The 112,013-nt window shown below is 62.1% G+C and carries 114 protein-coding genes, 1 tRNA gene and 1 pseudogene (1 of these 116 only partly in view); 62 read left to right on the top strand and 54 right to left on the bottom strand.

Annotated elements, in window-relative coordinates:
• The 3 genes from WA950_RS02115 to WA950_RS02105 form a co-directional block, all read right to left on the bottom strand.
• A protein-coding gene (locus WA950_RS02115) for an ABC transporter permease subunit (protein WP_424550013.1) crosses the window boundary here: on the bottom strand, positions 1-738 show its 5' portion. It extends 474 nt beyond the left edge of the window; the window shows 738 of its 1,212 coding nt (coding positions 1-738); its start codon is at positions 736-738; its stop codon lies off the left edge, out of view.
• Between the two features lie 70 nt (positions 739-808).
• Entirely contained in the window at positions 809-1,840 is a 1,032-nt protein-coding gene (locus tag WA950_RS02110; protein WP_424550012.1) for a transporter substrate-binding domain-containing protein, read from the bottom strand.
• A gap of 309 nt (positions 1,841-2,149) precedes the next feature.
• On the bottom strand, positions 2,150-3,070 hold the full coding sequence (locus WA950_RS02105; protein ID WP_424550011.1) for a LysR family transcriptional regulator: 921 nt from the start codon (positions 3,068-3,070) through the stop codon (positions 2,150-2,152).
• A 132-nt stretch (positions 3,071-3,202) separates the two neighbouring features.
• Here WA950_RS02105 and glyA point away from each other — a divergent pair, with 132 nt between their 5' ends.
• From glyA to WA950_RS02075, 6 genes are all read left to right on the top strand, one after another.
• Positions 3,203-4,480: a serine hydroxymethyltransferase gene (gene glyA, locus WA950_RS02100; RefSeq protein WP_424550010.1), complete on the top strand. Its 1,278-nt coding sequence runs from the start codon at positions 3,203-3,205 to the stop codon at positions 4,478-4,480.
• 103 nt (positions 4,481-4,583) lie between these two features.
• Positions 4,584-5,480, top strand: a complete 897-nt coding sequence (gene folD / locus WA950_RS02095; RefSeq protein ID WP_424550009.1) for a bifunctional methylenetetrahydrofolate dehydrogenase/methenyltetrahydrofolate cyclohydrolase FolD — start codon at positions 4,584-4,586, stop codon at positions 5,478-5,480.
• 20 nt (positions 5,481-5,500) lie between these two features.
• Positions 5,501-6,397 carry a formyltetrahydrofolate deformylase gene (gene purU, locus WA950_RS02090; RefSeq protein ID WP_424550008.1) on the top strand — a complete coding sequence of 299 codons (897 nt, stop codon included), beginning with the start codon at positions 5,501-5,503 and terminating at the stop codon, positions 6,395-6,397.
• 88 nt (positions 6,398-6,485) lie between these two features.
• Positions 6,486-6,866, top strand: a complete 381-nt coding sequence (locus tag WA950_RS02085) for a RidA family protein (RefSeq protein WP_424550007.1) — start codon at positions 6,486-6,488, stop codon at positions 6,864-6,866.
• Between the two features lie 59 nt (positions 6,867-6,925).
• Positions 6,926-8,248, top strand: coding sequence for a D-serine ammonia-lyase (locus WA950_RS02080; RefSeq protein WP_424550006.1), 1,323 nt, complete (start codon positions 6,926-6,928; stop codon positions 8,246-8,248).
• A gap of 241 nt (positions 8,249-8,489) precedes the next feature.
• Complete coding sequence (locus tag WA950_RS02075) at positions 8,490-9,539, top strand: Ldh family oxidoreductase (protein WP_424550005.1); 1,050 nt, start codon at positions 8,490-8,492, stop codon at positions 9,537-9,539.
• Positions 9,540-9,615: 76 nt separating this feature from the next.
• Here the strand turns inward: WA950_RS02075 and WA950_RS02070 are convergent, their stop codons facing one another.
• Positions 9,616-11,001: an aspartate aminotransferase family protein gene (locus WA950_RS02070; RefSeq protein WP_424550004.1), complete on the bottom strand. Its 1,386-nt coding sequence runs from the start codon at positions 10,999-11,001 to the stop codon at positions 9,616-9,618.
• A gap of 529 nt (positions 11,002-11,530) precedes the next feature.
• On the opposite strand from WA950_RS02070, the gene WA950_RS02065 reads away from it, so the two are divergent.
• Together WA950_RS02065 and WA950_RS02060 are read left to right on the top strand one after the other, a co-directional pair.
• Entirely contained in the window at positions 11,531-12,292 is a 762-nt protein-coding gene (locus WA950_RS02065; RefSeq protein WP_424550003.1) for a helix-turn-helix domain-containing protein, read from the top strand.
• Between the two features lie 143 nt (positions 12,293-12,435).
• Complete coding sequence (locus tag WA950_RS02060; RefSeq protein WP_424550002.1) at positions 12,436-12,771, top strand: plasmid mobilization protein; 336 nt, start codon at positions 12,436-12,438, stop codon at positions 12,769-12,771.
• Positions 12,772-12,950: 179 nt separating this feature from the next.
• On the opposite strand, the gene WA950_RS02055 is transcribed toward WA950_RS02060, so the two are convergent.
• Entirely contained in the window at positions 12,951-13,556 is a 606-nt protein-coding gene (locus WA950_RS02055; protein ID WP_424550001.1) for a hypothetical protein, read from the bottom strand.
• On the opposite strand from WA950_RS02055, the gene WA950_RS02050 reads away from it, so the two are divergent.
• From WA950_RS02050 to WA950_RS02015, 8 genes are all read left to right on the top strand, one after another.
• Complete coding sequence (locus tag WA950_RS02050) at positions 13,543-14,016, top strand: hypothetical protein (RefSeq protein ID WP_424550000.1); 474 nt, start codon at positions 13,543-13,545, stop codon at positions 14,014-14,016. The two genes, WA950_RS02055 and WA950_RS02050, sit on opposite strands and share 14 nt — an antisense overlap.
• Positions 14,017-14,019: 3 nt before the next feature.
• Positions 14,020-14,352: a hypothetical protein gene (locus WA950_RS02045; protein ID WP_424549999.1), complete on the top strand. Its 333-nt coding sequence runs from the start codon at positions 14,020-14,022 to the stop codon at positions 14,350-14,352.
• 66 nt (positions 14,353-14,418) lie between these two features.
• The gene (locus WA950_RS02040) at positions 14,419-16,269 is read left to right on the top strand and encodes a type IV secretory system conjugative DNA transfer family protein (RefSeq protein WP_424549998.1); all 1,851 of its coding nucleotides are present in this window, start codon (positions 14,419-14,421) and stop codon (positions 16,267-16,269) included.
• 180 nt (positions 16,270-16,449) lie between these two features.
• A complete protein-coding gene (locus WA950_RS02035) occupies positions 16,450-16,680 on the top strand; it encodes a type II toxin-antitoxin system Y4mF family antitoxin (RefSeq protein WP_424549997.1) in 231 nt (76 codons plus the stop codon).
• A 290-nt stretch (positions 16,681-16,970) separates the two neighbouring features.
• Positions 16,971-17,777 (top strand): DNA adenine methylase, encoded by an 807-nt coding sequence (locus tag WA950_RS02030; RefSeq protein WP_424549996.1) that lies wholly within the window; start codon positions 16,971-16,973, stop codon positions 17,775-17,777.
• A 2-nt stretch (positions 17,778-17,779) separates the two neighbouring features.
• Positions 17,780-18,973, top strand: coding sequence for a metallophosphoesterase family protein (locus tag WA950_RS02025; RefSeq protein WP_424549995.1), 1,194 nt, complete (start codon positions 17,780-17,782; stop codon positions 18,971-18,973).
• On the top strand, positions 18,973-20,826 hold the full coding sequence (locus WA950_RS02020) for a hypothetical protein (RefSeq protein ID WP_424549994.1): 1,854 nt from the start codon (positions 18,973-18,975) through the stop codon (positions 20,824-20,826). Before WA950_RS02025 ends, WA950_RS02020 begins: the two co-directional genes overlap by 1 nt.
• Complete coding sequence (locus tag WA950_RS02015) at positions 20,819-21,748, top strand: hypothetical protein (protein WP_424549993.1); 930 nt, start codon at positions 20,819-20,821, stop codon at positions 21,746-21,748. Before WA950_RS02020 ends, WA950_RS02015 begins: the two co-directional genes overlap by 8 nt.
• 50 nt (positions 21,749-21,798) lie before the next feature.
• Here the strand turns inward: WA950_RS02015 and WA950_RS02010 are convergent, their stop codons facing one another.
• The 4 genes from WA950_RS02010 to WA950_RS01995 all read right to left on the bottom strand — a co-directional run bounded on the left by WA950_RS02010 (position 21,799) and on the right by WA950_RS01995 (position 24,328).
• Positions 21,799-22,116: a helix-turn-helix transcriptional regulator gene (locus WA950_RS02010; protein ID WP_424549992.1), complete on the bottom strand. Its 318-nt coding sequence runs from the start codon at positions 22,114-22,116 to the stop codon at positions 21,799-21,801.
• A 17-nt stretch (positions 22,117-22,133) separates the two neighbouring features.
• A complete protein-coding gene (locus WA950_RS02005) occupies positions 22,134-23,456 on the bottom strand; it encodes a type II toxin-antitoxin system HipA family toxin (RefSeq protein ID WP_424549991.1) in 1,323 nt (440 codons plus the stop codon).
• Positions 23,457-23,534: 78 nt separating this feature from the next.
• Positions 23,535-23,888, bottom strand: coding sequence for a hypothetical protein (locus WA950_RS02000; protein WP_424549990.1), 354 nt, complete (start codon positions 23,886-23,888; stop codon positions 23,535-23,537).
• On the bottom strand, positions 23,885-24,328 hold the full coding sequence (locus WA950_RS01995; RefSeq protein WP_424549989.1) for a helix-turn-helix domain-containing protein: 444 nt from the start codon (positions 24,326-24,328) through the stop codon (positions 23,885-23,887). The genes WA950_RS02000 and WA950_RS01995 overlap by 4 nt, the downstream gene beginning before the upstream one ends.
• 65 nt (positions 24,329-24,393) lie before the next feature.
• Here WA950_RS01995 and WA950_RS01990 point away from each other — a divergent pair, with 65 nt between their 5' ends.
• Together WA950_RS01990 and WA950_RS01985 are read left to right on the top strand one after the other, a co-directional pair.
• On the top strand, positions 24,394-24,612 hold the full coding sequence (locus tag WA950_RS01990) for a helix-turn-helix domain-containing protein (protein WP_424549988.1): 219 nt from the start codon (positions 24,394-24,396) through the stop codon (positions 24,610-24,612).
• Positions 24,613-24,622: 10 nt separating this feature from the next.
• Positions 24,623-24,889 (top strand): helix-turn-helix transcriptional regulator, encoded by a 267-nt coding sequence (locus WA950_RS01985; RefSeq protein ID WP_027487993.1) that lies wholly within the window; start codon positions 24,623-24,625, stop codon positions 24,887-24,889.
• A 199-nt stretch (positions 24,890-25,088) separates the two neighbouring features.
• On the opposite strand, the gene WA950_RS01980 is transcribed toward WA950_RS01985, so the two are convergent.
• A complete protein-coding gene (locus WA950_RS01980) occupies positions 25,089-25,394 on the bottom strand; it encodes a hypothetical protein (RefSeq protein WP_424549987.1) in 306 nt (101 codons plus the stop codon).
• Between the two features lie 72 nt (positions 25,395-25,466).
• On the opposite strand from WA950_RS01980, the pseudogene WA950_RS01975 reads away from it, so the two are divergent.
• A pseudogene (locus WA950_RS01975) lies at positions 25,467-25,832 on the top strand (tyrosine-type recombinase/integrase); the annotation flags it as partial.
• Between the two features lie 200 nt (positions 25,833-26,032).
• Here WA950_RS01975 and WA950_RS01970 read toward each other — a convergent pair.
• Positions 26,033-26,108, bottom strand: a tRNA-Ile gene (locus tag WA950_RS01970).
• Positions 26,109-26,264: 156 nt separating this feature from the next.
• Between WA950_RS01970 and WA950_RS01965 the strand changes: the two genes are divergently transcribed.
• Positions 26,265-27,020 carry an SIMPL domain-containing protein gene (locus WA950_RS01965; protein ID WP_424549986.1) on the top strand — a complete coding sequence of 252 codons (756 nt, stop codon included), beginning with the start codon at positions 26,265-26,267 and terminating at the stop codon, positions 27,018-27,020.
• Between the two features lie 204 nt (positions 27,021-27,224).
• Here the strand turns inward: WA950_RS01965 and WA950_RS01960 are convergent, their stop codons facing one another.
• The 6 genes from WA950_RS01960 to WA950_RS01935 form a co-directional block, all read right to left on the bottom strand.
• Positions 27,225-27,728, bottom strand: coding sequence for a GNAT family N-acetyltransferase (locus WA950_RS01960; protein ID WP_424549985.1), 504 nt, complete (start codon positions 27,726-27,728; stop codon positions 27,225-27,227).
• A 182-nt stretch (positions 27,729-27,910) separates the two neighbouring features.
• Positions 27,911-28,318 (bottom strand): hypothetical protein, encoded by a 408-nt coding sequence (locus tag WA950_RS01955; RefSeq protein ID WP_424549984.1) that lies wholly within the window; start codon positions 28,316-28,318, stop codon positions 27,911-27,913.
• Between the two features lie 109 nt (positions 28,319-28,427).
• Positions 28,428-28,778: a nuclear transport factor 2 family protein gene (locus WA950_RS01950; RefSeq protein WP_424549983.1), complete on the bottom strand. Its 351-nt coding sequence runs from the start codon at positions 28,776-28,778 to the stop codon at positions 28,428-28,430.
• A gap of 57 nt (positions 28,779-28,835) precedes the next feature.
• A complete protein-coding gene (locus WA950_RS01945; protein WP_424549982.1) occupies positions 28,836-29,258 on the bottom strand; it encodes a secondary thiamine-phosphate synthase enzyme YjbQ in 423 nt (140 codons plus the stop codon).
• A 13-nt stretch (positions 29,259-29,271) separates the two neighbouring features.
• The gene (locus WA950_RS01940) at positions 29,272-29,454 is read right to left on the bottom strand and encodes a hypothetical protein (RefSeq protein WP_424549981.1); all 183 of its coding nucleotides are present in this window, start codon (positions 29,452-29,454) and stop codon (positions 29,272-29,274) included.
• Positions 29,451-29,804 (bottom strand): DUF1428 domain-containing protein, encoded by a 354-nt coding sequence (locus WA950_RS01935; RefSeq protein WP_424549980.1) that lies wholly within the window; start codon positions 29,802-29,804, stop codon positions 29,451-29,453. The genes WA950_RS01940 and WA950_RS01935 overlap by 4 nt, the downstream gene beginning before the upstream one ends.
• Before the next feature lie 199 nt (positions 29,805-30,003).
• Here WA950_RS01935 and WA950_RS01930 point away from each other — a divergent pair, with 199 nt between their 5' ends.
• Complete coding sequence (locus WA950_RS01930; RefSeq protein WP_424550060.1) at positions 30,004-31,656, top strand: alpha/beta hydrolase; 1,653 nt, start codon at positions 30,004-30,006, stop codon at positions 31,654-31,656.
• Between the two features lie 74 nt (positions 31,657-31,730).
• Here WA950_RS01930 and WA950_RS01925 read toward each other — a convergent pair whose 3' ends face one another.
• Positions 31,731-32,837 (bottom strand): branched-chain amino acid ABC transporter substrate-binding protein, encoded by a 1,107-nt coding sequence (locus WA950_RS01925; RefSeq protein ID WP_424549979.1) that lies wholly within the window; start codon positions 32,835-32,837, stop codon positions 31,731-31,733.
• Between the two features lie 303 nt (positions 32,838-33,140).
• On the opposite strand from WA950_RS01925, the gene WA950_RS01920 reads away from it, so the two are divergent.
• Positions 33,141-33,713: a transglycosylase SLT domain-containing protein gene (locus WA950_RS01920; RefSeq protein WP_424549978.1), complete on the top strand. Its 573-nt coding sequence runs from the start codon at positions 33,141-33,143 to the stop codon at positions 33,711-33,713.
• 118 nt (positions 33,714-33,831) lie between these two features.
• Here the strand turns inward: WA950_RS01920 and rpoD are convergent, their stop codons facing one another.
• From rpoD to WA950_RS01890, 6 genes are all read right to left on the bottom strand, one after another.
• On the bottom strand, positions 33,832-35,886 hold the full coding sequence (gene rpoD / locus WA950_RS01915; RefSeq protein ID WP_424549977.1) for an RNA polymerase sigma factor RpoD: 2,055 nt from the start codon (positions 35,884-35,886) through the stop codon (positions 33,832-33,834).
• 423 nt (positions 35,887-36,309) lie between these two features.
• Positions 36,310-36,657, bottom strand: coding sequence for a GFA family protein (locus WA950_RS01910; protein ID WP_424549976.1), 348 nt, complete (start codon positions 36,655-36,657; stop codon positions 36,310-36,312).
• Between the two features lie 71 nt (positions 36,658-36,728).
• On the bottom strand, positions 36,729-37,766 hold the full coding sequence (gene tdh, locus WA950_RS01905; protein ID WP_424549975.1) for an L-threonine 3-dehydrogenase: 1,038 nt from the start codon (positions 37,764-37,766) through the stop codon (positions 36,729-36,731).
• 33 nt (positions 37,767-37,799) lie between these two features.
• Positions 37,800-38,987, bottom strand: coding sequence for a glycine C-acetyltransferase (locus tag WA950_RS01900; RefSeq protein WP_424549974.1), 1,188 nt, complete (start codon positions 38,985-38,987; stop codon positions 37,800-37,802).
• Between the two features lie 37 nt (positions 38,988-39,024).
• Entirely contained in the window at positions 39,025-39,480 is a 456-nt protein-coding gene (locus tag WA950_RS01895; RefSeq protein WP_424549973.1) for a GFA family protein, read from the bottom strand.
• Between the two features lie 126 nt (positions 39,481-39,606).
• The gene (locus tag WA950_RS01890) at positions 39,607-40,335 is read right to left on the bottom strand and encodes a class I SAM-dependent methyltransferase (RefSeq protein ID WP_424549972.1); all 729 of its coding nucleotides are present in this window, start codon (positions 40,333-40,335) and stop codon (positions 39,607-39,609) included.
• A gap of 126 nt (positions 40,336-40,461) precedes the next feature.
• On the opposite strand from WA950_RS01890, the gene WA950_RS01885 reads away from it, so the two are divergent.
• Entirely contained in the window at positions 40,462-41,232 is a 771-nt protein-coding gene (locus tag WA950_RS01885) for an SDR family oxidoreductase (RefSeq protein ID WP_424549971.1), read from the top strand.
• Between the two features lie 15 nt (positions 41,233-41,247).
• Here WA950_RS01885 and WA950_RS01880 read toward each other — a convergent pair whose 3' ends face one another.
• The 4 genes from WA950_RS01880 to WA950_RS01865 all read right to left on the bottom strand — a co-directional run bounded on the left by WA950_RS01880 (position 41,248) and on the right by WA950_RS01865 (position 46,290).
• Positions 41,248-41,718, bottom strand: coding sequence for a VOC family protein (locus WA950_RS01880; RefSeq protein ID WP_424549970.1), 471 nt, complete (start codon positions 41,716-41,718; stop codon positions 41,248-41,250).
• A gap of 80 nt (positions 41,719-41,798) precedes the next feature.
• Positions 41,799-43,643 (bottom strand): DNA helicase RecQ, encoded by a 1,845-nt coding sequence (recQ, locus tag WA950_RS01875; protein WP_424549969.1) that lies wholly within the window; start codon positions 43,641-43,643, stop codon positions 41,799-41,801.
• Between the two features lie 64 nt (positions 43,644-43,707).
• The gene (gene dnaG, locus WA950_RS01870; protein ID WP_424549968.1) at positions 43,708-45,705 is read right to left on the bottom strand and encodes a DNA primase; all 1,998 of its coding nucleotides are present in this window, start codon (positions 45,703-45,705) and stop codon (positions 43,708-43,710) included.
• A gap of 135 nt (positions 45,706-45,840) precedes the next feature.
• On the bottom strand, positions 45,841-46,290 hold the full coding sequence (locus tag WA950_RS01865; protein WP_424549967.1) for a GatB/YqeY domain-containing protein: 450 nt from the start codon (positions 46,288-46,290) through the stop codon (positions 45,841-45,843).
• Between the two features lie 324 nt (positions 46,291-46,614).
• Here WA950_RS01865 and carA point away from each other — a divergent pair, with 324 nt between their 5' ends.
• Complete coding sequence (carA, locus tag WA950_RS01860; RefSeq protein ID WP_424549966.1) at positions 46,615-47,823, top strand: glutamine-hydrolyzing carbamoyl-phosphate synthase small subunit; 1,209 nt, start codon at positions 46,615-46,617, stop codon at positions 47,821-47,823.
• Between the two features lie 76 nt (positions 47,824-47,899).
• Here carA and WA950_RS01855 read toward each other — a convergent pair whose 3' ends face one another.
• From WA950_RS01855 to ypfJ, 3 genes are all read right to left on the bottom strand, one after another.
• On the bottom strand, positions 47,900-49,276 hold the full coding sequence (locus WA950_RS01855) for an MATE family efflux transporter (RefSeq protein WP_424549965.1): 1,377 nt from the start codon (positions 49,274-49,276) through the stop codon (positions 47,900-47,902).
• Positions 49,277-49,427: 151 nt separating this feature from the next.
• Complete coding sequence (locus WA950_RS01850) at positions 49,428-50,681, bottom strand: TCR/Tet family MFS transporter (protein WP_424549964.1); 1,254 nt, start codon at positions 50,679-50,681, stop codon at positions 49,428-49,430.
• Positions 50,682-50,880: 199 nt separating this feature from the next.
• A complete protein-coding gene (gene ypfJ, locus WA950_RS01845; protein ID WP_424549963.1) occupies positions 50,881-51,816 on the bottom strand; it encodes a KPN_02809 family neutral zinc metallopeptidase in 936 nt (311 codons plus the stop codon).
• A gap of 245 nt (positions 51,817-52,061) precedes the next feature.
• On the opposite strand from ypfJ, the gene WA950_RS01840 reads away from it, so the two are divergent.
• On the top strand, positions 52,062-52,721 hold the full coding sequence (locus WA950_RS01840) for a dihydrofolate reductase family protein (RefSeq protein ID WP_424549962.1): 660 nt from the start codon (positions 52,062-52,064) through the stop codon (positions 52,719-52,721).
• A gap of 4 nt (positions 52,722-52,725) precedes the next feature.
• On the opposite strand, the gene WA950_RS01835 is transcribed toward WA950_RS01840, so the two are convergent.
• Positions 52,726-53,613, bottom strand: a complete 888-nt coding sequence (locus tag WA950_RS01835) for a LysR family transcriptional regulator (protein ID WP_424549961.1) — start codon at positions 53,611-53,613, stop codon at positions 52,726-52,728.
• A 110-nt stretch (positions 53,614-53,723) separates the two neighbouring features.
• Between WA950_RS01835 and blaOXA the strand changes: the two genes are divergently transcribed.
• Both blaOXA and carB read left to right on the top strand, forming a co-directional pair.
• Positions 53,724-54,530, top strand: coding sequence for a class D beta-lactamase (gene blaOXA / locus WA950_RS01830; RefSeq protein WP_424549960.1), 807 nt, complete (start codon positions 53,724-53,726; stop codon positions 54,528-54,530).
• 210 nt (positions 54,531-54,740) lie between these two features.
• Positions 54,741-58,223, top strand: coding sequence for a carbamoyl-phosphate synthase large subunit (gene carB / locus WA950_RS01825; protein WP_424549959.1), 3,483 nt, complete (start codon positions 54,741-54,743; stop codon positions 58,221-58,223).
• A gap of 67 nt (positions 58,224-58,290) precedes the next feature.
• On the opposite strand, the gene WA950_RS01820 is transcribed toward carB, so the two are convergent.
• Positions 58,291-59,748: a UdgX family uracil-DNA binding protein gene (locus tag WA950_RS01820; protein ID WP_424549958.1), complete on the bottom strand. Its 1,458-nt coding sequence runs from the start codon at positions 59,746-59,748 to the stop codon at positions 58,291-58,293.
• Entirely contained in the window at positions 59,748-60,977 is a 1,230-nt protein-coding gene (locus tag WA950_RS01815) for a putative DNA modification/repair radical SAM protein (RefSeq protein WP_424549957.1), read from the bottom strand. The genes WA950_RS01820 and WA950_RS01815 overlap by 1 nt, the downstream gene beginning before the upstream one ends.
• Positions 60,978-61,316: 339 nt before the next feature.
• On the opposite strand from WA950_RS01815, the gene greA reads away from it, so the two are divergent.
• A complete protein-coding gene (greA, locus tag WA950_RS01810) occupies positions 61,317-61,793 on the top strand; it encodes a transcription elongation factor GreA (RefSeq protein ID WP_424549956.1) in 477 nt (158 codons plus the stop codon).
• Positions 61,794-61,818: 25 nt separating this feature from the next.
• Positions 61,819-62,868 carry a glycosyltransferase family 4 protein gene (locus WA950_RS01805; RefSeq protein ID WP_424549955.1) on the top strand — a complete coding sequence of 350 codons (1,050 nt, stop codon included), beginning with the start codon at positions 61,819-61,821 and terminating at the stop codon, positions 62,866-62,868.
• A gap of 62 nt (positions 62,869-62,930) precedes the next feature.
• On the opposite strand, the gene WA950_RS01800 is transcribed toward WA950_RS01805, so the two are convergent.
• A complete protein-coding gene (locus WA950_RS01800; protein WP_424549954.1) occupies positions 62,931-63,398 on the bottom strand; it encodes an Lrp/AsnC family transcriptional regulator in 468 nt (155 codons plus the stop codon).
• Between the two features lie 250 nt (positions 63,399-63,648).
• On the opposite strand from WA950_RS01800, the gene trxB reads away from it, so the two are divergent.
• The 7 genes from trxB to WA950_RS01765 all read left to right on the top strand — a co-directional run bounded on the left by trxB (position 63,649) and on the right by WA950_RS01765 (position 71,543).
• On the top strand, positions 63,649-64,623 hold the full coding sequence (gene trxB / locus WA950_RS01795) for a thioredoxin-disulfide reductase (protein WP_424549953.1): 975 nt from the start codon (positions 63,649-63,651) through the stop codon (positions 64,621-64,623).
• A gap of 115 nt (positions 64,624-64,738) precedes the next feature.
• Positions 64,739-65,635: a LysR family transcriptional regulator VtlR gene (locus tag WA950_RS01790; protein WP_424549952.1), complete on the top strand. Its 897-nt coding sequence runs from the start codon at positions 64,739-64,741 to the stop codon at positions 65,633-65,635.
• Between the two features lie 658 nt (positions 65,636-66,293).
• On the top strand, positions 66,294-67,751 hold the full coding sequence (locus WA950_RS01785; protein WP_424549951.1) for an NCS1 family nucleobase:cation symporter-1: 1,458 nt from the start codon (positions 66,294-66,296) through the stop codon (positions 67,749-67,751).
• On the top strand, positions 67,748-68,209 hold the full coding sequence (locus tag WA950_RS01780; RefSeq protein ID WP_424549950.1) for a nucleoside deaminase: 462 nt from the start codon (positions 67,748-67,750) through the stop codon (positions 68,207-68,209). Before WA950_RS01785 ends, WA950_RS01780 begins: the two co-directional genes overlap by 4 nt.
• Before the next feature lie 559 nt (positions 68,210-68,768).
• The gene (locus WA950_RS01775; protein WP_424549949.1) at positions 68,769-69,095 is read left to right on the top strand and encodes an ArsR/SmtB family transcription factor; all 327 of its coding nucleotides are present in this window, start codon (positions 68,769-68,771) and stop codon (positions 69,093-69,095) included.
• Positions 69,096-69,162: 67 nt separating this feature from the next.
• Positions 69,163-70,284 carry an alkene reductase gene (locus WA950_RS01770; RefSeq protein ID WP_424549948.1) on the top strand — a complete coding sequence of 374 codons (1,122 nt, stop codon included), beginning with the start codon at positions 69,163-69,165 and terminating at the stop codon, positions 70,282-70,284.
• Between the two features lie 164 nt (positions 70,285-70,448).
• A complete protein-coding gene (locus tag WA950_RS01765) occupies positions 70,449-71,543 on the top strand; it encodes a calcium:proton antiporter (protein ID WP_424549947.1) in 1,095 nt (364 codons plus the stop codon).
• 27 nt (positions 71,544-71,570) lie between these two features.
• Here WA950_RS01765 and WA950_RS01760 read toward each other — a convergent pair whose 3' ends face one another.
• Both WA950_RS01760 and WA950_RS01755 read right to left on the bottom strand, forming a co-directional pair.
• Positions 71,571-71,804 carry a hypothetical protein gene (locus tag WA950_RS01760; protein WP_424549946.1) on the bottom strand — a complete coding sequence of 78 codons (234 nt, stop codon included), beginning with the start codon at positions 71,802-71,804 and terminating at the stop codon, positions 71,571-71,573.
• A 122-nt stretch (positions 71,805-71,926) separates the two neighbouring features.
• Positions 71,927-73,129, bottom strand: a complete 1,203-nt coding sequence (locus WA950_RS01755) for a pyridoxal phosphate-dependent aminotransferase (RefSeq protein ID WP_424549945.1) — start codon at positions 73,127-73,129, stop codon at positions 71,927-71,929.
• 326 nt (positions 73,130-73,455) lie between these two features.
• Between WA950_RS01755 and WA950_RS01750 the strand changes: the two genes are divergently transcribed.
• The 6 genes from WA950_RS01750 to WA950_RS01725 all read left to right on the top strand — a co-directional run bounded on the left by WA950_RS01750 (position 73,456) and on the right by WA950_RS01725 (position 78,178).
• Entirely contained in the window at positions 73,456-74,364 is a 909-nt protein-coding gene (locus WA950_RS01750) for an EAL domain-containing protein (protein ID WP_424549944.1), read from the top strand.
• 174 nt (positions 74,365-74,538) lie between these two features.
• A complete protein-coding gene (locus tag WA950_RS01745; RefSeq protein ID WP_424549943.1) occupies positions 74,539-74,742 on the top strand; it encodes a hypothetical protein in 204 nt (67 codons plus the stop codon).
• Between the two features lie 74 nt (positions 74,743-74,816).
• The gene (locus tag WA950_RS01740) at positions 74,817-75,986 is read left to right on the top strand and encodes a PQQ-dependent sugar dehydrogenase (RefSeq protein ID WP_424549942.1); all 1,170 of its coding nucleotides are present in this window, start codon (positions 74,817-74,819) and stop codon (positions 75,984-75,986) included.
• A 91-nt stretch (positions 75,987-76,077) separates the two neighbouring features.
• A complete protein-coding gene (locus WA950_RS01735) occupies positions 76,078-76,980 on the top strand; it encodes a DMT family transporter (protein ID WP_424549941.1) in 903 nt (300 codons plus the stop codon).
• A 413-nt stretch (positions 76,981-77,393) separates the two neighbouring features.
• A complete protein-coding gene (locus WA950_RS01730) occupies positions 77,394-77,609 on the top strand; it encodes a cold-shock protein (RefSeq protein WP_203424100.1) in 216 nt (71 codons plus the stop codon).
• Positions 77,610-77,743: 134 nt separating this feature from the next.
• A complete protein-coding gene (locus WA950_RS01725) occupies positions 77,744-78,178 on the top strand; it encodes a BA14K family protein (RefSeq protein ID WP_424549940.1) in 435 nt (144 codons plus the stop codon).
• Positions 78,179-78,254: 76 nt separating this feature from the next.
• Here WA950_RS01725 and WA950_RS01720 read toward each other — a convergent pair whose 3' ends face one another.
• The 3 genes from WA950_RS01720 to WA950_RS01710 all read right to left on the bottom strand — a co-directional run bounded on the left by WA950_RS01720 (position 78,255) and on the right by WA950_RS01710 (position 79,714).
• Positions 78,255-78,896 carry an MBL fold metallo-hydrolase gene (locus WA950_RS01720; RefSeq protein ID WP_424550059.1) on the bottom strand — a complete coding sequence of 214 codons (642 nt, stop codon included), beginning with the start codon at positions 78,894-78,896 and terminating at the stop codon, positions 78,255-78,257.
• 75 nt (positions 78,897-78,971) lie between these two features.
• Positions 78,972-79,133, bottom strand: a complete 162-nt coding sequence (locus tag WA950_RS01715; protein WP_424549939.1) for a hypothetical protein — start codon at positions 79,131-79,133, stop codon at positions 78,972-78,974.
• 122 nt (positions 79,134-79,255) lie between these two features.
• Positions 79,256-79,714, bottom strand: coding sequence for an Lrp/AsnC family transcriptional regulator (locus WA950_RS01710; protein ID WP_424549938.1), 459 nt, complete (start codon positions 79,712-79,714; stop codon positions 79,256-79,258).
• A gap of 129 nt (positions 79,715-79,843) precedes the next feature.
• Here WA950_RS01710 and hppD point away from each other — a divergent pair, with 129 nt between their 5' ends.
• Positions 79,844-80,950 (top strand): 4-hydroxyphenylpyruvate dioxygenase, encoded by a 1,107-nt coding sequence (gene hppD / locus WA950_RS01705; protein ID WP_424549937.1) that lies wholly within the window; start codon positions 79,844-79,846, stop codon positions 80,948-80,950.
• Between the two features lie 245 nt (positions 80,951-81,195).
• A complete protein-coding gene (locus WA950_RS01700; protein WP_424549936.1) occupies positions 81,196-81,465 on the top strand; it encodes a hypothetical protein in 270 nt (89 codons plus the stop codon).
• A gap of 121 nt (positions 81,466-81,586) precedes the next feature.
• Here WA950_RS01700 and WA950_RS01695 read toward each other — a convergent pair whose 3' ends face one another.
• Positions 81,587-82,474 carry a branched-chain amino acid aminotransferase gene (locus WA950_RS01695; protein ID WP_424549935.1) on the bottom strand — a complete coding sequence of 296 codons (888 nt, stop codon included), beginning with the start codon at positions 82,472-82,474 and terminating at the stop codon, positions 81,587-81,589.
• Between the two features lie 269 nt (positions 82,475-82,743).
• On the opposite strand from WA950_RS01695, the gene WA950_RS01690 reads away from it, so the two are divergent.
• The 3 genes from WA950_RS01690 to WA950_RS01680 are packed head-to-tail and all read left to right on the top strand — an operon-like array spanning position 82,744 to position 85,365.
• Positions 82,744-83,220, top strand: a complete 477-nt coding sequence (locus tag WA950_RS01690) for a MarR family winged helix-turn-helix transcriptional regulator (protein WP_424550058.1) — start codon at positions 82,744-82,746, stop codon at positions 83,218-83,220.
• A 23-nt stretch (positions 83,221-83,243) separates the two neighbouring features.
• Positions 83,244-83,951: a response regulator gene (locus tag WA950_RS01685; RefSeq protein ID WP_424549934.1), complete on the top strand. Its 708-nt coding sequence runs from the start codon at positions 83,244-83,246 to the stop codon at positions 83,949-83,951.
• A 31-nt stretch (positions 83,952-83,982) separates the two neighbouring features.
• A complete protein-coding gene (locus WA950_RS01680) occupies positions 83,983-85,365 on the top strand; it encodes an ATP-binding protein (RefSeq protein WP_424549933.1) in 1,383 nt (460 codons plus the stop codon).
• A 14-nt stretch (positions 85,366-85,379) separates the two neighbouring features.
• On the opposite strand, the gene WA950_RS01675 is transcribed toward WA950_RS01680, so the two are convergent.
• From WA950_RS01675 to WA950_RS01660, 4 genes are all read right to left on the bottom strand, one after another.
• Positions 85,380-85,721 carry a tRNA-binding protein gene (locus WA950_RS01675; protein ID WP_424549932.1) on the bottom strand — a complete coding sequence of 114 codons (342 nt, stop codon included), beginning with the start codon at positions 85,719-85,721 and terminating at the stop codon, positions 85,380-85,382.
• 20 nt (positions 85,722-85,741) lie between these two features.
• Positions 85,742-86,560, bottom strand: a complete 819-nt coding sequence (gene proC / locus WA950_RS01670) for a pyrroline-5-carboxylate reductase (RefSeq protein WP_424549931.1) — start codon at positions 86,558-86,560, stop codon at positions 85,742-85,744.
• Between the two features lie 2 nt (positions 86,561-86,562).
• Positions 86,563-87,063 carry a YbjN domain-containing protein gene (locus tag WA950_RS01665; RefSeq protein ID WP_424549930.1) on the bottom strand — a complete coding sequence of 167 codons (501 nt, stop codon included), beginning with the start codon at positions 87,061-87,063 and terminating at the stop codon, positions 86,563-86,565.
• 391 nt (positions 87,064-87,454) lie between these two features.
• A complete protein-coding gene (locus WA950_RS01660; RefSeq protein ID WP_424549929.1) occupies positions 87,455-87,712 on the bottom strand; it encodes an accessory factor UbiK family protein in 258 nt (85 codons plus the stop codon).
• A gap of 242 nt (positions 87,713-87,954) precedes the next feature.
• Here WA950_RS01660 and lgt point away from each other — a divergent pair, with 242 nt between their 5' ends.
• The 7 genes from lgt to WA950_RS01625 all read left to right on the top strand — a co-directional run bounded on the left by lgt (position 87,955) and on the right by WA950_RS01625 (position 94,570).
• Positions 87,955-88,767, top strand: coding sequence for a prolipoprotein diacylglyceryl transferase (lgt, locus tag WA950_RS01655; RefSeq protein WP_424550057.1), 813 nt, complete (start codon positions 87,955-87,957; stop codon positions 88,765-88,767).
• 12 nt (positions 88,768-88,779) lie between these two features.
• The gene (locus tag WA950_RS01650; protein ID WP_424549928.1) at positions 88,780-89,880 is read left to right on the top strand and encodes a class I SAM-dependent methyltransferase; all 1,101 of its coding nucleotides are present in this window, start codon (positions 88,780-88,782) and stop codon (positions 89,878-89,880) included.
• Positions 89,881-89,980: 100 nt separating this feature from the next.
• Positions 89,981-90,772, top strand: coding sequence for a peptidoglycan editing factor PgeF (gene pgeF, locus WA950_RS01645; RefSeq protein WP_424549927.1), 792 nt, complete (start codon positions 89,981-89,983; stop codon positions 90,770-90,772).
• A gap of 38 nt (positions 90,773-90,810) precedes the next feature.
• The gene (locus WA950_RS01640; protein ID WP_424549926.1) at positions 90,811-91,962 is read left to right on the top strand and encodes a M24 family metallopeptidase; all 1,152 of its coding nucleotides are present in this window, start codon (positions 90,811-90,813) and stop codon (positions 91,960-91,962) included.
• 116 nt (positions 91,963-92,078) lie between these two features.
• Positions 92,079-92,849, top strand: coding sequence for a hypothetical protein (locus tag WA950_RS01635; RefSeq protein ID WP_424550056.1), 771 nt, complete (start codon positions 92,079-92,081; stop codon positions 92,847-92,849).
• Positions 92,850-92,973: 124 nt separating this feature from the next.
• Positions 92,974-93,906 (top strand): ribose-phosphate pyrophosphokinase, encoded by a 933-nt coding sequence (locus tag WA950_RS01630; RefSeq protein ID WP_424549925.1) that lies wholly within the window; start codon positions 92,974-92,976, stop codon positions 93,904-93,906.
• Between the two features lie 157 nt (positions 93,907-94,063).
• Positions 94,064-94,570, top strand: coding sequence for a Kazal-type serine protease inhibitor family protein (locus tag WA950_RS01625; protein ID WP_424549924.1), 507 nt, complete (start codon positions 94,064-94,066; stop codon positions 94,568-94,570).
• A 114-nt stretch (positions 94,571-94,684) separates the two neighbouring features.
• On the opposite strand, the gene WA950_RS01620 is transcribed toward WA950_RS01625, so the two are convergent.
• From WA950_RS01620 to WA950_RS01610, 3 genes are all read right to left on the bottom strand, one after another.
• Positions 94,685-95,065 (bottom strand): DUF779 domain-containing protein, encoded by a 381-nt coding sequence (locus tag WA950_RS01620; protein WP_424549923.1) that lies wholly within the window; start codon positions 95,063-95,065, stop codon positions 94,685-94,687.
• A 127-nt stretch (positions 95,066-95,192) separates the two neighbouring features.
• Positions 95,193-96,701, bottom strand: coding sequence for an aldehyde dehydrogenase (gene adh, locus WA950_RS01615; protein WP_424549922.1), 1,509 nt, complete (start codon positions 96,699-96,701; stop codon positions 95,193-95,195).
• A gap of 150 nt (positions 96,702-96,851) precedes the next feature.
• Positions 96,852-97,811: a helix-turn-helix domain-containing protein gene (locus WA950_RS01610; RefSeq protein WP_424549921.1), complete on the bottom strand. Its 960-nt coding sequence runs from the start codon at positions 97,809-97,811 to the stop codon at positions 96,852-96,854.
• Between the two features lie 199 nt (positions 97,812-98,010).
• On the opposite strand from WA950_RS01610, the gene WA950_RS01605 reads away from it, so the two are divergent.
• The gene (locus tag WA950_RS01605; RefSeq protein WP_424549920.1) at positions 98,011-99,195 is read left to right on the top strand and encodes a benzoate/H(+) symporter BenE family transporter; all 1,185 of its coding nucleotides are present in this window, start codon (positions 98,011-98,013) and stop codon (positions 99,193-99,195) included.
• A 9-nt stretch (positions 99,196-99,204) separates the two neighbouring features.
• On the opposite strand, the gene WA950_RS01600 is transcribed toward WA950_RS01605, so the two are convergent.
• Entirely contained in the window at positions 99,205-100,653 is a 1,449-nt protein-coding gene (locus tag WA950_RS01600) for a hypothetical protein (RefSeq protein WP_424549919.1), read from the bottom strand.
• Positions 100,654-100,882: 229 nt separating this feature from the next.
• Here WA950_RS01600 and WA950_RS01595 point away from each other — a divergent pair, with 229 nt between their 5' ends.
• The 4 genes from WA950_RS01595 to pth all read left to right on the top strand — a co-directional run bounded on the left by WA950_RS01595 (position 100,883) and on the right by pth (position 105,665).
• Positions 100,883-101,491, top strand: a complete 609-nt coding sequence (locus WA950_RS01595; RefSeq protein ID WP_424549918.1) for a 50S ribosomal protein L25/general stress protein Ctc — start codon at positions 100,883-100,885, stop codon at positions 101,489-101,491.
• A gap of 233 nt (positions 101,492-101,724) precedes the next feature.
• Complete coding sequence (locus tag WA950_RS01590) at positions 101,725-104,109, top strand: putative bifunctional diguanylate cyclase/phosphodiesterase (protein ID WP_424550055.1); 2,385 nt, start codon at positions 101,725-101,727, stop codon at positions 104,107-104,109.
• Positions 104,110-104,128: 19 nt separating this feature from the next.
• Positions 104,129-104,878 carry a substrate-binding periplasmic protein gene (locus WA950_RS01585; protein WP_424549917.1) on the top strand — a complete coding sequence of 250 codons (750 nt, stop codon included), beginning with the start codon at positions 104,129-104,131 and terminating at the stop codon, positions 104,876-104,878.
• A gap of 70 nt (positions 104,879-104,948) precedes the next feature.
• On the top strand, positions 104,949-105,665 hold the full coding sequence (gene pth / locus WA950_RS01580; protein ID WP_424549916.1) for an aminoacyl-tRNA hydrolase: 717 nt from the start codon (positions 104,949-104,951) through the stop codon (positions 105,663-105,665).
• 7 nt (positions 105,666-105,672) lie between these two features.
• On the opposite strand, the gene clpS is transcribed toward pth, so the two are convergent.
• Positions 105,673-105,984: an ATP-dependent Clp protease adapter ClpS gene (clpS, locus tag WA950_RS01575; protein ID WP_424549915.1), complete on the bottom strand. Its 312-nt coding sequence runs from the start codon at positions 105,982-105,984 to the stop codon at positions 105,673-105,675.
• A 165-nt stretch (positions 105,985-106,149) separates the two neighbouring features.
• Between clpS and ychF the strand changes: the two genes are divergently transcribed.
• From ychF to WA950_RS01560, 3 genes are all read left to right on the top strand, one after another.
• Entirely contained in the window at positions 106,150-107,253 is a 1,104-nt protein-coding gene (gene ychF, locus WA950_RS01570) for a redox-regulated ATPase YchF (RefSeq protein ID WP_424549914.1), read from the top strand.
• A gap of 150 nt (positions 107,254-107,403) precedes the next feature.
• A complete protein-coding gene (locus tag WA950_RS01565) occupies positions 107,404-107,874 on the top strand; it encodes a MaoC family dehydratase (RefSeq protein WP_424549913.1) in 471 nt (156 codons plus the stop codon).
• Complete coding sequence (locus WA950_RS01560) at positions 107,861-108,328, top strand: MaoC family dehydratase (RefSeq protein WP_424549912.1); 468 nt, start codon at positions 107,861-107,863, stop codon at positions 108,326-108,328. Before WA950_RS01565 ends, WA950_RS01560 begins: the two co-directional genes overlap by 14 nt.
• Before the next feature lie 12 nt (positions 108,329-108,340).
• On the opposite strand, the gene WA950_RS01555 is transcribed toward WA950_RS01560, so the two are convergent.
• The 4 genes from WA950_RS01555 to petA all read right to left on the bottom strand — a co-directional run bounded on the left by WA950_RS01555 (position 108,341) and on the right by petA (position 111,768).
• Positions 108,341-108,889: an adenine phosphoribosyltransferase gene (locus WA950_RS01555; protein ID WP_424549911.1), complete on the bottom strand. Its 549-nt coding sequence runs from the start codon at positions 108,887-108,889 to the stop codon at positions 108,341-108,343.
• Between the two features lie 108 nt (positions 108,890-108,997).
• The gene (locus tag WA950_RS01550; RefSeq protein WP_424549910.1) at positions 108,998-109,879 is read right to left on the bottom strand and encodes a cytochrome c1; all 882 of its coding nucleotides are present in this window, start codon (positions 109,877-109,879) and stop codon (positions 108,998-109,000) included.
• Between the two features lie 27 nt (positions 109,880-109,906).
• Positions 109,907-111,175: a cytochrome b gene (locus tag WA950_RS01545; protein WP_424549909.1), complete on the bottom strand. Its 1,269-nt coding sequence runs from the start codon at positions 111,173-111,175 to the stop codon at positions 109,907-109,909.
• Positions 111,176-111,189: 14 nt separating this feature from the next.
• Entirely contained in the window at positions 111,190-111,768 is a 579-nt protein-coding gene (petA, locus tag WA950_RS01540) for a ubiquinol-cytochrome c reductase iron-sulfur subunit (protein WP_424549908.1), read from the bottom strand.
• Positions 111,769-112,013 lie beyond the last annotated feature (245 nt).

Below are 112,013 nucleotides of genomic sequence, written 5' to 3'. Positions count from 1 at the left end.
CCCGCTCGCCAGCATGATGGCCGGCAGCGCGAGCACCGCGCCGGCACAGATCCAGCGAGCCATCTTCTGCTTGGTGAAGACCAGTCCGAGAAGCGCGGCGCAGAACGCCATTGCCAGAGCGATGGCGACCGGCCCATTGCCGCCCAGCCATACGGGAGCGGGAAAATAGAGGCCCTGCTGGCTGATCACGATGCCATAGAACTTGGCGGCGGTGGCGATCGGCGGAAAATGCAGGACGACTGCGAAATACCAGAAGACGAGCTGGATGAGCAGCGGGGTGTTGCGGACGAACTCGACGCACCAGAAGGAAAGCGTGCGCACGACCCAGTTGGTCGAGAGCCGGCCGACGCCAAGCAGGGTGCCGAGCACCGTGCTGAGGACGATGGCAAGGACGGCTACCTTGATCGTGTTGAAGATGCCAGCCACGAAGGCCTGCGCCACGACGCGATCCGACGTGAAATCCGTAAAGGACGGCCAGAAGCTGCCATCGAACGCGAAGATCTTGCCTTCGCTGATGTCGAAGCCCGCGGCGTCCCAGAGGAACGAGAAGCTGAACTTGATCCCGTGACGGGCAAGTCCTTCCTTCACGGCGAAAGCAAAGAGCACCAGCAGGGCGATCGCGGCCGCAATCACGGCGAACTGCGTCGCCTCATATCTGATCCGGTTGCGTCGCCGCCGGGCGAGCACGAGACCGTCGTCGGCCACAGGTTCGGCCGCTTTCGCTTGTTGCACATTCATGTCGAAACACCAGGGTCCAAAATAAAAAACCGAGGCGGTTTGCCCGCCTCGGTTCTGTCAGCAGAAGGAATCAGTTCCAGAGGGGCGAATAGATCGCGCCGCCCTGCGTCCAGGAAGCGTTCGGCGTACCCTTGCGGTCGAGGAACATGGTGGTGTTCGGGCCGAGGTTGCGCTCATAGATTTCGCCATAGTTGCCGACGGCCTTCACGGCCTGTGCAACGAAATCGTCCGAAAGACCGAAGTCCTTGCCATAGCCGCCGCCCACGCCGAGGAACTTCTGGACGAAGGGGTCTTCGCTCTTCAGCTTCTCATCGAGGTTGGCCTGCGTGATTTCGGACTCTTCCGCCTGGAACAGGCCGTAGGTGATCCAGCGCAGCGCATTGCGCCACTTGGAATCGTTGGCAGCGACGAAGCCGGCGAAGGGCGACTTGTCGAGCGTATCGGGCAGGATCAGGTAGTCAGCCGGCTTCGGCGAGTTGCCGGCCCAGGCGGCAAGCGCGGACTTGTCGGTGCTCATCGCGTTGCAACGGCCGGAATTGAGGGCCGCAAACAGCTTTTCGAGGTTTTCGTAGGTCAGGACCTTGGAGCCTTCCCAGCCGCGCGCCTTGAATGCGCTGGTAAGAACGGTCTCGGTTACCGAGCCCTGCGTCGTGCAGAAGGTGGCGCCGTCGAGGTCGTCGAACTTTTCGACGCCGGAATCGGTCTTCACCATGATGCCCGTGCCGTCGTAGAAATTGATCGGCAGGAAGTCGACGGTGATCGAGGATTCGCGGGCCGGCTTCATGGTGGTGTGCGCGAAGACGACGTCGGCCTGGTTGGTGAGGACCGCATCGAAGCGGCTCTTGTCCGTCACCGTGACGAACTTGACCTTGGAGGCGTCGCCGAGGACGGCAGCGGCAACGGCCTTGCAGAAGTCGACGTCGAGGCCTTCCATCTGGCCCGTCGTGGTGTTCAGGTAGCCGAAGCCGGGAGCGGTGTTGTCGGTACCGCAGTTCAGTACGCCGCGCTCCTTGACGGCATCAAGAACGGAGGCCGACGCCTGACCTGCCGTCAGAGCGAGACCGGCAAACGCGCCGGCCGTGAGAATCTTGATCAGTTTCATTGCATTCCCCTGTAAATATCGCGAACGGCCCACACCGAGGTGCTGAGCCCTGGTCTCTTGCCGAGAGGTGATTGGGCGATAGGCAACAGCGGCTCTTGCCGTTCTGTAGCGATTGTTCCCGCCGTTGGCCTAAGATCGCCGTTTGGTATCCAATTAGCGAGCCCTTATCAATCGACAAGCAGACGATAGAAACGCAATTTATTCAGGTCTACTTATTTCTGCTTTACGTACTATTTAGCAAAACTGATGTATTTGCCCGTCGAGCACAACCGTGCGGCCGCTCCGTCGCGGCTCGGGAGAGGCGGTTTATCAACCTTTTCCGGCGGGTAGGCGTCGCCGCAAGGTGATCCGCTCGTTCACCGCCGCGATGAAAGCCTGCACGGCAGGGCTGCGCTTTTCCCCCTTGCGAAAAGCAAGGGATATCTTGCGCCGGATTTCCGGCTCGATCTTGCACACCCAGACATCCTCAAGATCGTAGCTGGCGCGCAGACCCGGCAGGATGGAAATCCCGCAGCCCTCTCTTATAAGAGCGATCGTCACTTCGAAGCCCTTGCAGCGGGCAACGATATTGGGCGTGAACCCCGCCGCCTGGCAGGCGTCGGTGATCATGCGATTGTAGGTCGACGACGCGGTATCGAGCGCCCAGCGCTCGTCACGCAATTGCTGCAGGGTGACGGTGGATTGCTCAGCGAGCGGATGGGTCTGCGAGACCATCACGTTGAAAATGTCGTCCATCAGCGGGATCGTCTCGATATTCGGGTCGATCGCGCCGACCGGCACGTTGAGGTCGTCGACAATCGCGATATCGGTCTGCCAGCTGCGCAGCGCCGCCAGGCTCTCCGCCGGCTCCATCTCGTCGAACTGCACCGTCAGGTGGGGATGAAGGAGATTGAGTTCGTGGATCGTGCCGGCCACGATGGCGGCGGCCACGGAGGGGAAAGCGGCAACGCGCAACTCCCCGGCAATGACCTTCTTCAGTTCCGCAATGTCGGCGCGCGCCGATTCCAGCTCGATCAGGATCCGCTCGGCCCGCTCGACAAGCTGCTTGCCGGCCGGCGTCAGCTCGACGCCGCGGCCGCGGCGTTCGATCAGGTCGATGCCCACCTCCTCCTCCAGAAGAGCGATCTGCTGCGAGACGGCGGAGGGCGAGACGTAGAGCGCCTCGGCAACCGCCGCCATGGTCTTGCGAATCGATAGTTCCCGTAGCGCACGCAAACGAGCCAGATCCATTGTTTCCTCCCGAAATCACCGATCAATCATTAGCAGATCAGAACGCATGGGCAAATATTATTAACTTTTTCTGGATCGATCCGGTCGCTAGCCTTTCTCCAAGCCCTCATTACCCTTCTTCGGAGACAGGTCATGACCGAACAGACGAAAGCATACTTCAATACCCCGGTTCACGAACGCGATCCGCTGGTTGCCCAGGCCCTCGACAACGAGCGCAAGCGCCAGCAGGACCAGATCGAGCTCATCGCCTCGGAAAACATCGTCAGCCGCGCCGTGCTCGACGCCCTCGGCCACGAGATGACCAACAAGACGCTGGAAGGCTATCCCGGCAACCGCTTCCACGGCGGCGGCCAGTTCGTCGACGTCGTCGAACAGGCGGCGATCGACCGTGCCAAGGAACTCTTCGGCTGCGGCTATGCCAACGTCCAGCCGCATTCCGGCACGCAGGCGAACCTTGCCGTCTTCTTCCTGCTGCTGAAGCCGGGCGACAAGGTGCTTTCTCTGGACCTGGCAGCCGGCGGCCACCTGTCGCACGGCATGAAGGGCAACCTTTCGGGCCGCTGGTTCGAATCGCACAACTACAATGTCGACCCGGAAACCGAAGTCATCAACTATGACGAACTGGAGCGCATTGCCGAAGAGGTTCGCCCGACCCTCCTGATCACCGGCGGCTCGGCCTATCCGCGCGAGCTCGATTTCGAACGCATGGGCAAGATCGCCAAGAAGGTCGGCGCCTGGTTCCTCGTCGACATGGCTCATATCGCAGGCCTCGTGGCCGGCGGCGAACACCCCTCGCCGTTCCCGCACGCCGATATCGTCACCTGCACCACGACGAAGACGCTGCGCGGTCCGCGCGGTGGCCTGATTCTCACGAACAACGAAGCCTGGTTCAAGAAGCTCCAGGCCGCCGTGTTCCCCGGCGTTCAGGGCTCGCTGCACAGCAACGTGCTTGCCGCCAAGGCCGTCTGCCTCGGTGAAGCGCTGCGCGACGACTTCAAGGTCTATGCCGCTCAGATCAAGTCCAATGCCCGCGCCCTCGCCGAAACCCTCATCGCCCGCGGCGTGCGGATCGTCTCCGGCGGCACGGACACCCACATCGTGCTGGTCGACCTGTCGAGCAAAGGCCTGATCGGCAAGCAGGCCGAAGACCTGCTGGCGCGCGCCAACATCACGGCGAACAAGAACCCGATCCCGAACGACAGCCCGCGCCCGGCCGACTGGGTCGGCATGCGCCTCGGCGTCTCCGCCGCCACCACCCGCGGCATGAAGGAAGACGAGTTCCGCACGCTCGGCAACATCATTGCCGACCTGATCGAAGCGGAAGTCGCCGGCAATGTCGACAGCGTCGCGGAAGCCGCCAAGGCGAAGGTCGCAACGCTGACTGCAGCCTTCCCCGTCTACGCTCACTGAGCGAACGCCCCGAACCGCGATAACGAGTGCCGCGCCTGAAAACGCGCGGCACTTTTCACGGCCCCGATGGCTCGGGCTCCGAGGTGACGCGAAAGGAACCCCCATGGGAATGGATAGAATCGCCGCAGGCGCAATCATCGACGGCAAGCAGTTCGCCGCCGGATTGCTGGAAGACATCACCGCAAGGGTGGCGAAACTGAAGGACGCGACCGGGGAAGTCCCGGGCCTTGCCGTCGTTCTCGTCGGCGCCGACCCGGCAAGCGCCGTCTATGTCGGCTCGAAGCACCGCCAGACCATCGCCGCCGGCATGAACTCCTTCAAGCACGAGCTTCCCGCAGACGCGACGCAGGACCAACTGATGGCGCTGATCGACCGGCTGAACGTCGATCCCGCCGTTCACGGCATCCTCGTGCAGCTGCCGCTTCCCGCCCATCTCGATGCCAATGCGGTCATCCAGGAAATAAACCCCGACAAGGACGTCGACGGTTTTCACATATCCAATGCCGGACGCCTTGCAACCGGCCAGCCGGCGCTCGTGCCGTGTACGCCGCTCGGCTGCCTGATGCTGTTGAAGGATCGCCTCGGCGCGAACCTTTCCGGCCTCCATGCCGTCGTCGTCGGCAAGTCGAACATCGTCGGCAAGCCGATGGCGCAGCTGCTGCTCGCCGAGAACTGCACCGTCACCGTGGCGCATTCACGCACGAAGAACACGCCGGACCTCTGCCGGGCGGCGGATATCCTCATCGTTGCCGTCGGACGTCCCGGCTTGGTGCGCGGTGACTGGATCAAGCCGGGCGCCGTGGTCATCGATGTTGGCATCAACCGCGTCGAGACGCCGGAAGGCAAGTCGCGCATCGTCGGCGACGTCGCCTTCGAGGAAGCCCGCCATGCCGGCGCCATCACGCCCGTACCGGGCGGGGTCGGCCCCATGACCATCGCCTGCCTCCTGTCGAACACCCTGACGGCCTTCTGCCGCCAGCACTCAATTTCCGTCGATTGATCGGCCCGAAAGGATCGTCCATGCCCACTCTCGCCAATCGCTATGCGTTGCGCGTCGCCTGCCCGTCCATCCGTGGCGTGACCGCCGCCATTGCCACCTACCTGTCCAGCAACGGCTGCAATATTTCCGACAGCGCGCAGTTCGATGACAAGAGCACCGGCCGCTACTTCATGCGCATCAGCTTCCAGTCTGAGGAAGGCCGCAGCCTCGAGGAACTGCAGGAAGGCTTTGCCGACATCGCCGCGAAATACGAGGCCGATGCCGAATTCTTCGACGAGACGACCAAGCGCAAGGTCATCCTTATGGTTTCGCGCTTCGGCCATTGCCTCAACGATCTGCTCTATCGCTGGCGCATCGGCGCGCTGCCGATCGACATCGTCGGCGTCATCTCCAACCATTTCGACTACCAGAAGGTCGTCGTGAACCACGACATTCCCTTCCACCACATCAAGGTGACGAAGGAGAACAAGCAGGAAGCCGAAGCCGAGCAGATGCGCATCGTCGAAGAGACGGGCGCCGAACTCATCGTGCTCGCGCGCTACATGCAGGTTCTGTCCGACGCCATGTGCCAGAAGATGTCGGGCCGCATCATCAACATCCACCACTCGTTCCTGCCCTCCTTCAAGGGCGCCAACCCCTACAAGCAGGCGTTCGAGCGCGGCGTGAAGCTGATCGGCGCGACCTCGCACTATGTGACGGCCGACCTCGACGAAGGCCCGATCATCGAGCAGGACACGGTGCGCGTCACGCACGCCCAGAGCGCCGAGGATTATGTAAGCCTCGGCCGCGACGTGGAGAGCCAGGTTCTGGCCCGCGCCATCCACGCACATATCCACGGCCGCGTCTTCCTCAACGGCAACAGGACCATCGTCTTCCCGCCCTCGCCCGGTTCCTACGCATCCGAACGCATGGGCTGATAACCCATCGTCTCCGGCAAGCAGCCGGAGACGATGCCGCCATTGCACGTCTGAGCGTCCATTCAACCATGTTTCGGAGAATCACGGCATGATCCAGGAAATCCACACGAACGACGCGCCCGGCGCCGTCGGCCCGTTCTCGCAGGCCATCAAGGTCGGCAACCTGCTGTTCGTCTCGGGCCAGCTTCCGATCGACCCGGCGACGGGCGAGTTCAATTCGGACGACGCGATCGCGCAGGCCGACCAGTGCCTCAAGAACCTTGCCGCCATCGCCGCCGCAGCCGGCACCAGCCTTGCCAATACCGTCAAGACGACCGTGCTCCTGACCGACCTTGGCCAGTTCGCCGAGATCAACAAGGTCTATGCCGGCTTCTTCGCCAAGCCCTACCCGGCGCGCGCCTGCTACGAGGTCGCCGCCCTCCCCAAGGGTGCGAAGGTGGAAATCGAAGCGGTCATCGCTATCCCCTGAGCGTGAAGAGAGCGCCGTCGCGTCCTCCCTTCCCGTCCCAACCCAGCCTGGACCCAGACATGACCATTCAGCTTCCGGACAATCCCGCCCGTTCCGATGTTCTTTCGGCCCGGCCCACCCTGTGGGCAAATCCGCTTTACGCGGCCGATGCGATCGACGATCCGTCGCTTCCCGTGATGCCATCGGATGTGGACGAGGCGCAAGCGAGCTGGACCCGTCTGGCTCCCCTGCTGGAAACCTGCTTCCCCGAACTTGCGGCCACGAATGGCGCGATCCGCTCCGAGCTCGTGGAGTTGCAGAGCCTGCGCGATGCGCTCGGCTATGCCGGTCCCGAATTCGGCACCGTCTTCGTCAAGGCGGACAGCGCCCTTCCGGTCGCCGGCTCCATCAAGGCGCGCGGCGGCGTCTACGAAGTGTTTTTCTTTGCCGAGCAACTGGCAAGGCTGGAAGGCCTGCTGAAGGACGGCGAGGACATCCGCCGCCTTGCCGAGCAGGACGCCAAGGCGTTCTTCTCGCGATACACGATTGCGGTTGGCAGCACGGGAAATCTCGGCCTCAGCGTCGGCATCGCCGCGCGTGCGCTGGGCTTCAAGGCCACCGTCCACATGTCGTCCGACGCGAAGGCCTGGAAGGTCGAGCGGCTGACGCGGCTCGGCGTCGAGGTCGTGCAGCATGAGGCCGACTACACCACAGCGGTGGAAAACGCCCGCCTTGTCGCGGAAAGCGATCCGACGATCTATTTCGTCGACGACGAGCAGTCGAAGCACCTTTTCCTCGGCTACAGCGTCGCCGCGCTGGAACTGGCCGAGCAGCTTCAGGCGCGCGGCATAGTCGTCGATGCGGAGCATCCACTCTTCCTCTACCTGCCCTGCGGCATCGGCGGCGCGCCGGGCGGCGCGGCCTATGGCGCCAGGAAGGTGTTTGGAGCCAACGTCCACTGCTTCTTCGTCGAACCCGTCCAGTCCCCGTGCGCGCTGGTTCACATGATGAGCGGCGCCGAGGATCTCGTCTCGGTCTACGATGTCGGGCTGACGAACAAGACGGAGGCCGACGGCATGGCGGTGGCGCGGATGTCCGCCTTCGTCGCGACCGTGATGTGCCGCATGCTTGCCGGCATCTTCACCGTCGACGACGCCTCCCTCTTCCGCTGGCTTCGCCTCGCGCACGAAACCCAGAACATCCGCCTTGAGCCGTCCGCCTCGGCCGGTTTTGCAGGGCCGGAATTCGTGGTGAAGCACCCCGAGGGCCGGGCGTTCTGCGCGAAATGGAAGATCGAAGACCACCTTGCGCAGGCGACCCACATCGTCTGGACGACCGGCGGCTCCTTCGTTCCGCAGGAACAGTTCGAAGCCTTCCTCGAGACCGCAGCAAAGCTCGACTGACAACAAAAGGACGGGCCGTGAGGGATCGATTTTCCTGCGGCCTGATCCCGACTCCTCGACAGGGATGATATCGCTGTCGAGCGCCCCGGGCCCCTTCACGGGCGGTTCCGCCCTGATGGCAGGCGCATTGGGGTCACCCGCAGGTTGCCATTCTCCTCATTTTCATGGATCAGATCGGGATCGTCGGAGAAACCGCACCTGCGGTATTCTGCGATAATCCGCACCACGGAGGGGAATACCAATGCAACGATACCGCCATGCCGACCTTCTGGATTTCTCCAGCAACCTTCTTGCGCGCGCCGGCCTGCCGCGTGAGCGCGCCGAGGTCGTCGGCTCCCTTTTCGTCGAGGCGGACCTGCTCGGATACTCGACGCATGGCATGCAGCGCCTGCCGTCGAATGTCGAATGGCTGCTCAATGGACAAACGCGGCCCGACGGCGACCATGAAGTCGTCAGCGCATCCCGCGGCAGCGAGATCTGGGATGCGAAATTTCTACCCGGACCCTGGATCACCGCCAGCGCCGTCGACCGCGCCTGCGACATCGCCAAGGCGGAGGGAACCGGCACCGTGGTCGTTCGTCAGGCGCAGCACATCGCCTGCCTTGCCAGCTACCTGGAGCGCGCGACCCGGCGCGGCATCATGGTGATGATCACCGCCAGCACGCCGACCGAAGCATCCGTCGTACCCCATGGCGGGCTTAGCCGCGTTTTCTCCTGCAATCCGATTGCGGCGGGCATCCCGACGGACGGCGATCCGATCCTGATCGACACGACCGCCGCCATGTCGGCGCAGGGACCGATGAACCGGGCCTATCGCCTCGGGCGGACGCTTTCCGTGCCGATGATCGTGTCGCAAGACGGAAAGCTCAGCAGCGACCCCGCCGAATTCGTCGAACGGGACGGCGGCATCCTGCCGATCGGCGGCTTGGAGCAAGGCTACAAGGGCTTCAGCTTCGCCCTCATCACCGAAGCCCTATCCGGTGCGCTTGGCGGCTTCGGCCGCGCCTCGCAGACTGGCGACAGCGAGGCGAACGGCGTCTATGTGCAGGCCATAGACCCGGACCATTTCGCCGGTCGCAGCACATTCGAACACGAGATGGGGCGGCTTGCAGATCAATGCCGCGCGAGCGCCGTCGCGCCCGGGCACGATGCCGTCCGCATTCCGGGTGATCGTGCCCTCGCGCTGAAACGCGACCAGATCGAAAACGGCGTCGGGCTTATCGCCCCCATAGTCGATGACATCCGGCCCTGGGCTGCCCGTCTCGACTGCCCCTTCCCCGAACCGGTCTGATCCGCCGCCGCTGCCGGCGGGCCGGCATGCAGAGCATCCAGGACGGGGCGCCGCGATCGGCGCCCCGTCCAAAGCATCAGTTCAGGTTTTCGGCCGCGCGCCATTGAGCGGCGTCGTCGAGCGCCTTGCGCAGGCGGTTCACCATCTCGTGCACCTGCTCCTCCTTGATGATGAGCGGCGGGCAGAGCGCAATGACATCGCCGATGGCGCGCACGACAAGGCCATGGTCCTGCGCGGCGGCGAAAGCACGGGCGCCAGCCTTGCCGACCGTGGCAAAGGGCCGGCGCGTTTCCTTGTCCGCCACCAGTTCGAGGCCGGCGACAAGCCCCGCCCCGCGCACTTCACCCACCAGCGGGTGATCCGCCAGTTCCGCAAGGCGCGCCTGGAGGATGTCGCCCATGCGGGCGGCATTGCCGGTCAGGTCGCGCTCTTCGATGATCTTGAGGTTCTCCAGCCCGACGGCGGTCGCGACCGGATGGCCCGAGGCGGTGAAGCCATGGCCGAAGGTGCCGATCTTCGCCGTGTTGTCGGCGATGGCGTTATAGACCGCCTCGCTGAAGACGACGGCTGCAAGCGGCATGTAGGACGAGGTCAACTGCTTGGAGACGACCATGATATCCGGCGTGAAACCGTAATATTCGCAGCCGAAGCCGGTGCCGAGACGACCGAAGCCGCAGATCACCTCGTCGGCGACGAGCAGGATGTCATGCTTGCGGCACAGCGCCTCGATGCCCTGCCAGTAACCGGCCGGCGGCGCAATGACCCCGCCGGCTGCCATCAGCGGCTCGCCGATGAAGGCGGCGATGGTTTCCGGGCCTTCTTCGAGGATGACCGCTTCCGCCTCGGCGATCAGGCGTGCGGAAAACTGCGCCTCCGTTTCTCCAGGCAGGCCGAAGCGGTAGTGGTGCGGGCAGGTCAGGTGGCGAACCGGAATGGCCGGCAGGTCGAAATCGCGATGATTGCCCGGCAGGCCCGTAAGGCTGCCGGATGCCACCGTGATGCCATGATAGCCGCGTGTGCGGGCAAGAAACTTCTTCTTCTGCGGACGCCCCAGCGCGTTGTTCATGTACCACACCATCTTGATCATGGTGTCGTTGGCTTCCGATCCGGAACTGGTGAAGAAGACCCGGGTCAGCGATGCGGGCGTCATCTCGACGATCTTCTCGGCCAGGCGGATCGAAGGCTCGTGCGCCTTGTGGCTGAAGGTGTGGTAATAGGGCAGCTTGGCCATCTGCTCGGCCGCAACCTTCACGAGCCGCGGCTCGTCGAAGCCGACGGCAACCGACCAGAGGCCGGCAAGACCCTCGATATATTCCTTGCCCGCGTCGTCATAGATATAGATGCCCTTGCCGCGATCGATGATCATCGGCCCCTGGCGCTCGTGCGCGCGGGCGTCCGTATAGGGATGAAGCGTCGTGGAAATGTCCGCATGGACAAGGGAATTGGAGAGCTGCGCGCCCATGGTCTGTAGTTCCTTCCTTCGGGTTTTTCCGCAAGAAGCGGCCCCCGACGGCGGATAACGACACCCGCCGCAATCATGTTTGTCTGGTGCCCGTCAGGAGCGCCGTTGAAAGCCGAAGGCGATGCGGTTGTGCCCGCCCCCGGCAAGGGTGATCATGCCTCGCCTGATCTGCCGCGTCCCCTACCGGTGATTCGGCGCCGCACAGCCGCAACCTAGCCGATGCGCGGCGCACCACGACAGGCCTGATTGTCCGGTGTCACAACAAATCCAGCACGATTTGCCGGACCCTGCCGCCGGGACGCTTACCACCTTGTGACGGACGACCAACAACCGAATAACCTATTGTCTTGAAATGAACTGTGGTGGGCCCGGAGGGCCCCCCGAATTCCAAGAAAATCAGCAGCTTAACCCCGCGTGGGACGAAGACCCCATTTTATAAAAATCAATGGCTTAGTAAAGCCGCCGTCCCACTTTTTCCGGCCGTTTTCGGTCCTTCTTTCCCGGTCGTATTGCGGCCAGGGAGGCGCGCATGAGCGGGGCGCGGCCGTTTCGGGACGTGAAGCTGCAATGGCTTCAGCAGTTGAGCTGCGACAAGGATTTGAGCGACAGCGCGCGATCCGTGGCGCTCTACATCATCACCACGCATTTGAACGGCCACACCGAGAAGGCGTGGCCGTCCTATCAAACGATTGCCGACGCGACCGGCAAGAGCGTCAAGACCATTCAGCGCGCCGTCCGTGAACTTGAGGTCAAAGGATGGTTCGAGGTCCAGCGCGGAAATGGCGTCGGGCACAACACAGAATATCGTCCCTCAGCAGCATCGATTTTACGCGCATCGGACGCTCGCGAAAAGACGGACAAAGTTGTCACCCTTTATCCTGACAAAGGCGGTCAAATTCGTCCAGAAAGGCGGTCAGATGTGTCCGGCGAAGGGGGACAAATATGTCCACCAAACCCAGAGAAAGAAAAAATAAATAAACCTAACCCGCGCAAGGACACCCCGCCGCGCGTCGAGACGCGGCGAGCTGTCCCGCTCGTTTTCGTGGCCGAGACCAAGGCGGATCAGGTCGAGCAATGGCGCAATTGGTTGCGACGTCACGGCTTTCCTTCGATCGACGCCTTGGGCATGCGAATGGTGAAAACCGGGAAAGCAGGTTATGCCCTGCCCAGCTATTGGCCACCGGATGAAGCAAGCCCAAGCGCGCTCGATTGGATCGCTTTCTTCAGCCGCCGCCGTGACCACATCGCCGATGAAACAGCCCGACAAACCGACCTTCGGAGGGCGTCATGACGGCTGGCGATTTGAAGGGAGCAAGGCGACCCCTGTCATACGGCGAGCCGTCCGACAGGGAGCCTTGTGAGGGGAGGCAGGCCTCCCCTTCAAACCCCACCAAGAGCACGCGGCGATCGCCCAAAGGCGAACTCAATGCCGTCGTGGTTTTCCGCTGCACGGCATCTGAAAAGCAGGCGCTGACCGCACGCGCGGCGCGGGCCGGTCTGCCCTTCGCCACGCTGATGCGGGAAGCGCTTGGCCTCACCGAGGCGCGCCGCCGCCGTCCGGCCCCCAAGGTGGACCCGGAACTGGTGCGCGCCGTCGCCCGGATCGGTGGCAACCTCAACCAGGTCGCCCGATGGCTGAACACGGCCCAGGCTCAGGGCCAGATATCCGCCATCGACGCAATCACGGTTGCCGCGCGCCTGGTCGCGATCGAGCGAGCGCTTTCCGTTACGCTTGAGCAGTTCACGGCCAAGGACGGCGCGCCGTGCTGATCAAGTTCTTCCGAAACGGCCAGGGCGGCGGATCGGGACCGGTTGATTATCTGGTCGAGCGCGACGTCGTCGCTTACGACCAGAACCGCAACGCGATCCGCGATGAACGCGGCGAGGTCATGCTGTTTGCCCGCGAGCCTCTACCGGAGGTGCTGCGCGGCGATGCTGACAGAATGCGCTCACTGATCGACGCTTGCCCGCACCAGTGGACCTATCGCGCTGGCGTCATCGCCTTCACTGCAGAGGACGCGCCGAGCCATGCCCAACAACGGCAGGTGATGGACGCCTTCGAGAACCTTGCCTTTGCCGGTCTCCAAGCCGACCAGCGCGATATGCTTTGGGTGCGCCACACCCACGAGGGCCGCATCGAGCTGCATTTCGTGACGCCGCGCATGGAGCTTGTGAGCGGGCGCAGCCTCAACATCGCGCCGCCCGGCTATCAGAAGCACTACGACGCCTTGCGCGATGTTCTGAACAAGGAACACGGCTGGAATGACCCGATGGCGCCGGAGCGCGCCCGCGAGACAGTCAACATTATCGAAAGCGTCAGGCGTGGCGATGCGCGCGAGCTGATCCATGACTGGATCGTCCAACGCATCGAGACCGGCGAAATCCATAACCGCCCGAGCATGACCGAGGCTTTGACGGTGGCGGGATTCGATCTGCCGCGCGCCGGCAAAAACTACATCACCGTGCGCGACCCTGAGACGGACGAGCGCTGGCGATTGAAAGGAGACCTGTTCCGTGAAAACTGGACCCGAGAAAATACCCTTGAGCGAGCGCATGAAAGAGCGGCTGGCGAGCCCAACCGCTCAGGAAGCCGGCTCGACGCCATCGACCTCGACGAGCTTCGAGGCCGATTGGAGCGAAGCCTTGAAGCGCGCACAAGCTACAATCGAGACCGATATCCGCAGCTTCACGGACGCGAACCGCCAGCACTTGAACGAGGCGCTGGCGATGACCGAGGCGGACGTGAACCGGCTTCGCTCGATGGTGCAACCGTTCTTCCTGACCATGGGCGCGGTGGCCTTGCTGATCGTCCTGTTGAGCTTCACCGCGAGCTGGTTTTGGGCGGGGCTGATGATCGACCGCGCCCAGAGCGCCAGCCTCTGGCAGATGGGCTTGCAGATCAACCAGACCAGCAGCGGCAAAGTCCTGACTTGGGACGTCAACCGCCTTCAGCTGATCACTTGCCAGGCCGGGGTCGCCCAAACGCCATGCCTGAAGATCGTCCAGGGAGATTGACCGATGACCACAGCCACCAGACCACCGATACCCGAGAGCTTGTCGCCGCTGGAGCGCGAATTGCTGGGTTACGTCGAGACGTTGATGAACGCATTGAGCAGCGGGACCGCGCAATTCGAAGCGTTGGAGAAACGCTCGACCGACATGATCGAAAATCGGCAAGCGGCTTTGGAAGGATCGCTGAAATCGCTCGTCGCGTCACAGGCTACCTTCATGAACGCCTGGCTCGCCTCCGGCAATCATTCCAGCGGCACGGCCTCGACCGAGCTGGCGGAAGCGTTCGCCCTGCTGGAGCAAGCCGAAGCGATGCTGGAGGCGGTCGCGCCGCCGACGTAGCAGCCCTATCGCCCGCGCCCGGTCGAGGGCGCGTCTGATTTTGATTCCCGTCCGGAGTTTCGACCCATGAATTTAATCGTTCAGCCCTTTCGCTATGCCCTTTCCATCGCCGTCGTTGCGGCGGGTTTCCTGCTAATGGAAACCGCACCATTGTTCTGGCCACCCATTTACCAGAACGCGCGCGCCGCGATCCTGGTCATGTCTTGCGGGTTTGCGCTGCTGACCTTGGCGGGAGACACCCAGGGCCGCATCCGCAGCGCGTCGGGCTTAGCTGTGGGGGCTGCCCTCCTTGCCGCGTCTGCTCTCGCCCTTACCGACCCGACCATTGCGGCAGGCGCCCTGCTCGACAGCTTCAAGGCTTGGCGAAATGCCGGCTATTCCGGAATCGAGAGCATCCGAGGTATGGTTTCGACATGGGATCGCTTCACCGAGGCGCAAAAGCTTGGCGTGCAAACCAGCCTCGCAATCGGTCTGCCTGTGCCGTTGTTCCTCATTCTTCGGGCGATCATGATCACCGCGCCGGCATCGACCAGCCGGGTTTCCAAACAAGGCCCATGGCGCGCCCGATGGATGAACCGGGGCGAGTTGCGCCAGCTCCGGCACAACGACGCGGGCTTGCCGCTCGGTCTCTCCGGCGGCGCTATGCTGCGCTACCGCCCCAACCCGAAGACCGGATGGCGCGCCGGCCATCATGTCGCCATTGCCGGCACCCGAGCCGGGAAAGGCGTGTCCGTCGTCATTCCCGCCATCATCGACCATGACGGGTCGGTCGCGGTCCTCGACATGAAGGGTGAAAACTTCGCAGTGACCCGCCGCTATCGGCAGTCGCTCGGCCGCCAGGTCGTGGTTCTCAATCCCTTCGGCGTCATCGAGCCGTCGAAGGATCGTTTCAACCCACTCGACTATATCCGGCAAGCACACCTCGTCCGCGACATCGAGGTCATTGCCGAGGGGCTTGTGCGACCGGAAAGCGGAAACGGCGCGCATTTTGCCGAAATGGCGAAATCCATGATCGCCGCTGTGATCGAGGTCGTCATGACCAGGCGCGCCGAGGCCGATCGCAACCTGATCACCGTCATGGACCTACTGTTTTCCGCCGGCTTTGAAAAGACGCTAACCGAACGGGCAGGAGCGCCGGAGACATTCGGCACCCGCCCGGCCGCCGCCGCTGCCACTTTCCTTGCAGCCGGCGAGAACGAGCGCGGCGCGATCAAGACGACAATCAAGAAGGCTTTCGATTGGGCACGCTCCGATGAATTGCGCACTTTTCTCGGCATCTCCACATGCTCACTCGAAAACCTGTTCGAAGGACGCGCCGATCTCTTCATGGTGGTTCCGCTCGATCAGGTGGACGCCCAGGCCGTCTTTCTCCGGCTGCTGACGAACATCATTCTCGGCATGGCCGTACGCCTCGAAGGAGCGAAGAAGCCGAAAAGGAACGTGCTGCTGGTGCTGGACGAGTTTGTCCGTCTCGGCCGGATGGAAAAGCTGATCAACATCGCGAACGTTGCCGCCGGCTGCGGCATCGAAGCGCTGTTCATCACCCAGGACAAGGGCCAGATCGAAAGCGTCTATGGCAAGGGCGACACCGCCAGCATTCTCGGCTCGTGCGTCACCACCCGCATTTTCGGCCTCGGCCGCGCCGAGTTCGAAACCGCCAATTGGGCCGCGAACGCGCTTGGCGATCAGACGGTGCTGACCCGAACGAAACAATCTTCCGCGAAATTCGGCGAGAGCCGCAAGACCTCCACCGCCGAGCAACGACAGAAGCTCATGACTGCCGATCAGATCCTGGAAATGAAGACGGGCAAGATGCTGTTGTTGACGGGCTCAAAACCGCCAGCACTTATTCACGCGATCGTTTCGCACCAGCATCCGGCATATCGCGGGAAGCTGGATAGGAATCCTATGTTGTGATTGATCTGCTAGGCTACTTAATCGGCGAGGAATTGCTATCACTTCCAATCAGGGGGTCGTTCACTTCCAATATGTCGATGTCGGTGGCATCGCATGGCCCCCACCTGAATTTCCCGATCGGGAAATTTTTCTCGACAAGGTGGCCGATGTGCTGCTATTTTCCCGATCGGGAAAATGACGATGGCAACACGAGTCAGAACTCAAGCCGATATCGGCGCCTTGGTTCGGAGTACACGCAAGGAGCAAAACTTGCGGCAGGACGAACTTGCCGGCGTTTCCGGCGTCGGGCTTCGGTTTATTGTCGATCTCGAGGCAGGCAAGCCCACGGCTCAAATAGGAAAAGTATTGCAGGTTCTCCAAACACTCGGCTGCTCCATCGACATTCTGGCACCCGGCGAGCGCAGACAATGATGATAAAGGCCCTTGTTTATACGATGGAAACACCGATACCCGCGCACAGGATGTTTCGTTCATTATGTGATCCAATATGGTGGTGCAGATTAAACGAAATGCAAAAAACGGAACAGTCTCTATGCAAATACCCTTCCAAGCCGCACAATAAAATGCCGATTTGGTCGATTCGGTGGGAAATGCTGCTTAAGAAAGCAGCTATTCATCATGGTATCTGTCAGTTCGTGAGCTAAATCACGCAATATAAATACTAATAAAATTCAACGCGTAACCGCTTATAAAAGTTCAAGATGCACCAGGAAAAGATAAAGCCGTTAAGATGGGCGGGTAGCAAGTCAAATGTTGCCCAGCAGATTACTGGCTTTTTGGATTTTTCGAGGCAATATGTTGAACCCTTTTGCGGCTCAGCTGCATTTTTCTTCGACAAAAAGCCGAAAAAAGCCGTTCTCAACGATTTGAATCATCCGTTGATTTGTTGCTACGAAGATCTTCGTAAATACCCCCTTCGTCTTTGGGAGATCTACAACGAAATCGAGATAGATCCGCAGTCATATTACAATGTTCGAGAAAAGTTTAACGACATTCCCCCTTCTGTGGAGAGGTCTGCATATTTTTTGTATCTAAATCATTATTGCTTCAATGGCATATACCGAACAAATTTAAAGGGCCGATTTAATACGCCGTTTGGTGCAAGCAATAAGGCAAAAGCAAAGCTTTCTCTGAGTGATGTTGTGGATTTCTCCAATGTTCTGAAGGCGTGCGAATTTTATAATTTAGACTTTGAGCAGTTTTTGTCCGAAATAAATCCAGAGGGCGCCTGCATATACATGGATCCACCCTATTTTACGAGCGAGGCGCGGGTTTTTGGTGAGTATGGTGAAAAAATATTTGGAATTAAAGATCTTATAAGACTTAGAGATGCTGTAGATAGATTATCAAAGAATAACATTGTCGCTGTTTCTTACAGGGATTGCGGCGAATTTAGAGAGCTGTTCGGACACATGCAGATTTCCGAAATTACTGTAACGAGGAACGTCGGCGGATTTTCTGGGCGACGAAAAAGAGAAGTGGAATTGCTGGCGCGTGCGGGGGGGTGATTATGCGCTTCATAATTGTTAGCGACATCCACTGTATGTCCAAGGAATTAAAAGACGTGCAGGGGGGCTATGCAGGTTCCCAAGGTAGTTCCTTCTTCATCGAAGAACGCGTCCCATCTCGCAATCCAATTATGGCTATCGAGCAGGCGGTCTCGGATTTTCATGGCAGCATTGACGCGATATTGTGCCTGGGAGACATGGCGCACCAGTCCAAGCGGCTGCCTATGCTTCAAGCATGGACGGATTTGCACGAGCTGGGTCGAAAGCTGAATGTCCCTGATATAGTTGGAATAACCGGAAATCACGATCTGCTTTCCCGCGTGGATTCGATAGAGGATGCCGAAAACAGAACGGACTTTCTGAAAAATATTAGCCCCAGATTTCCGAATAAGGAAGAAGCGTTCAGCGCGGCTTATTTTCAAAACGGTGTGGCCTCGAAAGAATTCGAACGATGCCTGCTTATTGCTGTAGACACGTGCCGATGGCACGGGCTTGGAAAAGACGACAAGACGTCAGAAAAAATATGGAACGTCGGTCACGTCAGTGACACGATGAGGCAAGAGATATTGGCGCAAATACGCGCTTCAACCTTGAGCCATGTGGTGATCATTATGCATCACCATCCAATTAAGGTCGATGACATATTGGATATAGAACAAGATCAAATGTCCTCTGGGGCGCAATTGCTGGCTGAAATTGGAGATACAGACAAGAACTGTATTGTTGTCCACGGGCACAAGCATCAAGTTAATATTAAACGGCACTCAAAAGGGTTGAGGCCGCCTATAATTTTTTCGTCTGCTACTTTCGCAGCTCGCCCTTATCCAAATCAAACGACCGGATTTTACAACCAGTTTCACATATTGGAATTTGATACTAATAAAAGCCTATTTCCCTCGGGCGCGATATACTCTTGGAATTGGGCTTCTCCCGCGTGGACGAAAAGCAAGTTGGATACCATGCCCTTTCGTCAGGCGTTTGGCCCGGAAATTTCATTAGAAAAGCTTGCCGCTGAACTGGCTGGTATCCCTCTAACATCCAAGGTTGCTCGCCAGGAGTTGTTCACCGGTTGTCCAGATCTCGAATTTCTGCCGATGAGTCAATTTGATGACTTAAATGAAATTCTTATGAAAAAATACAAACGCATGCTTGTGGCTCACCAGTCCACAATCCAAGCGATGATTGAGGCAAGCTGATGGTTGTTGTCACCCAATTCAACGCTCGCAATTCATCACCAAGCCAGATTGCGGCCACTTTCGTAATGCCAGAATATTTCGAGGAGGTGGCGGCCTATCAAAATACGGTTTTGATCGGCCCCCGTGGTATCGGTAAAACCACTCTTCTAAAGACGCTCACTGCTCAGGGACTGGTAACCCTCCATCAAAGAAAAGATGTTGCAGAAAGGCTCAAGAAAATTGATTTCAACTATACGCCGATCTACATCCCAGCAGAATCGATCTGGAAGGGCACGTCTCATGTGATTAACGAGGAGATTGGAGATGAGAGCGATCGCGATCTCATTTCCAGCGGCCTGTTCTGCGACCACTGCCTTTACCATGTCGTTTCATCAATCGACGAGAATCGCGATCTCAAAAGAAGTCTAAAAGATGAGGTTAGCTACCCATGGTTGGCAGACTTCAACGACTCGAATGAGCGCAAAATTGCTACTGCATGTGCTGAAATTTGGCAACTTCCTGGCAGGCCAAGTTCGCTCCTAGGGCTCAAGCTTGATCTGCTCAAGCGGGTGAATCAGTTTCGAGCCGCGATATCCTCAAGGGACACTTTGGATGAGCTTCGCAAAGGGGGGCGTCTGGATTTCCTCGTCATGCTAAGGGCATTTCTCGACATAACTGATAAGTTCGCCGGTCTAAAACGCTGGACAATCAGCTTTGATGAAATGGAGATTGCCCCAAAGCGAGTTCTTGCAGATCTCTATGAAAGTCTTCGCTCTTTCGACCAGCGGACAGCTATTAAGCTTTCCCTTTTTCCGTACGTAGATTTTATCGACCAGCATTCGGCTGATCACTCTGGTATGGCCAGTCCAAATCCGGCACAAGATTTTCACACCGTAGTGCTTTCCAGCAAGTTTTCTAACCCGGATTACTCGTTTGCCAGGAACATAGTCCGATCGGAATGCGAGGTCCGCAATATCGCCTTTGGCGAGTTTATTGCCTACTTGAATAGCTCGAACGCCATACTTCATGGTACCAGGCGCTTTTCTGATGACGGGTTTGTGAGGCAGCCGAAAGCCATTTACCAACACGTTGTGCATCGAGCAGGAGACCAATCCTTTAAGGCCTATATGGAGAGCAAGGGCGTCCACAATGAAGACGACGTAGAAAAAGTCACGGGGGAGGCTTCTAGAGCGCAGACCATTCGGAAGATTTTCCCCATCGCTGAGCTCCGGGCCTATTATTTGTCAAAGACAAAGTCGAGCGCGAGGGGAGATAGCGTTCGTAGATCATCCGTAAAGGGCTTTGGATACTATCATGGTTTCGACCAAGTCATCTCTCTTACAGAGGGAAATCCTAGAGCAATAAAGTATTATCTTAATGAATTACTTCAGGATATGCGTTCCGGGATAGACTCACGGGTAGCCCAAAATAAAGCGATTTCTCAAAATGTTGATCGTTTCCGAGCACTTGTTGCCTCCCAATCTGCCGACACAGCGAACGCAAATGGAACAGCTCTATCCACTCTCCAACTTATCGATCTTCTAGGTTATTCTCTTGCCAACTCTTTATACGGCAATGATTTCCCTGCTGAGCCGGCGCTTAGTTACAAGATTAAAAATCTCAACGTGAGCATGCGCAGAGCAATGATTTCCGCGATAAATTCGGGGGCCATTATAGTTGAGGAGCAGGCGAGCGGGAAAAATCTCCTGTTTGACCTAGAAGGATGTCGTTTGCGAATATCACATCGGCTAGCGCCTTTTTATAAGCTTCCGACAATTACGGGCCAGGAACGGATTTTGTCCGAACCTCCACAGAAGAGCGCAAAATTTAACGATCAGCCCGATCTATTGAATTGGGGTGGCGTGAATGATTAGTTTGAAATTGCTACAGCCATCAAGTGTGGCCCCAGATATATTCATCGGCTGTGTTGGTTACGAGTTAAGATCATCCGAGGCATTGCGCACATATAATGTATCGATGCTGAGCCGAGAGAAACTATTGCTTGATTACGGTTGTGGCGATAGGCTCTCGTACCCTAAAAATATTGAATTCGTACAGGGTACGGATTGCAATTTATTTAAAAATATATCTGATCTTATTAAGGCAATAGAATCTCGGATATTTGGCGGCCCAAAGAAAAGTGTTTTGCTCGACGTAACCTCTCTAGATCGACGGGTTATGGCGAAAGTTCTTGAGGCTCTTTTCGATTTAAGGGCGTCTATATCAAATGTGGATATTATTTACTATCCTCAGACATTTGTCGAACCAACGGCCGTCTTGGAGCAAGTGCTAACTTTCGCGCCGGTTACGTCTCGTTTTGTCGGCGAAGCTTCATATTCAAGAGACGCTCTCTCTCTGATAGTCGGCGCTGGTTACGAGTACGGACGTATTATTGGGGCGATAGACGTTCTGGAGCCAGAAAGAGTGTATTGCTTCCATCCGGTTGGCACTGACAGCCGCTTCGAAGAGGCTATTTACAAAAACAACCTGGGATTTAGCTTCTTAGACAATCCGGACTTTCTTCTTCCCTATGATTTGTTGACTCCTTTTGAATTATATCAAAGCCTTAGAAGCTTGATAGAGGTGGAACTTAGGGAGCGGGATGTCCTACTGCTGCCGCTCGGTCCTAAGATTTTTGCCGCTATTTCAATCGTGATTGCATTACAGCTTTCGCCATCTGTGATGGTCTGGCGTCATTCCACAACGTCCCATTCCAAGCCTTCTACCAACTTAGACGCGGTGGCTGATGGGAGGAGGATAGACTTTTCGTTTAGCTTCTCTGAGCTTGCAGGCTGAGTAGATGATCAAAAATTTAGAGGAGACGCTGAGACGCCCTTATGCTGGCATCAACGGTCTGCCGTCCGAGATTGCGAGAGCCCATTGTGGTTTGGTGCTTTTGGCACAAACCCCACACTAAAGCCGAACAATCGACCTATTCTATCTAGCGTTTCGAGCGTTGGGTTTGCCGTACCAGCTTCCATCTCAGCAACTTGGCGCCTGGTGAGCGACAGCGTTTTGGCGAACTCCTCCTGTGTCATGCCAAACCCTTTGCGAATTTCCGCAATCGCGCTGGGCAGCCTTAAGTCACCTGTTCGAGCACGCTCTGCCAGTGCTCGCCGGTTTTCAAGAATCTCGTCTTTCGTGGGTTTCTTCCAGCGAGCCATTTAGCTGTCCCCCTGCATCACTGGCACGCCGCCAGAACGTTGTCCGTGATTTCAATGCAGCGTACCATTGCTCGTTCTGGAATTTCCGGAGACGCACCCATATCGTTCGCCATGGCCGGCGACTGCCGCAGGTGTTCGGCAAAGTCGCAAAGCGTGGCCGCAAGAGCCTTCTGCTCTGCAGGATCAGGAATCAGTTCGGCGCAAATGCGCTTCCAATCGGGAAGATGGTCCCGACCACCATCACGCATCATGGCCCAGCGGGTGGAACGAACGATTCCCTCTTTGGCGAGCCGCATTGGTGCGAAATCAAAGAGCGGAGACAGGCGGATCGTGCCGTCCTGATGCTTGCTGAGAGCGGAATTCCGGCCGTGATTGTCGGGATTGCCAAGCGCGAGGTTGGCGATGTCGCGCTTCAGGTATTCGACGATGTCCGCGAAGGGATCGGCCGAAAATTGGCGCAGAACATCAATATACGCCTCGTGCGTGCCGACATGGCCAAAATCGGCAACGCCGATCGCGGATACCAGGCTTTCCTGGCCAAGCCGCACGGTGCCGCCGCCTTCTCTCTTTTTCCGGTCGAAACGGTGAATGATCAGGACGCCTTCAGAATAGGTTGATGGTTCGCTGACATTCAGACCGATCTCTTGAGCGATCCGCGAATAAAGGGCTTCGCCTTCGAGAATCAGGCGGTCCACAGGCTCGTTGCTGCGTACTAGCTTGACGATGACGTGGCGCACGGCCTCATCATCGGTCACGAAGCTGTCGGGATAATAGAGCCCGTCATTCGCCTGGGTCATCGAGACCTTTGGCCATTCCCCTTGCAGGCCGCTTGAGCCGGAGGCGAGCATTCCGAAGCGATCGGCGACTTCCATAAAGCGGTCCGACCGCTCAAGGATCTCCGCTTCTGTAACCCCTTGGCGCTCAACACCGCGCAGCCGTTCAATTTCGGCGTCTGCCGCTTCTTTGATCCGAATATTGCCTATGCCGCCCGTTGCCGATCGCAGAAGCAGCGGGAGATCAGAAGCGCGCGAGCCTTCAGCAAGGCCGAGGTGCTCTGCAAGCTTTCGCCTTGCATGCCCCTGGGGCATAAGATCCAACAGGAAAGGCGGCCAACTGCGACTATATCGATTTTCAAGATCAACGGGGTAACGGACTGACAAGGCGCGATGGTCGCGGACCGTCTTTCCGGCCGCAAATTCCGCCGACGCCACGGTGACGAAATAGTCGAGATCGTAATCGACGATCGACGCGCCCTGGAAGCCGGCCGCGTCGTCCTTGAGTTCTAGCGTCGCGGTGTGATGCCACTGGCCATCAAAATTGGTTTGGAGCGTTAGGCGCATTAATTGACCCTTTCAATGGTTCAAATAATGCATTTTCTTAAATTATTCAACCCATCAAAGTGGGTTGAATATTTGCCGTTAGAACTGCCAGCTACCGAAGCGGTCATGGAAGCTTCTGATCCGGCTGACCATCTTCCGGCCACGCAACGCACTACCGCAGGCGAACAGCATGAGGGACAGGCTCAGCACAGGTGTCAACCAAGCATCGGAGTCGCCTCTCCCATCAAACACAATGAGCAAGACAGCTCCGATTGCTGCGAAGAAGACCATCCCGAAATCGTATTGCTTTGAAAGGCTCGTGAGCCGGGCCGAATGCTGGGCATAGCGCAATCGCCTTGCCAACTTTCGCTTTTCGGATGCCAATTGATCGCGCTGGCGTCCGATCGTGTAAAAACCCTGTTCGATTTTCTGTTCAAAGCTCGACTTACTCATATTGCTGACCTCAGATATTTCTCTGCAATTTCCTCTGTGAATTCGCCGTGTTGTTCGGCGTAGTCGATCAGGAACCGGATGAGCTTCAAGCGCTTATCCGGTTCCACCTGACAGTTTTCCCGCACGATAAAGGCATCAACTTGGTTCGTGACGTCATGATACAGATCGACCGTATCCCGATTGTAGGGGCTGCCTTCCCCGGTCATCATCCAGACTGGATTGACGTTGAACTTCGTGTAGAGCGCGCGCAGTACGCGAACGGGGATCTCTCGCTGGCCGCGCTCGTAGGTATTGTAGCCGCCCTGTGAGACCTCAAGCGCTTCCGCAAAGGGGATCTGTTTCAATCCCGAATTTTCCCGGATCATCGCCAAACGTTTGCCCATCTGAATGAGCAGCGTGTCTTGCGTCGAATTATTATTTTTCTGATAATCGCGTTGCATTTTTGAGCTTGATGTGATTCTTTCGGGTTCATATCATTCTATCATCAGTTGGAGGTGAATTTCCAATGCAGGCGCAACTCTTGTCCCCCAAACAGCTCGCAGACCGTTCCGGATGGCCGATCGCACGTATCCGGAATCTAATCGCCAAGCAGGAAATCCGCCATGTGCGGATCGGTGGAAGTCTGTTCCTGCCGGAAAACGCCGTGGATGAGTATCTTGCGGCGAATATGGTCGAGCCCAAGCATAAGGCTTTGGCGCTTGTTGATAGCGCCTCCAGAGCGTGAGGAGCGGTACATGAAGCAGCAAGCTGAAGCGCTGGCCCCACGCCCCATTTACAAGGTCGCAGTCAGCCGCGTCCGTGCGGCGGAACTTCTCGACGTCTCGACGGGCACCTTTGACGACTGGGTTCGCCGTGGCCTTATGCCGAAAGGCGTGAAGATCGGCGCACTGCGCCGTTGGGATGCCGAGGAAATCCGGGCGTCCTGGTACGACATCAAAGAACAGGGCTTGAGCGGAGACGAAGACGATGGCGAAAATCCGTTTGATTACGCGGTCGGGTAATCAGCGCGTCCCCTTCAAATTCTGCTCACGGGATGTCGATCGGCACGGCAATGAGCGGTTTTATCTCCGCCTTCCAGGCATGCCGAAGTACCGGATGACGTCCGCCTATCTGGATGAGGCCGGCAGCGTTACCCAGGCATTTACCGAGGAATATCATCGCGTTCTGGCCGGCGATCGTGGTGAAAAGACGGTCCCGATTTCAAGACTGGAGCCCGGCTCGGTTCGCTGGCTGGTCGAGAACTATTATCGGTCCAAGGCGTTTCAAAGCCAGTCCCCGGCCACGCAAAAAGACAAGAAGAGCGTTCTCAATCGCTATTGCAGCAATGTGGGCGAGCTCCCCTTCAAGAAGATTCGCAAATCCGACATCGAAGCCAGTCAGATGAAGCGCAGCGGCACGCCGGGCGCGGCCGACAAGCTGGTGAAGTATCTGAAGGCGCTCTTCAATTGGGCCATCAGCGCTGAACTTGCGACCTTTAATCCCGCGAACGGCGTCACCAAAATCCATAAATCGCCCGGCTTCCACACCTGGGGCGAAGCGGAGTTGGCGCGCTATCGCGCCGCATATCCGCTCGGCTCGATGGCCCGGCTTGCAATGGAACTGATGCTGAATTTGGGCGTCAGACGCTCCGACCTCGTCAAACTCGGCTGGCGGAACCTCGTAGGAGAGCGCATCGAATTCATGCCGGAAAAGGGTTCTGGCAAATACGCGCAGTCACTCAGCCTGCCCGTCACAGACGAGCTTCGCGAGGCGCTGGACGCAATCACACATGATCAGCCGACATTCCTTATCACGGAATATGGCAAGGCGTTCAGCGGGAACGGGTTCGGCAACAAGATGCGCCAGTGGTGCAATGATGCTGATTTGCCAGAATGCTCGTCGCACGGCCTCAGAAAGGCGTCCGCGACCATCCTCGCCGAGGCTGGCGCGACCGAACATCAGCTTATGGCGATCTTCGGCTGGTCTGATTCCAAGATGGCGCAGCACTACACGAAAGCCGCCCAATCCAAGCGCATCATTGATGCCGGTTTCGAGCGTCGGAAAACCTACGTGGCCCGCAGAAATGTCCCACTTTCATCGAACCGGAATTCCGGTGAGACAAATCGAGGAAAAAACGATGGAAAAACAACGTCCGAAGAAAGAAATGGTGGGCCCGGAGGGACTCGAACCCCCAACCAAGCGGTTATGAGCCGCCGGCTCTAACCATTGAGCTACAGGCCCATTCCGGCCGGGTGGCCGGGGCCGTCGGTCAATGGCAGCCGACGGCAGGAAAGCGTCTAGACGAAATCTGTCCGTCTCACAAGCGCTGCCGTATTCTCCACACAATGCCGGGCGAAGAACGGTGCAAGGGACACAACTATCAGGAGACATTTCAGCATGTTCCATGGAACCTTGGGCCGCCGCACCGGCGTCGGTCTTGTCGCCCTCTCGCTCGCTCTTGCCGCCGCCATTCCGATGGCCGCACACGCCCAGGAAACCGCAAAGCCGCGCGAGGCGACCATCGTCGTCACGGGTGAAGGAACGGCCGAAATGGCCCCCGACATGGCCCTCATCGATCTCGGCGTCGTCAAGGTTGCCAAGACCGCCCGCGAGGCGCTCGACGAAAACAACAAGGCGATGGCCGAGATTCTCGCCGCGCTGAAGGAAGCCGGCATCGAGGCGCGCGATCTGCAGACCTCCGGTTTCACGATCAACCCGCAGTACCAGTATCCCCAGAGCACGACGGGCGAAAACCCGCCGCCGGTTCTCCTCGGCTTCCAGGTCGCCAACACGGTGACGCTGCGCGTGCGCGATCTCGGCAAGCTCGGCGAGATCCTCGACAAGGCCGTATCGCTCGGCGCAAACCAGGGTGGCGGCATCCGCTTCACCAACGACAAGCCGGACACGGCCGTCAGCGCGGCGCGCAAGAAGGCCGTCGAGAATGCCATGGCCAAGGCCAAGGAACTGACGGACGCCGCCGGCGTCGGCCTCGGCCGCGTGCTGGAGATTTCCGAAACGAGCTATCGTGCAGAACCGATGCCGATGATGCGCGCCGTTGCCAAGGACTATGCCGCAGCCGGCGCGGTGCCGCTGGCCACCGGCGAAAACAGCTACTCCGTCATCGTCAACGTAACCTTCGCCCTCGGCAAGTAACCGGTGAAGGGGGCCGGTTTGCCGGCCCCTGCCCGCCGCCGTCATCCTCAGGCTCGACCCCGAGGATCCAGGGCGGCATCCGGAGCGTGGATGGCCGGGTCAGGCCCCGCCATGACGCAGGAGAGGTTTAAAGACTTTGCAGCGATTTGAAGGGCCGGGAAACCGGCCCTTCCTCGTTTCCGCAAAGCGGTTCGCAGCTCGAGCCTACGGCCTTCCTCCAACCGGTCCCTCCATGAGGACGGACGGGAAAGCCACGTCACTGCCCATCGGGATGGAAACGACCTTCAGCCGCACGAGCCCCATCCGCGCATAGAAGGGTTCTGCGTTGAGCCCGGAAAATGCCTGAAAGCGCACGGCGCCCTCTGCGCTTGCCGTGCGCGCGCATTGGGTGAAGATCGACCGTCCGATGCCGTGTCGCGCGCGGGCCGGGTCGACCGCGAAATGCCGCAGATGAGCCAGCCCCTCCACCGACTCGCCAGAACCCGGCGCACCAGATGTCCAGCCGCCGCAGCCGACGACATGGCCTTCATCCTCGACGATATAGAACGTGCCTGATGTAAGTAGCTCGACCTTTGCCTTCGTCATGAACGGCAAGGCGCGCGCCAGTACGCGCTCTTCATAGGCCGTGGCCATCATGGCCGGATAGGACCGGCCAAGCAGGGCCTCCACGGCGGAAAAATCGTCAAGTCCCGCGATCCGGATCATCATTGTCGCCCCTCCGGCAGCATCAAGGCCGTGCGCGCTTTCCGCAGCACAGCCGACGCTAGCCAAACCCCCGTCAAAACGCAAAAACCCTCCCGGCAGGACCGGGAGGGTTGCTGTCCACCGGGCCGGGGGTGACACGGCGGACAGCTTCTTTCAGGTCGGCGCCAGGGCGCCTGCCCGGTTGTTTAGCGCCAGATCGGGCAACCACGATCGTTCATGAAGACCATGCGGGCATAGTCACCGCGGCGGAAGCCCTCGACCACGACGCGGCGCGGCGAGACATCGACGACGCGGGCGCGACGCATGCCGAAGTCGCGGGCCTTGGCCTCGGCAAGGCCCGGCGAGCAGCGACCGCGACGGCCCCAGTTGCCACCGTGGCGGCGGTCATCGCGGCGATCCCAGCGATCACGATCATGACCACCACGGCGATCACGGTCCCAGCCACCGTCCTGCACCTGCAGGAAGCCATTGCGGTAACCGACCGTATCGATGGTCACTTCGAGGCCAGCAGCAGAAGCGGCCGGAACGGAGGCCGCCAGGGCGCCAAGGCCCAGGACTGCGGCAAGAATGGTCTTTTTGAAAATATTCGTCATGGAAGGCTCTCCTGTTCGCTCCGACCGGGCGCTTCGTCCGGTGTTGAGGAGACCATAGGGCGGCCCGGCTGAACGAAATCAGAATCCTTCGTTCAGCCTGCGTTCAACTTCATGAACCGGAGAAAAACGCGACGCGGGTAATCATGCCGTCCTCGACTTCGAGGCAAAGGATCTTCTCCTTCGAATAGGCAGCGCCGCCGGCCGATTTGCCGCGCGCCGTCACGCGGATCGCGACATTGTGGCCCAGCGCATCGCTCATCACCAGCGCGTCGCCATAGCTTTCGTCAAAGGCCTCGAAATGGCGGGCAAGCCGGCCGCGCAGCGCCTCGCGCCCGTTGTCGCTGCCCTCCCCGATGCCGGCAATCGCCACATCCTCGTGGACCCTGGCGGCGAGCGCGGCGAAATCGCGGGCGTTCAGCGCCTCGATGACGAGGTGATTGATGCTTTCTGTGTCAGACATGGCTCTCTCCTGCGGGCGGGTCCCCGCAGCAACGTTCCATCGTATGACGCAGTTCCGTCAAGAGCCGAGATGCAGCACGATTTCGCGCCGGTGCGGCCGGTCGCGATGCTCGAAGAGATAGAGGCCCTGCCAGGTGCCGAGCGCAAGGCGCCCGCCCATGACCGGGATGCCGATCGAGACCTGTGTCAGCGCCGCCTTGATATGGGCCGGCATGTCGTCCGGCCCTTCCATCGTGTGGACGATCCAGCGCATGGACGGATCGTCGGAGGGCGGCACGAGACGGCGAAAGAACTGGTCGAGGTCGCGCCGGACATCGGGATCGGCATTTTCCTGGATGAGCAGCGAGCAGGAGGTATGGCGCACGAAAACCGTCAGCAATCCCGCGTCCACGCCCGAACCCTGCACGAAAGCCCCGGCCTCGCGGGTGAACTCGTAGAGCCCCTGCCCGCGGGTCGAGACCGTGACGATCGTCTGCGGCACCGCGCCGTCCGCCTCAGCCAATCGCCCAGAACAGGGTGCCGCCGATCACGATGAAGGCGATGATGACGCCCATGAACCGCGCAAGACCCGCATTGGTGTCCGTGTCGGTGCCGACGATCGCGTTGTAGAGGTTCATCATGGCAAGTCCTTTCGTCTGGAGATCGATGCGGTGATAGCGCAGCCGATCACCGCTCACAACTCGAGGAAGGCCTGAAAGCCGCCATAGATCATGCGCTTGCCGTCAAAGACGTCCTTCCAGTCGTTCCCCTGCAGTCGCGGATCGGCCATCACCTTGGCGACGATCTCATCGCGGCGCGCGCGCGATTCGTAGGTGATCCACGAGAAGATCACGACCTCCTCGTCGCTCGCCTGCACGGCGCGGGGAAACGAGGTCAGCTCGCCATAGGGCACATCGTCGCCGATGCATTCGACATAGTCGATCGCACCATGTTCCTTCCACACCGCCCCCGCCGCACGCGCCATCGCCTTGTAGGCCTCGATATTGGCCTTCGGCACGGCCAGCACAAATCCATCTGCATAGGTCATGATCGTCTCCTCCTTTGGTGAGAACATGACAAGGACGTGTGGCACGCCGCCCATCCGACAAGGGGGCGACGGTTTATTTGCGAAATTGAATCTTGCCGGAAGGGTCCTCGCCCAACTCCTGAGGGGCAGGCGCCGGGTTGCGCGGCTGCGGCCGGCATGCAAGGTTTGCGGCAACGAAGCATGCGAAGCGGAAGGAAGTCTGGCCGTGCGGAATTGGTTCTGGCGTCTTCTACTCTCCTTCTCCGTCACGGGGCTCATACTTGGTACGCTTCTCTTTGCAGCCTCCCTGACGCCGAGCCTGCTGCCACGCACCTATGTCACGCAGGGCCTGCTTTCCGGCGTGGCGATGGCCTGCGGCTATGGCCTCGGCGTTCTTCTCTCCGCCCTGTGGTTCTGGCTGGAGCTGCCGGAGCCGAAGGACCGGGTGCAGCTCGCCCTCAAGGCGGTTGCCGGCGGCCTCAGCGGCGTCGTCGTGCTCGTCTTCCTCTGGCGCACGGCCGAATGGCAGAATTCCATCCGCACGCTGATGCACCTGCCGCCTATAGAGACGGCCCATCCGTTCTATGTCGGCCTCATCGCGCTTGCCGTCTTTCTCCTGCTGTTCGCGCTCGGGCGGCTGTTCGCCTTCCTCGTCCGCCTCTTTGCCAGCACCTCGCGTCGCGCGGCCCCGCGGCGGCTTTCCTACCTTATCGGCACGGCGCTGGCCGCGATCCTGTTCTGGACGCTGGCCGATGGCCTGCTGGTGCGCTTCGTGCTGCACACGGCCGATTCCTCCTTCCGCCGGCTCGACCAGGTGATCGAACCGGATACCGCCGAGCCGTCCAATCCGCTGAAGTCGGGAAGCGAGGCATCTCTGGTGCGCTGGAACGAGCTTGGCCGCATGGGGCGCTCCTTCGTTGCGAGCGGGCCGAGCGCGGCGGATATCTCCAGCTTCACCGGCAAGCCTTCGCTGGAGCCGCTTCGCGTCTATGCCGGCCTCAACGCCGCCGATACGCCGGACGCACGGGCGAAGATCGCCCTCGAGGAATTGATCCGCGTCGGCGGCTTCGAGCGCTCTACCCTGCTCATCGTCATGCCGACCGGCACCGGCTGGGTCGATCCGGAAGGGATCGATACGGCCGAATATCTGCACCATGGCGACATCGCCAGCGTCGCCATCCAGTATTCCTATCTTGCCAGCTGGCTCTCGCTGCTCGCCGAGCCGGACTATGGCGCAGAGGCTGCACGGGCCCTCTTCCACGCCATCTACGGCCACTGGACGAGCCTGCCGAAGGAAAGCCGCCCGAAGCTCTATCTCTACGGCCTCAGCCTCGGCACGCTGTCGTCGGAGCAGTCGGCGGAGCTGTTCGAGGTGATCGGCGATCCTTATCAGGGCGCGCTGTGGGCCGGGCCGCCCTTCCCCAGCCGCATCTGGCGCAAGATGACGGCCGATCGCGACCCCGGCACACCGGCCTGGCTGCCGCGCTTCCGCGACGGCTCCTATGTGCGCTTCACCAGCCAGCGCAACGCCCTGCCCGAGGCGGGCGATCACTGGGGGCCGATGCGCATCGTCTACCTGCAATATGCCAGCGACCCGATCGTCTTCTACGATCCCTATTCCTTCTACCGCCAGCCGGACTGGATGGCGGTGCCACGCGGGCCGGACGTGTCTCCGGACTTCCAGTGGTATCCCGTCGTGACCTTCCTTCAGCTGACGCTGGACATGGCGATGGCGACCACAACGCCGATGGGGCTCGGCCATGTCTATGCCGGCGAGCACTATATCGATCCGTGGATCGCGGTGACCGACGTGACGGACTGGAGCGCAGCGGATGTGGCGCGGCTGAAGGAAAAGTTCCGGGCGGGCCGATAGGCGCGCGCGCCTCATTCCCACAAACAAAAACGCCGGGGCAAAACCCCGGCGTTTCCTGTTCCAGATCGCAAACCTTATTCGGCAGCGACGATCTTGCCGTCTTCCCACTTGAAGAGCGAGAAGCTCTGCGAGGTGAGGTCGCCGCTTTCGCCGTAGGTGAGCTTGCCGATGGCGGTCGGGATGGCCTCGCCGGACTTCAGCGCTGCCGTGACGGCAGCCGCATCGTCCGCGCTGCCGGCCTTCTCGATGCCGGCCTTCAGAACTTCGACGGCGGCATAGGCGTTGAGCGTGAAGGCTTCCGGCGGGACGCCCTTTTCCTTGAGGACAGCGACAGCCGCCTGGGAATCGGCGCTCTTCAGCGCGTCGGATGCGTTGGTGAAGAGCGTGCCGGCAGCAGCTTCGTTGCCGATCGCCCAGTATTCGCTGTTCGACAGGCCTTCACCGCCGATGATCGTGGCATTGACCGAGAGGTCCTTCAGCTGGCGGGCCAGCAGGCCGCCTTCCGGATGGTAGCCGCCGAAATAGATGACTTCGACGCCATCAGCCTTGAGGCGGGTGATCAGCGCGCTGAAATCCTTGTCGCCCGGAGTAACCGAATCGTAAAGCGCTTCGGTAACGCCGCCCTTGTTGAGGGCTGCCTTGAAGGCATCGGCCAGGCCCTTGCCGTAGGCGCCCTTGTCATGGACGACGGCGACCTTCTTGTCCTTGAGGCTCGCCAGTACATAGGCGGCGGCAACCTCTGCCTGCTGGTCGTCACGACCGCAGGTGCGCAGGACGTTGGTGAGGCCGCGGGCCGTCAGGTCCGGTGCGGTCGCGGTCGGGGTGACCATCAGGATGCCGTTTTCAGCCAGCACGTCGGAGGCCGGAATGGCAACGCCCGAAGTGACCGGGCCGACGACGAAGCGGATGCCTTCGCCGACGATCTGGTTGGCAGCCGAAACGCCCTGCTTGGGCTCGCCCGCGTCGTCGGTCAGCTTGAGCACGACCTGCTCGCCGAGAATGCCACCGTTCTTGTTGATTTCTGCAACAGCTGCTTCCGCACCGTTCTTGACCTGGTCGCCATAGGCGGCAACCGGACCGGTCAGCGGCGCGATGAGGCCGATAACGATGTCTGCATGGGCGAGCGGCGCAAAGGCGACGGAGGCCGCAAGGAAGGCGCCGGCGAAAATCTGCTTCTTCATGGTCTTTCTCCTCAACTGGGGTCGCCTCCCGGAGACCCGTTCGCAAACCGCCGTGCAGTCGGATTGCGTTAGCCGAAATCCGAAGGCAGGACGGCATTTTCACGGTCCGGAACAATCGTGCGCGAAGGGCCGGCGTGCTGTGGATTGATTAGGCCGGAAGGGCAAAAAGAGCAACAAAATAATGCATTTGCATACTTGATGAGCGGATCAAGCGCGTGAATGGGAAGACCGAGTGGCAATTGAATCAAAACGGATTGTTAAGATTTACCATTCATAAATATCCGCAAATTTTGAGGAACAGCGATGCGTTGCGTATTGATCGTCGTCCTCCTGCTGCTCGCCGGATGTGCGTCTGTCCCCCGACAGACGCAGAATGCCTGTGCAATCTTCGAGCAGCGCGATGGCTTCTTCGACAACTGGCGGCGAGCCGCCTACAGTGCCCAGAGGGAATATGGCGTGCCGGTCCCCGTGCTGATGGCGACCGTCTATGCGGAATCCGGATTCCGGCACAATGCGCGTCCGCCGCGCACGAAACTCCTGGGCTTCATCCCTTGGAAGAGGCAATCGACCGCGCTCGGTTTCTCCCAGGCGCTCGACGGCACCTGGCAGCAATACAAGCGCGTGACCGGCCGCTGGGCAGCCAAGCGTACCGATTTCGGCGACGCTATCCGCTTCATCGCCTGGTATCACAGCGAGAGCAACCGCAAGAACGGCATCGCGCTCAACGATACCTACCGGCTCTACATCGCCTATTATCACGGCCACGCCGGCTACCAGCGCGGCAACTGGAGCGCGACATCGAAGGCCGGCGCAAAGCGGGCGACGAACATGGCCGCCAACTATTCACGCCAGCTGAAGGGCTGCGGCGGCTGGTAGAAAAAGCTGCCCCGGCACAGGCCTGAAGCCTTGCAGCTTCAGGCGGTACCAAACCCGCCACGAACAAAAAAAGCCCCGCGACCTTCCGGTCGCGGGGCTTTTTGTTGTCTTCGTCGCCTCAGCTGTCGAGGAACGAGCGCAGCTTCCTGGAGCGGCTCGGGTGCTTGAGCTTGCGCAGCGCCTTCGCCTCGATCTGACGAATACGTTCGCGGGTGACCGAGAACTGCTGGCCGACTTCCTCGAGGGTGTGGTCGGTGTTCATGCCGATGCCGAAGCGCATGCGCAGGACGCGCTCTTCGCGCGGCGTCAGCGAGGCCAGCACGCGGGTCGTCGTCTCGCGCAGGTTCGCCTGGATGGCGGCGTCGATCGGCAGAAGCGCGTTCTTGTCCTCGATGAAGTCGCCGAGGTGGCTGTCCTCTTCGTCACCCACCGGGGTTTCGAGCGAGATGGGCTCCTTGGCGATCTTCAGGACCTTGCGGACCTTTTCGAGCGGCATGGCGAGCTTTTCGGCCAGTTCTTCCGGCGTCGGCTCGCGGCCGATCTCGTGCAGCATCTGGCGCGAGGTGCGAACGATCTTGTTGATCGTCTCGATCATGTGCACCGGAATACGGATCGTGCGGGCCTGGTCGGCGATCGAGCGGGTGATCGCCTGCCGGATCCACCACGTCGCGTAGGTGGAGAACTTGTAGCCGCGGCGATACTCGAACTTGTCGACCGCCTTCATCAGGCCGATATTGCCTTCCTGGATGAGATCCAGGAACTGCAGGCCGCGGTTCGTGTACTTCTTGGCGATCGAGATCACGAGACGGAGGTTGGCTTCCACCATCTCCTTCTTGGCGATGCGCGCCTCGCGCTCACCCTTCTGCACCATGGAAACGATGCGGCGGAACTCGGCGATCGAAATGCCGGTTTCGGTGGCGAGGTTCTGGATCTCCTGACGGATATCGCGGATCGTCGTGTTCTCGCTCTTGGCGAATTCCTTCCAGCCGCGGGCGGCAAGGTTGGCGATCGACTTCATCCAGTTCGGATCGAGTTCCGCACCGGAATACTGCTCAAGGAACGAGTCGCGCTTGACGCCATAGCTTTCGGCCAGGCGCAGCAGACGGCCCTCGTTCTGCATCAGGCGCTTGGAGATGTCGTAGAGCTGCTCGACAAGGCTGTCGACGCGGTTCTGGTTCAGCGACAGCGACTTGACGGCCGTGATCAGTTCGTCCTTGAGCTCCTTGTAGCGGCGCTCCTGGGCGGGCGAGAGCGTGCCGGTGGCCTGCAGGCGGGCTTCCACCTGCTGGTCCTGCAGCTTGCGCAGCTTCTTGTAGGTCTCGGCGATCGTATCGAGCGTCTCCATGACCTGGGGACGCAATTCCGCTTCCATGGCGGCGAGCGAAAGGTTCGACTCGTCGTCGTCCTCTTCCTCTTCCTCCGGCGGCAGGCCCTCGCCGCCGACATTGGTGATGTCGTCGTCATTGGCCGCACGCGGCTTGCGGTTCTTTTCCTTCTCTTCGGCCGCCTTGCGGTCGGCCTCGATCTTCTCCGGGCTCTGGAACTGCGGAGCAGCCTTCGCCTCGGGACCGGAATAGGTCGTCTCGAGATCGATGATCTCGCGCAGCAGCGTCTGGCCTTCGTTAAGTTCATCCCGCCAGATGATGATGGCCTGGAACGTCAGCGGGCTCTCACAGAGACCGGCGATCATCGTCTCGCGGCCGGCCTCGATGCGCTTGGCGATGGCGATTTCGCCCTCGCGCGACAGAAGCTCGACGGAGCCCATTTCGCGCAGGTACATGCGCACCGGGTCGTCCGTGCGGTCGGTCGGCTCCTTCTTCTTGGCGGTCGCAAGCGCGGTGCCGCCGGAAGAGGCAAGTTCGCCGCCTTCGCTCTCGTTGTCGTCGTCGCTGGCCTCGTCGTCGCTGCTCTGGCTCGCCTCTTCGGCGTCCTCGTCCTCGATGACGTTGATGCCCATATCCGAGAGCATGGCCATCGTGTCCTCGATCTGCTCCGAGGTGACTTCCTCGGAGGGCAGGACAGAATTCAGCTCATCCATCGTGACATAGCCGCGCTTCTTGGCGGCCTTGATCATCTTCTTGACTGCATCATCGGAAAGATCGAGAAGTGGGCCGTCGGATGCGCCTTCGCGTTCGTTTTCGACTTCCTCGTTCTCTTTGACCTTTGTCGCCATTTATCTCGTCGCTTTCCTGAGCATCCCGTTTTCAAGCGGTTAGGGTTTCCGCCGCCGATGACCCTTCGGCATGCGCAATCGCCTATCAGCGTCCCTGACCTAACGGATTGACAATTAAATCTCGATTAACCACGCCCCGGCCTGCGGGTTTGTGGACGTGTTGCCGAGGCAACACAATTGACATGACTTCCCGATCCGCCGTACCCATTCCTTCACAGCCAACAATGGTGATTCCCAGAATTTTCGGTCACGTCAAGCTTTTCCAGTAAAAAAGCCGGAAAAGCCTGCGATTCGGCTTCGCGGACAGGAATGTCGGCGGATCCGGGCAATTGCTTCCTCATGTAGGCATTATTCCCGGAAAGACAAGAGCCGCATTCCCCGCGCCGCCACAACCACGCACAGACCGATTCGCACGCAAGAGTTTCAGAAAGAGCGCCCGTCGACCTTGCTGATCGTCAATGTCTCAAGATCGATCGCCGGAAGACAGCGCAGATTGACCGCCGCCATGCTGTTTCCCTTCGGATCCTTGCCCTCGCCATAGGGCGCGATACCGCAAGTGGCGCAGAAATGATGCTGGATGGCGTGGCGGTTGAACTGATAGGTCGAGACATTCTCTTCCGGAGTTTTCAGCACCAGCCTGTCGCGCGGCACGAAGGCGAGCAGACCGCCGCGCCTTCGGCACATGGAGCAGTTGCAGTCGAGCCCCGTATCGAATTCGCCCTCGACCTCGAAGGCGATCTTGCCGCAGTGACAACTTCCCTCGTATTTCATCGCGTTTCTCCTCCTGATCTTTGGCGCATGTCGTTTTCGCAAAACCGCTACGCACTTTTGCGCAACATGCGTCAGTGCCAATCCATGACGACCTTGCCGGAATTGCCCGAGCGCATCGCCTCGAAACCATCGCGGAATTCGTCGATCCCGATCCGGTGGGTGATGATCGGCGACAGGTCGAGCCCGCCCTGCACGAAGGCGATCATCTTGTACCAGGTCTCGAACATCTCGCGGCCGTAGATGCCCTTCAGCGTCAGCATCTTGAAGATCACCTTGTTCCAGTCGATGCCGAAACCGTCGGGCGCGATGCCGAGGATCGCGATCTTGCCGCCATTGTTCATCGCGTCGATCATCGAGCGGAAGGCAGGCGGCGCGCCCGACATTTCGAGGCCGACGTCGAAGCCCTCCGTCATGCCGATTTCCGTCATCACCTGGGCAAGGTCCTGCTTCGAGGCGTCGACCACATGATCGATGCCGACCTTGCGGGCGAGGTCGAGGCGAACGGGGTTGATGTCGGTGATGACGACCTTGTGCGCGCCGGAGCGTTTCGCCACCATCGCCCCCATGATGCCGATCGGCCCCGCGCCGGTGACGAGCACGTCCTCGCCGACGAGATCGAAGGAGAGCGCCGTGTGGACGGCATTGCCGAATGGATCGAAGATCGCGGCGACCTCGTCCGGCACGTCGTCCGGGATGGGCACGACATTGTGCTCGGGAATGCACACGAACTCGCCGAAGGAGCCCGGCCGGTTGACGCCGACGCCCTTGGTGTAGTGGCACAGATGCCCGCGCCCGGCGCGGCAGTTGCGGCACTTGCCGCAGACGATATGCCCTTCGCCCGACACCCGTTCGCCGACATGATACTTCGTCACGGACGAACCGACCTCGGCAATCTCGCCGACGAATTCATGGCCGACGACCATCGGCACCGGGATGGTCTTCTGCGCCCAGTGATCCCAGTTCCAGATATGCACGTCCGTGCCGCAGATCGCAGACTTCTTCACCCGGATCAGGACATCGTTCGGGCCTACCTCCGGCACCGGCACATTCTCCATCCAGAGGCCGACTTCAGGTTTTGCTTTAACCAGCGCACGCATCATGTTCGACATGACGAAATCTCCGCAAGGGATTCAGAAGACTCTTCAAATGACGTTGAGGTCACGCCCGACCTCGGCAAAGACTTGAATCGCTTTGCGAACATCCGCCTCGCTGTGGGCGGCCGACATCTGCGTGCGGATGCGCGCCTGCCCGCGCGGCACGACGGGGAAGGAAAAGCCGATGACATAGACGCCCCTGGCCAGCATGCGGGCGGCCATTTCCTGGGCAAGCGACGCATCGCCCAGCATGACGGGAATGATCGGATGGCCCTCCCCCGCGAGCGTGAAGCCGAGCTTCGTCATCTCCGCGCGGAAGAGGTCCGCATTGTCATAGAGGCGCTTGCGCAACGCATCGCCATTGTCGATCAGGTCGAAGACCTTCAGCGAGGCGGCGGCGATGACCGGGGCGAGCGTGTTGGAGAAGAGATAGGGGCGCGAGCGCTGGCGCAGCCATTCGACCACCTCGCGCCTGCCGGACGTGTATCCGCCCGAGGCGCCGCCGAGCGCCTTGCCGAGCGTGCCGGTGATGATGTCGACGCGGCCCTCGACGCCGCAATGTTCCGCCGAACCGCGTCCATGCCTGCCGACGAAGCCCACCGCGTGGCTGTCGTCCACCATGACCATCGCGCCGTATTTCTCGGCAAGGTCGCAAACGCCCCGAAGGTTGGCGATGATGCCGTCCATCGAGAAGACGCCGTCGGTGGCGATCATCTTGAACCGACTACCTTCCGCCTTCTTCAGCTCCTCTTCCAGCGCCGCCATGTCATTGTTGGCATAGCGGAAGCGCTTCGCCTTGGAGAGCCGCACGCCATCGATGATCGAGGCATGGTTCAGCGCATCGGAAATGATGGCGTCCTCCTCGCCAAGCAGCGTCTCGAACAGACCGCCATTCGCATCGAAGCAGGAGGAATAGAGGATCGTGTCTTCCAGTCCGAGGAAGGAGGAGATGCGCGCTTCCAGCTGCTTGTGCTCCTCCTGCGTGCCGCAGATGAAGCGCACAGAGGCCATGCCGTAGCCGTAGCGGTCGAGCGCCTTCTTGCCGGCTTCGGCCAGCTCCTCGCTGTCGGCAAGGCCGAGATAGTTGTTGGCGCAGAAGTTCAGCACGCGCTCGCCCGAGGCGACGGCGATCTCGCCGGCCTGCTTGGAGGTGATGACGCGCTCGGCCTTGTAGAGACCGCCGGACTTGAGCGCCTCGATTTCGGCTTGCAGATGGGAAAGGAAGGCGGAGGTCATGGGCATGCACTCACAGCTTTGAGAACGGTCTGGCGGTTCAGGCGAGGCTTGCCGCATAGGCGGCCATCAGCGGCTCGAAATCCTCCATCGGCGGGAATTTCTCATAGCTGTGGGCGGCAGGCGTTTGCGCCCAGGCAAGCTTTTCGCTCGTATAGGTCTCGACGAAGGGGCTGTACCAGCCGATGTCTTCCAGCATGGTTGGCCTGACATTGACGAAGAAGTCGAGGCCCGCCGGACGGGTGAACATCCACGTCATGCAATCGCGGCAGAAATGATGGCCCGCTTGCGGGCTCGCCCCGGCAACGACCGGCTCGCCCTCGATGACGGCAAAGCCCTGTGTCGGGATCGCGGCGCTCAGCGAATAGGCGCTGCCCGACATGCGCTGGCAACCGGTGCAATGGCAGGCCATGGCGATCAGCGGCGGCGCGCTGATGCGGATCTTCACCTTCCCGCAGCGGCAGGCCCCGTCCAGCGGCAATCTCAGTCGGCTCATGGGATCGGCTCCCTCCGATACGCGCCGGCTGTCGTTCTTATCGTGATGCCGGCGACAAGGTTACAAGCAATAGTTCTAGCGCAGCCGCAGGCCGCGTAAAGGGCCCGCCCGCTTCTTTTGACCGTTTCAGGGACGATCGCAGGCGATGAGCAGGAACATCGGTCGGTTGAGTTCCACCTGCCATTCCGGATGCGCGGCAAGCTGCTCGGCGCTCGGGCGCCATTCCTCGACATGGCGGATGACGAAACCGGCCGCCACCAGGGCATTCAGCGTCGTGCCGAGCGTGCGGTGATACTTCAGCACGCCCTTGGCGAGCCAGTCGGTGGTGCGCGGGCCTTCGACCAGATAGCCATCGACCGGCCAGACCGTCCTGCCGTCCACCTGCGCCCAATCGGGCATGGAGGGCGCCATGTAGATCGGGTGCTCGATGGTGAAGACGAAGGAGGAGCCCGGCACCAGCGCCGTGTGCACCGTGCGCACCAGCCGGTCGAAATCCGCGATGTAGTGAAAGGCAAGCGACGAATAGGCAAAGTCGAAGGCGTTTTCCGGCAGTTCCAGCCTGTCGAGGTCGGCAATCTCGTAGCGCACGGCCGGCGATGCCGTCTCCGCCCGGGCGCGGGCGATCATGTTTTCCGAAAGATCGAGGCCGAGCACGCTCTTAGCCCCTTCAGCCGCTGCATGGCGCGCGAACCAGCCGAAGCCGCAGCCGAGATCTACGATGCGCCTGCCGGCAAGATCTGGCAGCAGGGCACGCACGGAACGCCATTCCGCGGCGCCCGCAAGCCCATGAACCGAGCGCGGCAGGCTGCTGTAGCCCTCGAAGAAGGTCGGCTGGTCATAGATGTTCTGGGCCATGGCACTATCCTTTTCTGCGTCGGACATAGCGTCTTTTTACCAAAGGACAAAGCCGTCGGACAACCAAACGGGGTTGACAGGACTGCCCTGCTTTTGTCCGTTGGCGGCAACCAAAAGGACCCGGCGATGACGATATTGGACAGGTTTTCCCAGAAGGGGCGCGTCGCCCTTGTGACCGGCGCTGCGCGCGGCCTCGGTTTCGAGATCGCCAAGGCGCTGGCGGAAGCCGGTGCGCATGTCGTGGTGACGGGCCGGACGGCGGCAACGCTCGACGAAGCCGTCGCGAAGATTGCGGCCGGCGGCGGCAGCGCCTCCGCAGCGGCCTTCGATATCGCCGACCGGGCCGCCCAACGCGCCACGCTTGCCGATATCGAGCGCCTGCACGGACGGCTCGACGTCCTCGTCAACAATGTCGGCGCGCGCGACCGGCGGCCGCTCACGGACATGGACGACGACGCGATCGACGAATTGATCCGCACCGATCTTTCCGCCGCCGTCAGCCTGTCGCGCGACGCGGCCGCGCTCATGAAGCGCAACGGCCATGGCCGGCTGATTGCCATCACCTCGATCGGCGGCCACGTCGCCATGCCCAATGACGGCGTCTACCCCGCCGCCAAGCACGGCCTTACCGGCCTGATGCGCAGCATGGCGGTCGAATACGGCCCCCATGGCATCACCAGCAACGCTATCGCGCCCGGCTGGTTCGCAACGGAAACCAATGCGGTCATGGCCGCCGACGACGACCTCATGCCCTTCGTGCGCCAGCGCATTCCCGTGCAGCGCTGGGCCCGCGCCGACGAGATCGCCGGCGCGGCCCTGTTTCTCGCCAGCGACGCCGCCTCCTTCGTCAACGGCCACGTTCTGGTGGTGGATGGCGGCATGACCGTCCGGATGTGAGGGCGGGCCTGCCCCTCATCCGGCCGCGGCCGCTTCCAGCGGGGCGATGTCGAGCTTGACCATCTTCAGCATTGCCTCTGTGACGCGCCTGACCTTCGCCTGGTCCGGGTCAGCCATCAATTCGCCAAGCCGCGTCGGCGCGATCTGCCAGGAAAGGCCCCAGCGGTCCTTGAGCCAGCCGCATTGCTCCACCGAGCCGCCCTCCTTCAGCGCGTCCCAAAGCCTGTCGAGATCGCCCTGCGTGTCGCATTCGACCATGATGGAAAAGCTGTGGTTGAACGGATCGAGCGGACCGGCCTCGATGGCCATGTAGCGCTGGTCGCCGAGCGTGAAGCTTGCAACCTTGACGCTGCCCGGCGGGCCGCTCGGCGTCTCGGCCGGGAGCGGCGTGACCCAATGAACCGAGGAACCGGGAATGAGCGAGGTATAGAAGCCGATGGCGGCCTCCATGTCCTTCGCAAACCAGAGATGCTGCGTGACCTTCATCGTTTCGTCCTCCGTATTGAACTACAGCAAGGACGAAGGCGGCCGGAACGTTCCGACAGGCTTCTGCAAAAAAATTCGGCTCAGCCGAAATATTCGTCGATGACCGCCAGGAAGGCATCGCCGAACCGGTCCCGCTTGGAGACGCCGATGCCGGGAATGTCCAGCAGCTCCTCGCGGTCGCGCGGGCGCTCCTTGGCCAGCGCGATCAGCGTCGTGTCGGGGAAGACCACATAGGGCGGCACGTCGAGATCCTTCGCGATCGAAAGACGCTCGGCGCGCAGCAGTTCGAAAAGCTCGAGGTCGGAGCCGGCAAGGTTGGAGCGCTCGCGGGCCGCCGGCGAATTGCCGCCCTTGGCCTTGCGGCCCGTCTGCGGCCTATCCTTGCGGAACAGAACCTGCCGCTCCTTGCGGAAGACGGCGCGCGCCTCCGGCTCCAGCTTGAAGGCACCGAAGGCGGCATGGTCGACGCTGATGAGGCCGCTTGCCAGCAACTGGCGGAAGATCGACTGCCAGATGCGCGGCGCGATATCCTTGCCCACGCCGAAGACCGGCATTTCCGTATGGCCGAAGCGTTCGGTCTTCTCGTTGACCGAGCCCATCAGGACATCGATGAGGTGCCCCGCGCCAAAGCGTTCGCCCGTGCGGTAGACGGCGGCCAGCGCTTTGATGGCGGCCTCCGTGCCGTCCCAGGTCTCGACCGGACTGCGGCAGGTGTCGCAATTGCCGCAGCGCCCTGCGTGGGATTCGCCGAAATGCGCCAGGATCGCCTGACGCCGGCAGCCGGCCGTCTCGCAGATGGCCAGAAGCGCCATAAGCTTGGCGCGCTCGACACGCTTGATCTCTTCGGCCGCATTGCCCTCGTCGATCATCTTGCGGCGCTGCACGACATCCGCCATGCCATAGGCCATCCAGACATCGGAAGGCAGGCCGTCGCGCCCCGCGCGTCCCGTCTCCTGATAATAGGCTTCCACCGAGCCCGGCAGGTCGAGATGGGCGACATAGCGCACATCCGGCTTGTCGATGCCCATGCCGAAGGCGACGGTCGCGACGAGGCAAAGGTCTTCCTCCTTGAGGAAGGCATCCTGGTTGGCGTCGCGCACCGCGCGGTCGAAGCCCGCGTGATAGGGCAGCGCGCGAATGCCCTGCGTATTCAGCCAGTCGGCCGTGTCTTCCACCTTGGCGCGCGACAGGCAGTAGACGATGCCGCTCGCGCCCTGGTGGCGCGACAGGAAGCGCAGCAGCTGCTGGCGCGGCTGGTCGCGCTCTGCGATCTCGTAGGAAATATTCGGCCGGTCGAAGCTGGTGGTGAAAACCTCGGCACCCTGAAGGCCGAGGCGCTCGATGATGTCCTCGCGGGTGTGCGGGTCGGCGGTTGCCGTCAGCGCGACACGCGGCACGCCAGGATAGCGCTCGCCGAGCATGCCGAGCGTGCGGTATTCCGGACGAAAATCGTGCCCCCATTGCGAGACGCAATGCGCCTCGTCGATGGCGAAGAGCGCAATGCGCGTGTCGGCGACAAGCTCGGCAAAACCATCCGTGACGATGCGCTCCGGCGTGACGTAGAGAAGGTCGAGTTCGCCCGCCCGCATGGCATCGCGCACGGCGAAGAACTCGTCCCGCGTCAGCGACGAATTGAGCCCCGCCGCCCGGACGCCAAGCTGCTTCAGCGCCTCCACCTGATCGCGCATCAGGGCGATCAGCGGCGAAATGACGATGCCCACGCCATCGCGGCACAGCGCCGGGATCTGGAAGCAGAGAGACTTGCCAGCGCCGGTCGGAAACAGCACCACCGCATCGCCGCCCGCCGCCACATGCTCGACCACCGCTTCCTGCTTGCCGCGGAAGGCGTCGTAGCCATAGACGCGCTTGAGAACGTCGAGCGGAGAGCGGCGGCGGCGGGCGTCATGGGCAGGCGTATCGAGCATCAAATCCGTCTTTCGTGCGGGCAAATTATGGGTTCTGGCGGGCAGATGGCTCGCCGTCAAAGCATCACTTTGCCGCCGGGCCCTTCACGCGCCCGGAAAGCACGCCGAAGCCCTCGATGATCGCTTCCTGGTTTTCCATGCGCATGGTTTCCAGCTGCACTTCCTGCAGGGCGCGCAGGATTTGCGGCACGCGCTCGTCGTCGCCCTCTTCCGTCGCCGTGGCGAGTTCCCGCTCCAGCTCGTGGCGCTGCCAGAGCAGGGCGCTGGTGCGCTTGTGAAGGGCGAGCGCCTGGAGGAAGCCCTCGCGGGCATCCTCGGCGGCGGCTTCCGCCGTCGCGGTCCACAGGCGTGAATTGCGGATCTGCTGCTCGAGGCCCCTGAGCAGGGTGTCGAAGCCGGCCGCCTCCAGCTCCTCGACCAGCCGCGCGCGGTCGAGACGGGCGCCGATGGAACCGGCAATGCCGAGCAGCGCCGGCCAGAGGCGCTGCAGCTCGCGGTGCTCGTATTCGATGATGGCGATTTCATCGTAGTCGCTAAAGAACAGGCCCGGATGGTTGACGACGGTCAGCGCCAGCACGCTTTCGCGCAAGGCTGGCAGGTCCTGAGCCCCGCTTACCAGCGCCGAACGGGCGAGCCGGTCGGAAATGCCGGTGGGAACTGCATTGCCCTGCGCGGCACCGCGCCCGCCGCCCCTGCCCTGCCGGTTGCCGGAGAACCCGCCGCCGCCCTGCCGTTGCGCCGGGCGGAAGAAAGTGTTCAGGCGGTCGCGCATGTCCTGCTGGTAATGGCGGCGCACATCCTCGTCGGCAATGACGGCCGTGATCTGCCTGAGGCGTGCTTCCAGCGCGGCACGGCTTTCCGGCGTATCGAAGTTGACGCCCTGCACCTCGCGCCCCCAGATCATCTCGGCCAGCGGCCGGGCGCTCGCCATCACCTTGTCGAAGGGCGCGCGGCCTTCCAGGCGCACGAGATCGTCCGGGTCCTTGCCGTCCGGCAGGAGCGCGAAGCGCACGGTCCGCTCCGGCTTGATGAAGGGCAGCGCAAGGTCGGCGACCCTGTTTGCCGCACGGATGCCGGCGCCGTCGCCATCGAAGCACAGCACCGGCTGCGGCGTCATCTTCCAGAGCAGTTCGAGCTGGTTTTCCGTCAGCGCCGTGCCGAGCGGGGCGACGGCGTTCTCGATGCCCGCCTGATAGAGCGCGATCACATCCATATAGCCTTCGACGGCGATGATCGTTCCGGCGGCCTTTTCGTCCTGTGCGGCGTTGCCGGTGCGGCCCGCCCCCTGCGCAGCCTTGCGGGCGCGCGCATGGTTGTAGAGCACGCCGCCCTTGTGGAAGAGTTCGGTCTCGTTGGAATTGAGATATTTCGCCAGCGCATCCGGCGACATGGCGCGGCCACCGAAGGCGATGACCTTTTCCCGGATCGACAGGATGGGGAACATGATGCGATCGCGGAACCGGTCGTAGGACACCGGGATTTCCGGCCCGTGCACGACGAGGCCGCAAGCCTCGATGGCTTCCTTCGGAACCCCCTTGCCGGCGAGAAATTCCTTGAGCGCATTGCGGCTGTCCGACGCGTAGCCGAGGCGGAAGGTCTCGATGGTGCGCCCGGTCAGTCCACGATCGCGCAGATAGGCGCGCGCCTTCGCGCCGACCGGCGACTGCAACTGGTCCTGGAAGAAGCTTGCCGCCAGTTCCATGACCTCGACGAGACCCATGCGCTCCTTCTCGCGCTGCTCGGCCTGCGCATCCGGCTGGGGCATGGCGACGCCGGCAAGATCGGCGATCTGCTGCACGGCCTCGGGGAAGGAAAGCCCTTCGAGATCGGTGAGGAAACGGAAATGATCGCCGGAAACGCCGCAGCCGAAACAATGGTAGCGGCCCTTGCGATCCTCGCAGTGGAACGACGGCGACTTTTCGCCGTGGAACGGGCAGCACGCCCAATAGTCGCCGCGCGAGACATTGGTCTTCTTGCGATCCCAGGTCACGCGCTTGCCGATCACGTCCGAAATGGAGACGCGGTCACGGATTTCATCTAGGAAGGCGGTGGAAAAGCGCATGATTACCTCGGTCGAGGTCCATATAACCATCCGGGCGCCTCGCCGCCAGCGATAGTCGCCCGCCCACAGCAATTCACAGGGCAAACGCAAAAGGGCGGCCGAAACCGCCCTTTCCCTGAATCAGTCCGCAACGGATTACTTCAGCAGGTCCTTGACCATGCCGGAGGCCTTGGCAAAGTCCATCTGGCCGGGATAGCGCTCCTTGAGCACGGCCATGACCTTGCCCATGTCGCGCAGGCCCTGCGCGCCGATCTCGGCGATGGCGGAAGCGATCAGCTCCTTCATCTTGTCCTCGGAGATCTGCTCGGGCAGGAACCCTTCGATGACCTTGATTTCCTCGCGCTCCTGGGCGGCGAGTTCGGGGCGGCCGTTCTCGGAGAAGATCTTTGCCGATTCTTCGCGCTGCTTGATCATCTTGGCGAGGATCTGCAGCAGTTCGTCGGTTTCCACCGGGCCCTTGCCGACACCGCGATTGGCGATGTCGCGGTCCTTCAGCGTCGCCATGATGAGGCGCAGCGTGGAAACACGGCAGGCATCCTTGGCCTTGAGCGCATCCTTGAGGGCATTTGCGATGGTCTCGCGCATTCTTTTCTCCATGGGAGGCTGCCCGCGCCGGATGGGCGGCAAGGCCTCGATCGTCGTTCGATTGTGCATGCTCATAGACCGGCAAGGCGTCTGCCGGCAATCGGATTACGCAAGCGATTGAATTTAAACGCTTTATAAATCAGCGCAATTCGCGAGGCAACGGTTGACCCCGTCCCCTGCTTTGTCTATTTTCCGGCACCTGCACGAAAATTGGCAATCAGGGCGAACCAACGCGGGTTTCTGCGCGCCTTTGCCTGCGACTTTAAATGGTGCCTGGCTTCCCGGCTTTCAAGCCGCACGCCCGGTGCCGGAAACGGGATGATTATGACCTCGACACCCGCATGGACCACCGAAAAGCCAACCGCCCTGCTCGTCCTTGCCGACGGCACGGTGATCGAAGGCAAGGGCATCGGCGCCACCGGCAAGGTGACCGCGGAAGTGTGCTTCAACACGGCGCTGACGGGCTATCAGGAAATCCTGACGGACCCCTCCTATCTCGGCCAGATCGTCACCTTCACCTTCCCGCATATCGGCAATACCGGCACCAATGACGAGGATATCGAGGACCTGACACCCGCCGGGCGCCACGGCGCCGTCGGCACGATCTTCAAGGCCGATATCACCGAGCCGTCGAACTACCGCTCGGCCAAGCACCTCGACGCATGGCTGAAGGCGCGCGGCATCATCGGCCTCTCGGGCATCGACACGCGCGCGCTGACCGCCTGGATCCGCGAGAACGGCGCGCCGAACGCGGTGATCGCCCACGACCCGAACGGCGTCTTCGACATCGAGACGCTGAAGGCCGAAGCCAAGGCCTGGGGTGGCCTGCTTGGACTGGACCTTGCCAAGACGGCCACGTCCGGCCAGTCCTCGCGCTGGACACAGACGCCCTGGGTCTGGAACGAAGGCTACGGCGAGCAGGCCGAAGGCGAGACGAAGTACCATATCGTCGCGCTCGACTACGGCGTGAAGCGCAACATCCTGCGCCTCTTCACCAGCCTCGGCTGCAAGGTCACCGTGATGCCGGCGACGACGAGCGCGGAAGAGGTTCTGGCCCAGAAGCCGGACGGCATCTTCCTTTCCAACGGCCCGGGCGACCCGGCGGCGACCGGCGAATATGCCGTGCCGGTGATCCGCGCGCTGGTCGACACCGGCCTGCCGGTCTTCGGCATCTGCCTCGGCCACCAGATGCTCGGCCTGGCGCTCGGCGCCGATACCGAGAAGATGCGTCAGGGCCATCGCGGCGGCAACCATCCGGTGAAGGACCACACGACCGGCAAGGTCGAGATCGTCTCGATGAACCACGGCTTCGCCGTGTCCACGGCGTCCCTGCCGGAAGGCGTCGAAGAAACCCACGTTTCGCTGTTCGACGGCACGAATTGCGGCCTGCGCCTTACCGGCAAGCCGGTCTTCTCCGTCCAGCACCACCCGGAAGCCTCCCCCGGCCCGCAGGACAGCCACTACCTCTTCCGCCGTTTCATCAACTTCCTGCGCGAGAGCAAGGGCGAGGAAGCCATTCCGGAACGCGCATAAGCGCTCCCATCCCCTCTATGCAAAAAGGCCCCGGACGCGTCCGGGGCCTTTTGTTTTGCCGTCAGCGGGATGTTTGCTACGCCGCGCTTTTCTGCTTCACCAGCCGGTAGAAGCGCCAGTTGAGCAGGATCGAGGCTGCCGACAGGCCGGCAAGGAAGCCGAACCAGACACCGATGCCGCCGAATCCCGCCGGGAAGGCGAAGAACCAGGCGGCAAGGAAGCCGATCGGCCAATAGGAGATCAGCGCCAGGAGCATGGGAATGCGCGTGTCCTTGAGACCGCGCAGCAGGCCGGCGGCGATTGCCTGCAGACCGTCGACAAGCTGGAATATACCCGCAACGACCACGAACGGGACTGCAATCGCCAGAACGGCCGCCGAGTCCTTGCCCGCCTTGTCGAGAAAAATAGAGGCGAGTTTCGTCGGGATAAGGGCGAAAAGGACACCGCCCGCAACCGCGATCACCGCCGCCACGGCGAACACCGCCCAGGAGGCGCGCACGATGCCCAAATGATCGCCACGCCCATGCGCCACGCCAACGCGCACAGTTCCGGCCTGCGCGAGGCCGAGCGGGATCATGAACGCGATGGAGGCGAGCTGGAGCGCAATGCCATGGGCCGCAAGTTCCAGCGTGCCGATACTGCCCATCAGCAGCGATGCAACGCTGAAGAGGCTGACTTCCGCAAGCAGGGTAAGGCCGATCGGCAGGCCGAGATGCACGACCTCGCGGAAGGCCGGCCAGTCCGGCCGCCAGAACCGCACGAACAGTTCGTATCGCCGCATTTCCGGGCGCGACTGGATATAGGCCGTGATCAGCAGGAAGCTCAGCAGGTTGACGCCGACCGAGACGATGGCCGCCCCCTCGATGCCCATGGCCGGGAAGCCGAAATGGCCGAGCACCAGCGCATAGGCGAAGAAGGCGTTGATCGTCAGGATGATGATCGTGATGTAGAGCACGATGCCCGCCCGGCCGTGCGCGCTGACGAGACCGCGCAGCGTCATGAAGAGCAGCGCCGGGCCGATGCCCCATTGCGCGATCGTCAGGTAGCTGCCGGCAAGCGCCGCCACGTCCGGCTTCTGGCCGGCATAGAGCAGGATGTTCTCCGCATTGTAGAAGAGCGGGATCATCACCGTCGCATAGATCAGCACCACCCACATGCCCATGCGCACCGAGCGGCGCACGGAAACGGTGTCGCCCCGGCCATAGGCCTGCGCCACCATGGGCATGACGGCATTGGCAAAGCCCGAGCCGAGAATGAAGACGGTAAAGAAGAACTGGCTTGCCAGTACGATTGCCGCAAGATGCGCCGCGCCAAGGCGGCCGAGGATGACCACGTCCGTCGTGTGAATGCCGAGCTGGGCAAGCTGCGCGCCGATCAGCGGCACGCCGAGGGTAAGGGTCGCCCGGAAATGCGCGCCCCAGCCGTTCTCCTCGCGATGCGGTGCCATGTGCATGATAGTTCTCACTTTCGCATCGCTTCCGATCACAAGTTCCGGTCGCAATCAATCGAATAGAATTGATCTTTTCATCAAGAACTCCAGAAAACCGGCCTTGCCGGCCCACTGCCGGCAAAAATTTCGTCGAAATGTCACGTTGGAAAGCGCGTCAGGCGCCTTCGGAGGCGAGGTCCCGTGCCGGTCCCGCACCCGCGCCCCGCAGCTTCACGAGGAAGATCAGGAAGCCGATGAAGAGGATCACCGCAGCAAGCGCGAAAGGCGCACCGGCAAAGACCGCCGGCGCCGAGGGGCCGGTGAAATGACTGAAGACCTGCGTGAAGATCAGCGGGCCGATGATCGTCGTGATCGAGGAAACGCTGGTGAGCGCGCCCTGCAATTCGCCCTGCGCCGAGGGCGGCACGCGGGCCGAGGCGATCGAGCGCAGCGGCGGATCGGCAAGCGCCTCCAGCGCGGTCATCACGATCACCGCATAGACCATCCAGCCCTGCCAGGCCGAGGCATAGCCGACAAGGCCGAGAACCGAGAAGAACAGGCCGAGCACCGCCGTGCGGTATTCCCCCAGCTTCGGCACGACGCGCGGCAGCACGAAGGCCATGACGACGGCCCCGCCGACACCGAAAATGCCGAGCGATAATCCGATCTGCCCCTCGCTCCAGCCATAGCGATAGGCCGATACGAAGGACCAGATGGACGGGTAGACGGCATGCGCCAGCCAGTAGCAGAAGAAGACGAGTCCGATCCAGAGCACACCCGTATACTTGCGCATCTGCATCAGCGCGCCCAGCGGATTGGCGCGGGAAAGCTCGAAGCGGCGGCGGTTGCCCGGCGCAAGGCTCTCCGGCAGCAGGAACCAGGCCGCGATGAAATTGAGGAAGGCGAGTGCCGCCGCGCCGTAGAACGGGATACGCGGCCCGAATTCACCCAGCAGGCCGCCGATGACCGGACCGAGCGCAAAACCGGTGCCGAAGGCAATGCCCATCAGCCCGAAATTCTTCGCGCGCGTCTCGTCCGTCGAGACATCGGCGATATAGGCGGCGGCCGTGCCGAAGCTCGCACCGCTAATGCCCGCCAGCACCCGCCCGACGAACAGCATCCAGTAACTCGTCGCGAGCGCGCAGATGAGGTTGTCGATGGCGAAGGTGAAGATGCAGGCCAGCAGCACCGGACGCCGGCCGAAGCGGTCCGACAGGTTGCCGATGAACGGCGCGAAGAGGAACTGCATGCCGGCATAGACGAGCAGCAGCCAGCCGCCGTCGATCGCCGCCTGGCTGATGTCGTCGCCCGTAAGCTCGCGCAGATAGGTCGGCAGCACCGGCATGATGATGGCGATGCCGATCACGTCGAGAAACATGATCATGAAGACGAGAAAGAGCCCGCGCCGGGTGGACCTGGCATCGCTCATGGCATGACCTCGAGAATGAACAGCACCCGTCTGCCGGGCAAAAATGTCAGGCGGCGATTTCTAATTCAGTTTTTTCGGCGAAACAATCCATGAACATCTCAATAATATTGATGGATCGGACGCATTTTGCTGATGCAAAAAACAAGCCCTCCGGCCGAAACGACCGGAGGGCTCTGACGATCAGCCAGTCGTACTTGTCTCAGATATTGCCCTTGAACGTATCGCAGGCATCGACGCGCCCGCTATCGAAACCGCGCTTGAACCAGGTGCGGCGCTGTTCGGAGGTGCCGTGGTTGAAGCTCTCCGGCACGACATAGCCCTGCATGCGCTTTTGCAACGTATCGTCGCCGATCTGGGTGGCGGCGTTCAACGCCTCCTCGAGGTCGCCACTCTCAAGAAGCCCCTTCTGCTCGGTATACTTGCCCCAGATCCCGGCATAGCAGTCGGCCTGAAGCTCGACGCGGGTGGACATCTGGTTGGCTTCGACCTCGCTCATGCGCTGGCGCTGCTGGTTGAAGCGCGGCAGAACGCCGGTGAGGTTCTGGACGTGATGGCCCACTTCATGCGCCACGACATAGGCCTGGGCGAAATCGCCGGCCGCATCGAACTTGTTGGAAAGCTCGTCGAAGAAGCTCATGTCGAGATAGACCTTGCGATCGCCCGGGCAATAGAACGGGCCGGACGCTGCCGAGGCAAAGCCACAGGCCGACTGCACCTGACCGGAAAACAGCACCATCTTCGGCTCTTCATAGCGCTCGCCGGCCGACTGGAAGATGCCGTTCCAGGTGTCTTCCGTCTCGGCGAGCACCGTCGCCATGAAGGCCTTGGTTTCCTCTTCCTGTGGCGAGGCGCGGCGGCTTGCGCTTTCGGTCTGCTCGAAGCCGGGCATGCTGACCTGCCCGCCGCCATTGCCCATCACCTGCAGCAGGTCGATGCCCATGGCCTTGAAGATGAAATAGATGACGACGAGGAAGATGATCGTGCCGATGCTCATTCCACCGCCGGCACGGCGTCCGCCGCCCATCGGAATGCGGAAACCGCCGCCCCGCCCGAACGGGTTGCTGCCTCCGGCCGTAGGCCCGGCCCCGCGCTGGTCCTCGATATTGCCCGACTGGCGACGACCTTTCCATTCCATGGCGCATTTCCCCGCATTGAATTTCCAACGAACGTTCACCGCGTGAATTCGTTCCGATGCACCAACTTATAGGGCCTGCCGGGTGCCTTGCAAAAGGAAAAGCAGCGCCCCCCGCGCCGGAAGGAAGCGTCAGCCCCCTGCCCCGGCAGCCATGAGCGAGCAGAAAGAAATGACGGCATTGTCGGATCGACGTTTCGTCATTCGTCTCTAGGTATCAGTCAATCGAAGATACCGGGAGAAACCCCATGAGAAAGATCATTGTTGGCGCATTCACCAGCCTCGACGGCGTCATGCAGGCGCCGGGCGGGCCGGACGAGGATCCGATCGGCGGCTTCAGGTTCGGCGGCTGGGCGGCCCCGCTTTTCGACGAGAAGATGGGCGCTTTCATCGACGAGCTGTTCGCAAGGCCCTTCGACCTGCTGCTCGGCCGCAAGACCTACGATATCTTTGCGGCCCACTGGCCCTATGTGGAGAAGAACGACCCGATCGGCCCGCTCTTCGACCGCATCGACAAATATGTCGCGACCCGCAATCCGGACTTCAGGACCACATGGCAGAACAGCCACGTGCTCGGCGGCGACACGATCGCCGCCGTGAAGGCGCTGAAGAGCGAGGACGGACCGGACCTTCTCACGCAGGGCTCCACGGAATTCCTCAAGGCGCTGTTCGAGCATGATCTCGTCGACGAGATCCACGTCTCCGTCTTCCCGCTCATCCTCGGCAAGGGCAAGCGGCTGTTCGGCGATGCATCCTTCCCGCGCGCGCTGACGCTGACCGGTTCAAGCACCAGCGATTCCGGCATCGTCATGAACAAATATGCCCGCGCCGGCGATGTCGTCACAGGCTCCTTCGAGTTCGAGACGCCGACGGCGGCCGAACTGGAGCGCCGCCGCAACCTGACCTGAGCGGTCAGGCGAGCCCCTCCTCCGCCACCGCTTCCTCCAGCCACGCGGCGAAGGCGGACATGGCGGGGGTGACGGTGCGCGATTGCAGGCGGGTGAGCCAGTAGCTGCCGAGCGTCACGCTGGTCCTGAACGGCTGGACGACATCGCCCGAGGAAAGCAGCCGCGAGAACATCAAGGGCGGGGCAAGGCCGACGCCGGCGCCCTGCAGCACCGCTTCCATCATGGCCAGCGACGTATCGAAGACGATAGCGTTCTGCGGCGGCGGCGTGCGCGGCAGGCCGGCGGCCTCGAACCAGCGGGTCCACTCGTCGGGCCGATAGGAGCGCAGCAGCGTCATGCCGAGAAGATCGGCCGGGTCCTTGAGGGCGCGCGCGGCCGCGGGGATGGCGAGCACAGATAGCGGCGCATCGAAAAGACGGCTCGCATCCGTTCCGTGCCATGCGCCCGTACCGAAGCGAATGGCAAAATCGAGGCCTTCGGCGGCAAGGTCCACGCGGTTGTTGTTGGTGGAAAGCCGCACCTCCACGAAGGGGTGGCGCTCACGGAAGGAGGCGAGGCGCGGCAGCAGCCAGCCGACGGCAAAGGTGCCGACGGCGCCGATAGTCAGGATTTCACGCACATGCCCGCCGCGGAACCGCTCGACCACATCCGCCATGCGGTCGAAACTGTCGCGCAGCACCGGCAGCAGGCTCTCCCCCTCCGCCGTGATCTTCAGCCCGCGCGGCAGGCGCTTGAAGAGCACGACGCCGAGTTGCTCCTCCAGGGTCTTCACCTGGTGGCTGACGGCGGCCTGCGTGACATTCAGCTCGATGGCGGCGCGGGTAAAGCTCAGATGCCGGGCAGAGGCCTCGAAGGCGCGGAATGCGTTCAGCGGCAGATAAGGCCGAACCATGGCAATGCCCCAATTTTCCTAATGGCTGAGACCAGTATTGATCTTTTGCCAGTTCATCAAAGCATTGCTATCTGGAATGCGCAAGCTATTCAAAATTCGAGGAAAACGTGATGGACAATCGTCTTTTCGCGGCCGGCATCCTGTTGGCTTCATGCTTCTCTGCGCCCGCCGAGGCCCGTATTCTTTGTACTGTTGTTGTCGATGCGGCAAGCGGCAAGACCCTTCTGGAAAAGGGTGACTGCACGACACGCGTCACGCCCGCTTCCACCTTCAAGCTGCCGCTCGCCGTGATGGGCTACGATTCCGGCTTCCTGGAGAATGCCGAGGAACCCGTCCTGCCTTTCATGGAAGGCTATGCTGACTGGGGCGGCGAGAACTGGCGCCAGCCGACAACGCCGAAACGCTGGATGGAATATTCCGTCGTCTGGTATTCGCAGCGCATCGCGCAATTCCTCGGCTACGAACGGTTGCGCGACTATGCCGACGCTTTCGAATACGGCAATGGAGACATGACGGGCGATGCCGGCAAGAACAACGGCCTGGAACGCGCCTGGATCGCCTCCTCGCTGAAAATCTCGCCGCGCGAGCAGGTGGCGTTCCTGCGCAAGCTGGTGAACCACGACCTGCCGGTTTCCGCCGACGCCATGGATTCGGCCATGGAAATTCTCGAGCGGCGCAACATCCAGGACGGCTGGAGCGCTCGGGGCAAGACGGGCATGGCGTATTCGCAGAAACCCGATGGCACGCGCAACTATGGACGCCCCTGGGGCTGGTATATCGGCTGGGCGCGCAAGGACAATCGTACCGTCGTCTTTGCCCGGCTGATCCAGGACGACAAGAAGGAACCGACGCGCACGAGCCTGCGCGCACGCGACGGCATTCTGGGCGAGTTGCCCGGTATTGTGGCCGGCAAATGAGCCCTCGTTTGCCGCCGTGAAGCACAAGGCCAAATCGACAGGAGAAAATCCGCGCATTTTCCTGTCGATACGGCGATTTTCGGGGTTCCTCTCGCCCTATCATTTGCCTATAAGCCGCTTCTAGCCTTTGAATGACCATAGATGCGCGCCCGGCCGGTGATCCCAGCACCATGGCCGGTTTTTCGCGCACGCGGAAGAACGGATAGAGAGATGCCCAAGCGCCAAGATTTGAAATCGATCCTCATCATCGGCGCGGGGCCGATCGTTATCGGTCAGGCCTGCGAATTCGACTATTCCGGCACCCAGGCCTGCAAGGCGCTGAAAGAGGAAGGCTACCGCGTCATCCTCGTGAACTCCAACCCGGCAACGATCATGACCGATCCGGGCCTGGCCGACGCGACCTATGTCGAGCCGATCACCCCGGAAGTCGTCGCCAAGATCATCGCCAAGGAACGCCCGGACGCGCTTCTGCCGACGATGGGCGGCCAGACGGCGCTCAACACCGCGCTTTCGCTGAAGCGCATGGGCGTGCTCGAGCGCTACAATGTCGAGATGATCGGCGCCAAGCCTGCCGCCATCGACATGGCCGAAGACCGCGCGCTCTTCCGCGAGGCAATGGCCCGCATCGGCCTTGAAACGCCGAAGTCGCTGCTGGCCAACGCCACCGAGATCAAGGATCTCGACCGCAAGCTGCACGAGACCCAGCGCACCAAGCTGAAGAGCGAGCTTTCCGGCGATGCGCTCGACAAGGCGCTCGACGAACTGGAAAACCAGTGGAACCTCGGCGAGACCGACCGCAAGCAGCGTTACATGAGCCACGCCATGGCGATCGGCGCGCAGGCGCTGGACGTCATTGGCCTGCCCGCCATCATCCGCCCGTCCTTTACGCTTGGCGGCACCGGCGGCGGCATCGCCTACAACCGCTCAGAATTCTTCGAGATCGTCAATTCCGGCCTCGACGCCTCGCCGACCACCGAAGTGCTGATCGAAGAATCGGTGCTCGGCTGGAAGGAATATGAGATGGAGGTCGTCCGCGACAAGGCGGACAACTGCATCATCATCTGCTCGATCGAGAACATCGACCCGATGGGCGTGCACACCGGCGACAGTATCACGGTTGCCCCTGCCTTGACCCTGACGGACAAGGAATACCAGATCATGCGCAACGCCTCGATCGCGGTGCTGCGCGAGATCGGCGTCGAGACCGGCGGCTCGAACGTACAGTTCGCCGTCAATCCGGAAAACGGCCGCCTCGTCGTCATCGAGATGAACCCGCGCGTCTCGCGCTCTTCCGCGCTTGCATCGAAGGCGACCGGCTTCCCGATCGCCAAGATCGCCGCGAAGCTTGCCATCGGCTACACGCTCGACGAGCTGGAAAACGACATTACCGGCGGCGCGACCCCGGCCTCCTTCGAGCCGTCCATCGACTATGTCGTCACGAAGATCCCGCGCTTCGCCTTCGAAAAGTTCCCCGGCGCCGAGCCGACGCTGACCACCGCCATGAAGTCGGTCGGTGAAGTCATGGCCATCGGCCGTACCTTCGCCGAATCGCTGCAGAAGGCCCTGCGCGGCCTCGAAACAGGCCTGACCGGCCTCGACGAGATCGAAATCCCCGGCCTTGGCGACGGCAACGACAAGAACGCCATCCGCGCCGCCATTTCCACGCCGACGCCGGACCGCCTGCGCATGGTCGCCCAGGCCCTGCGCCTCGGCCTCACGCTGGAAGAGGTGCACGAAGGCTCGAAGATCGACCCGTGGTTCCTCGAGCAGTTCAAGGCCATTGTCGACATGGAGGCCCGCATCCGCGAGCACGGCCTGCCGGAAGATGCCGAGAACCTGCGCATGCTGAAGGCCATGGGCTTCTCGGATGCCCGCCTTGCCACCCTCTCGGCCAAGCGCCCGAAGGAAGTCGCCGAGCTGCGCAATCGCCTCGACGTGCGCCCGGTCTTCAAGCGCATCGATACCTGCGCGGCCGAATTCGCCTCGCCGACCGCCTACATGTATTCGACCTACGAGACGCCGTTTGCCGGCGCCACGCGCTCGGAAGCCGGTATTTCCGACCGCAAGAAGGTCGTCATCCTCGGCGGCGGCCCGAACCGCATCGGCCAGGGCATCGAGTTCGATTACTGCTGCTGCCATGCCGCCTTCGCGCTGAACGATGCCGGCTACGAATCGATCATGATCAACTGCAACCCGGAAACCGTCTCGACCGACTACGACACGTCGGACCGGCTCTACTTCGAGCCCCTGACGGCCGAAGACGTCATCGAGATCCTGAAGGCCGAGCAGACCAATGGCGAAGTCGTCGGCGTCATCGTGCAGTTCGGCGGCCAGACGCCGCTGAAGCTGGCCGAAGCCCTCGAGAAGAACGGCATCCCGATCCTCGGCACCGCGCCTGACATGATCGACCTTGCCGAAGACCGCGACCGCTTCCAGAAGCTGCTGCAGAAGCTGGACCTCGCCCAGCCGAACAACGGCATTGCCTATTCGGTCGAGCAGGCCCGCCTCGTTGCCGGCGAGATCGGCTTCCCGCTGGTCGTGCGCCCGTCCTACGTGCTTGGCGGCCGCGCCATGCAGATCATCCATTCGGAATCGATGCTGCAGACCTACCTGCTCGACACCGTTCCGGGCCTCGTGCCGGAAGACATCAAGCAGCGCTACCCGAACGACAAGACCGGCCAGATCAACACGCTGCTCGGCAAGAACCCGCTGCTGTTCGACAGCTACCTGACCAATGCGGTGGAAGTCGACGTCGACGCGCTGTGCGACGGCAAGGACGTCTTCGTCTCCGGTATCATGGAGCATATCGAGGAAGCCGGCATCCACTCGGGCGACTCGGCCTGCTCGCTGCCGGTTCACACGCTTTCCAGCGAGACCGTCGACGAGCTGGAGCGCCAGACGAAGGCGCTCGCCAAGGCGCTCAATGTCGGCGGCCTGATGAACGTGCAATACGCCATCAAGGACGGCACGATCTACGTGCTGGAAGTGAACCCGCGCGCCTCGCGCACGGTGCCCTTCGTCGCCAAGACCATCGGTGCGCCGATCGCCAAGATCGCCGCCCGCGTCATGGCCGGCGAGGCGCTGGACGCAGCAATCGCTGCCTATGGCGAGAAGCCGGACCCGCGCAACCTCAAGCACATCGCGGTCAAGGAAGCCGTGTTCCCGTTCGCCCGTTTCCCGGGCGTCGATACGCTGCTCGGCCCGGAAATGCGCTCGACCGGCGAGGTCATCGGCCTCGACACGGACTTTGCGCTGGCCTTCGCCAAGTCGCAGCTCGGCGCCAGCGTCGACCTGCCGCGCGATGGCACGGTCTTCGTTTCGGTGCGTGACGAGGACAAGGAGCGCGTGCTGCCCGCCATGAACATCCTGACCGAAATCGGCTTCAAGGTGATGGCGACCTCCGGCACAGCCCGCTTCCTCGCCGAAAACGGCATCGAGGCGATCAAGATCAACAAGGTGCAGGAAGGCCGTCCGCATATCGAGGACGCCATCCGCAACCGTCAGGTCCAGCTCGTCATCAACACGACGGACGGCAACAAGGCGATCTCGGATTCGAAGTCGCTGCGCCGCGCCGCGCTGATGCAGAAGGTGCCCTACTACACCACCATGGCCGGCGCGCTCGCTGCCGCCCAGGCAATCCGGGCGCTCAAGCAGGGCCAGCTCGAAGTAAGGCCGCTGCAGTCCTATTTCTGAGGCTGGGCGCCGATACGCAAAAATTGAAGCCGGGCGGCACTGTCGCCCGGCTTTTCCGTGCCCGTCACTATGCCTCCAGCGTCTCCGCCAGATGCCGGATCATCTGCATGTCATCGACAAAAAGGGCGTGCTGGCGCTTTCGCTCGGCTTCGTCCGGCAGGCGCAGCAGGAACGAGGGGTGGATGGTCGGATAGAGCACGACGTTCCCCTCCATGGTCATCGGCTTGCCGCGCAGCTGGCTGAGCGGTTTTCGTTCCCCGCTGAGCGCATAGACCGCCGTCGCGCCGAGCGCGACGATCAGGCGGGGCCTGACCAACTCGACCTCCCTGGCCAGCCACCAGCGACAATGCTCGATCTCGCCTTGCGCGGGCTTCTGGTGGATGCGGCGCTTGCCGCGCGGGACATATTTGAAATGCTTGACCGCATTGGTGAGGTAGAGCGTGTCGCGCGCGATGCCCGCGTCCTTCAGCACCGCGTCAAAAACCTTGCCTGCCGGGCCGACGAAGGGACGCCCGGCCAGATCCTCCTGATCGCCCGGCTGCTCGCCGACCATCATCAGGTGCGCATCCCGCGGCCCCTCCCCGAAAACGGTCTGCGTTGCCGCGCAATGCAGCGGGCAGCGCGTACAGTGCCGCGCCTCCTCGCGTAGCGCCTCGATGCTGCCCGCCATCGCCGGTACGATCTGCGGCATTGCCTCTGCCGCTTGCTGAAGACGGTAGTGGAACAGCGGAGGATCGCTTGCCGCGCGCTCGGCCATGGCGCGCACATTCGCCTCCGCATTGGCGATCATCTCCGGAATGAGATCCGCCTCCGGCAGGTTGCGCCAGTATTTCTTCGGCATCTCAGCCTGCATGGCTTTCAGCTTCAGCCGCGCCGGATTGAAGATGCTCGAATAGTAGATGCGCCAGAGATCGTCGGTCGGGTCGCCATGGCCGGGATCCGCGCCGGGGCGGGTGTCGAAGATCAGGCTCTCGCCGTCCCAGCTCGCCGTGCCCTTTGGCGTGGCGATGATCCAGTCCATGTCGGCGAAGCGGCGGCGGAAGAACGGCGCGGTGCGGGCCACGACGAACTGCGACGGCTCGAACCAGGCAAAGAAGCGACGCCGTCCCTCCGTTTCCCCCGCGATTTCCTTGAAGCGCACGAAGGCCGTCATCTTGTGGCTGTCGCGCTGAACGTTCCTGGCGAGCAAGCGCGCCCAGGCGACGTCCTTGTCGGCCGTCAGTTTCATCAGACGCCGATCCGATTGCAGGCGCCAGAGCAGGCGATAAAGCAGATGGAAGCGGCCGGGCTCGGTGTGGCAGACCACCGCTTCGGCCAGCGACAGGAAGGCGGGCGGCACCGTAAGGGGCGGCGCTGCGGGGTCGGGTTTCGGCAAGTCCAGCGGCGCGGCTTCGAAAAGCTCCTCCTCCAGGCCGCCGATCCGCCAGTCCACCTCGCGCGGGGAAATGCCCGCGGCGGCGAGCGCGCGGGCCGCATCGCGCCACTCGGAAAAATCACCCCGGCCAAGAAGACGCACCGTCTGCATCAGAGCAACGAAAGCTGTTCCGGCTTGGGCGCAAAGAGCGTCCTCAGGTCGGCGCGGTCGGCAAGACGTCGCGGCGTCCAGCCTTCCGCCTCGATGAAGGCGCGCACCTTGCGCAGCGAGACGCCGAGCCGGGCAAGATCCTCCAGCCGCAGGCGGCGGAAACGGCGGCTGGAAAGGATCGCGTCGACGGTCTTCGTGCCGAGGCCCGGCACGCGCAGCAGCCTTTCACGCTCCGCCCGGTTGACGTCCACCGGAAAGACATCGCGATTGGCGAGCGCCCAGGCGAGCTTCGGGTCCATGTCGAGATCGAGCATGCCGCCTGTCGCACCAGTGATTTCATCCACGCCGAAGCCATAGAAACGATAGAGCCAGTCCGCCTGATAGAGCCGGTGCTCGCGCACCAGCGGCGGCTTGATCAGCGGGAGCGCACGGGAGGCATCGGGGATGGGGCTGAAGGCGGAGTAGTAGACGCGCTTGAGGCCGTAGCTGCCATAGAGCCGCGCGCTCGTCTTCAGGATGGTCGCATCATCCGCGCCATCGGCGCCGACGATCATCTGCGTGCTCTGGCCGCCCGGCACGAACCGCTTGCGCCGTTTCGTCTGCAGGGTCGGGTCGTCGGCCGCCTCGATCTTGCGGCGCAGGTCGCCCATGGCCCGGCGGATACCCTCCGGTCGCTTTTCCGGCGCGAACCGGCCAATACCGGCATCCGTCGGCAATTCGATATTGAGCGACAGCCGGTCGGCATAGAGCCCCGCCTGCTCGATCAGTTCCGGCGAGGCATCCGGGATGGACTTCAGGTGGATATAGCCGCGAAAGCCATGCGTCGTGCGCAGCTCCCGCGCCACCCGCACCATCTCGCCCATCGTATGATCGGGCGAACGGATGATGCCGGAGGACAGAAACAGCCCTTCGATATAGTTGCGCCGGTAGAATTCCAGCGTCAGCCAGACCACTTCCTCCGGCGTGAAGCGAGCACGCTCGACATTGCTGGAGGAGCGGTTGATGCAATAGGCGCAGTCAAAGATACAGAAATTGGTGAGCAATATCTTCAGGAGCGAGATGCATCGCCCGTCCGGCGCATAGGCATGGCAAATGCCCGCCCCTTCGGTGGAACCGAGCCCGCCCGTCTCCGCGGAGTCGCGCCTGACCGTTCCGCTCGAGGCGCAGGAGGCATCGTATTTGGCGGCATCCGACAGGACGGCCAAGCGTTGCTGCAGCGATTTCTTCATTCCTGTTCACTATATGTTCCGAAAAGAAACGTCAAGAATGACGTGTTCGACAAACCGGCGCGCAGCGCACCAAGCCCGCCCTTTGCGAGGAGCCGCCTCGCCGAGGGCCATGAACGGTCCTCCGGCAATGGGCGGCCAGCGGGAGGACTGCGCGATTGTTTCCACCTCTGTGGGCAGCGCTTGCCCTGCGGCAAAAGAACTGGCTTTCGGACGACACAATCTGCTATAAGGGTTGTTCAAACGCTTTTCGACGGTTCCGGGGTTTTTCTCCGGAGGCCGTTTTCTTTTGCGTTCACGCGGGCGGGAGCCAGCGCGGCGCGGGCTGAAGGACGGGATAAAATGGTTGAAAAAGTACCGATGACTCACGGCGGTTTCGTCAAGCTGCAGGAAGAACTGCGCTGGCGTCAGCAGGAAGAGCGTCCGAGAATCATCGAGGCGATCGCCGAAGCGCGCGCCCATGGCGACCTGTCGGAAAACGCCGAGTACCACGCCGCCAAGGAAGCCCAAAGCCACAATGAAGGCCGGGTCTCGGAGCTGGAAGACTATGTCGCCCGCGCCGAAGTCATCGATCTTTCCAAGATGTCCGGCACCAAGATCATGTTCGGCGCCAAGGTGAAGCTCGTCGACGAGGATACCGAGGAAGAGAAGGTCTACCAGATCGTCGGCGACCAGGAAGCCGACGTGAAGCAGGGCCGCATCTCCATCTCCTCCCCCATCGCGCGCGCGCTGATCGGCAAAGAAGTCGGCGATTCGATCGAGGTGAATGCGCCCGGCGGCCCGAAGGGCTACGAAATCCTCGCCGTCACCTGGGGATGAGGCCGGCCTGCCGGAGGGCTTGTCGGTGACCGACATCAGACATGTTGACGTGATCGCGTTGAACTTCAAGCGCCGCCTCAGCGGCGTGACGTCGACGGTCATCCAGCTTGTGCCCTTCCAGGCAAGACTTGGCGTGCGGATCGCAGTGCTCGGTCCCGGCCTGCCGGACAATGCCGGCCTGCCGAAGATCGGCTTCCGCTCGCTTCTTGGCCTCTGGCGCGCGCCCGACGGGCGCCGCCACAGGATCTGGCATGCGCGGCGCAACAACGAGATGGGCTTCGGCCTTTTCCTGCGCAGCGTGCTGCGCATGCCGCTGAAGCTCGTCTTCACCTCCGCCGCGCAGCGTCGCCACAGCGCCTATACGCGCTTCCTCATCCGCCAGATGGACCGCGTGATCGCGACCAGCGATCGCTCGGCATCGTTTCTGGAAGTGCCCTTCCGCGTCATACGTCATGGCGTCGATCTCGATGCGTTCCATCCGCCGCAGACGGCAGAGGACGGCATTGCCGCGACGGGCCTGCCCGGCCGGCATCTCATCGGCTGCTTCGGCCGCATCCGCCATCAGAAGGGCACCGACCTCTTCGTGCGCGCGATGATCGAGCTTCTGCCGCATCGTCCCGACTGGACCGCCGTCATCTGCGGCCGCGCGACCGCGAGCCACACTGCCTTTGCCGACGGCCTGAAGGCGGAAATCGCCGCAGCAGGCCTTTCCGATCGCATCGTCTTCATGGGCGAGGTGCCGGACGTGAAGGTCTGGTATCGCCGGCTCACGCTCTATGTCGCGCCGTCCCGCAACGAGGGCTTCGGCCTGACGCCGCTCGAAGCCATGGCATCGCAGACCGCCGTCGTCGCGAGCGATGCCGGCGCCTATGCCGAGATGATCGCGCCCGGCAAGACCGGCGCGGTCGTGCCTGCCGGCGATTTCGAGGCGCTACGCGAGGCGGTCCGCCCCTATCTTGCCGATCCGGACATGGCGCTGCGCCATGCCGCGCAGGGCCTTGCCGAGGTGCGGGAGAATTTTGCGCTGGAGAAGGAAGCGAAGGCCGTCAACGCGGTCTATGGCGACCTCGCGTAAAGCATTCCAGCCGAAGCGGCATCGCTTCGGCGTCGGACAGTCCGGCAAAACGATATCCGGCCTTACAGCTCGACCAGACCGACCTTCTTGACCTGGCGGATCGTCAGCATGGTGCGCACGGTATCGACCTGCGCATTGGCGGTCAGTTCCTCGATGACGAAGTCCTGGAAGCGGGTGAGGTTTTCGGCCACGCAATGCAGCAGGAAGTCGCTGTCGCCGGAGACCATCCAGGCCTGCCGCACCATCGGCCATTCGCCGGTCGCAGCCGCGAAAGCCTTTAGGTTCGCCTCCGACTGGTGCTTGAGGCCGACCATGCAGAAGGCGACCAGATCGTAGCCGAGCGCCGGCGCGTTCAGCATCGCCGTATAGCCCTCGATGATACCCGCCTCCTCCAGCTTGCGTACCCGTCGCAGGCACGGCGGCGCGGAAATGCCGGCGCGCGCGGCAAGCTCTACATTGGTCATCCGGCCATCGGCCTGAAGCTCTTTCAGGATACGGACATCGATGGCATCGAGTTCTGCGCGAAACATGGGATTTTTTGAAACCTTTCAGGACGGCGACCGGAAGTGACCCGAATCGCTACATCAGCGCAACATTGTTACTGCAAGAGGCACAAATATGTCACGCGGGTTCGCTTGCCTGTTGGCAAAGAGGCGCGCGCACTTGAAACTCCCCACACTCCCTTCATAAATGAAAGCCGAACAACGACACGCTGGCCCATGCCCTGCGCGAGACCGCGCGGGCTGGGCGATGAGGGCCAAGCGCCCAGAAGGAACGACCATGTCCGCCCGTCACGTCAAGGTGCTGATCATCGGATCCGGCCCCGCCGGTTACACTGCCGCCATCTATACCGCCCGCGCCATGCTGGAGCCCGTGCTGATTGCCGGCATGGAACAGGGCGGCCAGCTGATGATCACGACGGATGTGGAAAACTATCCGGGTTACGCCGATCCGGTCCAGGGCCCCTGGATGATGGATCAGATGCTCAAGCAGGCGACCCATGTCGGCGCGGAGATCGTTAACGATCTCGTGACGAACGTCGATTTCGACGTGCGTCCCTTCCGCATCTCCACCGACAGCGGCACCGAATGGACCGCCGACGCGCTGATCATCGCGACGGGCGCCAAGGCCAAATGGCTCGGCATCGAGACCGAGCACAAGTTCATGGGCTTCGGCGTGTCGGCCTGCGCCACCTGCGACGGCTTCTTCTATCGGGGCAAGGACGTCATCGTGGTCGGCGGCGGCAATTCGGCCGTCGAGGAGGCGCTTTACCTTTCCAACCTCGCCAGGACGGTGACGGTCGTGCACCGCCGCGACGCGCTGCGCTCCGAGCGCATTCTCCAGGAGCGCCTGTTCGCCAAGGAGAACGTCAAGATCATCTGGGATCACGAAGTGGTCGAATATCTCGGAGAGAACGCCAAGCCCCCCATGCCGGCCTCCGTCAACGGCGTGAAGCTGCGCAATGTGAAGACCGGCGAGACGCGTGACATGGCCACGGACGGCGTGTTCGTCGCCATCGGCCATGCGCCGGCGGTCGAACTGTTCAAGGGCAAGCTGCGCCAGAAGCCGAACGGCTATCTCTGGACGGCGCCCGATTCCACGGCGACGGACGTGCCGGGCGTTTTTGCCGCAGGCGACGTCAGCGACGATATCTATCGCCAGGCGGTTACGGCCGCAGGAATGGGTTGCATGGCGGCCCTCGAAACCGAAAAATACCTTGCAGGTCATATGCCTGTCGCAATTGCGGCCGAGTAGAAGCCGCCAACAAAGGGGGGCGGATTCGATCCGACCTCCCGCGTGGGAACAGTTGAAATCAGCGACCGGACGGGAAACCTGATGTTCCCCGCCGCAAAGACATATGGGGGATAGAATGCCGCTCGATTGGGACAAGCTGCGGATTTTTCACGCCGCGGCCGAGGCCGGCTCGTTCACGCATGCGGCGGACAAGCTGCACCTGTCTCAATCGGCCATCAGCCGTCAGGTGAGCGCGCTGGAGCAGGACGTCGGCATAAAGCTCTTCCATCGCCACGCTCGCGGCCTGATCCTGACCGAGCAGGGCGAAATCCTCTACCGCACCGCGCATGACGTGCTGATGAAGCTCGAAAGCGTGCGCGTGCAGCTGACGGAAAACACCGAGCGCCCGAGCGGCAAGCTGCGCATCACCACGACCGTCGGCCTCGGCCAGGGCTGGCTGACGGACAAGGTGCAGGAGTTCCTCGCCCTCTATCCCGACATGCAGGTTCAGCTCATCCTCGACAACGAGGAGCTGGACGTGAACATGCGCCATGCCGACTGCGCCATCCGCCTGCGCGAACCCCAGCAGTCGGACCTCATCCAGCGCCGGCTCTTCACCGTGCACATGCACATCTACGCCGCGCCGTCCTACATCAATCGCTATGGCGAACCGCAGTCGATCGACGATCTCGACAATCACAAGATCATCTCCTTCGGCGAGCCCGCGCCGAGCTATCTGCTCGACGTCAACTGGCTGGAAATCGCCGGGCGTGATTCGGACAATCCGCGTCCTTCGTTGCTGCAGATCAACAGCCAGACTTCGATCAAGCGCGCCGCCCTGCTCGGCATCGGCATCGCCATGCTGCCGGACTACATTGTCGGCCGCGACCCGGGCCTCATCCAGCTGCCGGTCAGCGCCGACATCCCCTCCTTCGACACCTATTTCTGCTATCCGAGCGAAATGAAAAACTCCGCCAAGCTCAAGGTTTTCAGGGACTTCATCGTCGCCAAGGCGCGCAACTGGAACTTCTGAGAAAGGCCATTTCCAAGGCCTGCACCTCATGCATGGCTGACATGCACATTAAATGATTGATATACGCCCATAAAACCATCATATCGCGGCCAGCTGATGCACTTTGGTGGTTTTCCTCCCAGTGCCACCGCACCAGCTGTTCCCCTCTGGAGGTTTTATTACCTTCAAAACTATAAAGGGCCCAGGTTGATCTTGCGGCCCTCTTTTTTTGCCTTGCTTTGGCCACGGCAGCATTTTGCAATTCCCGTAGATCCTTGCATCGGCCTCTCCGACAACAGCGCTGTTCGCACAAAGGCTTTCAGAAAACTGAAAAGCCGATCGGCATTTTCGCGTGATCGGGAAGGGCTGAACCAGCTTGCCCGGCCTTTCGCATGAGGCGCCCGCACATTCTCCGGCCCCCGATTTTATTCTTTTCAAACAATCACGTTTTCCTTTCCATACAAAATCTTTTTCCCACCATCCGCAGCCTCGATGCTAAACAAAGCAGCGCGCACTGCGTTGCAGGGAATATGCTGAAAAAATGAATTGAAACAACAAGATACGCCTACAAGTTGCAATTCAAAAATCAAGAAAAATAACCTCAGCAAACTTGGAGAACGACTCCAGAAAATCCCAAAAAAAAAATCGCAAAATACACACATAAGTGGAGGAGACACTCGTGTATTCTACGCCATCATCATCAACTATGGGACAGGTCTCGCCGCCTCTGGCGGTCAGCGATCGCTTGTCCAACGAGGACATCGCCCCGGTCAAGGAACAAACCTGGGGCGTCTACACCCTCTCAGCCATGTGGATGTCCAACGTCCACAGCGTTGCCGGCTATGTCTTCGCGGCCAGCCTTTTCACCCTGGGCCTCGGCGGCTTCCAGGTTTTCGCAGCGCTCATCACGGGCATTTCCCTGATCTACGTCTTCACCAACCTGGCCGGCCGGGCAGGTCAGAAATACGGCATCGCGTTCGCTGCCTTCTGCCGCCCCGCCTTCGGCGTCTTCGGCGCGAACATCCCGAGCATGATCAAGGCATCCACAGCGACATGCTGGTACGGTATCCAGACCTGGGTTGCTTCAACGGCACTCGTGGTCGTTACGCTGCGCCTTGCCCCCGGCGCGGCAGCCCTCAACGACGATTCCATTCTCGGCATGACCACGCTCGGCTGGATCTGCTTCCTCGTGATGTGGTTCTCTCAGCTGGCCGTTTTCTACTACGGCTGGGAAGCCATCCGTAAGTTTACCGACTGGGCCGGCCCGGCGATCTATCTCGTGATGTTCATCATGGCTGGCTGGGTCGTGTGGAAGGCAGGCGGCCTGGAGCACATCGACTTCAACCTCGGCTCCGAAAGCCTGAGCGGCGGCGCCGCCCTGTCGGCATGGTTCACCGCAGTTGCGCTGACCGTGGCCTGGTTCGCGGGCACCACCCTCAACTTCGCTGACTTTTCACGCTTCATGAAGTCCCGCGAGGCGATGACCCGCGCCAACTTCCTCGGCCTGCCGATCAACTTCGCCCTCTTCGCCCTGGTGACCGTGGTCACGACCTCCGGCGCCCTGAAGGTCTTCGGCGAACTCATCACCGATCCGGTCCATCTTGTCGCTCGGCTCGACAACGTGACCGCGATCGTCCTCGGCGCGCTGACATTCATGACCGCAACCATCGCAACGAATATCGTGGCGAATTTCGTCTCGGCCGCCATGGACCTGACGAACCTCGCACCGAAATACCTGACCTTCCGTCGCGCCGGCGTCCTCGCCTCGCTCATCTCGGTCGCGGTGATGCCGTGGAAGCTCTATGCGAACGCGGTGATGGTGCAGTACACGCTCGGCACGCTCGGTGCATTCATCGGCCCGATCTTCGGCGTGATCATTTGCGACTACTTCCTCATCCGCAAACAGACGATCGATGTGGACAGCCTGTACACCGAAGACCCGCGCGGTAAATACTGGTACAAGAACGGCTTCAATCTCAATGCCATCTACGCATTGGTGCTTGCCGGCATCTTCGCCCTGTCGATCTCGCAGCTCGAGATCTTCAAGAGCGTCGCCGCCTATTCCTGGTTCTTCGGCGCATTCGCCGGCGGCCTCCTCCACTATCTCTTTTCCGGTCGGAAGGGACAGGCGGCATGACCGGCAACTCTAATCCACTCGATGAGCAGCTGATGCTTGCGGCCCTCGCGGAAGCTCGCGATGGCGTAGCCTCCGGTGGCATGCCGTTCGGGTCGGTGCTGGTCGTCGATGGGAAGATCGTCAGCAGAGGCCACAACCGGCAGATCCAGGACGGAAAATTCCTTGCGCATGCCGAAATGGTTTGCCTGGAGAGCTTTCTTGCCGATCACGACGGCCCGCTGGACAATGCGACGCTCGTTGCCACGGAAGCCCCCTGCCCGATGTGCGCAGGAGCCGCAATCGTCGCGGGCGTTACCAGGATCGTGGTCGGGGAAGCCCATCACTATTCCGGCGCATGCGACTGGCTTGCCACCCAGGATGTCGAACTCGTCATTCTGAACGATCCCGGCTGCATTGAGCTGGTGTCCGACTTCAAGGCTCGGCACCCGGATCGCTGGAACCGCTTCAGCGCTGGCTAAACCCAATCCGGAGCCCGGCGTCGAAACCTTCGACGCCGGGCTCATCATGCACCACCAGCACCGCTCCGGCCGAGCTGCGGCGACCGCCCCGCATCTTCCACGCTCGCCCGCTCCTGCATTCAAGTGTTTGCGGATAGCTCAACCATAGCCGGCACTATTGTCGGATTTCCCTCCAGACGCCGCCCTTCCCACAGCTCGCCTCCGAAGAATCCACTGCCTTCAAAACCACATAAGGCCCAGGTTGATCTTGCGGGCCCTCTTTTTTTGCCTTGCATTAACCAAGACAGAATTTTCAACGTTTCCGGAAAACTTGGCATCCGTTTCTCTTGAAGAAACGCATTCCCGCTCCCATATTCAGTACAGCCAACGCACTTGCGGTCTTTCTCCTCCCAGTGCCGCGCGTTGGCTGTTCCCCTCTGGAGGTTTTTGAACCTTCTGACTTGCAGGGCCCAAGCTTCGCTTGTGGCCCTCTTTTTTTGCCGGCACCTCTTGCATCGGCAAAACACGATCACAATATCGATTGTAACCGATATATTAATCGCCGGATCACGATAGACAGATGACCACGTTCGACACCGACGAAATCCTGAAAGCCCTCGCCCATCCCAAGCGGCTGGAGATTCTCGCGTGGCTGAAGGAACCGCAGCAGCATTTCGCCGGCCAGGAGCATCCGCTGGAATTCGGCGTCTGCGCCGGCCAGATCGAAAAGCGCTGCGACCTTTCGCAGTCCACCGTCTCCGCCCATCTCGCCACCCTCCAGCGCGCCGGCCTCGTGACGACGCGCAAGGTCGGCCAGTGGGTGTTCTTCAAACGCGACGACGAAAAGATCGCGGCCTTCCTCCAACACATCAACAGCGCTCTTCAAGCCACTCCGGAAAAACTGTGACGCGGTTTTCCGCCCGGAAATGCCAACAAAAGCGCCCTCGCCTCCCAGCCAGAAGAAGGACTCTTCCATGACCTCGCTCTTCGACCCTCTCAAGATCGGCGACATTCAGCTTGCCAACCGCATCGTGATGGCTCCGCTGACGCGCAACCGTTCGCCGGGCGCCGTGCCGAACACGCTGAACGCCGCCTATTACGAGCAGCGCGCCAGCGCCGGCCTGCTGATCACCGAGGCCACCGCCATCACCCAGCAGGGCCAGGGCTATGCCGACGTTCCGGGCCTCTACACGCCGGAAGCGCTCGCCGGCTGGAAGGAAGTCACCGATGGCGTGCACAAGGCCGGCGGCAAGATCGTCGTCCAGATGTGGCATGTCGGCAGGATCTCGCACGATACGCTCCAGCCGAACGGCGGCAAGCCGGTCGCCCCGTCGGCGATCCAGGCCCAGTCGAAGACCTACCTCATCAATCCCGACGGCACCGGAAACTTCGCCGAAACCTCAGAGCCCCGCGCGCTGGAGAAGGACGAGCTTCCGGGTATCGTCGAGGACTATCGCCGCGCCGCCCGTGCGGCAGTTGATGCCGGCTTCGACGGCGTCGAGATCCACGCGGCCAATGGCTACCTGATCGACCAGTTCCTGCGTTCCGGCAGCAACCACCGCACGGACGAATATGGCGGCTCGATCGAAAACCGCTCCCGCCTGCTGTTCGAGGTCGTCGATGCGATTACCGCAGAAATCGGCGCGGGCCGCACAGCCATCCGCATCTCGCCGGTGACGCCCGCCAACGACGCCTTCGACCCGGCCCCGCAACCGCTCTTCACCTATGTGGTGGAAGGCCTCGCCAGATACGGTCTCTCCTATATCCACATCATCGAGGGCGCCACGGGCGGCGCGCGCGATCACCAGCAGGGCGACAAGCCGTTCGACTATGCGGCGCTGCGCGCAGCCTACCATGCGGCCGGCGGCAAGGCGGCCTGGATGGTCAACAACGGCTACAACCGCGAACTCGCCATCGACGCAGTCGAAAGCGGCAAGGCCGACCTCGTCGCCTTCGGCAAGCTCTTCATCGCCAACCCTGATCTCGTGGACCGGCTGAAGAACGACACGGTCCTGAACCCGCCGGACAACGCCACGTTCTATGGCGGCGGCGCCAAGGGCTACACGGATTATCCGGTTCTCGAAAACGTCGCCTGATCCTGCCTTTTTGTGCCGGGGCGCTGCGCAATCCAGCGCCCCGGCACCCCCTCCCTTCAAGGGAGGATGCAGAACGCCCGTGGTTTCCTCCGCCGCGGGCGTTTTCTTTTTACCCGGCGCGTCTACATCTAGTTGAGCACCATCTGCCCGGGAGGCCGCCGCCTATGCTCTCCAGCCTGCTGAAGGAACGCCTCCTGTTCGTCGGCCTCGCCGCCGCAATGCTTGCCTATATGACGGAACACAGCCTGCTCGGCATGGGGCGTCTGCCTGTCCTCGTCGCCGCCTTCGCGCTGGTCGCCGCAATCATCCTGGTTTCCACCCGCATCGCCCATCATGCGGAAATCCTCGCCTCCAAGGTCGGCGATCCCTACGGCACGATGATCCTGACGCTCTCGGCGGTGCTGGTGGAAGTCGTCGTGCTGGCGATCATGATGCAGGGCGATACGTCGCCAACGCTGGTGCGCGACACGATCTATGCCGCCGTGATGCTGGACATCAACGGCATCCTCGGCCTTGCGGCCCTGCTCGGCGGCCTCCGGCACGGGGAGCAGCCCTACAACGACGATTCCGGCAAGACCTACGGCGTGATGATCCTGACGGCCATGGGCATTTCCATGGTCGTGCCGGAATTCGTGCCGCGCGAGAGCTGGCATCTCTACTCCGCCTTCACCATCGGCGCGATGATCGCGCTCTATGCCGTCTTCCTGCGCATGCAGGTCGGCGCGCACAGCTATTTCTTCAGCTACGCCTATCCCCGCGCCGAGCGGATGGAAGGCGGGCATGGCGAGACATCGGACGAGTCCGAACCGGCGACCTTCTCGATCGTCGTGATCGTCATCGGCGTCGTGCTGATCGGCGCGCTGGCGGAGGTCATGTCGGTGCTGCTGGGCGCGGGCCTCAAGGGCACGGGCGCGCCCCCCGCGCTGATGGCCGTGGTCGTCGCCGCAATTTCCGCAGCGCCGGAAATCCTGACGGCGCTGCGCGCGGCGCTCGCCAACCGCATGCAGTCCGTCGTCAACATCGCCATGGGCGCTTCTCTCTCGACGGTCATCCTCACGGTGCCCGTCATGGAAGCGATCGCGCTCTATACCGGCCAGCCCTTCATCATGGCCATGTCGCCGACCCAGACCGTGATGGTGACGATCACGCTGATCGCCGCCGCCATCAACCTCAATGACGGCCAGACGAACGCCATCGAAGGGATGACGCACTTCATCCTCTTCGCGACATTCGTTATGCTGACGCTGATCGGGCTTTAAGCTGTCCGGCTAAATCGCTGGAATCGCTTAGCGGCGCATCCCGCCGACATGGTACTCGCCGGGATCGTTGCGCATGGAGCGGTACTTCTCCGGATTGTTGAAGAAGTAGTCCCAGGCCGTCATCATGGCCGGACGCTCGCTGACCACGATCTTGCCGTTCGGTGCCTGCTCGCTGCGCTCGCCATAACCATCGGCAGCAAGCGAAGAGGTCGCGGCGGTGAGCGCCATGAGGGCGGCAAGGCAAAGGGGCGTGGCTTTCATGATCGTTTGCTCCGGTGTTTCCGTATTCGCCACTATATCGGTAACGAAGGCGGAAATTGCATCGGCGGGAAACAAAAAACCCGCCGTTTCCGGCGGGTTTCTCATTCGATAGGCAGTGCTGCTTACTTGCAGGCGGCGCAGAAGCGCTGGATGCGCTTGCAGGCTTCCTCGAGCTGGGCTTCGGACGTCGCGTAGGAAATGCGGAAGTTCGGGCCGAGGCCGAAGGCCGAGCCGTGCACGACAGCGACGCCTTCCGATTCGAGCAGTTCCGACACGAAGTCCTCATCCGTCTCGATGACCTTGCCCGACGGCGCGGTCTTGCCGATCAGGCCCTTGCAGGACGGATAGACGTAGAACGCACCTTCCGGCGACGGGCACTCGATGCCCTTGGCCTGGTTGAGCATGGAGACGACGAGGTCGCGGCGACCTTCGAAGATCTTCTTGTTTTCCGGGATGAAATCCTGCGTGCCGTTCAGCGCCTCGACGGCCGCCCACTGCGCGATCGAGCAGGCGCCCGACGTCTGCTGGCCCTGGATCATGTCCATGGCCTTGATCAGGCTCAGCGGGCCGGCCGCATAGCCGATACGCCAGCCGGTCATCGCATAGGCCTTGGAAACGCCGTTCATGGTCAGCGTGCGGTCATAAAGGCCGGGCTCGACTTCGACCGGGGTGGCGAACTTGAAATCGCCGTAGGTCAGGTGCTCGTACATGTCGTCGGTCAACACCCAGACATGCGGATGACGCATCAGCACATCGGTCAGCGCCTTCAGCTCGTCATGGCTGTAGGCCGCGCCCGACGGGTTGGACGGCGAGTTGAAGATGAACCACTTGGTCTTGGGCGTGATCGCCTTTTCCAGGTCTTCGGCCTTCAGCTTGAACTTGTTTTCCTGGGTCGTCGCGACGAAGACGGGCGTGCCGCCGCACAGCGACACCATTTCCGGATAGGATACCCAGTAAGGCGTCGGAATAACGACTTCATCGCCTGCGTTCATCGTCGCCATGAAGGCGTTGAAAAGAATCTGCTTTCCACCCGTGCCGACGATGGTCTGCGCGGCGGTGTAGTCGAGATTGTTCTCGCGCTTGAACTTCTTGGCGATCGCCTCGCGCAGTTCCGGGATGCCGGAAACCGGCGTGTACTTCGTCTCGCCGCGGTTGATCGCCTCGATGGCGGCCTGCTTGATATTGTCCGGCGTATCGAAGTCCGGCTCGCCCGCGCCAAGCCCGATGACATCGCGGCCTTTCGCTTTCAGCTCGCGCGCTTTCTGGGAAACAGCAATGGTGGCGGAAGGCTTCACACGGGAAAGGGCGTCGGCAAGAAAGGCCATGATGGAGATGTCCTCATCGGGTTCAAGGATGGCTTGACGCCATGGACCCGGAACACCGGGTTCCATAGCGGTTAGGTCTATGTCGAATGTGGGCCGGTCTTGCAAGCGCGAAGGGCGAAAAAAGCGGGAAAACCGGGCGCGTGCGCAAAATTTCATGAACCGTATCACCGACATGAATGGGTCGCGGCGGCATGACCGGCAGATCACACGAAATGGTTGAAAAACAACAAGGAAGCCGAGAGCTTTACGCGAAAGATTAAACCGGCGTTAACAGATCCAGGCCTATTCTCTCATTAAGACTATCGTTCCGGCGGGTGGTGCGCTGCATGAGCGAAAGAAGCATCTTTTCCAATCTTGTCCGCCAGGCCGATGGCGCTTTCAGCGCGGTCTATGGCCCCTATCTGCTGCAATCCGCCCTTCAGCCGCTCTTTGCCGAAGGAATGGATGGAGAATTGCAGATCGCCGCCTTCAAGGGCCTGATCCGCGCCAGCGCGGATGGCATGCCCTGCTCTCCCGGCGAATTCTTCCAGACCGTGCCCGAGGAGGAGCGCAGTGCGGTGGATGGCCTTTGCCGCAGCCTGCACATCCTCAATACCGGCGCGCTGGGCCGCCGTGATACGGCCCTCATCATCAACTTTCACGCCGGTCTCTATATGACGCCGCAGGCCATGCGCCAGGAAATGGAGCGGCTGCGGCTGGCTGCGCACCAGGCCGGCATGCCGCCCGACGCCATTGCCTGCGAAATCCGCCAGCACGCCGATGACGACCCGGACACGCCGGCGCTCTTTGCGGCACGGATACATGAAAGCGGCTTTTCCATCGCGATCGACGATTATTCCGGCGACGACCGCGACCTCGAACGCCTGCAGCGCCTCAAGCCGCAATTCGTCACCTTCGATACCGCCTGGCTGCGCGGCTTTGCGCAAAACTCCGCCGGGCTGGCCCTGCTGCGCCTCGTTCTCGGCCAGTTCGCGGCCAAGGGCATTCGCGCCATCGTCGCCGGGATCGAGGACCCGGACATGATCGACCTCTGCCGCGAGATGGGCGGTCCGCTGATGCAGGGCTATCTGCTCGCCCGACCGGAACTTGCCCCCACTTCCTTCAACCTCACCTTTCCCGATGCCGGCTACGTGCCGCAAGCGAACCCTGCCGAAACCACCGCGACAAGCCTCCCTTCCCCCGTTGAAACGCCTGTCGTCCGCCCGCTGCGCCAGTTCGGAAAGCGCGGCGTATAGAACGGTAGAAAGCGACGGTCTATTCGACCGAACATGCTGAAATTCCGCCTTTTTTACCTTGCCGTCTTTTCGCCACAATAAATGTCGGGACTTGCCGTAATTCGGTCCTTGTCACGCCGATTTCCGCAGGCTTTTTCACACTCACAAAAGAGAGCGCAAGGCAGGGGGAGAACGATGTTTCTGGACGAAGACAAGGTCGGCAGATCGCCGAAGGCCCGCGAATCGCGTGCCATGTTCCTGATCGCCATGACAGCGCTCGCCGCTTGTGTGGTCATGGTCATCAGCCTGATGTCGCCACCTGCCGCAGCGGGTCTCGACATGATCAAGACCTCCGGCATCGAGAAGACGGTCCCGGAGGCCGGCCCCACGCAAAATTGACCTTCGCTTACCCATCGCGCCCTTGAAAGGCACCGCACTCTGGGCCAGTTAAGGTCAACGTGCAGGAGATCGCGATGCGACTGGACAAGAGCGACTTGAAAGACCTTCTCAGAGGCGCCACCGCCACGCTTCTCCTCGTTCTCGGTTTTTCCGCCGCCCCTTCCGCCGCGCAGACCCGCGAGATCCCCAGCAAGAAGGCCGCCCTCACCGTCGAGACGCTGGCGAGCGGCCTCAAGAAGCCCTGGTCCGTCGAAGTGCTGCCGGACGGCGGCTATCTCGTCTCGGAAAAGGGCGGCACGCTCCGCATTGTCCGCAACGGTGAGGTTTCCGCGCCCGTCAGCGGCGTGCCGGAAGTCGCGACGAACGGCCAGGGCGGCCTGCTCGACCTTGCGCTTGCCCCTGATTTCGCCGCCAGCCGCATGCTCTACTTCACCTACAGCGCCCGCGGCGATGGCGGCTCCGGCACCGCTGTCGCAAAGGCGAGGCTCTCGGAGGACGGAACGAAGCTTGAAGACGCAACCCGCATCTTCCTGATGAGCCGTCTTACCACGCGTGGCCAGCATTTCGGCTCACGCATCGCGGTCGCCCCAGACGGCAGCCTGTTCTTCGGCATCGGCGACCGTGGCGAAGGCGGCCGCGCGCAGGATCCGCGCGACCACGCTGGCGCAATCCTTCATATCAACCCGGACGGCAGCCCGGCAGCCGACAACCCCTTCCGCGGCACGTCCGACGGCCTTGCGGAAATCTGGTCGAAAGGGCACCGCAATCCCCAGGGCCTTGCCATTGACCCGAAGGACGGCACGCTGCTTTCGGTCGAACACGGCGCGCGAGGCGGCGACGAGATCAACAACCCGCAGCCCGGCCGCAACTACGGCTGGCCGCTGGTCTCCTATGGAAGACACTATTCGGGCGCCGAGTTCGAGCTTGGATCGTCGGCCAGGGACTACGAACCGCCTCTCTATTATTGGGATCCGTCCATCGCGCCTGGCGCCATCGCCGTCTATCGCGGTCCGATGTTTCCGGAATGGGACGGCAACCTGATCGTCGCCGCGCTGAAATACCAGCTCGTCGCCCGTCTCGAGCGGGACGACAGTGGCGCGGTCCTTTCGGAAGAGCGGCTGTTCGCGGGCGAATTCGGACGCATCCGCGATGTCGTGGTCGCGCCGGACGGGGCGCTGCTTCTCCTCACGGACGAAGCCGACGGCGCCTTGCTGCGCGTTGCCCGCTCCACCGTGGTGGACTGACACCTCCCCCTCTCTTGTCTGTAACGCGCGCTGCTGATAGCAGAACGACCCGGCGCAGCCGCGCCACGTTCCTCCCACCAGGGTACGACACATGACGCGCGTTCAGGCGAACCTTCTCCTGTTGCTGGCCGGCGCCATCTGGGGCGCGGGCTTCATTGCCCAGTCGACGGCGATGGAGTCACTCGGTCCGATCTGGTTCATCGGGCTGAGGTTCATCGTCGCCACCTTCGTCGCCCTCCCCTTCGCATTATGGGAAAAAGCGCGCGCAGCAAGCGCGGTGCGACCGGCGGACATCATCGGCTTCGTGCTGACGGGTCTCGCCCTGTTTGCCGCCGCCGTCTTCCAGCAGGTCGGCCTTCTCACCACGACCGTCACCAATTCGGGCTTCCTGACCGGCCTCTATGTCGTCTTCACGCCGATCCTGACGGTGCTGGTTCTGCGCCGCAGGCCGCACTGGATCATCTGGCCGGCCGCCCTCATGGCCTCCTTCGGCATCTTCCTGCTTTCCGGCGGCACGCTTTCGGCCCTCACGGTCGGCGACATGCTGACCATCGTCTGCGCGGTGCTCTGGTCGGTGCAGATGATCTGCGTCGGCGTCTTCGCCGGCCGGTCCGGCCGGCCGATCGCCCTGTCGCTCGTGCAGTTTGCCGTCTGCGGTGTGCTCGGTTGCGCTGCCGGCATCCTGTTCGAACCCGTCAGCCTCGCCGCCATCAAGGGCGCCTTGCCGGAAATCCTTTATGCCGGCCTCTTTTCGAGCGGCATCGCCTTCATTTTCCAGAATGTCGCCCAGCGCTATACGACCGCACCACAGGCAGCCATCTTCCTTTCCAGCGAAGCGTTGTTCGCCGCCCTTTTCGGCGTGATGCTTCTGGGAGAGACGATCAGCACCGCCGGCTATATCGGTTGCGCCATCATCTTCGCGGCAATGCTTGCGGTGGAACTGGTGCCGGAAATCCTGCGCGGCCGACGTCAGGGCAAGCCCGTCGAAGTATGATTGCGCGCAATCCATCGGCCTTTCTTTGGCAGCGCAATATAGATCACGCCGGATCGTGCAAAGTCTCGTAAAATCTGCGGGATTTTTCGGCAACCGCCCGGATTTTGACCAAAGTGAGGCGCATCAAACTCGCCCCAAAACTTTTGCTTGCCAATTTGACGCAAACGCATCAATCTTGCCTAGTTCGGGCAATTTGCGAACACGGGAAGACCTTGAATAAAAGCGCGCCGGAGACGCGAAACAATTCCGGGCGGTCAACATCTGGATGGTCTTAGTGCCTTGTGGTTGGCTGGCTGCGGTAAAAACAGGATCCTTTCCTCAACCTCGAGAACTGCCTGCCTAACGCCCCTCGGGGCAAATCTGACATGCTTCCCGCCGCCAAGTGTGCGGACGGAGAGAAAAGGACCTGACGCATGGCCGAAACTGGCACTGTAAAATTCTTCAACACCGAGAAGGGCTTTGGCTTCATCAAGCCCGACAACGGTGGTGCGGACATCTTCGTACATATCTCTGCTGTGCAGGCTTCCGGCCTGAACGGCCTTTCCGAGAACCAGAAGGTAAGCTTCGACACGGAACCCGATCGCCGCGGCAAAGGCCCGAAGGCGGTTAACCTGCAGATCTCCGGCTAATCCGGTACTCTCAGGATTTTCAGTTGGAGCCCGGCAGAGATGCCGGGTTTTTTCGTTCAGCCCCCATTCAGCCGCAGTCTTCTAGTTTGTTCCCGTTATCGACCGGCATGGGCCGGATCCAAAGGAACGACGTCATGAACAAAGCCATCAAGACACTCGTGCTGTCCGTAGCCGTTGCCGCGACGACGCTCACCGCGACCGCCGGTATTGCCACGGCGCGCGACCGCGACGGCTACTGGCGCGGAGACAGCGGCCACCGCCATCATCGCCGTGACCGCGATCGCGACGCCCTGATCGGTGGCGCGCTGGGCCTGGCCACCGGGGTCATCATCGGCGGCGCGCTGGCATCCCAGCCCCGTTATGAGGAACGCCGCTATGTGGAGCCGGAATACTATCCGGAACCCGAGCCCCGCGTGATCTATCGCCGCCAGCCGGTCTACGCGCCGAGCTACGAACCCTGGACCCAGTCCTGGTACGATTACTGCGCGCAGCGCTACCGCTCGTTCAACCCGCAAAGCGGCACCTTCGTCGGCTATGACGGCCGCGAGCATTTCTGCACCGCAGGCTGAAAATCCGGCATGCCTGAATCAAGAAGCGAGCACCGCAAGGCGCTCGCTTTTTGTTCAGGCCATCGCTTTTTTTGCGCTAAAGCCCGCGCAGGAACGGGTTGGTGCGCCGCTCCTCGCCGATCTTTCCGCCCGGTCCGTGACCGCAGATGAAGCCGACCTCGTCGCCCAGCGGGAACACCTTGTCGCGGATCGAATCCAGAAGCTGCTGGTGGTCGCCGCCCGGCAGGTCCGTGCGCCCGATCGAGCCCTGGAAAAGCACGTCGCCGAGATGGGCAAAACCCTGACTGCGGTTGAAATAGATCACATGGCCCGGCGCGTGGCCCGGCGTGTGGTAGACCTCGAATTCATGATCGCCGAAAGACACCGTGTCGCCGTCTTCCAGCCAGCGATCCGGCACGACATTGCTGACCTTCATCGGCACGCCGAACATCGAGGCCTGTGCTTCCAGCCGTTGCAGCAGCGAAAGATCGTCCTTGTGCGGGCCGATAATGTCGATGCCGAGCGTGTCCTTCAGTTCCTTCGCCCCGCCCGCATGATCGATATGGCCATGCGTCAGCCAGATCGCCTTCAGCGCGATGCCGTTTTCCTTGACCGTCTGAAGGATCACGTCGACATCGCCGCCCGGATCGACGACCACGCCTTCCTTCGTCTCCGTATCGAAGAGAATGGTGCAGTTCTGCTGGAAGGGAGTGACGGGAATGATGCCCGCCTGAAGCATGCCCATGGGGTCCTCGCTCGATTGCCGCTTGTCGATCCCGTATAGCCGCAACGGTGGGGCAAGACCAAGCGCGAACTAGCGCAGGCTGGCGATCTGCGGCGCCTCGACGGGGGCAAGCGTCGGCGATACCGTCGAGAAGAGAAGCGCGATGACCGCAATGTTCAGCGCCGCATAAAGATAGACGACCGGGCGGAGGCGGTTGACCACCGGGTTCTGTCGCTTCGTGTTGGATCGCATCGTCCTGCTCCCTGCTCCCGGCCGTATTCGCGCCTGTGGATTGCTTCTATAGCGGCGCGGAAAACCGGTCTGTTCCAATGGAAACAGGCCAAGCTGGACGGCTGCTGCCCGGACAACAGCGATCAGAGCGGCAGGGCGATGGTTTCCTTCAGCGTGTCGAGAACGATCGCCGTCTTCACATGCGAAACGGATTCATGCGGCAGCAGCACATCATTGACGAAGGCAGACAGCGCCTTGAGGTTCGGCACCACGACCTTGATGATGTAATCCATCTCGCCCGTCAGCGAGAATGCCTCCAGCACTTCCGGCAGGCCGGAAATCAGCTTTGCGAAACGCACCGCATTGTCGCGGTTGTGGTTCGAAAGCGTCACGGTAACGACGATGACGATGCCGAGATCGAGCTTCTCCCGGTCGAGTTCCGCCCGGTAGGCGCGGATGACGCCCTCCTCCTCCAGCCTTATGCGCCGGCGCGAGCATTGCGAGGGCGAAAGGTTGATGCGCTCCGACAGCTCATTGTTCGTCAGCCGCGCATCCTCCTGCAAATGCGCAAGCAGCTTGCGGTCAAAATCGTCGAGATGCACGGATCGCCCCCCTTACCTCATCAATATGCACGAACATTGCACGAAACTGCCAAAACGCAAGCACTATGCACACACATTGCATGGAATTCGCGCCATAATTGCCTCACATCATTTCGAGGAGGACGAACGATGGGCCCATTCCCGCATGACGCGCCGCCGGCGCTGATCACCGCCGAAAATCCGGCCGGGACCGACGGGTTCGAGTTCGTCGAGTTCGCCCATCCCCAGCCGGAAAAGCTCGAGGAACTGTTTGCCCGCATGGGCTACAGCAAGGTCGCCACCCATCGCACCAAAGCGATCTCCGTCTGGCGGCAGGGTGACATCAACTATGTCGTCAATGCCGAGCCCGGCTCGCACGCCATGAAGTTCACCGAGCTGCACGGCCCCTGCGCCGCCTCCATGGCCTGGCGCGTGGTGGATGCGAAACACGCCTTCGCGCATGCCGTCTCCAAGGGCGCGACGCCCTATGAAGGCGACGACAAGGCCCTCGACGTGCCCGCCATCGTCGGCATCGGCGGCTCGCTACTCTACTTCGTCGAGAAATACGGCGCCAAGGGCTCGGCCTATGATGCCGAATTCGAATGGACGGGCGAGCGCGATCCGAAGCCGCAGGGCGTCGGCTTCTACTATCTCGATCACCTCACCCACAACGTCTATCGCGGCAACATGGACAAGTGGTGGGATTTCTACCGCGAGCTTTTCGGCTTCCAGCAGATCCACTTCTTCGACATCGACGGCCGCATCACCGGCCTCGTCTCGCGCGCCATCACCTCGCCCTGCGGCAAGATCCGCATTCCGCTGAACGAATCGAAGGACGACACGAGCCAGATCGTCGAGTACCTGAAGAAGTACAAGGGCGAAGGCATACAGCACATCGCGGTCGGCACGGATGCGATCTACGACGCGACCGACAGGCTGGCCGAGAACGGCGTCACGTTCATGCCCGGCCCGCCGGACACCTATTACGACCGCTCCTATGTGCGCGTCGTCGGCCACGAAGAGCCGGTCGCGCGCATGAAGAAGCACGGCATCCTGATCGACGGCGAAGGCGTGGTCGATGGCGGCATGACGAAGATCCTGCTCCAGATCTTCTCGAAGACCGTGATCGGCCCGATTTTCTTCGAGTTCATCCAGAGAAAGGGCGACGAAGGTTTTGGCGAAGGCAACTTCCGGGCGCTCTTCGAATCGATCGAGGAAGACCAGATCCGCCGCGGTGTGATCGCAGCAGCAGAATAACAACCGCGGCAACCAAGCCACTGCGGGGAAGGAAGAGGCGGTCGCATTGCGGCCGCCTCTTTTCATGCGCGAAACTCCGGTGCACGAACTACACGGAGAAATTGACACGCCTCAAAATTGTCCGCACGTTGCGAATGCCGAGTCTTTCGGCAGCGGGCGTGCGGGCTCCAGACCGCGCCCCGGCAACGAGGTAAGCGTCCGGCTCGGGACAATGTCGTCCGGGCGGACCTTTCGGAGGGGAAGTCATGGAAGCATTGATGCCCATCATCACGCAGCTCATCGCCGGCGCCGTCGGCGGCAATGTTGCGGGCGCTGCCCTGAAACAGGTGGCTGTGAGCGCGATCGTGCGCACCATCGTCGGCGCTATCGGCGGCGTCGGCGGCGGTTTTCTCCTGCAAATGCTGGGTGGTGAAGCCGGCCTTTCGGGGCTTGTTGCCAACGGTGTCGGCGGCCTCGTCGGCGGCGGCGTGCTGACGGCCATCGTCGGCGCGGTTCTCGGCAAGAAGGCCGCCTGACGCCTGCACAAACAAAAGGCGGCCCGCAAGGGCCGCCAATTCTCTATCGAAGCCTGCTTTTCCTCCGCCGTTCGCCGGGCCCGCAGGCCCGGCTATGACGAAAGAGACGCTGAACCCGCGCTTATTCGGCGGCGGCAGCGACCGGATAGACTTCCTTCATATAGTCGTTCATCAGCGTTTCGCTGATCGTGCCCGGCGTGAAGCGGTACGGGCCGATTTCCGAAACCGGCGTCACTTCCGCGGCCGAACCGGTCAGGAAGCATTCCGAGAAATCCGACAGCTCTTCCGGCATGATCACCCGCTCGACCACCTCATAGCCGCGGCGCTTGGCAAGGCCGATGACCGTGCGGCGCGTGATGCCGTCGAGGAAGCAGTCCGGCACCGGCGTATGAATGACGCCGTCCTTGACGAAGAAGATATTGGCGCCGGTCGCTTCCGCCACCTGGCCGCGATAGTCGAGCATCATCGCATCGGCGTAGCCCTTGGCTTCGGCGGCATGCTTGGAGATGGTGCAGATCATGTAGAGGCCGGCGGCCTTCGACTTCGACGGCGCGGTCTTCGGGTCGGGGCGGCGATACTCGGCGATGTCCAGACGGATACCCTTCAGCTTTTCAGCCGGATTGAAGTAGCTGCCCCACTGCCAGATGGCGATGGCGACGTTGATGCGGTTGTTCTGCGCCGAGACGCCCATCATTTCCGAACCGCGCCAGGCGATCGGGCGCACATAAGCCTCGGAAAAGCCCTGGCGCTTCAGAAGTTCGATGCTCGCCGCGTCCAGTTCCTCGACCGTGTAGGGAATCTTGAAGCCGAGGATTTCGGCGGACTGGTGCAGGCGCTGGTTATGCTCGGTCAGCTTGAAGATGCGCCCGCCATAGGCGCGCTCGCCTTCGAAAACCGCGCTTGCATAGTGCAGGCCGTGCGTCAGCACGTGGATCTTCGCATCCTTCCAGTCGATGAACTCGCCGTTGAACCAGATTTGTCCATCCAGTTGGTCAAAAGGAACAGCCATGGTGTCATCCTCCGGCGCTCTCACGCGCCATTCTTTCAAGTTGATTGTTTCGCCTGTTACGGTCTAACCAGAACGGGCAGGATTACCTGATCGGATGGTAATCCGAATTGGGGATCGGAGAAACGCCGGATAGTCGTCGGCGCCCGGGAACCGCAATGTGAACGGACCCTAACAAGGGCGCAAAAATATGTCAACAAAGCTGACATATTTTGCTATAAATTACGCGGGGGCGGCAAGGCATGAAAGGAAATGACAACGTGGCCCGACAGATGCCGGACAAGAACGGCGATAGCGAGCTGCATGAGGACGCCATGACGGGCGACGGGCGCATCGATCTCGAGATCATCGAGGGCCTGTTCTTCGCCTATCGCGACTTCATTTCCGATCCGGACGCCATTCTCGAGAAGAGCGGCTTCGGCCGCGCCCATCACCGGGTCGTACACTTCGTCAACCGCGAGCCCGGCATGACGGTGGCGGACCTGCTCGACACGCTGAAGATCACCAAGCAGTCGCTTGCCCGCGTCTTGAAGCAGCTGATCGATTCCGGCTATATCCAGCAGGTGGCAGGCCCCGAGGACCGCCGCCAGCGCAGGCTCTATCCGACGCGGGCCGGACGGGACCTTGCGCTTGCGCTCGCAGAGCCGCAATCCCGCCGCATCGCCCGTGCATTCGAGGAGATGAACGCCGGCGATCGCCGGGTGGTGATCCGGTTCCTTACCGGCATGCAGAACGCCAAGAGCGAATAACAAATGGGCAGGAGGAGAAGACGATGACCGCTGCCGGCACGCCCTCCGATGACGCATCCCACCTTCTCGTCGTCGACGACGACACCCGTATTCGCGACCTTCTGAACCGTTACCTGATGGGTGCGGGTTTTCGCGTGACGGTGGCGGCAGATGCGGACGAGGCCCGGCGAAAGCTGCGTGGTCTCGATTTCGACCTCATCATCATGGACGTGATGATGCCCGGCGAAAGCGGCCTCACACTGACGAAGAGCCTGCGCGAGATCCGCCCCGTGCCGATCCTCATGCTGACGGCGCTTGCCGAATCCACGGCGCGCATCGAGGGCCTCGAAGCGGGTGCCGACGACTACCTGTCAAAACCCTTCGAGCCACGTGAACTGGTGCTGCGCATCAACAACATCCTGAAGCGCAACGCCGCCCCGACGACGCCGAAGATCGAGCAGGTAATGTTCGGTCCCTACACCTTCTCCATCGTACGCAAGGAGCTGAAGCGCGGCAGCGATCTGATCCGGCTCACCGATCGCGAACAGGACATCATGCTGCTCTTCGCCCAGCGCGCCGGCGAGACCATCCCGCGCCACGAGCTGATCGGCGAGGAAACCGAGGTCGGCGAACGCACCATCGACGTGCAGATCAACCGCCTGCGCCGCAAGATCGAGGACGATCCGTCCAATCCCATCTGGCTGCAGACGGTGCGCGGCATCGGCTACCGCCTGAGCGTCGAGCAGGTTTGACCGTGGGGCGCCCGGCTGAAAGCGCAGTCCGATGACCACGTTCGAGACCATCCGGCGGGATCTGGAACGTGCGCCGGGCGCTGCCTGGAAGCGCTTCGCCCGCTGGCTGCGACGCCAGATGCCGACCGGCCTCTACGCCCGCTCGCTTCTCATCATCATCATTCCGATGATCCTGCTCCAGGCGGTGGTGGCCTTCATCTTCATGGAGCGCCACTGGCAGCTTGTGACGCAGCGCCTGTCCATGGCCGTCACCCGCGACATCGCCGCGATCATCGACCTCATCGAGACCTATCCGCAGGACGAAGACTATTCCGAGATCACCCGCATCGCCCGCGAGCGGCTGGAACTCATCGTCTCGATCGAGCCCGGCAAGGAACTGCCGCCGCCGCGCAGCAAGCCGTTTTTCAACATTCTCGACGAGATTCTCAGCGAGGAGATCGTCCGCCAGATCCGCCGTCCGTTCTGGATAGACACGGTCGGAGAGAGCAACCTCGTCGAGGTGCGCATCCTGCTCGACAACAAGGTGCTGCGCGTCTATGCGCGGCGCAATCAGGCCTACGCCTCCAACACCCATATCTTCCTGCTGTGGATGATCGGTGCGTCGCTCGTCCTGATCGTCATCTCCATCCTCTTCCTGCGCGGCCAGATCCGGCCGATCCTGGCATTGGCGCAAGCCGCAGAAAGCTTCGGCAAGGGCCAGAAGATGCCGGAGAGCTTTGCGCCGCGGGGCGCGGACGAGGTACGCCGCGCGGGCCTTGCCTTCATCCTCATGCGCGAGCGCATCGAGCGGCAAATGGAGCAGCGCACCGCCATGCTGACCGGCGTCAGCCACGACCTGCGCACCATCCTCACCCGCTTCAAGCTGCAGCTCGCGCTCGCCGGCGACAATCCCGACCTGCAGGGCTTCAGTAAGGATGTCGAGGACATGCAGACGATGCTGGAGGGCTATCTCTCCTTCGCGCGCGGGGATGTCGAGGAAGATGTCGGCGAACTGAGGCTTTCGGATCTTTTCGACAGGTTCGCGTTGGAAGCGGAGCTGCACAACCGCACCTTTACCTGCGAGATCGACGGTGACGACGAGGTCATGGTGCGGCCGAACGCCTTCAGCCGCCTGGTCGGCAACCTCGTCTCGAATGCGCTGCGCTATGCCAAGACCGTGCATGTGGAGGCGCACCACCGCGCCAAGTGGCTGACGATCACCGTGGACGACGACGGCCCCGGCATTCCGGAACGCTCGCGCGAGGATGTCTTCAAGCCGTTCTTCCGCCTCGACGAAGCACGCAATCTCGATGCTTCCGGCACCGGCCTCGGCCTTGCCATCGCGCTCGACATCGCCCGCAGTCACGGCGGCAACGTCACGCTCTCCGACAGCCCGATGGGCGGACTGAGGGCGACGATCCGCGTTCCCGCCTGATCGGAATTAAAGGGTCAGCACATCTTCTTGCCGTTCGGCACCGGCCGGTCGACACCGGCAAGGATGATCGCACCGTTCTCGTCCTCGAAACCGAGCGTCAGCACTTCGGAGCGCACGGGCCCGATCTGGCGCGGCGGGAAGTTGACGACGGCAAGCACCTGGCGGCCAACGAGCTCTTCCAGCGTATAGTGCACGGTGATCTGCGCTGACGACTTCTTCGTGCCGATCTCAGGGCCGAAGTCGATCTGGAGCTTATAGGCGGGCTTGCGCGCTTCCGGGAAGGGCAGCGCCTCGACAATGGTGCCGACGCGAATGTCAACGCGCTCGAAATCAGCGTAGGTAATGGTCTCGGTCATGAAAAAATCCTTGGCGTCGTTCAGCCCGCCAGTTCCTCGGCGCGCTTGCGCGCGGCGGCGATGGCCTTGTCGAAGAGCGGCTGCATGCCGTCATCGGCCATGAGAACCGACAGGGCAGCGGCAGTGGTGCCGCCGGGCGAGGTCACGTTCTGGCGCAGGCGGCTGGCGTCGTCGGGGGACTGGTGAAGCAGTTCACCAGCCCCCGCGACGGTTTCCCGTGCGAGGCGCATGGCGAGGTCCGCCGGCAGGCCTGCTTTGCGGCCTGCCTCTGCCATGCACTCGACGAGATAGAAGACATAAGCCGGGCCGCTGCCCGACACCGCCGTGACAGCGTCGATATCGCCTTCGGTTGCAACCCATTCAACGGGGCCGCTCACCTTGAGCAAAGAGTGAACGAAATCGCGCTGTGCCTGCGACACGCGGGCATTGGCGAAAGCGCCCGTCACGCCACGGCCGATCATGGCCGGCGTGTTCGGCATGGCCCGCACGGTGGCCGTTTCGCCCAGATGGCTTTCGAGATTGGCGATCGTCTTGCCGGCAGCAACCGAGACGACGACGGTCTCGGGCCCGACGAGCCCCTTCAGCGGCGGCAGGACCTGATCCATGACCTGCGGCTTGACCGCGACGAAGATCACGCCGGCCTTTACACCTTCAGGCGCGGACGTCTCGTGGCGCGCGCCATTGTCGGCAATCAGCTTGGCCATGGCCGGCTGCGGACCGGGATCGATCACGATCACCGAGGAACCGGAAATGCCGCTCTTCAGCCAGCCCGTGAGCATGGCGCCACCCATGTTTCCGGCGCCGATGAGAACGATTGGCCCCTGAGCTGCGACCGCCATCGTCATGCCTCCCCAACCGTCTCGAAGAGCACGGCATCGACGGCGGACTGGGCATCCATGCCGGACCAGACGACGAACTGGAATGCCTGGTAATAGGCCTCGCAGGCTTCGAGCGCGCTGGAAAGCAGCACTTCGACCTGCCTGTTGGTGGGCTCCGCGCCGCCGGCAAGCAGCAGCGACTGGCGGAAGATCACGACATCCTCGCGGCGCCACAGGTCGAAATGACCCATGAGCACCTGGCCGTTCACATGCGAGAGCAGGCAATGGACTTCGTTGACCCGGCTTTCGGGAACCTTGATATCGAAGGCGCAGGCAAGATGCAGCGCCTCGAACTCCTCCATCCAGGAGAAGGAGACGTGATAGTCGGCCCACTTGCCTTCGACGGTCATCGCGATCTCGTCTTCGCCGGACCGTTCGAACGACCAGTCATTGGTGGCCGCAACGAACTCGATCATGTCGACCGGGTTGGACTGCCGTCCGATATCCAATTGCATAAGGCTCATGCGTCACCTTCTAGACCGGAAGGCATGCGTCATCGTGCCCACACACACGACGCGGCAAACCGTACTCCGGATACAACACTGAATGATTTCTCGGCACTACACGTATTCTGGGCGACTTACCCTGCCCGAAGCTTGCGGTGCCTGTCTCGAATCATCATTTAAAATCAGTGTATAACGGCGGAGTCATGACGCCAGCCCCTGCACTCCCGTTTTCCCCACCCGGTTGTGGACAGTGGCTGTCAAAGAGATTCAGGTCCGACGCTTAAGAGACTCTGCGCAAAGGGCTTTTCGCAAGTGTCCACAGGGGTAAAAATTTTATTAAAAAAAACGGTTGGCGCGATGTGAATCACGCCAACCGAGTCCTGTCAGTCAAAAGCTGTGTCGAAACGGCTCAGCTACCCGCGTCGAGACGGGCTTCGAGCGCCTCGATGCGCTTGAGAAGCGCGTCGTTTTCGTCGCGCGCCTTGACCGCCATTTCGCGCACCGCCTCGAATTCCTCGCGCTTGACGAGGTCCAGGCCGTTGATGAAGCGCTCGGCCTGGGCGCGAAACACGGTCTCGGCCTCCTTGCGCACGCCCTGGGCGGCGCCGGCGGCATCGGTCATCAGCTTGGCGAAGTCGTCCAGAATGCGGTTCGCACCGGTGGTCATGGTTTGCCCTCCTCGGGTGTCGATTGGTTCTGGCGGGCAACCACCGCCCGCCGCGTCATGAACTGAGGTAGGGTCTCGGGGCTGCGCTTGCAAGCGGATTCCGGTGGATCGCCACCCGTTCGAACTGCCGCGCGGCCACCGATCACGATTTATCGCCTTGACCCTGCCTCAAGCCGCCGCCATCTTCCGCCCGAAACAGGAAGAGCTAAACTTTGACGAACGTCGCGTACCTTCTCGCCATCATGCCCTACCCGCAGATCGATCCGATCGCCTTCTCCATCGGCCCGGTCGCCGTGCACTGGTACGGTCTCGCCTATGTCGTGGGCATCATGCTCGGCTGGATCTATGCCCGCCGGCTGGTCGAGACGCCGCGGCTGTGGGCTGGCGACGCGCCGATGAACCGCACACAGCTCGACGACTTCCTCGTCTGGGCCGCCGCCGGCATCATTCTGGGCGGCCGTATCGGCTACATCCTGTTCTACGACTTCCAGAACGTCGCCGCCGATCCGCTACGCGCGCTCCAGGTCTGGAACGGCGGCATGTCCTTCCACGGCGGCCTTGCGGGCACGACCATCGCCATGATCCTTTTCGCCCGGCGGCACAGCATCCCGATCTGGAGCCTGTTCGACGTCGTTGCCGCCGTCGCGCCCATAGGCCTGCTCTTCGGCCGCATCGCCAATTTCGTCAACGGCGAGCTTTGGGGCCGCCTTTCCGACGCGCCGTGGGCGGTGATCTTCCCGGAAGCCGGGCCCTTCGCCCGCCATCCGAGCCAGCTCTACGAAGCCGGCCTCGAGGGCATCGTGCTGCTCGCCCTGCTGGCGCTTGCCATCTATCGCTTCGGCGCGCTCAAGCGCCCCGGCCTCGTCACCGGCCTCTTCGTCGCTGGCTACGCGCTTTCGCGCATCACGGTCGAATTCTTCCGCGAGCCCGATCCGCAGCTCGGCTATCTCTTCGGCGGCTGGCTGACCATGGGCATGCTGCTTTCGCTGCCGATGCTCGCCCTCGGCGTCTGGGCGATCGTTCGCGCCCGTGCGGCCCGGCCGGCCAGCGCCTGAGCGGATCCGCCCATGCCGACACCTCTCGCCCACAAGATCAAGGCGCTGATCCGCATCAACGGGCCGATCAGCGTCACCGACTATTTCGCGCTCTGCCTGGCCGATCCGGACTACGGCTACTATCGCACCCGCGATCCGTTCGGCAGTGCCGGCGACTTCGTCACGGCGCCGGAAATCAGCCAGCTCTTCGGCGAGATGATCGGCATCTTCCTCGTCCATGCCTGGCAGAAGCACGGCGGTCCGGGCGACGTGCGCATCGCCGAGATCGGCCCCGGCCGCGGCACGATGATGGCCGACATGCTGCGCGTCATCGCCAAGCTCGCTCCGCAGCTCTACGAGAACGCCACGATCCATCTGGTCGAGACGAGCCCCAAACTGCGTGCCGTCCAGCACGAGACGCTCGGCACCAATGCCGCCCGCGTCACCTGGCATGACAGCTTCGAGGAGCTGCCGGACGGCTTCGTACTGCTTGCCGCCAACGAATTGTTCGACGCGATCCCGATCCGCCAGTTCATCAAGACGGCCTCCGGTTTTCGCGAGCGGATGATCGGCCTCGACGCGAATGACGAACTGACCTTTGCCGCCGGCGTCGCCGGGCTCGATCCGGCGCTGCTGCCGGACCACCACAAAAACGTTCCCAACGGCACGATCTTCGAGATTTCCCCCGCCCGCGAGGCCGTGATGGCGACGATCGGCGAACGCATCGCCCGTTTCGGCGGCACGGCGTTGGCGATCGACTATGGCCACTTCATCACCGGCTTCGGCGATACACTGCAGGCGGTCCTGAAACACGATTTCGACCCGCCGCTCGCCCATCCCGGCGAGGCCGACCTGACAAGCCACGTGGACTTCGAGCGTCTTGCCGGCGCCGCCGCCGCCTCTGGCCTCCATGTGCACGGCATGCTGCATCAGGGCGACTTCCTCGTCGGCCTCGGCATTGGCGAGCGCGCCTCCGCGCTCGGCCGCAACCGCGACGAGACGACGCAGCAGGCGATCCTGTCCGATATCGACCGCCTCGCAGGGTCTGGCGCTGGTAAAATGGGTGATCTTTTCAAGGTTTTGGCGGTCGGAAGCGCACCGCTTGCGCTCTTTCCGTTCCGTCAGCCCGATTGACACTTCCGCCAAGGCCGGACAACATCCGGCCCGATTTGCACCCGCATGCCACGGCCGAAATCCTTGCCTGGCGGCCCGCTCCAAGCCCAGCCGAGAGATCATGAAGGACCAGACGCTCCCCTCCCCGATCGAAAGCCCGCTACTGGCCGAACGCGCCGGAAATACAGCCCTGCACGGCTTCTTCACGCGCAATGGCGGCGTCTCGCAGGGCATCTATCGCGGCCTCAATGTCGGCCTCGGCTCGAAGGACGAGCGCGACGACGTGCACGAGAATCGCGCCCGCGTCGCCCGCTGGTTCTCCGCCACCCCGGAGCGGCTCGCCACGGTCCACCAGGTCCATTCGCCGGATGTGGTCGTGGTCGACGACAGCTATGACGGCGCCCGGCCGAACGCCGACGCACTGGTGAGCGCGACGCCCGGCATCGTCCTCGGCGTTCTCGCCGCCGATTGCGGCCCGATCCTGTTCTGCGATCCCGAGGCCCGCATCGTCGGCGCAGCCCATGCCGGCTGGAAGGGTGCTCTCTACGGCGTTCTGGAGAACACCATCAAGGCCATGGAAAAGCTCGGCGCGAAACGCCGGAATATCCTCGCCAGCCTCGGCCCGTCGATCGGCCCGCGGAACTATGAGGTCGGCCCGGAATTCGTGGAACGCTTCCTCGATGTCGACCGCAGCTACGAACGCTACTTCACGCCGTCGCAGAAGGCCGGCCATGCGATGTTCAACCTGCCGGCACTGACGACACAGCGTCTGGAAGATGCCGGGGTGACGGCCGAAAACCTCGACATCTGCACCTATCCCGACGAGGATCGTTTCTACTCCTATCGGCGCACCACCCATCGGCAGGAACCGGACTACGGCCGCCAGATTTCCGCAATCATGATACGGGGCTGACGCCCCGACAATCAGACGAAGACGAGGGAGACACCGCAATGGCACTTCACTTCGACACCGAGGAATACGCCAACCGGCTCCAGCGCCTCACCTCCCGCATGCGGGAGGAAAAGCTCGACGCCATGCTGCTCTTCGCGCAGGAAAGCATGTACTGGCTGACCGGCTACGACACGTTCGGCTACTGTTTCTTCCAGACGCTCATCGTCAAGGCGTCCGGCGACATGGTGCTGATGACGCGCTCGGCGGACCTGCGTCAGGCCCGCCACACGTCCAATATCGAGAAGATCGAGGTCTGGGTCGACCGCGTGAACGCCGATCCGACGCTGGACCTGAAGAAGCTCCTCTCCGACCTTGACCTGCTCGGCTGCCGCATCGGCGTCGAATACAACACGCATGGCCTCACCGGCCGCAATGCGCGCCTGCTCGACAACCAGCTCCAGAGTTTTGGCGAGCTTGTCGACGCCTCGCACGTCGTCAGCCGCCTGCGCCTCATCAAGAGCCCGGCCGAGATCGCCTATGTCGAGCGCGCAGCCGCGCTTTCCGACGATGCGCTTGCCGCCGCCCTGCCGCTGATCGTTGCCGGCGGCGACGAGGCGGCGATCCTCGCCGCGCTGCAAAATGCCGTTCTTGCCGGCGGCGGCGACTATGCCGCCAACGAATTCGTCATCGGCTCGGGGGCGGACGCGCTGCTGGTACGGTCCAAGTCGGGCCGCCGCAGGCTGGAGGCGCGGGACCAGCTCAGCCTGCAATGGGCCGGCGTCAGCGCGCGCTACCATGCGCCGATGATGCGAACCGCCGTCATCGGCGAGCCCAGCGCCCGTCACCGCGAACTCTACAGCGCCTGCCGCGAGACCATGCAGGCGATGGAAATGGTGCTGCGGCCGGGCAATACGTTCGGCACGGTCTTCGAGACCTTCGCCCGCATCCTCGACGAGCGCGGCCTTGCCCGGCACCGGCTCAACACCTGCGGCTATTCCGTCGGCGCGCGCTTTGCGCCCTCCTGGATGGACCCGCAGATGTTCCTCCACGGCAATCCGCAGGAAATCGAGCCGGACATGTCGCTCTTCGTGCACACGATCATCCTCGATTCCGATACCGGCACGGCGATGACGCTTGGCCAGACATATCTGACGACGACCGACATGCCTAAACCGCTGTCACGCTACGGGCTTGATTTCATCGAGGTCTGATTGACGAAACGCAGACCCCGCAAAATCCCGCAATTGACAGGCCTTGGGGTGAAACCCATAAATCGTTGCGGGGAACAAAGAAGGCGAAAAGCCTCCTGAGGACACGGACGAGGATGATGCACAAGCTGATGAAGCGACTGGCACTGATCGGCCTTATCACCGCGCTGGCCGGCTGCAACAGCACCGACGCGTTGATACCGCGCGCCGATGTCGGCAACGGCTTCAATTCGCCGCCGGTCACCCAGAGCGATCTCGACCAGATGAGCGCCGAGACGACCCCGGTCACCACCATGCCGGTGACGACGACCACGCAGCAGACCGCTTTCGCCACCTCGGGCGGCTCGACCGGCGCTGACACGGCCGGCACCCTCCAGGGCCAGGCAGACGCGCTCGCCCGCAACAATGGCGCAGGGCAGTCCGACGCCGCACTTTCCCGCACCACCGCCCAGCGCTCGCTGGCGGCCGAAACCTCGGAAGGCGCGGAAGAGGTCGCAGCGCTGCCGGACAATGCCGCGCAAGCCGGCGAAACGATCCGGTTCCTGCCGATCATCGGCGCACCGGTCGAAGCCGTCACACCGCTTTCCAAGCGCCTCGGCGCGGAAGCCCGGGCCGGCGGACTGACGATCCGCAGCGCCTCGGACAATTCCAGCAACCATATCCTGAAGGGCTACTTCTCCGCGATGAACGACAACGGCAAGACGACCGTGGTCTATGTCTGGGACGTGCTCGATACCAGCGGCGCAAGGCTTCACCGCATCCAGGGCCAGGAAACCGTCTCGGGCACGGCGGCGGACCCATGGGCGGCGGTGCCGGCGCGCACGATGGAAGGGATCGCCCAGAAGACCATTCGCCAATATCTCGACTGGCGCGGCACGGCACGCGGTTAAGCCACTCGAAACGGTAAATCACAGCGAAATGCGAAGAAACGCGTTGCAACGCGGCAAAGCCCTTGCATTCGCGGATTTTGCCGCTTAAAGCCCCCCCATCAGCAGAATAACAGGCGGGCCATAGATGAAGGTTTTCGCGGGCAATTCGAACCGGCTCCTGGCCGAAGCGATCTGCAATTATCTGAATGTACCGCTCGGCCGTGCAACGGTCAGACGCTTCGCAGACCAGGAAATCTTCGTTGAAATCCAGGAGAACGTGCGCGGTGAGGACGTTTTCGTCGTTCAGTCGACGTCCTTCCCGACCAACGATCACCTGATGGAAATGTTGATCATGATCGATGCGATGCGCCGCTCCTCGGCGCGCCGCATCACGGCCGTGATCCCCTATTTCGGCTATGCACGCCAGGACCGCAAACCGGGCCCGCGCACGCCGATCTCCGCCAAGCTCGTCGCGAACCTCATCACCGAAGCCGGCGCGGACCGCGTGCTGACGCTGGACCTGCATGCAGGCCAGATCCAGGGCTTCTTCGATATCCCGACCGACAACCTCTACGCCGTGCCGATCCTGGCCCGTGACGTAAAGGAAAACTACAATCTCGAAAACGTCATGGTCGTCTCGCCGGACGTCGGCGGCGTGGTGCGCGCCCGCGCGCTGGCCAAGCGTCTCGATTGCCAGCTGGCGATCGTCGACAAGCGCCGCGAACGCGCAGGCGAATCCGAAGTCATGAACGTCATCGGCGACGTCACCGGCAAGGACTGTCTGATGATCGACGACATCGTCGATTCCGGCGGCACGCTCTGCAACGCGGCCGAGGCTCTTTTGAAGAACGGCGCAACGAGCGTCACCGCCTACATCACGCACGGCGTGCTGTCGGGCGGCGCCGTTGCCCGCGTCACCTCTTCCAAGCTGAAGGAACTGGTAATCACCGATTCGATCCAGCCGACCACCGCCGTCCAGTCCGCGCACAATATTCGCGTCATCTCGACAGCCACCCTGCTTGGCGAAGCGATCAACCGGACCGCTGCGGAAGAGTCCGTTTCCAGCCTGTTCGACTGATTTCACAGCCAGTTCAAGCTCTCAAGAGCCCGCGCGCCAGCCACTGGTCGCGCGGGCTTTTGCATCCCTGGATATATTGGCTGTTATTTGCGTCGGCCCGGATACCGGGCGGATCAATTTTACGTTACGGTTCATTGAAATCAACGAGGAGCAATCCATGACACCGACGTCGCCTTTCATTCGCCGGCTGGCCGGACGCATAGCCATCCTTCTTGCTGCCGGCACGCTTGCGGCCTGCTCGGTGGAAGTCGATGAGGGCGGCGGCGGCTACCGGCCGGGCCCGCAGGCCTGCACGATGGAGTATCGCCCGGTCTGCGGTTCGCGCGGCAACGATCTCCAGACCTTCGCCAATTCCTGCGAGGCGCGCTCGAGCGGCTACAGGATCGTCGGAGCCGGCGAATGCCGCCGGGGCGGCGGACGCCCGGATCCGCGTCCGGACGAAGGTCGTGCCTGCACGCGCGAATATGCACCGGTCTGCGGCGCGAACGGCCGCGATCGCCAGACCTTCGCCAATGCCTGCGAGGCGCGCAACAGCGGCTACGACATCATTGGCCGCGGCGAGTGCCAGGGCCGACGCCCCGGCAATGACTGGGGCGATGACCGCTTCCGCGACGAGGAGCGGGATCGCGCCGAATGGCAGGGTCGCAATCGCTATCGGAACTAGAGCATTTCCAGCCGAAGCGGCAGCGCGCCTGCATCGTGAACGACGATCCGGCCTGCTGATCCACCCCATCGCCTGAATGCAAAACCCCGCTGGACACAGCGGGGTTTTCTTTGTTCAGCGTGCGGGCAAGGGGCAGGCCTCGCCGCCGCCAAACAGCCGCGAGCGGGTGAGGAATCGCTTTTCCCGCCCGTTTTCAAGGGAGAACATGCCGCCGCGGCCGGGCACGACATCGATGATCAGTTGCGTATGCTTCCACACGCCGAACTGGCTTTCGCTGATATAGACCGGCACGCCGCCGATTTCGCCAAGCTTCACATCCCGGTCGCCGACGATGTAGTCGTGCGCCGGATAGCACATGGGCGAGGAGCCGTCACAGCAGCCACCCGATTGATGAAACAGGATATCGGGATGATCCACCTGGATTTCCCGGATGAGCACCAGTGCGGCATCGGTCGCCACCACGCGCGGCTCTGACTGAACTTCGGCTTCGGACATGACGCCCTCCCCTTGACGCGTTGTCCCTCCCCCCGCGAACGGGGAGAGGGCTGGAGCAGGAGCAAAGGCGGACAGGGCCCCCGCCCTTCGTCGCCTTCTCCGACAGGGGTGGAGAAGGGGCGGTCGCTCAGAAGAATCCGAGCGCCTTGGGAGAGTAGCTGACCAGCATGTTCTTGGTCTGCTGGTAGTGGTCGAGCATCATCTTGTGCGTCTCGCGGCCGATGCCCGACTGCTTGTAGCCACCGAAGGCCGCATGGGCCGGATAGGCGTGGTAGCAGTTCGTCCAGACGCGGCCGGCCTGGATATCGCGACCGAAGTGGTAGCAACGGTTCGCATCGCGGCTCCACACGCCCGAGCCGAGGCCGTAGAGCGTGTCGTTGGCGATGGCGAGCGCTTCCGCATCGTCCTTGAAAGTCGTGACCGACAGGACGGGGCCGAAGATCTCTTCCTGGAAGATGCGCATCTTGTTGTGACCACGGAACACGGTCGGCTTGACGTAGTAGCCGCCCGACAGGTCGCCGCCCAGATCGCTGCGCACGCCGCCGGTCAGCAGCTCGGCGCCTTCCTGCTTGCCGATGTCGATATAGGACAGGATCTTTTCCAGCTGTTCGGAAGAGGCCTGCGCGCCGATCATCGTGGCGGTATCGAGCGGGTTGCCCTGCACGATCTTTTCAACGCGCTTGACGGCCTTTTCCATGAAGCGGTCGTAGATCTTCTCATGCACCAGCGCGCGGCTCGGGCAGGTGCAGACCTCGCCCTGGTTCAGCGCGAACATCGCGAAACCTTCGAGCGCCTTGTCGAGATAGTCGTCGTCCTCGTTCATGACGTCTTCGAAGAAGATGTTCGGCGACTTGCCGCCGAGTTCCAGCGTGACCGGAATGAGGTTCTGGCTGGCATACTGCATGATCAGGCGGCCGGTCGTCGTCTCGCCGGTAAAGGCGATCTTGGCAATGCGCGGATTGGTGGCAAGCGGCTTGCCGGCTTCAAGGCCGAAGCCGTTGACGATGTTGAGCACGCCGCCCGGCAGCAGGTCGCCGATCAGTTCGGCCCAGACGAGGATCGAGGACGGCGTCTGCTCGGCAGGCTTCAGCACAACGCAGTTGCCGGCGGCAAGCGCGGGCGCCAGCTTCCAGGCAGCCATCAGGATCGGGAAGTTCCACGGGATGATCTGCCCAACGACGCCGAGCGGCTCGTGGAAGTGATAGGCGATGGTGTTGTGATCGACTTCGCCGATCGTGCCTTCCTGCGCGCGAACGCACGAGGCGAAATAGCGGAAGTGGTCGATGGCGAGCGGAATGTCGGCTGCGAGCGTTTCGCGCAGCGGCTTGCCGTTGTCCCAGGTTTCCGCACGGGCGAGGAGATCGAGATTGTCCTCCATGCGCTGCGCTATCTTCATGAGGATGTTGGCGCGCTCCGTGGTGGAGGTGCGGCCCCACTTGTCCTTGACAGCATGGGCGGCATCGAGGGCCAGCTCGATATCGGCGGCGTCGGAACGCGCGACTTCGCAGAGCTTGCCGCCGGTGATCGGCGTGATGTTGTCGAAGTAGCGGCCCGCAACGGGCTCCTTCCATTCGCCACCGATGAAGTTACCGTATTTCGTCTTGTAGGGGTTTTCGACGATCTTCTGGTGCAGCATGTCATTCCTCCCGTAAATGACCCGGATTGGGTCGTCGGGAGCATGGTGCTGCGCTTCCGGGACTTGCGGTAGAGGGCTGGGGACGATGGCTGCCGCGACTGTTTCAGAATTGAGACAGGACGATGCGACAGCCTGTGCTGCAATGCAGCATCAATTGATCGAGAGCTTCTTCATCTTCCGATAGAGCGTCGCACGGCTGATTCCGAGCAGGTCGGCCGCCTGACTGACATTGCCGCCGGCGCGGGTGAGGACGCGGCGAAGCGCGGCACGTTCCGCATCGTCGAGATCGCGCCCCTCCTCCGCCCGGTCCTCGTGGAGAAGATCGGAGGCCGCGATACCCGTCGCGATGCGCCGGTCGTCAAGACCCAGCACCTGCCGCGCGACGCGGGTGGCGCCGAGCACGAGATCGTCACGGTCGACGGCAAGCAGCGCTGGCGCTGCGCGGCCCTCGACCGGCACCAGCAGGATGCGGGCCGCGGAAAAGGCCCGGCGGAACAGCCCCGCCTCGATGCGGGCGGCGGCATCGCGCACGGCCTGCGATAGGATGGACATGGTCATGTCCCCCGCATCGTCGCGGCAGGTGGAAATGTCGATGGCCGCGGCAATACGGCCCGTATGATCGCGGATCGGCGCGGTCGCGCAGGAAAGCCCGGTGTTCTGCGACAGGAAATGCTGGTCGCGCAGGATGAGCACCGGCCGCTCGTCGGCAAGCGCCGTGCCGATGCCGTTGGTGCCGACACTCGCCTCGCTCCACACCGTGCCGGACCAGAGCCCGACGCCGTGGAAATCGCGATCATCACCCGCCGCCCCGCGCCGTTCGAGCGCAACGCCGTGTTCGTCCGTCAGGAGCAGGCAGCAGCCCGCTTTGCCGACCGTGGCGAACAGCCGGTCGATTTCGCCTCGCGCTTCTTCAATGAGCGCACTGGAGCGCGCGCGCGCCAGGCGAAATTCGGGTTCCGTCAGCCGCCACGGGACACGGGATTCTTCGGGAGACAGGCCATGAAGGGTGAGGCAACGGCGCCAGGAGGCGGCAACGGGCGAACTCGCCGCAGCCGAGGCATGGGCCGCAACGGTGTTAACGTGATCCGCGTGATCGAAACGCGCAGACATCCACCCTCCTCCCGAAAGCTTCCGACCGACCGTCGTACAAAAACACAACGCAAGCGGACTATAGGCATGTTTGCGTCGAGCGGTCCAGCACGACCAAGGTGCAACACCGGATGGGGAGAGCGGCCATCGCGACAAGCCTGTTTCCAAGCCTCACCACGCCTGTTACCAGTGCACATCCTTACCTTTTCCGATAATTGCCATGCTCCGTGATTTTTCCGCCCAAGCCCTGTTCATGGGCCTGCTCACCGCCTTCGTCGGCTTTGCCAGTTCCTTCGCCGTCGTGCTGCACGGCCTGACCGGGGTCGGCGCCACGGAAGCCCAGGCCGCTTCCGGCCTGATGGCGCTGTCCGTATCGATGGGGCTGTGCGCCATCGTACTCAGCGTGGCGACGCGCCTGCCCGTCTCCATCGCCTGGTCGACGCCCGGCGCGGCGCTGCTGGCCAGCTCCGGCGCGGTCGAGGGCGGCTTTGCGACGGCCGTCGGCGGGTTCCTCGTCTGCGCGGCGCTGATCGTTGTCGCCGGCCTCTGGAAGCCGCTCGGCCGTATGGTCGCCGCCATTCCCGCGACGCTCGCCAATGCCATGCTCGCCGGCGTCCTGATCGGCCTCTGCTTTGCTCCGGTGAAGGCCATCGACTTCGATCCGCTGCTCGGCCTGCCGATCGTCCTCGCCTGGGTCGTCGTCGGCAGCATCAACCGGCTTTACGCCGTGCCGGCGGCGCTCGCCGCCTTCGTCGCGGTGCTGGCCTTCGGCATCGACATGCCGGAGGGGGCCCTTGCCGGCCTTACCGATTCGCTGTTGCCGAAACCGGAATTCGTCACGCCTTCCTTCACGCTCGCCGGGCTCGTCGGCATCGCGCTGCCGCTCTTCATCGTCACCATGGCCTCGCAGAACATTCCGGGCATCGCGGTCCTCAAGGTGAACCACTACGAGCCCAATCCCGGCCCGCTCTTTGCCGTAACCGGCTTTTTCTCGCTGCTTTCCGCCCCCTTCGGCGGCCATGCCGTCAATCTCGCCGCCATCACCGCCGCCATGTGTGCGGGCAGCGATGCCCATCCCGACCCGGCCAAGCGCTACTGGGCGGCGATCAATGCGGGCGTCTTCTACGTGATCTTCGGCCTTGCCGCGGGCGCGGTCACGGCATTCGTCAGCCTTGCCCCGCCGATCCTCATCCAGGCCGTCGCGGGTCTTGCGCTGATCAGCGCCTTCGCCAACTCGGCCCTCAACGCCTTCAAGGAGGCGGACGGCCGCGAGGCCGCGGCGGTGACTTTCCTCGTCACCGCTTCCGGTGTCTCATTTGCCGGCATTTCCGGCGCCTTCTGGGGATTGATCGCGGGTGGCCTGATGCTGGCGCTTACCCGCTTTTCCGGCAAGCTGCGGGCGTAAATTCCACGGCTAGAACGGCAGCGGACGACCGTTGATCAGCACCTTGCCGTCCTCGCCGACCGTCAGATCCCAGGCCTGCGCGCCGTCGCCCGCATCGCGGGCAAGCCCCTTCATCATCAGAAGCGCGAAGGACGCCTGGCCGAATTGCGGCACAGCCGCGATGTTCTTCTGGAGATAGGCGATGGTCTTGTCGAAGCTGCGCATGGTCAGCGTCACGTCGGCGCTGCGGCGATCCTTTTCCTCGGGGTAGAGCACCATCTTGCCGGCAAGGTGCACGTCATAGATCGGCGAAATAGCCGAGACATCCTCGAACTCCACCGTCATCGCCCCACCCGGCATGATGATGCGGCCAATTTCCCTGTTCTGCTCGTCCGTCAAGGGCTTCGGCTTGGTGAAGTCTGCATGTTCGACGAGATAGGTGACGGCGCCGGCAAGGTCGAGATCGGTGACCGCCGCCTTGAACGTCGCCCGCTCCGGCACCGCACCTTCGTAAGCCGCAGGCACGACGCCAGCCGGCAGCGTCGGCTTGTCCACGCCGAAACCGAAGCCGAAACGGGTCGAATGGGCGATGCCGTTCATGGCAAGGTCATAGGTGACGGTCTGCGCGCCAAAGGTGCCCTTGTCCGTTCCGACCGTGACGTTCGAGGCCTTGATCGTCTCCGTCAGGTTGTCGAAGACCGGCAGGGACGCGCGCAACAGGTCCTTGAGTTTCGCGGCGTCCGCCGTATCGAGCTTGTCCTTGTGCATGTTGTCGAGCGCGAAGAAGACGAGGTCCTGCACGACCTTGTAGCGCGCGCCGTCCAGGCTGACGTCGATGTCGACCGTGTCCGCGCCGATATCGATCCGGCCGGAGGATCCGCTGGTGATCGTCTCTGCAAACGCCTTCATCACCCCGGTCGAGGAAATATCGAGCGTTCCCGCATCCTTCTTCTCGGCAGAAACGCGCATCGCCGTCTCGCCGAAGCTCGCCGTCACGCTTTCATTCGGCGACGTTGAGGAGAAGGCGAGCCGCTTTGCCGACCAGTCCGCCGAAGTGAAATAGAGGATTTCCGGATCGTAGATGCCGTCGAGCTTCATCGTGTCGACGAGATAGGAGAACGAGTTTTTGCCGGCCGCGACATCGACCGAGCCCTTGATGTCGAAACTGTCCTTCGCCTCGATATGATAGGTGCCCTCCGGCCTCGGCCGCATATAGGCCGTCATCGGCTTCAGGCCCTCAAGCTGCACCGCGCCGGTCCTGGCCTTGTCGAGCAGCGCCGTCGGGTTGAACCGCAGCTCGTAGAACGAGGTCGCCGCCTTGACGGTGACGAGCCCGGCATCGATCATCTCCTGCGGCAGGTAGCGGGTGAGGCGTTGCTGGATGCTTTCGGCTTCGGCGGGCGATATCTCCTGGGCGAAGGCTGGACTCGTGGACACGAGCACAAGGCCGGCCGTGGCCATCAGGATTTGCATTCTCATTCTCGTCTCCTTGCCGAACGGCTACAACCGGAACATCCAATCACGGCGGCACCGTGTCAATCAGGGCCGAGGCCTTGCATTTCCGGGCATTCTCGTTTATCGAGCGCCGTCCGCGTAGACACCCTTGGAGGCAATGCGGGTGAGGTTTTCACGAAATCCTCAAGTTTTGCGCGGCCGGCGAACACGCCTTCCGTGGAAAACTCTCCAGTAACACACGAAAGGTAAAGCCATGAGCACCGAAACTTACGAGCTCAAGGCCGAAACGCGCGAACGGGTTGGTAAGGGGTCCTCCCGTGAACTTCGCCGCAACGGTCTTATTCCTGCAGTTATCTACGGCGACAAGCAGTCCCCGCTTGCCATCGCCATCTCGACCAAGGACGTCACGCAGCGCATCCACGCTGGCGGCTTCAAGACGACGGTCGCAACGATCGACGTCAACGGCGAGAAGATCAAGGTTCTCCCGAAGGACTACCAGCTCGATCCGGTCCGCGACTTCACGATGCATGTCGACTTCCTCCGCGTTTCGGGTAACACCAACGTCGTGGTCGAAGTTCCGGTTCACTTCATCAACGAAGAGAAGTCCCCGGGCATCAAGATCGGCGGCGTCCTGAACGTCGTTCGCCACGCAGTCGAGCTGCACGCCCTTGCCGGCAACATTCCCGATGCCCTCACCGCGGACCTTTCTGGTCTCAAGGTCGGTGACAGCGTCCATATCTCGAACATCAAGCTGCCGAAGGGCACGAGCCCGGTCATCACCGATCGTGACTTCACGATCGCCACGATCGCGACCCCGGCCGGCGGCCTGAAGGAAGACGAAGCGGAAACCTCCGCAGAGTAATCCTTTCGACAGGATCTTTCCTGAACCCCGCGTCCTCCGGACGCGGGGTTTTTGTTTGTCGGAAGGGTCTGCGCCGTCACGGCGGAATGGTTGAATTTTCAGCATTTTTCAGATCGGGATTTCAGCAACATTTAAGATTTTGATGAAAATCTAGCCACATAAAAATGACGAAAGCCAAGAGGGGCGTTCATGGGCTGGCTTCGCGAAGCGGCAGGGAGGAAACCGGCATGAAGATGCATTCGGTGGAAAGCCGCTTCATTGCCATCGTCATCGGCGCCCTGCTCGTCTTCGTCGCTCCGCTTTTCGTCCTGTTCCTCATCCTCTCCTCTGATCGCGTCGCGCGCGAGCGCCTGCTGAACACGGAAGTCCTGCTCAAAGCCAACGTCCAGGCCCTCGGCAAACCCCTGTGGGACCTCGACCAGGAAAGCATCGACCAGATCGTCACCGACCTGCAGGCCGAAGCCGGCATCAGCTTCGTGGCTGTGCGCGATACGTCCGGTGCCATCGACGTGCGCAAACCGGCCAGGGCACCCGATCCGGATGAAGCCCGCTCCATCGTGAAGGCCGACATTCTCTACAAGGCGTCCGCCGGCATCAAGAACGTCGGCACGGCGGAAATCTGGCTCGGGAAAGAGGGCCTCTTCTCGCGCTTCACGAAGGACGAGATAAGCATCTTCGTCATCTTCTTCTTCGCCGTGGCAACGCTCTTCACCGCCGCGATCATCGGCAACCGCATCACCATCATCCGGCCGCTGATGCGGCTTACGGGGGCAATCGAGGCGACCCGCCGGCTCGGCTCCCGCCATCATGTCGACTGGACCTCGAACGACGAGATGGGCGCACTCGCCCACAACTTCAACGAGATGCAGAGCAAGCTGGAACGCGAGGAAAAAGAGCTGAAGCTGGCCCATGCCCGGGCAACAGACATCTACAGCCTCACGCCGGCCATGCTCTTCTCGATCGACGGGCAAAACCGCATCACCGCCGTCAGCGACTATTGGCTGACCGCAACCGGCTACCGCCGCGAGCAGGTGATCGGACAGGAATTTACCGATTTCGTCGCCGATGAATGGCGTGAAACCTATCGCAACCGCCACGCAAACGGCACGGACGGCGGCATCTGCGAGGTCACGGTGCGTTTCCGCTGCGCCGACCACAGCGTCATCGACGTGCTGATCCTCGAAACCGAAACCGGGGCAAGTAGCGGGCGGCAGGCGCTCTCGCTCTCCGTCATGACCGATGTCACCGATCTCAAGGAAGCGGAGAACCGCAACCATCACCAGGCAATTACCGATCACCTGACGGGGCTCCTCAACCGGCAGGGCTTCGAATCGGTGCTCGACAGGATGATCGGCGATGCCGACAGGCTCGGCCAGCCGCTCGCCTGTCTTTTCGTCGATCTCGACCGCTTCAAATGGATCAACGACAATCTCGGCCATGCGGCCGGCGATGACGTTCTTTGCCAGGTGACGATGCGCCTGCGCCGCCAGCTGCGCACCGATGACGTGATCGCCCGGCTTGGCGGCGACGAGTTCGCCATCCTGCTTTTCTCACCCAATGCCCACCAGCTTGCTCTCGATATCGGCGAGCGCTTCGTGGCAAGTCTGCGCTCACCGCTCGTCGTGGGCGGTGCGGAGTTTCATGTTAGCGCCAGCATCGGCGTGGCGATCTATCCCGATCATGCGTCCACCGCCGCCGCCCTGTTGCAGAAGTCGGACATGGCCATGTATGCGCGCAAGCGCAGCGGCAAGAACGGCATCCAGCTCTTCGACAACAACATGGTCGAAAGCGCACGCAAGCGGCTGGAGACCGAGCAATTCATCGACCAGGGCCTGCGCGAGGACTGGTTCACGGCCCATCTCCAGCCGATCGTCAGCCTGTCCGCCGGCCGCGTTGCCGGCTTCGAGGCGCTGATGCGGCTCAATCATCCCGAGTACGGCCTCCTGCCGCCAGCCGAAATCGTCGGCATCGCCGAGGAGAATGGCTCGATCGGGCGCATCGGCGACTGCATTCTCGCGAAATCCATCGCGAGCCTCGCCGTCATCTCGAAACTGGACGATCTCGCCGACACCTATCTGGCCGTCAACTTCTCGCCGCTACAGTTCGAGCCCACCCTGCCCTCCCGTCTTGCCGCGCTGCTGCTCGAAACAGGCATCACGCCCTCGCGCATCGTCGTGGAAATCACCGAGGCCGTGCTGATGCTCGACAGTCCGGTCGTGCAGGAAGTGCTCGACGCGCTGTCCGAACTCGGCTGCCGCATCGCGCTCGACGATTTCGGCACGGGCTATTCTTCGCTGAGCTATCTCAACCGCTTCCCGGTCGATATCGTCAAGATCGACCAGTCCTTCACACGGTCGCTTTCCTCCGATCAGCCGGACGTGCGCCGCAAGAGCCGGATGCTGGTCGAAGGCATCCGCACCATCTCGCACCAGATGGGCTGCGCCGTGGTGGCGGAAGGCATCGAAACGACGGAGCAATGGGACATCCTCCAGGCGATGGACATCGAATTCGGCCAGGGCTATCTCCTGAGCAGGCCCCTGCCGCTTGCTGCACTTCTGGAAAAGCTCGACGATTTCGCAATGCCGGATGCGCCCGGACGCCGGGCCGCGGCATCCTGAGAGGACCTGGGAGGAGATGATGAAGACGCTGCTTTTGACGCTCGGCCTGTCGCTCGCCTCACATTCGGCACCCCTTGCCGAAACCTTGCACTTCGTCACGGAAGAATACGCCCCCTTCAACTATTCTGCGAACGGTACGATTGCCGGAATCACGGTCGAGCAGGTGAAGGCGATCACCGCGGCCGCCGGTATCGACTATACAATCGAGATCATGCCCTGGGCCCGCGCCTTCGCCATGGCGCAGAACCAGCCGATGCATTGCGCCTTCACGGCTGGCTACAACCGAGAGCGCGCAAAACAGTTCGCCTGGGTCACTCCCCTGCTGAGAGACGAAATGGTGATGCTGAAGCGCCGGGACGGCAGCAAGGGACCGGCGACCGTGAAGGAAGCGCTCGGCATGAAGGTCGGCTCGCAGCGCGGCGACTTTGCCGTGGAAGCGCTGGAGGAGTTCGGCTTCAAGGACATCGATCTGGCCGCCGATATCGATCTCTCCGTCCGCAAGCTGCTCTCCGGCCGCATCGACCTGATGCCGACCTCCATCAAGACCTACGAAAATCTGGTGAAACAAGGTAAGCCGGTGGAAAAGGCGATGCTGATGACCGGCCAGATCTATGGCCTCGCCTGCCAGAAGGATACACCCGCCGATGTGATCGGGCGCCTTCAGGCAGCGCTGGACAAGCTGATCGTGAGCGGCGAACAGGACCGCATCTTCGCCGCCTACGGCCTGCCGCCGAATGCGCGAACGGCGCATCACGGCACGGAGAATTGACCGCAGGCGGTTGACTTCCGGCCGCATTCGCGGTGGTGAAGACCAGACACATCTTTTGGCGGACCATTCCATGCTGATCATCGCCGGGCTCGGCAATCCGGGCGCAAAATATGCGGGCAACCGCCACAATATCGGGTTCATGGCGCTTGACGCCATCCACAGAAAGAACCCGTTCTCGCCGTGGTCAAAGAAATTCAAGGCGGAAATCTCCGAAGGCGAGCTTGCGGGCGAGAAGGTGCTGCTCATCAAGCCGCAGACCTTCATGAACCTTTCCGGCGAATCCGTCGGCGAGGCGATGCGCTTCTACAAGCTGGCCCCCAAGGACATCGTCGCGATCTATGACGAGCTGGACCTTGCCGCCGGTAAGGCCCGCATCAAAGCCGGCGGCGGCCATGGCGGCCACAACGGCATCAAGTCGATCGATGCCCATTGCGGCAAGGAGTACCGGCGGCTGCGCCTCGGCATCGGCCATCCCGGCGTCAAGGAGCTTGTGACGAACCATGTGCTCGGCGACTTCGCCAAGGCCGACCATGTCTGGCTCGATCCGCTGCTCGACGAACTGGCCATCAATGCCGACATGCTGGTGCGCGGCGAGGATTCGCAGCTGATGAACAAGCTGGCGCTCGCCACCGGCAGCAAGCCGGAGGAGAAGGCTTCCGCGCCGAAGCAGCCCGCTGGCCAGTCCCATATCCGCGCGGCACGCAACCACGCCCAGCCGAAGGCGCTGCCCACGAGCGGGCCCATGGCGGACATGCTGAAGAAGCTCTTCGGCAACAAGGGGGATTGAAGACCGGCTACTCCTCCGGCTCGGTCTGGAACAGCAGCGGAAAGCCTGCCTCCTTGGCGAGATCCGTCGCCTCCTTCGCCCTGGTTTCGGCAATATCGCGGGCGCAGACGACCACCACGCAGGTGCCGAGCTTGTGCGCGGTCATCATGACGCGATAGCTCGCATCCGCATTCATGCTGAAGACGGCCTTCAGCACCAGCACGACGAATTCGCGCGGCGTATAGTCGTCGTTGACAAGAATGACCTTGTAGAGCTTCGGCCGTTCCAGCTTCGGCTTGGTCTCGGTCTTCGGGGTGAGGCTCGTGTCGCCATTGCTCATCGCAAGCTCCTCGTACCATTGGCTTCGAGCGATGTGGGCCTATTGTGCTATTGTGCATCGCAAGAGGCGGGACTTCAAGGCCTCGGAGGCGCTAGGTCTTGACCCTGCCCTGTCCTTCCCCCATAGCGAGGGCAACGATTTTCTTAAGACGAATGGACCACTTCCATGGGCTTCAAATGCGGTATCGTCGGCCTGCCGAATGTCGGCAAGTCGACCCTCTTCAACGCGCTGACCAAGACGGCCGCCGCCCAGGCGGCGAACTATCCCTTCTGCACCATCGAGCCGAACACCGGCGAAGTGGCCGTGCCGGACCCGCGCATGAAGGCGCTCGCCACCATTGCGGGCTCGAAGGAAATCATCCCCACGCGCATCTCCTTCGTCGATATTGCCGGCCTCGTGCGCGGCGCATCGAAGGGAGAGGGCCTCGGCAACAAGTTCCTTGCCAATATCCGCGAAGTCGATGCGGTGGTGCATGTCCTGCGCTGCTTCGAAGACGATGACATCACCCACGTCGAGGGACGCATCAACCCGGTCGGCGACGCCGACACGATCGAGACCGAGTTGATGCTCGCCGACCTCGAAAGCCTGGAGCGCCGCGTCGAGCAGACCCGCAAGCGTGCGTCCAGCAAGGACAAGGAATCCCTGGCGCAGTTGCCGATCATGGAAGCCGTGGTCAAGCTGCTGAACGAAGGCAAGCCGGCGCGTCTTCTCCTGAAGACGCTGGCGCCGGAAGAGATCGAAGTCCTGAAGGGCCTCAACCTCCTGACCTCGCATCCGGTTCTCTATGTCTGCAACGTCTCGGAAGCCGATGCATCGACCGGCAACCAGCACACCGAAGCCGTCGCCGCCATGGCGAAGGAACAGGGCGCCGAATGCGTCATCATCTCGGCCGCAATCGAATCCGAGGTCGCCCAGCTTCCGGAGGAGGAAGCAGAGGAATTCCTGTCGGCGCTCGGCCTGACGGAAGCCGGTCTCGACCGTCTCATCCGCGCCGGCTATCACCTGCTCGACCTGATCACCTATTTCACCGTCGGCCCCAAGGAAACACGCGCCTGGACCATCGTGCGCGGCACCAAGGCGCCACAGGCCGCCGGCGTGATCCACACCGATTTCGAACGCGGCTTCATCCGCGCCTTCACCATCGCTTATGACGACTATATCGCCTTCAAGGGCGAAGTCGGCGCCAAGGAAGCCGGCAAGGGCCGCGACGAAGGCAAGGAGTACGTCGTGCAGGACGGCGACGTCATCCACTTCCGCTTCAACACCTGAAGCAGCCGCCTCTCTTCGCCGATCCCGGATCCACTGCCGCCCTTTCCCGAAGGGCGGCAGTTTTCGTTTGAGCGCAACCGACAGCGTCGGCAGAGCTTGCAAAACCCCGTCATGCTCGCCATTGTTCGGCAAAGCATGACGGAATGGAACGTGACGACATACACATTTGAAGATTTTACGCCGGGACGCCGCTTCGAATTTACCGCACGGACCCTGACGGCCGAAGAGATCATCGCATTCGCGCAAGAATTCGACCCGCAGCCGATGCATATCGACGAGGCGGCCGGCCGCGCCAGCATCCTCGGTGGGCTCGCCGCCTCCGGCTGGCACACCAGCGCCGTGATGATGCGCATGCTCTACGATGCCTATATTCGCCATTCGGCCTCCGAGGGCTCACCCGGCGTCGACCGCATGGAATGGAAACGTCCGGTACTTGCGGGCGACACGCTCTGCGGCCACAGCGAGGTGCTGGATGCCCGCGTGTCGCGCTCGCGCCCGCAGATCGGCATCGTGCGCATGCGCGCTGAGGTCACCAACCAGTGCGGCGAGATCGTCGCGATCTGCGATTATATCAACATGATGCGTCTTGCCGAAAAAGGAGCCGACCATGCGCATGGCTGAGCTCTACCCGTTCGGCGAGGCCGTCACGATCGGCAGCCTTACCTTCACGGCTGAAGACATTATCCGCTTTGCGACGGATTTCGATCCGCAGCCATTTCATCTCGACGAGGAACTGGCCAAGCAGGCGTTGTTCGGCGGTCTCTGCGCCTCCGGCTGGCACTCCAGCGCAGGGTGGATGAAGTGCTTCGTGTCGTTCTGGAAGGGCGAATGCAAGCGCCTTGCGGCTGAGAGCATCGCTCCACCGAAGCTCGGCCCCTCCCCGGGCTTTACCGGGCTCGGGTGGCTGAAGCCGGTCTTTGCCGGCGACACGATCAGCTATTCGGTGACGCTGCTGGCCTCGCGCGCGCTGGCCTCGAGGCCGGACCGGCTCCTCAACACGATCCTGTGCGCCGGCAGAAACCAGCACGGCGAACCCGTCATCCGCTTTGAAAGCACCGTGCTGGAATTTACGTGATGGCCGACGGGCTCAGTGCCCGTCGAAGGAAACCAGCGTGCGCACTTCCACGCCAAGCGCTTCCAGCTTCTTGCGACCGCCGAGTTCCGGCAGGTCAATAACGAAACAGGCCGCAACGATATCGGCGCCAAGCTGGCCCAGCAGCTTGACGGCCGCTTCCGCCGTGCCGCCGGTGGCGATCAGGTCGTCGACGAGGATCACCTTCTCGCCCGGCTTGATCGCATCCTTGTGCATTTCCATCTCGTCCACGCCGTATTCCAGGCTGTAGGCGATGCGCACGGTCTCGTGCGGCAGCTTGCCCTTCTTGCGGATCGGCACGAAGCCGGTCGACAACTGGTGCGCCATGGCACCGCCCAGAATGAAGCCCCGCGCCTCGATGCCGGCGACCTTGGCGACACCGATGCCCGCATAGGGATGCACCAGTTCATCCACGGCGCGGCGGAACGCACGGGGATTGCCGAGCAATGTGGTGATGTCGCGGAACATGACGCCCGGCTTGGGATAGTCGGGGATGTTGCGGATGGCGGCGACGAGTTCGTTTTCGAGAGTGGGTGTGGACATGGGATTTCCCGGCTGCGGAGGGCTTCGCCCGGTTATTGCAGGTGCGGCGATCGCCCTCAACAAAAAAGGCGGCCCGAGGGCCGCCTTTCGTCAGAGCGGTGAGGCCGCTCAGCTTTCCTTGTTCGCGTAGACCGACTTCTTCGTCAGGTAGATCAGGCCGGTGAAGATCACCAGGAAGATCATGACCATGAAGCCGGTGCGCTTGCGCTGTTCCAGATGGGGCTCTGCGGCCCACATCAGGAAGGCGGAGACGTCGTGCGCGTACTGGTCGACCGTCTGCGGCGAACCGTCGTCATAGGTGACCTGATCGTCGGAGATCGGCTTTGCCATGGCGAGCGTAGCCGAATTCGCGAAGTACGGGTTGTAGTAGGTACCGTCCGCGACTTCGATATGCGCCGGAGCTTCTTCATCGTAACCGGTCAGCAGCGAGTAGATGTAGTCCGGACCACCGGACTGGTACTGCGTGAAGATATCGAAGACGAATTGCGGGAAGCCGCGGGTGATGCCGCGCGCCTTGGCGATCAGCGAGAAGTCCGGCGGAGCCGCGCCATTGTTCGAAGCGGCAGCCGCTTCCTGGTTGGCGTAGGGCGACGGGAAGTAGTCGGACGGAACAGCCTTGCGGGTGAACATCTCACCGTCGGCGTCCGGGCCGTCCTGGACTTCGTAGTTCGCCGCAAAGGCCTTTACCTGTGCGTCCGAATAGCCAAGGTCTCCCAGCGTGCGGAAGGCCACCAGGTTCATCGAATGACAGGCCGCGCAGACTTCGGTGTAGACCTTCAGGCCGCGCTGAAGCTGGCCCTTGTCATACTTGCCGAACGGGCCGGCAAACGACCAGTCCTGCTCCTTGGGCTTGTGGATCGGATAGTGCGGGGTGGCGTGTTCGGCCTCCGCACCGCCGGCAGCGGCATTGTCTTCCTGCGCCGTGGCGAGGGAGACGCCGAGACCGGCGACGAGTGCGAGCGACAGAATGCCTGCAACAAGCTTTTTCATTGTCATGATTCCTTTCGTCGCTCGCTATCAGGCCTTGGCCGCCTTGGCGTTCTTCTTTTCCAGAACCGCTTCCGTGATCGAATTCGGAATGCGCTTCGGGGTTTCGATCAGGCCGAGAAGCGGCATGATGACGATGAAGAAGCCAAAGTAGTAGAGCGTACCGAGCTGCGAGAGGATGACGTAGATGCCTTCAGCAGGCATGGCGCCGAGCCAGCCGAGCAGGATGGCGTTGGCCACGAAGATCCAGAAGAACAACTTGTACCACGGGCGGTAGACGGCGGAACGAACCTTCGATGTGTCGAGCCAGGGCAGGAAGAACAGCACGATGATCGCACCGAACATCACCAGAACGCCGCCAAGCTTCGAGTCGATCGGGCCGATATTGAAGGTGATTGCGCGCAGCATCGCGTAGAACGGCAGGTAGTACCATTCCGGAACGATGTGAGCCGGGGTCTTCAGCGGGTCAGCCGGAATGTAGTTGTCCGGATGGCCGAGATAGTTCGGCATGTAGAAGACGAACCAGGCGAAGACGAGCAGGAAGACCGAAACGCCGAGGGCATCCTTGAGCGTCGCGTAGGGCGTGAAGGCGACCGTATCGGTCTTGGACTTCACTTCGACGCCGGTCGGGTTCGTCTGGCCAACGACGTGCAGCGCCCAGACGTGCAGGATGACGACGCCGGCGATCATGAACGGCAGCAGATAGTGCAGCGCGAAGAAGCGGTTCAGCGTCGGATTGTCGACCGCAAAGCCGCCGAGCAGGAACTGCTGGATCCACTCGCCGACCCACGGGAAGGCGGAGAAGAAGCCGGTGATAACCGTCGCACCCCAGAAGGACATCTGACCCCAGGGCAGAACGTAGCCCATGAAGCCCGTCGCCATCATCAGGAGATAGATGACCACGCCGAGAATCCAGAGGATTTCGCGCGGCGCCTTGTAGGAGCCGTAGTAGAGGCCGCGGGCAATGTGCAGATAGACCGCGATGAAGAAGAACGACGCGCCGTTGGCGTGCATGTAGCGCAGCAGCCAGCCGTGGTTCACGTCGCGCATGATCTTCTCGACCGAGTTGAACGCGACGGTGGTTTCGGCCGCATAATGCATGGCCAGAACGATACCGGTCAGGATCTGCACGACCAGCATTACCGACAGCATGGCGCCGAAGGTGTAGGCATAGTTCAGGTTGCGCGGAACCGGGTAGGAGACGAAGCTGTCATGGACCATGCGCGGCAGAGGCAGGCGCGAGTCGACCCATTTTTCGATGCCAGTCGTCGGCTGGTAGGTTGAATGTTCAGCACTCATAATCAGTAGTCCCCTCAACCGATCTTGATAACTGTGTCGGATACAAACGCGAAGGTCGGCACGGGAAGATTCTCGGGCGCCGGGCCCTTACGGATACGTCCGGCGGTGTCGTAGTGAGAACCGTGGCAGGGACAGAACCAACCGCCGAAATCCCCGGCCTGGCCGAGCGGAACACAGCCGAGATGGGTGCAGGAACCGATCATGACGATCCAGTTTTCCTTGCCATCGCCGGCGGAGCGGTCGAGGTCAGTCGCCTGCGCATCGGGAGCGATGTTGGCATTACGGGCAGCCGGGTCCTTGAGGTCGGAAAGCTGGACGGCCTTCGCCTCTTCGACTTCCTTGTCCGTGCGGTTACGGATGAAGACCGGCTTGCCGCGCCACTTGACCGTCAGCGACATGCCCGGCTCAAGGCTGGAGACATCGACCTCGATGGAGGCGAGCGCCAGCGTGGACGCATCCGGACGCATCTGGTCGATAAACGGCCAAGCGACCGCAACGCCGCCCACGACGCCCGCCATACCGGTGGTCAGGTAAAGAAAATCGCGGCGAGTGGGCTCGCCATGGGATTCGCTTGTTGTCTCGTGTTCGCTCACGGCTAAACCATCCTCTCACGCAATGTCTGCGGAAACCGCAATGCCCCTTTGAAAACCGGCAACATCCGGACACAATACGGCCTTAGATTCCCCGTCAATCCGGCGCGTTCTATGCTTGATCGCAAATTATGTCTAGCCTTGGCAAGGGGAGGTGGGCACATTGTCGCGGGAAAAAGCCGGCATCTTGACAGGACGCAGGCATCGCCTTGAACATCCAGCGCTTCCCGGCTGAAAACGCGCGCGAA

The sequence above is a fragment of the Shinella sp. genome, assembly GCF_049651085.1.
In the GTDB taxonomy this organism is placed as follows: Bacteria; Pseudomonadota; Alphaproteobacteria; order Rhizobiales; family Rhizobiaceae; genus Shinella.
This window is presented reverse-complemented; position numbering and strand designations above follow the sequence as displayed.

Bases quoted from the DNA above. Each gene is read 5' to 3' on its own strand.
- WA950_RS02110 (WP_424550012.1), bottom strand. From the start codon at position 1,840: ATGAAACTGATCAAGATTCTCACGGCCGGCGCGTTTGCCGGTCTCGCT.
- WA950_RS02105 (WP_424550011.1), bottom strand. From the start codon at position 3,070: ATGGATCTGGCTCGTTTGCGTGCGCTACGGGAACTATCGATTCGCAAG.
- glyA (WP_424550010.1), top strand. From the start codon at position 3,203: ATGACCGAACAGACGAAAGCATACTTCAATACCCCGGTTCACGAACGC.
- folD (WP_424550009.1), top strand. From the start codon at position 4,584: ATGGGAATGGATAGAATCGCCGCAGGCGCAATCATCGACGGCAAGCAG.
- purU (WP_424550008.1), top strand. From the start codon at position 5,501: ATGCCCACTCTCGCCAATCGCTATGCGTTGCGCGTCGCCTGCCCGTCC.
- WA950_RS02085 (WP_424550007.1), top strand. From the start codon at position 6,486: ATGATCCAGGAAATCCACACGAACGACGCGCCCGGCGCCGTCGGCCCG.
- WA950_RS02080 (WP_424550006.1), top strand. From the start codon at position 6,926: ATGACCATTCAGCTTCCGGACAATCCCGCCCGTTCCGATGTTCTTTCG.
- WA950_RS02075 (WP_424550005.1), top strand. From the start codon at position 8,490: ATGCAACGATACCGCCATGCCGACCTTCTGGATTTCTCCAGCAACCTT.
- WA950_RS02070 (WP_424550004.1), bottom strand. From the start codon at position 11,001: ATGGGCGCGCAGCTCTCCAATTCCCTTGTCCATGCGGACATTTCCACG.
- WA950_RS02065 (WP_424550003.1), top strand. From the start codon at position 11,531: ATGAGCGGGGCGCGGCCGTTTCGGGACGTGAAGCTGCAATGGCTTCAG.
- WA950_RS02055 (WP_424550001.1), bottom strand. From the start codon at position 13,556: ATGCGCTCGCTCAAGGGTATTTTCTCGGGTCCAGTTTTCACGGAACAG.
- WA950_RS02045 (WP_424549999.1), top strand. From the start codon at position 14,020: ATGACCACAGCCACCAGACCACCGATACCCGAGAGCTTGTCGCCGCTG.
- WA950_RS02040 (WP_424549998.1), top strand. From the start codon at position 14,419: ATGAATTTAATCGTTCAGCCCTTTCGCTATGCCCTTTCCATCGCCGTC.
- WA950_RS02035 (WP_424549997.1), top strand. From the start codon at position 16,450: ATGGCAACACGAGTCAGAACTCAAGCCGATATCGGCGCCTTGGTTCGG.
- WA950_RS02030 (WP_424549996.1), top strand. From the start codon at position 16,971: ATGCACCAGGAAAAGATAAAGCCGTTAAGATGGGCGGGTAGCAAGTCA.
- WA950_RS02025 (WP_424549995.1), top strand. From the start codon at position 17,780: ATGCGCTTCATAATTGTTAGCGACATCCACTGTATGTCCAAGGAATTA.
- WA950_RS02020 (WP_424549994.1), top strand. From the start codon at position 18,973: ATGGTTGTTGTCACCCAATTCAACGCTCGCAATTCATCACCAAGCCAG.
- WA950_RS02015 (WP_424549993.1), top strand. From the start codon at position 20,819: ATGATTAGTTTGAAATTGCTACAGCCATCAAGTGTGGCCCCAGATATA.
- WA950_RS02010 (WP_424549992.1), bottom strand. From the start codon at position 22,116: ATGGCTCGCTGGAAGAAACCCACGAAAGACGAGATTCTTGAAAACCGG.
- WA950_RS02005 (WP_424549991.1), bottom strand. From the start codon at position 23,456: ATGCGCCTAACGCTCCAAACCAATTTTGATGGCCAGTGGCATCACACC.
- WA950_RS02000 (WP_424549990.1), bottom strand. From the start codon at position 23,888: ATGAGTAAGTCGAGCTTTGAACAGAAAATCGAACAGGGTTTTTACACG.
- WA950_RS01995 (WP_424549989.1), bottom strand. From the start codon at position 24,328: ATGCAACGCGATTATCAGAAAAATAATAATTCGACGCAAGACACGCTG.
- WA950_RS01990 (WP_424549988.1), top strand. From the start codon at position 24,394: ATGCAGGCGCAACTCTTGTCCCCCAAACAGCTCGCAGACCGTTCCGGA.
- WA950_RS01985 (WP_027487993.1), top strand. From the start codon at position 24,623: ATGAAGCAGCAAGCTGAAGCGCTGGCCCCACGCCCCATTTACAAGGTC.
- WA950_RS01980 (WP_424549987.1), bottom strand. From the start codon at position 25,394: ATGGATTTTGGTGACGCCGTTCGCGGGATTAAAGGTCGCAAGTTCAGC.
- WA950_RS01965 (WP_424549986.1), top strand. From the start codon at position 26,265: ATGTTCCATGGAACCTTGGGCCGCCGCACCGGCGTCGGTCTTGTCGCC.
- WA950_RS01960 (WP_424549985.1), bottom strand. From the start codon at position 27,728: ATGATGATCCGGATCGCGGGACTTGACGATTTTTCCGCCGTGGAGGCC.
- WA950_RS01955 (WP_424549984.1), bottom strand. From the start codon at position 28,318: ATGACGAATATTTTCAAAAAGACCATTCTTGCCGCAGTCCTGGGCCTT.
- WA950_RS01950 (WP_424549983.1), bottom strand. From the start codon at position 28,778: ATGTCTGACACAGAAAGCATCAATCACCTCGTCATCGAGGCGCTGAAC.
- WA950_RS01935 (WP_424549980.1), bottom strand. From the start codon at position 29,804: ATGACCTATGCAGATGGATTTGTGCTGGCCGTGCCGAAGGCCAATATC.
- WA950_RS01925 (WP_424549979.1), bottom strand. From the start codon at position 32,837: ATGAAGAAGCAGATTTTCGCCGGCGCCTTCCTTGCGGCCTCCGTCGCC.
- WA950_RS01920 (WP_424549978.1), top strand. From the start codon at position 33,141: ATGCGTTGCGTATTGATCGTCGTCCTCCTGCTGCTCGCCGGATGTGCG.
- rpoD (WP_424549977.1), bottom strand. From the start codon at position 35,886: ATGGCGACAAAGGTCAAAGAGAACGAGGAAGTCGAAAACGAACGCGAA.
- WA950_RS01910 (WP_424549976.1), bottom strand. From the start codon at position 36,657: ATGAAATACGAGGGAAGTTGTCACTGCGGCAAGATCGCCTTCGAGGTC.
- tdh (WP_424549975.1), bottom strand. From the start codon at position 37,766: ATGTCGAACATGATGCGTGCGCTGGTTAAAGCAAAACCTGAAGTCGGC.
- WA950_RS01900 (WP_424549974.1), bottom strand. From the start codon at position 38,987: ATGACCTCCGCCTTCCTTTCCCATCTGCAAGCCGAAATCGAGGCGCTC.
- WA950_RS01895 (WP_424549973.1), bottom strand. From the start codon at position 39,480: ATGAGCCGACTGAGATTGCCGCTGGACGGGGCCTGCCGCTGCGGGAAG.
- WA950_RS01890 (WP_424549972.1), bottom strand. From the start codon at position 40,335: ATGGCCCAGAACATCTATGACCAGCCGACCTTCTTCGAGGGCTACAGC.
- WA950_RS01885 (WP_424549971.1), top strand. From the start codon at position 40,462: ATGACGATATTGGACAGGTTTTCCCAGAAGGGGCGCGTCGCCCTTGTG.
- WA950_RS01880 (WP_424549970.1), bottom strand. From the start codon at position 41,718: ATGAAGGTCACGCAGCATCTCTGGTTTGCGAAGGACATGGAGGCCGCC.
- recQ (WP_424549969.1), bottom strand. From the start codon at position 43,643: ATGCTCGATACGCCTGCCCATGACGCCCGCCGCCGCCGCTCTCCGCTC.
- dnaG (WP_424549968.1), bottom strand. From the start codon at position 45,705: ATGCGCTTTTCCACCGCCTTCCTAGATGAAATCCGTGACCGCGTCTCC.
- WA950_RS01865 (WP_424549967.1), bottom strand. From the start codon at position 46,290: ATGCGCGAGACCATCGCAAATGCCCTCAAGGATGCGCTCAAGGCCAAG.
- carA (WP_424549966.1), top strand. From the start codon at position 46,615: ATGACCTCGACACCCGCATGGACCACCGAAAAGCCAACCGCCCTGCTC.
- WA950_RS01855 (WP_424549965.1), bottom strand. From the start codon at position 49,276: ATGCACATGGCACCGCATCGCGAGGAGAACGGCTGGGGCGCGCATTTC.
- WA950_RS01850 (WP_424549964.1), bottom strand. From the start codon at position 50,681: ATGAGCGATGCCAGGTCCACCCGGCGCGGGCTCTTTCTCGTCTTCATG.
- ypfJ (WP_424549963.1), bottom strand. From the start codon at position 51,816: ATGGAATGGAAAGGTCGTCGCCAGTCGGGCAATATCGAGGACCAGCGC.
- WA950_RS01840 (WP_424549962.1), top strand. From the start codon at position 52,062: ATGAGAAAGATCATTGTTGGCGCATTCACCAGCCTCGACGGCGTCATG.
- WA950_RS01835 (WP_424549961.1), bottom strand. From the start codon at position 53,613: ATGGTTCGGCCTTATCTGCCGCTGAACGCATTCCGCGCCTTCGAGGCC.
- blaOXA (WP_424549960.1), top strand. From the start codon at position 53,724: ATGGACAATCGTCTTTTCGCGGCCGGCATCCTGTTGGCTTCATGCTTC.
- carB (WP_424549959.1), top strand. From the start codon at position 54,741: ATGCCCAAGCGCCAAGATTTGAAATCGATCCTCATCATCGGCGCGGGG.
- WA950_RS01820 (WP_424549958.1), bottom strand. From the start codon at position 59,748: ATGCAGACGGTGCGTCTTCTTGGCCGGGGTGATTTTTCCGAGTGGCGC.
- WA950_RS01815 (WP_424549957.1), bottom strand. From the start codon at position 60,977: ATGAAGAAATCGCTGCAGCAACGCTTGGCCGTCCTGTCGGATGCCGCC.
- greA (WP_424549956.1), top strand. From the start codon at position 61,317: ATGGTTGAAAAAGTACCGATGACTCACGGCGGTTTCGTCAAGCTGCAG.
- WA950_RS01800 (WP_424549954.1), bottom strand. From the start codon at position 63,398: ATGTTTCGCGCAGAACTCGATGCCATCGATGTCCGTATCCTGAAAGAG.
- trxB (WP_424549953.1), top strand. From the start codon at position 63,649: ATGTCCGCCCGTCACGTCAAGGTGCTGATCATCGGATCCGGCCCCGCC.
- WA950_RS01790 (WP_424549952.1), top strand. From the start codon at position 64,739: ATGCCGCTCGATTGGGACAAGCTGCGGATTTTTCACGCCGCGGCCGAG.
- WA950_RS01780 (WP_424549950.1), top strand. From the start codon at position 67,748: ATGACCGGCAACTCTAATCCACTCGATGAGCAGCTGATGCTTGCGGCC.
- WA950_RS01775 (WP_424549949.1), top strand. From the start codon at position 68,769: ATGACCACGTTCGACACCGACGAAATCCTGAAAGCCCTCGCCCATCCC.
- WA950_RS01770 (WP_424549948.1), top strand. From the start codon at position 69,163: ATGACCTCGCTCTTCGACCCTCTCAAGATCGGCGACATTCAGCTTGCC.
- WA950_RS01765 (WP_424549947.1), top strand. From the start codon at position 70,449: ATGCTCTCCAGCCTGCTGAAGGAACGCCTCCTGTTCGTCGGCCTCGCC.
- WA950_RS01760 (WP_424549946.1), bottom strand. From the start codon at position 71,804: ATGAAAGCCACGCCCCTTTGCCTTGCCGCCCTCATGGCGCTCACCGCC.
- WA950_RS01755 (WP_424549945.1), bottom strand. From the start codon at position 73,129: ATGGCCTTTCTTGCCGACGCCCTTTCCCGTGTGAAGCCTTCCGCCACC.
- WA950_RS01750 (WP_424549944.1), top strand. From the start codon at position 73,456: ATGAGCGAAAGAAGCATCTTTTCCAATCTTGTCCGCCAGGCCGATGGC.
- WA950_RS01745 (WP_424549943.1), top strand. From the start codon at position 74,539: ATGTTTCTGGACGAAGACAAGGTCGGCAGATCGCCGAAGGCCCGCGAA.
- WA950_RS01740 (WP_424549942.1), top strand. From the start codon at position 74,817: ATGCGACTGGACAAGAGCGACTTGAAAGACCTTCTCAGAGGCGCCACC.
- WA950_RS01735 (WP_424549941.1), top strand. From the start codon at position 76,078: ATGACGCGCGTTCAGGCGAACCTTCTCCTGTTGCTGGCCGGCGCCATC.
- WA950_RS01730 (WP_203424100.1), top strand. From the start codon at position 77,394: ATGGCCGAAACTGGCACTGTAAAATTCTTCAACACCGAGAAGGGCTTT.
- WA950_RS01725 (WP_424549940.1), top strand. From the start codon at position 77,744: ATGAACAAAGCCATCAAGACACTCGTGCTGTCCGTAGCCGTTGCCGCG.
- WA950_RS01720 (WP_424550059.1), bottom strand. From the start codon at position 78,896: ATGCTTCAGGCGGGCATCATTCCCGTCACTCCCTTCCAGCAGAACTGC.
- WA950_RS01715 (WP_424549939.1), bottom strand. From the start codon at position 79,133: ATGCGATCCAACACGAAGCGACAGAACCCGGTGGTCAACCGCCTCCGC.
- hppD (WP_424549937.1), top strand. From the start codon at position 79,844: ATGGGCCCATTCCCGCATGACGCGCCGCCGGCGCTGATCACCGCCGAA.
- WA950_RS01700 (WP_424549936.1), top strand. From the start codon at position 81,196: ATGGAAGCATTGATGCCCATCATCACGCAGCTCATCGCCGGCGCCGTC.
- WA950_RS01695 (WP_424549935.1), bottom strand. From the start codon at position 82,474: ATGGCTGTTCCTTTTGACCAACTGGATGGACAAATCTGGTTCAACGGC.
- WA950_RS01690 (WP_424550058.1), top strand. From the start codon at position 82,744: ATGCCGGACAAGAACGGCGATAGCGAGCTGCATGAGGACGCCATGACG.
- WA950_RS01685 (WP_424549934.1), top strand. From the start codon at position 83,244: ATGACCGCTGCCGGCACGCCCTCCGATGACGCATCCCACCTTCTCGTC.
- WA950_RS01680 (WP_424549933.1), top strand. From the start codon at position 83,983: ATGACCACGTTCGAGACCATCCGGCGGGATCTGGAACGTGCGCCGGGC.
- WA950_RS01675 (WP_424549932.1), bottom strand. From the start codon at position 85,721: ATGACCGAGACCATTACCTACGCTGATTTCGAGCGCGTTGACATTCGC.
- proC (WP_424549931.1), bottom strand. From the start codon at position 86,560: ATGGCGGTCGCAGCTCAGGGGCCAATCGTTCTCATCGGCGCCGGAAAC.
- WA950_RS01665 (WP_424549930.1), bottom strand. From the start codon at position 87,063: ATGAGCCTTATGCAATTGGATATCGGACGGCAGTCCAACCCGGTCGAC.
- WA950_RS01660 (WP_424549929.1), bottom strand. From the start codon at position 87,712: ATGACCACCGGTGCGAACCGCATTCTGGACGACTTCGCCAAGCTGATG.
- lgt (WP_424550057.1), top strand. From the start codon at position 87,955: ATGCCCTACCCGCAGATCGATCCGATCGCCTTCTCCATCGGCCCGGTC.
- WA950_RS01650 (WP_424549928.1), top strand. From the start codon at position 88,780: ATGCCGACACCTCTCGCCCACAAGATCAAGGCGCTGATCCGCATCAAC.
- pgeF (WP_424549927.1), top strand. From the start codon at position 89,981: ATGAAGGACCAGACGCTCCCCTCCCCGATCGAAAGCCCGCTACTGGCC.
- WA950_RS01640 (WP_424549926.1), top strand. From the start codon at position 90,811: ATGGCACTTCACTTCGACACCGAGGAATACGCCAACCGGCTCCAGCGC.
- WA950_RS01635 (WP_424550056.1), top strand. From the start codon at position 92,079: ATGCACAAGCTGATGAAGCGACTGGCACTGATCGGCCTTATCACCGCG.
- WA950_RS01630 (WP_424549925.1), top strand. From the start codon at position 92,974: ATGAAGGTTTTCGCGGGCAATTCGAACCGGCTCCTGGCCGAAGCGATC.
- WA950_RS01625 (WP_424549924.1), top strand. From the start codon at position 94,064: ATGACACCGACGTCGCCTTTCATTCGCCGGCTGGCCGGACGCATAGCC.
- WA950_RS01620 (WP_424549923.1), bottom strand. From the start codon at position 95,065: ATGTCCGAAGCCGAAGTTCAGTCAGAGCCGCGCGTGGTGGCGACCGAT.
- adh (WP_424549922.1), bottom strand. From the start codon at position 96,701: ATGCTGCACCAGAAGATCGTCGAAAACCCCTACAAGACGAAATACGGT.
- WA950_RS01610 (WP_424549921.1), bottom strand. From the start codon at position 97,811: ATGTCTGCGCGTTTCGATCACGCGGATCACGTTAACACCGTTGCGGCC.
- WA950_RS01605 (WP_424549920.1), top strand. From the start codon at position 98,011: ATGCTCCGTGATTTTTCCGCCCAAGCCCTGTTCATGGGCCTGCTCACC.
- WA950_RS01600 (WP_424549919.1), bottom strand. From the start codon at position 100,653: ATGAGAATGCAAATCCTGATGGCCACGGCCGGCCTTGTGCTCGTGTCC.
- WA950_RS01595 (WP_424549918.1), top strand. From the start codon at position 100,883: ATGAGCACCGAAACTTACGAGCTCAAGGCCGAAACGCGCGAACGGGTT.
- WA950_RS01590 (WP_424550055.1), top strand. From the start codon at position 101,725: ATGCATTCGGTGGAAAGCCGCTTCATTGCCATCGTCATCGGCGCCCTG.
- WA950_RS01585 (WP_424549917.1), top strand. From the start codon at position 104,129: ATGAAGACGCTGCTTTTGACGCTCGGCCTGTCGCTCGCCTCACATTCG.
- pth (WP_424549916.1), top strand. From the start codon at position 104,949: ATGCTGATCATCGCCGGGCTCGGCAATCCGGGCGCAAAATATGCGGGC.
- clpS (WP_424549915.1), bottom strand. From the start codon at position 105,984: ATGAGCAATGGCGACACGAGCCTCACCCCGAAGACCGAGACCAAGCCG.
- ychF (WP_424549914.1), top strand. From the start codon at position 106,150: ATGGGCTTCAAATGCGGTATCGTCGGCCTGCCGAATGTCGGCAAGTCG.
- WA950_RS01560 (WP_424549912.1), top strand. From the start codon at position 107,861: ATGCGCATGGCTGAGCTCTACCCGTTCGGCGAGGCCGTCACGATCGGC.
- WA950_RS01555 (WP_424549911.1), bottom strand. From the start codon at position 108,889: ATGTCCACACCCACTCTCGAAAACGAACTCGTCGCCGCCATCCGCAAC.
- WA950_RS01550 (WP_424549910.1), bottom strand. From the start codon at position 109,879: ATGAAAAAGCTTGTTGCAGGCATTCTGTCGCTCGCACTCGTCGCCGGT.
- WA950_RS01545 (WP_424549909.1), bottom strand. From the start codon at position 111,175: ATGAGTGCTGAACATTCAACCTACCAGCCGACGACTGGCATCGAAAAA.